This is a genomic window from Nocardia sp. NPDC049526, from assembly GCF_044465765.1.
Classification (GTDB): domain Bacteria; phylum Actinomycetota; class Actinomycetes; order Mycobacteriales; family Mycobacteriaceae; genus Nocardia.
Map to the genome: position 1 here is coordinate 388,901 of NZ_JBITMA010000006.1, position 115,343 is coordinate 504,243.

Annotated in this window: 68 protein-coding genes (1 of these 68 cut by a window edge); 37 read left to right on the forward strand and 31 right to left on the reverse strand. The window is 65.4% G+C overall.

Annotated features, from left to right (window positions below; genetic code table 11):
• Positions 1 to 122: 122 nt before the first annotated feature.
• A complete protein-coding gene (locus ACIBW7_RS21550) occupies positions 123 to 1,415 on the forward strand; it encodes a nitrate/nitrite transporter (RefSeq protein WP_397048855.1) in 1,293 nt (430 codons plus the stop codon).
• A gap of 31 nt (positions 1,416 to 1,446) precedes the next feature.
• Here the strand turns inward: ACIBW7_RS21550 and ACIBW7_RS21555 are convergent, their stop codons facing one another.
• Positions 1,447 to 2,184 carry a GntR family transcriptional regulator gene (locus ACIBW7_RS21555; protein ID WP_397048858.1) on the reverse strand — a complete coding sequence of 246 codons (738 nt, stop codon included), beginning with the start codon at positions 2,182 to 2,184 and terminating at the stop codon, positions 1,447 to 1,449.
• A 155-nt stretch (positions 2,185 to 2,339) separates the two neighbouring features.
• On the opposite strand from ACIBW7_RS21555, the gene iolC reads away from it, so the two are divergent.
• From iolC to ACIBW7_RS21605, 10 genes are all read left to right on the forward strand, one after another.
• Positions 2,340 to 3,344: a 5-dehydro-2-deoxygluconokinase gene (gene iolC / locus ACIBW7_RS21560; RefSeq protein ID WP_397048860.1), complete on the forward strand. Its 1,005-nt coding sequence runs from the start codon at positions 2,340 to 2,342 to the stop codon at positions 3,342 to 3,344.
• Between the two features lie 74 nt (positions 3,345 to 3,418).
• On the forward strand, positions 3,419 to 4,303 hold the full coding sequence (locus tag ACIBW7_RS21565; RefSeq protein ID WP_397048862.1) for an aldolase: 885 nt from the start codon (positions 3,419 to 3,421) through the stop codon (positions 4,301 to 4,303).
• Positions 4,304 to 4,308: 5 nt separating this feature from the next.
• Positions 4,309 to 5,190 (forward strand): 5-deoxy-glucuronate isomerase, encoded by an 882-nt coding sequence (gene iolB / locus ACIBW7_RS21570; protein WP_397048864.1) that lies wholly within the window; start codon positions 4,309 to 4,311, stop codon positions 5,188 to 5,190.
• Between the two features lie 373 nt (positions 5,191 to 5,563).
• Positions 5,564 to 6,664: a radical SAM protein gene (locus tag ACIBW7_RS21575; protein WP_397048867.1), complete on the forward strand. Its 1,101-nt coding sequence runs from the start codon at positions 5,564 to 5,566 to the stop codon at positions 6,662 to 6,664.
• Entirely contained in the window at positions 6,654 to 7,907 is a 1,254-nt protein-coding gene (locus ACIBW7_RS21580; protein WP_397048869.1) for an acetyl-CoA carboxylase biotin carboxylase subunit family protein, read from the forward strand. Before ACIBW7_RS21575 ends, ACIBW7_RS21580 begins: the two co-directional genes overlap by 11 nt.
• Positions 7,895 to 9,013: an acetyl-CoA carboxylase biotin carboxylase subunit family protein gene (locus ACIBW7_RS21585; RefSeq protein ID WP_397048871.1), complete on the forward strand. Its 1,119-nt coding sequence runs from the start codon at positions 7,895 to 7,897 to the stop codon at positions 9,011 to 9,013. The genes ACIBW7_RS21580 and ACIBW7_RS21585 overlap by 13 nt, the downstream gene beginning before the upstream one ends.
• Positions 9,014 to 9,115: 102 nt before the next feature.
• Positions 9,116 to 9,952, forward strand: a complete 837-nt coding sequence (locus tag ACIBW7_RS21590) for an SDR family oxidoreductase (protein WP_397048873.1) — start codon at positions 9,116 to 9,118, stop codon at positions 9,950 to 9,952.
• Positions 9,939 to 10,517 (forward strand): histidine phosphatase family protein, encoded by a 579-nt coding sequence (locus ACIBW7_RS21595; protein WP_397048876.1) that lies wholly within the window; start codon positions 9,939 to 9,941, stop codon positions 10,515 to 10,517. Before ACIBW7_RS21590 ends, ACIBW7_RS21595 begins: the two co-directional genes overlap by 14 nt.
• Positions 10,514 to 11,707, forward strand: a complete 1,194-nt coding sequence (locus ACIBW7_RS21600; RefSeq protein ID WP_397048878.1) for an MFS transporter — start codon at positions 10,514 to 10,516, stop codon at positions 11,705 to 11,707. Before ACIBW7_RS21595 ends, ACIBW7_RS21600 begins: the two co-directional genes overlap by 4 nt.
• Before the next feature lie 155 nt (positions 11,708 to 11,862).
• Complete coding sequence (locus ACIBW7_RS21605) at positions 11,863 to 12,741, forward strand: alpha/beta hydrolase family esterase (RefSeq protein WP_397048880.1); 879 nt, start codon at positions 11,863 to 11,865, stop codon at positions 12,739 to 12,741.
• 63 nt (positions 12,742 to 12,804) lie between these two features.
• On the opposite strand, the gene ACIBW7_RS21610 is transcribed toward ACIBW7_RS21605, so the two are convergent.
• Positions 12,805 to 13,581, reverse strand: a complete 777-nt coding sequence (locus ACIBW7_RS21610; protein ID WP_397048883.1) for an NAD(P)H-dependent oxidoreductase — start codon at positions 13,579 to 13,581, stop codon at positions 12,805 to 12,807.
• 141 nt (positions 13,582 to 13,722) lie between these two features.
• On the opposite strand from ACIBW7_RS21610, the gene ACIBW7_RS21615 reads away from it, so the two are divergent.
• The 11 genes from ACIBW7_RS21615 (at position 13,723) to ACIBW7_RS21665 (ending at position 63,054) form a co-directional block, all read left to right on the forward strand.
• The gene (locus tag ACIBW7_RS21615) at positions 13,723 to 14,574 is read left to right on the forward strand and encodes a helix-turn-helix transcriptional regulator (RefSeq protein ID WP_397048885.1); all 852 of its coding nucleotides are present in this window, start codon (positions 13,723 to 13,725) and stop codon (positions 14,572 to 14,574) included.
• Positions 14,575 to 14,631: 57 nt separating this feature from the next.
• Positions 14,632 to 15,480, forward strand: a complete 849-nt coding sequence (locus ACIBW7_RS21620; RefSeq protein WP_397048887.1) for a tryptophan 2,3-dioxygenase — start codon at positions 14,632 to 14,634, stop codon at positions 15,478 to 15,480.
• Positions 15,480 to 16,331: a PaaX family transcriptional regulator C-terminal domain-containing protein gene (locus ACIBW7_RS21625; protein ID WP_397048889.1), complete on the forward strand. Its 852-nt coding sequence runs from the start codon at positions 15,480 to 15,482 to the stop codon at positions 16,329 to 16,331. The genes ACIBW7_RS21620 and ACIBW7_RS21625 overlap by 1 nt, the downstream gene beginning before the upstream one ends.
• Before the next feature lie 144 nt (positions 16,332 to 16,475).
• Positions 16,476 to 17,921, forward strand: coding sequence for an NADP-dependent phosphogluconate dehydrogenase (gene gndA, locus ACIBW7_RS21630; protein ID WP_397048892.1), 1,446 nt, complete (start codon positions 16,476 to 16,478; stop codon positions 17,919 to 17,921).
• A gap of 84 nt (positions 17,922 to 18,005) precedes the next feature.
• Positions 18,006 to 19,391, forward strand: coding sequence for a hypothetical protein (locus ACIBW7_RS21635; protein WP_397048894.1), 1,386 nt, complete (start codon positions 18,006 to 18,008; stop codon positions 19,389 to 19,391).
• 22 nt (positions 19,392 to 19,413) lie between these two features.
• Positions 19,414 to 19,833: a YbaB/EbfC family nucleoid-associated protein gene (locus ACIBW7_RS21640; protein WP_397048896.1), complete on the forward strand. Its 420-nt coding sequence runs from the start codon at positions 19,414 to 19,416 to the stop codon at positions 19,831 to 19,833.
• 108 nt (positions 19,834 to 19,941) lie between these two features.
• Positions 19,942 to 21,606, forward strand: coding sequence for a hypothetical protein (locus tag ACIBW7_RS21645; protein ID WP_397048898.1), 1,665 nt, complete (start codon positions 19,942 to 19,944; stop codon positions 21,604 to 21,606).
• Entirely contained in the window at positions 21,603 to 61,178 is a 39,576-nt protein-coding gene (locus ACIBW7_RS21650) for a GntR family transcriptional regulator (RefSeq protein ID WP_397048900.1), read from the forward strand. Before ACIBW7_RS21645 ends, ACIBW7_RS21650 begins: the two co-directional genes overlap by 4 nt.
• 419 nt (positions 61,179 to 61,597) lie before the next feature.
• The gene (locus tag ACIBW7_RS21655; RefSeq protein ID WP_397048903.1) at positions 61,598 to 61,936 is read left to right on the forward strand and encodes a Scr1 family TA system antitoxin-like transcriptional regulator; all 339 of its coding nucleotides are present in this window, start codon (positions 61,598 to 61,600) and stop codon (positions 61,934 to 61,936) included.
• Positions 61,933 to 62,142 carry a DUF397 domain-containing protein gene (locus tag ACIBW7_RS21660; protein WP_397048905.1) on the forward strand — a complete coding sequence of 70 codons (210 nt, stop codon included), beginning with the start codon at positions 61,933 to 61,935 and terminating at the stop codon, positions 62,140 to 62,142. The genes ACIBW7_RS21655 and ACIBW7_RS21660 overlap by 4 nt, the downstream gene beginning before the upstream one ends.
• A 141-nt stretch (positions 62,143 to 62,283) precedes the next feature.
• Positions 62,284 to 63,054 (forward strand): Uma2 family endonuclease, encoded by a 771-nt coding sequence (locus ACIBW7_RS21665; protein WP_397049079.1) that lies wholly within the window; start codon positions 62,284 to 62,286, stop codon positions 63,052 to 63,054.
• Here ACIBW7_RS21665 and ACIBW7_RS21670 read toward each other — a convergent pair.
• The 3 genes from ACIBW7_RS21670 to ACIBW7_RS21680 are packed head-to-tail and all read right to left on the reverse strand — an operon-like array spanning position 62,979 to position 64,968.
• The gene (locus ACIBW7_RS21670; protein ID WP_397048907.1) at positions 62,979 to 63,347 is read right to left on the reverse strand and encodes a hypothetical protein; all 369 of its coding nucleotides are present in this window, start codon (positions 63,345 to 63,347) and stop codon (positions 62,979 to 62,981) included. The genes ACIBW7_RS21665 and ACIBW7_RS21670 overlap by 76 nt on opposite strands.
• Entirely contained in the window at positions 63,344 to 64,519 is a 1,176-nt protein-coding gene (locus ACIBW7_RS21675) for a PLP-dependent aminotransferase family protein (RefSeq protein ID WP_397048909.1), read from the reverse strand. Before ACIBW7_RS21675 ends, ACIBW7_RS21670 begins: the two co-directional genes overlap by 4 nt.
• Entirely contained in the window at positions 64,516 to 64,968 is a 453-nt protein-coding gene (locus tag ACIBW7_RS21680) for a cupin domain-containing protein (RefSeq protein ID WP_397048912.1), read from the reverse strand. Before ACIBW7_RS21680 ends, ACIBW7_RS21675 begins: the two co-directional genes overlap by 4 nt.
• A gap of 414 nt (positions 64,969 to 65,382) precedes the next feature.
• On the opposite strand from ACIBW7_RS21680, the gene ACIBW7_RS21685 reads away from it, so the two are divergent.
• Positions 65,383 to 66,117 (forward strand): response regulator transcription factor, encoded by a 735-nt coding sequence (locus ACIBW7_RS21685; protein WP_397048914.1) that lies wholly within the window; start codon positions 65,383 to 65,385, stop codon positions 66,115 to 66,117.
• Between the two features lie 366 nt (positions 66,118 to 66,483).
• Here the strand turns inward: ACIBW7_RS21685 and ACIBW7_RS21690 are convergent, their stop codons facing one another.
• The 4 genes from ACIBW7_RS21690 to ACIBW7_RS21705 all read right to left on the reverse strand — a co-directional run bounded on the left by ACIBW7_RS21690 (position 66,484) and on the right by ACIBW7_RS21705 (position 73,184).
• Positions 66,484 to 67,914: an MFS transporter gene (locus tag ACIBW7_RS21690; protein ID WP_397048916.1), complete on the reverse strand. Its 1,431-nt coding sequence runs from the start codon at positions 67,912 to 67,914 to the stop codon at positions 66,484 to 66,486.
• The gene (gene egtD, locus ACIBW7_RS21695) at positions 67,911 to 68,888 is read right to left on the reverse strand and encodes an L-histidine N(alpha)-methyltransferase (RefSeq protein WP_397048918.1); all 978 of its coding nucleotides are present in this window, start codon (positions 68,886 to 68,888) and stop codon (positions 67,911 to 67,913) included. Before egtD ends, ACIBW7_RS21690 begins: the two co-directional genes overlap by 4 nt.
• A 152-nt stretch (positions 68,889 to 69,040) precedes the next feature.
• Positions 69,041 to 70,210 carry an FAD-dependent monooxygenase gene (locus tag ACIBW7_RS21700; protein WP_397048920.1) on the reverse strand — a complete coding sequence of 390 codons (1,170 nt, stop codon included), beginning with the start codon at positions 70,208 to 70,210 and terminating at the stop codon, positions 69,041 to 69,043.
• Between the two features lie 79 nt (positions 70,211 to 70,289).
• A complete protein-coding gene (locus tag ACIBW7_RS21705; RefSeq protein WP_397048922.1) occupies positions 70,290 to 73,184 on the reverse strand; it encodes an AAA family ATPase in 2,895 nt (964 codons plus the stop codon).
• A 325-nt stretch (positions 73,185 to 73,509) separates the two neighbouring features.
• Between ACIBW7_RS21705 and ACIBW7_RS21710 the strand changes: the two genes are divergently transcribed.
• From ACIBW7_RS21710 to ACIBW7_RS21720, 3 genes are all read left to right on the forward strand, one after another.
• Positions 73,510 to 74,409, forward strand: a complete 900-nt coding sequence (locus tag ACIBW7_RS21710; RefSeq protein WP_397048925.1) for a helix-turn-helix domain-containing protein — start codon at positions 73,510 to 73,512, stop codon at positions 74,407 to 74,409.
• Between the two features lie 12 nt (positions 74,410 to 74,421).
• Entirely contained in the window at positions 74,422 to 75,315 is an 894-nt protein-coding gene (locus ACIBW7_RS21715; protein ID WP_397048927.1) for an alpha/beta hydrolase, read from the forward strand.
• Positions 75,316 to 75,788: 473 nt separating this feature from the next.
• Positions 75,789 to 76,379 carry a class I SAM-dependent methyltransferase gene (locus tag ACIBW7_RS21720; RefSeq protein ID WP_397049081.1) on the forward strand — a complete coding sequence of 197 codons (591 nt, stop codon included), beginning with the start codon at positions 75,789 to 75,791 and terminating at the stop codon, positions 76,377 to 76,379.
• Between the two features lie 184 nt (positions 76,380 to 76,563).
• Here the strand turns inward: ACIBW7_RS21720 and ACIBW7_RS21725 are convergent, their stop codons facing one another.
• On the reverse strand, positions 76,564 to 77,814 hold the full coding sequence (locus tag ACIBW7_RS21725) for a cytochrome P450 (RefSeq protein ID WP_397048929.1): 1,251 nt from the start codon (positions 77,812 to 77,814) through the stop codon (positions 76,564 to 76,566).
• Between the two features lie 187 nt (positions 77,815 to 78,001).
• On the reverse strand, positions 78,002 to 80,782 hold the full coding sequence (locus ACIBW7_RS21730) for an AAA family ATPase (protein ID WP_397048931.1): 2,781 nt from the start codon (positions 80,780 to 80,782) through the stop codon (positions 78,002 to 78,004).
• 333 nt (positions 80,783 to 81,115) lie between these two features.
• Here ACIBW7_RS21730 and ACIBW7_RS21735 point away from each other — a divergent pair, with 333 nt between their 5' ends.
• The 4 genes from ACIBW7_RS21735 (at position 81,116) to ACIBW7_RS21750 (ending at position 83,088) form a co-directional block, all read left to right on the forward strand.
• A complete protein-coding gene (locus ACIBW7_RS21735; RefSeq protein WP_397048934.1) occupies positions 81,116 to 81,502 on the forward strand; it encodes a hypothetical protein in 387 nt (128 codons plus the stop codon).
• Positions 81,503 to 81,520: 18 nt separating this feature from the next.
• The gene (locus ACIBW7_RS21740) at positions 81,521 to 82,093 is read left to right on the forward strand and encodes a threonyl-tRNA synthetase editing domain-containing protein (protein WP_397048936.1); all 573 of its coding nucleotides are present in this window, start codon (positions 81,521 to 81,523) and stop codon (positions 82,091 to 82,093) included.
• A gap of 9 nt (positions 82,094 to 82,102) precedes the next feature.
• Positions 82,103 to 82,525 (forward strand): threonyl-tRNA synthetase editing domain-containing protein, encoded by a 423-nt coding sequence (locus tag ACIBW7_RS21745; protein WP_397048939.1) that lies wholly within the window; start codon positions 82,103 to 82,105, stop codon positions 82,523 to 82,525.
• 272 nt (positions 82,526 to 82,797) lie between these two features.
• Entirely contained in the window at positions 82,798 to 83,088 is a 291-nt protein-coding gene (locus ACIBW7_RS21750; protein WP_397048941.1) for a hypothetical protein, read from the forward strand.
• A 268-nt stretch (positions 83,089 to 83,356) separates the two neighbouring features.
• Here ACIBW7_RS21750 and ACIBW7_RS21755 read toward each other — a convergent pair whose 3' ends face one another.
• Both ACIBW7_RS21755 and ACIBW7_RS21760 read right to left on the reverse strand, forming a co-directional pair.
• Positions 83,357 to 83,938: a hypothetical protein gene (locus ACIBW7_RS21755; RefSeq protein ID WP_397048943.1), complete on the reverse strand. Its 582-nt coding sequence runs from the start codon at positions 83,936 to 83,938 to the stop codon at positions 83,357 to 83,359.
• A gap of 214 nt (positions 83,939 to 84,152) precedes the next feature.
• Entirely contained in the window at positions 84,153 to 84,887 is a 735-nt protein-coding gene (locus ACIBW7_RS21760; RefSeq protein WP_397048945.1) for a MerR family transcriptional regulator, read from the reverse strand.
• Positions 84,888 to 85,055: 168 nt separating this feature from the next.
• Here ACIBW7_RS21760 and ACIBW7_RS21765 point away from each other — a divergent pair, with 168 nt between their 5' ends.
• The gene (locus ACIBW7_RS21765; protein ID WP_327100812.1) at positions 85,056 to 85,412 is read left to right on the forward strand and encodes a DUF1707 domain-containing protein; all 357 of its coding nucleotides are present in this window, start codon (positions 85,056 to 85,058) and stop codon (positions 85,410 to 85,412) included.
• A 10-nt stretch (positions 85,413 to 85,422) separates the two neighbouring features.
• On the opposite strand, the gene ACIBW7_RS21770 is transcribed toward ACIBW7_RS21765, so the two are convergent.
• Both ACIBW7_RS21770 and ACIBW7_RS21775 read right to left on the reverse strand, forming a co-directional pair.
• Positions 85,423 to 87,843 (reverse strand): tetratricopeptide repeat protein, encoded by a 2,421-nt coding sequence (locus ACIBW7_RS21770; protein ID WP_397048948.1) that lies wholly within the window; start codon positions 87,841 to 87,843, stop codon positions 85,423 to 85,425.
• A gap of 128 nt (positions 87,844 to 87,971) precedes the next feature.
• A complete protein-coding gene (locus ACIBW7_RS21775; RefSeq protein ID WP_397048950.1) occupies positions 87,972 to 89,504 on the reverse strand; it encodes an amino acid permease in 1,533 nt (510 codons plus the stop codon).
• A gap of 198 nt (positions 89,505 to 89,702) precedes the next feature.
• On the opposite strand from ACIBW7_RS21775, the gene ACIBW7_RS21780 reads away from it, so the two are divergent.
• Positions 89,703 to 90,758 (forward strand): SPFH domain-containing protein, encoded by a 1,056-nt coding sequence (locus tag ACIBW7_RS21780; protein WP_397048953.1) that lies wholly within the window; start codon positions 89,703 to 89,705, stop codon positions 90,756 to 90,758.
• 170 nt (positions 90,759 to 90,928) lie between these two features.
• Here the strand turns inward: ACIBW7_RS21780 and ACIBW7_RS21785 are convergent, their stop codons facing one another.
• Complete coding sequence (locus ACIBW7_RS21785) at positions 90,929 to 91,477, reverse strand: hypothetical protein (protein WP_397048955.1); 549 nt, start codon at positions 91,475 to 91,477, stop codon at positions 90,929 to 90,931.
• A complete protein-coding gene (locus tag ACIBW7_RS21790) occupies positions 91,474 to 91,905 on the reverse strand; it encodes a hypothetical protein (protein ID WP_397048957.1) in 432 nt (143 codons plus the stop codon). The genes ACIBW7_RS21785 and ACIBW7_RS21790 overlap by 4 nt, the downstream gene beginning before the upstream one ends.
• A gap of 196 nt (positions 91,906 to 92,101) precedes the next feature.
• On the opposite strand from ACIBW7_RS21790, the gene ACIBW7_RS21795 reads away from it, so the two are divergent.
• The 5 genes from ACIBW7_RS21795 to ACIBW7_RS21815 all read left to right on the forward strand — a co-directional run bounded on the left by ACIBW7_RS21795 (position 92,102) and on the right by ACIBW7_RS21815 (position 94,819).
• Positions 92,102 to 92,716 (forward strand): DUF3558 domain-containing protein, encoded by a 615-nt coding sequence (locus tag ACIBW7_RS21795; RefSeq protein ID WP_397048959.1) that lies wholly within the window; start codon positions 92,102 to 92,104, stop codon positions 92,714 to 92,716.
• Between the two features lie 32 nt (positions 92,717 to 92,748).
• The gene (locus tag ACIBW7_RS21800; RefSeq protein ID WP_397048961.1) at positions 92,749 to 93,222 is read left to right on the forward strand and encodes a hypothetical protein; all 474 of its coding nucleotides are present in this window, start codon (positions 92,749 to 92,751) and stop codon (positions 93,220 to 93,222) included.
• Between the two features lie 185 nt (positions 93,223 to 93,407).
• Positions 93,408 to 93,536: a hypothetical protein gene (locus ACIBW7_RS21805; RefSeq protein WP_397048963.1), complete on the forward strand. Its 129-nt coding sequence runs from the start codon at positions 93,408 to 93,410 to the stop codon at positions 93,534 to 93,536.
• 6 nt (positions 93,537 to 93,542) lie between these two features.
• Positions 93,543 to 93,878 (forward strand): hypothetical protein, encoded by a 336-nt coding sequence (locus ACIBW7_RS21810; RefSeq protein WP_397048965.1) that lies wholly within the window; start codon positions 93,543 to 93,545, stop codon positions 93,876 to 93,878.
• Positions 93,879 to 94,228: 350 nt separating this feature from the next.
• Complete coding sequence (locus tag ACIBW7_RS21815) at positions 94,229 to 94,819, forward strand: hypothetical protein (RefSeq protein ID WP_397048967.1); 591 nt, start codon at positions 94,229 to 94,231, stop codon at positions 94,817 to 94,819.
• 329 nt (positions 94,820 to 95,148) lie between these two features.
• On the opposite strand, the gene ACIBW7_RS21820 is transcribed toward ACIBW7_RS21815, so the two are convergent.
• The 14 genes from ACIBW7_RS21820 to eccCa all read right to left on the reverse strand — a co-directional run.
• A complete protein-coding gene (locus ACIBW7_RS21820; protein WP_397049083.1) occupies positions 95,149 to 100,044 on the reverse strand; it encodes an NAD-glutamate dehydrogenase in 4,896 nt (1,631 codons plus the stop codon).
• 157 nt (positions 100,045 to 100,201) lie between these two features.
• Positions 100,202 to 100,936, reverse strand: a complete 735-nt coding sequence (locus tag ACIBW7_RS21825) for a hypothetical protein (RefSeq protein ID WP_397048969.1) — start codon at positions 100,934 to 100,936, stop codon at positions 100,202 to 100,204.
• Position 100,937: 1 nt separating this feature from the next.
• Positions 100,938 to 102,005 carry a discoidin domain-containing protein gene (locus ACIBW7_RS21830; protein ID WP_397048971.1) on the reverse strand — a complete coding sequence of 356 codons (1,068 nt, stop codon included), beginning with the start codon at positions 102,003 to 102,005 and terminating at the stop codon, positions 100,938 to 100,940.
• Between the two features lie 69 nt (positions 102,006 to 102,074).
• Entirely contained in the window at positions 102,075 to 102,428 is a 354-nt protein-coding gene (locus tag ACIBW7_RS21835; protein ID WP_327100834.1) for a helix-turn-helix transcriptional regulator, read from the reverse strand.
• 13 nt (positions 102,429 to 102,441) lie between these two features.
• Positions 102,442 to 104,160: a type VII secretion protein EccE gene (gene eccE / locus ACIBW7_RS21840; protein ID WP_397048974.1), complete on the reverse strand. Its 1,719-nt coding sequence runs from the start codon at positions 104,158 to 104,160 to the stop codon at positions 102,442 to 102,444.
• Complete coding sequence (mycP, locus tag ACIBW7_RS21845) at positions 104,157 to 105,506, reverse strand: type VII secretion-associated serine protease mycosin (protein ID WP_397048976.1); 1,350 nt, start codon at positions 105,504 to 105,506, stop codon at positions 104,157 to 104,159. Before mycP ends, eccE begins: the two co-directional genes overlap by 4 nt.
• Positions 105,506 to 107,038, reverse strand: a complete 1,533-nt coding sequence (eccD, locus tag ACIBW7_RS21850) for a type VII secretion integral membrane protein EccD (protein ID WP_397048978.1) — start codon at positions 107,036 to 107,038, stop codon at positions 105,506 to 105,508. Before eccD ends, mycP begins: the two co-directional genes overlap by 1 nt.
• On the reverse strand, positions 107,035 to 108,534 hold the full coding sequence (locus tag ACIBW7_RS21855) for an AAA family ATPase (protein ID WP_397048980.1): 1,500 nt from the start codon (positions 108,532 to 108,534) through the stop codon (positions 107,035 to 107,037). Before ACIBW7_RS21855 ends, eccD begins: the two co-directional genes overlap by 4 nt.
• 35 nt (positions 108,535 to 108,569) lie before the next feature.
• On the reverse strand, positions 108,570 to 109,400 hold the full coding sequence (locus ACIBW7_RS21860; protein WP_397048982.1) for an ESX secretion-associated protein EspG: 831 nt from the start codon (positions 109,398 to 109,400) through the stop codon (positions 108,570 to 108,572).
• A 70-nt stretch (positions 109,401 to 109,470) separates the two neighbouring features.
• The gene (locus ACIBW7_RS21865) at positions 109,471 to 109,791 is read right to left on the reverse strand and encodes a hypothetical protein (RefSeq protein WP_397048984.1); all 321 of its coding nucleotides are present in this window, start codon (positions 109,789 to 109,791) and stop codon (positions 109,471 to 109,473) included.
• A 52-nt stretch (positions 109,792 to 109,843) separates the two neighbouring features.
• Complete coding sequence (locus ACIBW7_RS21870; protein WP_397048986.1) at positions 109,844 to 110,188, reverse strand: hypothetical protein; 345 nt, start codon at positions 110,186 to 110,188, stop codon at positions 109,844 to 109,846.
• 43 nt (positions 110,189 to 110,231) lie between these two features.
• The gene (locus ACIBW7_RS21875; RefSeq protein ID WP_397048988.1) at positions 110,232 to 111,551 is read right to left on the reverse strand and encodes a PPE family protein; all 1,320 of its coding nucleotides are present in this window, start codon (positions 111,549 to 111,551) and stop codon (positions 110,232 to 110,234) included.
• Between the two features lie 33 nt (positions 111,552 to 111,584).
• Positions 111,585 to 111,914: a PE domain-containing protein gene (locus ACIBW7_RS21880; protein WP_397048991.1), complete on the reverse strand. Its 330-nt coding sequence runs from the start codon at positions 111,912 to 111,914 to the stop codon at positions 111,585 to 111,587.
• A 106-nt stretch (positions 111,915 to 112,020) separates the two neighbouring features.
• Positions 112,021 to 115,343 carry the 3' portion of a type VII secretion protein EccCa gene (gene eccCa, locus ACIBW7_RS21885; RefSeq protein ID WP_397048993.1) on the reverse strand. Its footprint extends 688 nt past the window's final position, so 3,323 of the gene's 4,011 nt are visible here — the last part of the coding sequence; its start codon lies off the right edge, out of view; the stop codon is at positions 112,021 to 112,023.

The following is a 115,343-nucleotide window of genomic DNA, read 5'->3' on the forward strand; positions in this document are numbered from 1 at the left end:
GGAAAGCAACGCACCCAGTGGGGAAAGCGATACACCCCCGGAGCGGTAGCGCTCACCGATGACCTTGTCACTCGAGCCCGGCGCACATCCCGACGACGGATAGCGAGAACTACGCTGCGAGGGTGCACACGACACGGGCTTATTCGATTTGGGGTGTCGGTGTTGCCGCGTACGTGATCGCGGTGTTGCAGCGGACATCGTTCGGTGTTTCCGGGTTGGCTGCCGCCGAGCGGTTCCATGCCAGTCCCGCGATGTTGTCCGGATTCGTTGTGCTGCAGGTCATCGTGTATGCCGGAATGCAGATTCCGGCGGGGTTGATGCTCGATCGGGTCGGCTCGCGCGCGATGATCGTCGCGGGTGCCGTGATCATGGCGCTCGGCCAGGGCGTGCTGGCGGCTACGGAATCGCTTCCCTTGGCGATTGCGGGCCGGGTGCTGGTCGGCACCGGCGACGCCTTCACCTTCATTTCGGTCCTGCGGCTGGTTCCGCACTGGTTCGCACCGCGGCGGGTGCCGCTGATTTCCCAACTCACCGGCATACTCGGGCAGTTCGGCCAGGTGATCTCGGCACTGCCGTTTCTTGCGGTGCTGCGCGCCGCGGGCTGGCCGCTGGCATATCTGTCGGCCGCGGCGCTGGGCGCACTCTTCGCGGTCCTGGCCGCGGCGCTGATCCGGGATAAACCACCGGGCGAGACCACGACCGATAAGCCCGCTGGGCTGCGCGAGGTCGGTGCCCAGATCCGTGCGGTGTGGACCCATCCCGGCACCCGGCTCGGCTTCTTCACCCATATGGGCACCCAGTTCTCCATCACCACATTTGCATTGATGTGGGGTGTCCCGTATCTCGTTTCGGCACAACGGTTGTCGCAGTCCAGTGCGGGCCTGCTGCTGACGGTTTCGGTGGGGTCGGCGATCGCCGCCGGACCGATACTCGGCGTCCTCAGTGCTCGCTATCCACTGCGCCGATCGTGGCTGGTGCTGACCATCATGTGCGCCAACGCCACTGTCTGGACGGTGGTGCTGATGCGCAACGAACCTGCCCCGATCTGGCTGCTGGTACTGCTGGTCGTGGTCATCTCGGTCGGCGGCCCCGGCTCGATGATCGGATTCGATTACGCCCGCATGTTCAACCCGAATACCGTGCTCGGCACCGCACAGGGCATGGTGAATATCGGCGGCTTCCTGGCGACCCTGCTGGTCATCGAGACCATGGGCCTCGTGCTCGATCGCACCGGTGGATACAGCTTCTCGTCGTTCCGCCTGGCGTGGCTGGTCCAATACCCGATCTGGTTGATCGCCATCACCGGCGTGCTGATCACCCGCTTGAAGACCCGCAGGCATCTGGCCGAACACGGCATTCACGTGACACCGCTGCGCGCGGTGCTCGCCCGGATCCGTGCCGGGCGTAATACCTGAGAAGACTGGAAAGATCGGCCGTTTCGGCAGGTCAGCGACTCAGCACTGTCGTATCGAAGAAATGCCGCGAGGCCCGGTAGACATGCCTACCCATTTCGATCGGACGCCCGGAATCATCGAAGGCGACCCGCTGCATGGTCAGCAACGGCGCGTTCGTGCGCTCGTCCAGCAGCTGCGCCTCGGCCCTGGTGGCGCCGCGCGCACCGATCCGCTGGCGCGCGAGCGCGATGTGAATTCCCTTGGCCCGCAGGCATTCATAGAATCCGTGCAGTTCGAGCTGGTCGGGCGCGGGGGCGAATTCGGCGGGCACGTAATTGGTCATGACGGCCAGCGGCGCACTCCCGGCACGGCGCAGCCTGCGGAAGGTCACGAAGCGGGCGTCCTCTGACACGCCGAGTTCCTTGGCGATATCGGGATCCGGAGCGCCGAGCTGATAGTCGAGCAGTTCGGTGGTCGGTTCCTGACCCGCAGTGAGCAGATCGTCGTACAGACTGGTCAATTCGACCGGCCGATGCACCTGGTTCTGCACCACCTGAGTGCCCACCCCGCGCCTGCGCATCAGCAGTCCTTTGTCGACCAGCGCCTGGATTGCCTGCCGTGTGGTCGGCCGCGACAGATTGAGCCGTTTGGCCAGGTCGAGCTCGTTCTCGAGGCGATCGCCCGGGGCGAGCCGACCTTCCAGGATCGCGTTCTGGATGCCCTGTGCCAGTTGGAAATACAGCGGGACCGGGCTCGAGCGGTCGATCGCGACATCCAGTGGCGCGGGCATCGTCGGCTCCTCGGGGCGAGCGGGCGCAGGTGAGCGCCATTTCTTCCACTGTAAATCACACCGAGCAGTTCATGTTGCATATGTCCGTAAGTAAGTATGTCCTGACAAAGTCTTGACAAGCAGGTATGACGGGCGCACAGTCTGGATACGCGGCTATGCCCGTCCCCCCGAGGACCGAACCCTGGAGTCAGCCTGTGAATGCTCAATTCGAGGTCGTGTCGACCGGTCGGGTCGGCGTCGACATCTATCCGCTCCAATCCGGAGTGGGGCTGGAAGATGTCGACACCTTCGGCAAGTTCCTCGGTGGCAGTGCCGCCAATGTCGCTGTCGCGGCGGCGCGGCTCGGTCGGCGCACCGCGCTGTGGTCCGGCGTCGGCGCCGATCCCTTCGGTCGATACGTGCGGCGCGAACTGGTCCGGCTCGGCGTATCCGATGCCCTCGTGCAGACCACCGATCGCCTGCCGACCCCGGTGACCTTCTGCGAGATCTTCCCGCCGGACGATTTCCCGCTCTACTTCTACCGCGAACCCAGCGCGCCGGACCTGCAGATCATCGGCGGCCAAGTGGATCCCGACATCATCCGCAGTGCGGGCGTGTACTGGTCGACTGTCACCGGCTTGTGCCAAGAGCCTTCTCGGACAGCGCATTTCGATGCGTGGTCGATCCGGGAACGGCGGCCGCTCACCGTACTCGATCTGGACTACCGGCCGATGTTCTGGGCCGATGAGGAACAGGCCCGCGCACAGGTGCGCGCGGCTCTGACCCAGGTCACGGTGGCAGTCGGTAACCGCGAAGAGTGCCGCATCGCCGTCGACGAGACCGATCCGCAGCGGGCCGCCGACGCACTGTTGGATCTGGGTGTCGAACTGGCCATCGTCAAACAGGGGCCGGATGGGGTGCTCGGCAAGACCCGCCGCGAATCCGTCGTGGTGCCACCGGCCACCGTCGAGGTGCTCAACGGCCTCGGCGCGGGCGATGCCTTCGGCGGGAGCCTGTGTCACGGTCTGCTGGCCGGATGGGAGCTGGAGACCGTCCTGCGTCGCGCCAATGCCGCCGGGGCCATTGTGGCCGCCCGGCTCGAATGCTCCACCGCCATGCCGACCAGCGCCGAAATCGACGATCTCGTCGCGCTGTCATTGATTGGAAAGGCCCGGAAGTGAAGGTGGCATCGCGCAGCGATTCGATAAGGGGCGGTGACCGGGAGACGGGCGGGTCCGAACCGACCCCGGCACCCGTGGGATTGCGATCCTATGCCGAGCTGACCGAGTTGCGTGCGGCCGATCCCGGCGCCATCGCCAGGGCTTTCGCCACGCGGACCCGTCGCGCTCTGGTGCGCGGCGACGGCCGGTTGATGATCATCGCCGCCGACCACCCGGCCCGCGGTGCGCTGTCGGCGTCCGGCAACCCCTACGCCATGAACAGCCGCAGGGAACTGCTGGACCGGCTGGTCACGGCATTGGCCCGGCCTGGCGTGGACGGTGTGCTCGGCACCGCGGACATCATCGAGGATCTCCTGCTGATCGGCGCGCTCGAGGACAAGGTCGTCTTCAGCTCGATGAACCGCGGGGGCATCGCAGGCGCGGATTTCGAACTCGACGACCGGATGACCGGATATACCGCGCGGGCGACCGCCGCGGCCGGACTCAACGGCGCGAAGATGCTCAACCGGTTCGATCTCACCGATCCGGGCACGCTGTCGATGATGACCGCGAGCGCCGCCGCCATCGATGAGCTCGCCGCGCTCGGTTTGGCCGCGATGCTCGAGCCGTTCATATCGCATCGGCCCGATGGGCCCGGGACCAAAGTGGTCAACGATCTGTCACCGGATGCGGTCATCAAGAGCGTGCATCTGGCGCAGGGATTGGGCTCCACTTCGGCCTATACCTGGTTGAAGCTGCCCGTCGTAGCGGAGATGGAGCGGGTCATGGATGCCACCACCCTGCCCACCCTGCTGCTCGGCGGGGATCCGCAGACCGGCCCGGACGAAACCTACGAGCGCTGGGCGAAAGCCCTTGCGCTGCCGGGTGTTCGGGGCCTCATCGTGGGTCGTGCCCTGCTGTATCCGCAGGACGATAATGTCGCGGGTGCGGTCGATACGGCCGTATCACTGGTCCGGTGATCGCGATGCACAGCAAGCATTACGTGCCCGCCGCCCGCACCTATCGCGCGCCGTACACGGTGGCGCTCACCCCGGAGGCGGCCGGGTGGGACCACGCCAGCCTGCACATCATCGAGCTCGCGCCGGGTCAGTCGCATCGCACGCACAGCCGATCCGATGAGATCGTGGTGGTACCGCTATCCGGTTCGTGCACCGTTGCCAGTGCCAGCGAGTCGTACGAATTGGCCGGGCGCACATGCGTTTTCGACGGCCCGACCGATTTCGCCTATATCGGGCGGGACAGCTCCTACACCGTAACCAGTACCGGCGGCGGACGATTTGCGCTCGGCGGCGCCGTCGCCCAGCGGCAGCTGCCGTTCCGCTATGTGCCTGCCGCCGATGTGGCCGTCGAGTTGCGCGGTGCGGGCAACTGCAGCCGCCAGGTGCACAATTTCGCGACGGCGGACGCCTTCGAGGCCGATTCGATCATCGCCTGCGAGGTGATCACTCCCGGCGGCAACTGGTCGTCGTACCCGGCGCACAAACACGATGAGCTCTCCGATACCGAGACCCCGCTCGAGGAGATCTACTACTTCGAATTCGCCCGTGGCGCTGACGATTCGCCCGGCTTCGGCTACCACCGTGTGTACGGGACCCCCGAGCGGCCGATCGATGTGCTCGAGGAGGTCCGCGACGGCGATGTGGTGCTGGTGCCACACGGCTACCACGGACCGTCCATCGCCGCGCCCGGTTACCACATGTACTACCTGAACATCATGGCCGGTCCCGGACCGGAGCGGGCCTGGCGGATCAGCGACGACCCGGCACAGACGTGGCTGCGCGGCACCTGGGCGGATATGGCGATCGATCCGCGGCTTCCCATGGGCGCGAAGGAGACTCGAGGGTGAGTCCGATCGACCACACCACCGGCTCGATCCCGGAAACGGGGGCCTGAATCTCGGCCTCCCACAGTACAACTGAGCGACCGACGGCCGGGCCCCAACCGAGTTCGAACCCGGCTATCGGATGCGAATAGACGTCGACGAGGACACGGGCATCGTCGAAGCGCGACCTCTCCCCGCAGTTCGACGGCACGCACGAGCTGCTGCCGTGCCGCGCGACCGGCGTTCTCAATGCCGGGAAGGGCTCGCGACAGTCCGATGACGCACAATCTCTCTTGGCTCGAAGCGGGCCTGCTTTCCTTGCATCCCAACGCTTTTGCCGAGCCGGGCGGCACTCGGACAATGATGCGAAATAAACTCCAGGACAGGAGATCTCGTGATGGCCAGCGAGCGGGACGCGCTCTCGGACAGATACCACAAGTTCCGGGTCGAGAACTTCCCGCAGACCGATTTGGCCGGCTATCTGCCGGTCGACGGCGTCGAGGTCAAATTTCTCGACGGATGCAATCGGTCGTGCATCTTCTGTGTGAACGAGGACTACATCGGGAAACGGTTGAATCCGTTGGACACCGGGCGCTTCGCGCAGTCGCTGTTCGACTGGATCGACTCGCCTACCGAGCCGGAACGGCCCGAGGCGGTCTATGGCACCGGCGGTGAGCCGCTGATGGCGCTGGATCTCGTCGAGGAGGTCTTCCGACCACTCGGCGAACGCGGCATCACCACACGCCTGGTGACCAACGGCACGTTGCTGGACGAGAAGCGGATCGCCCGACTGGTCGATATGAAGTTGTCCGGGGTGAAGGTCACCTACAACACCGCCGATGCCGCACGGCTGGCTGCCCTGATGAAGGGCTCGAAATCCGGTGACGCCGAACTGATTCTGCGCAATATCCGGCTGGCCAAGGCGGCCGGACTGTGGGTGTTCATCCGAATCGGGCTCGGCAAGCACAACTTCGACGAGGCACCGAAGATCTATCGCATCATGCGCGAGATCGGCGTCGACGTCGTGCAGATCAAGCCGTGGATTCCGTCCGGACTCGCGGCGGCCAATCAGACCGAGCTGAGCCTGAGTCCCACAGTACTATTCGACCGGTTCACCGGAATCATGGAAGAGCTCTACGACGAGATCCAGCAGCCCGGGGGTCCCGAGGTGACCGTCTCCTGCTATCCGCCCGCACGGAATCTGGGATTCACGGTCAAGGACTGCGCCAATGTGGCCAAGATCTACTGCGAGCCCTGCGGTCATGCGCTGGTGTGCAATTTCTCCGACGAGTACCTGGGCAGCTGGTTTCCCGAAGACGGTGGCCTGCTCGCGTGCGTACAACGTCGCCGTGAGTTGTATCCGAAGATCATGGACGCCCACGGTGTCGCATCGTGCCCGGCGCGGCTCAACTGGTCGTCCCCGACCGGGGTGGTGAACCCCGCGCCCGAGTGGAAGCCTGCAACACTATTGCCGCTCGCCGTCGTCGATGCCGAATGAATTTGTGCCGCAGCGGATCTTGCTCCTCTCGCGCAAACCGCTCATCGAGCGCCCGCTGCACGAGTGGCTCGCGGAGGTCGTGACCGACACCGTTCTCGTCACCGTGCCCGGCGCGTTGGCCGACATCGGCGCGGACGTGCGCGGCCGGTTTCGCGACTGCCGGACCGTATCGGATTACCAATCGTGGTCCACGGAGTGGACGGCAGAATGCGCGGCACGCGAACACCGGGTCGGTCTCGTCGCCAGTTCGAGTGAAGACGATGTGCTGCGCAGCGCACGACTGCGCGACCGGCTCGGATTGCCAGGGCAGACACTGGAATCCGCGCGCGCCTACCGCGACAAGCTGATCATGAAGGATACGGCCGCACGGGCCGGAGTGAAGGTCCCGCGGCGGCGGGCGATCGACCGGCCCACCGACCTGATGGAGTTCACCGAGGAGGTAGGACTGCCCGTCGTCGTGAAGCCGCGTCGAGGCTCCGCGTCCATCGGGGTGCGCATCCTGCGCGGCCGATCGGACGTCACCGCATTCCTCGCATCGGGCGAATTGCCCGCGGCGCCACAGTGTTCGGGCCGGTGGATCGCCGAGGAATACATCGAAGGCGACTTCTTCCATGTGGACGGTGTCATAGCCGACGCGGCGGTGGTGCACTGCTGGCCGAGCCAGTACAACAGCGGCAATGCCGAAGCGGCACAGACGGAGTCCGAGCTGTCCAGCGTGCTGCTCGCCCCCGACGACCCGAGAACCTGTCTGCTGCAACGCTTTGCCGCCGATGTCCACCGCGCACTGCCGACCCCTGCTTTCCCGACGAGTTTCCACCTGGAGGCGTGGATACCGGCGCACGGCAGGCCGGTGCTCTGTGAGGTCGCCGCACGAACCGGCGGGGCCCTCATCGCCCGCACCTATCGGGAAGCGTTCGGCGTACATCTGTCCCGGGAGAATCTGCGCGGGCAGTGCGGACTCGGCCTCGAACTGACGCATCAACCCGCGGCGCCGCGCCACGCCGGTGGCTGGGTGCTCTTCCCACCCGGACACGGCCGGTTCGAACCGCCAACGGGCGCCTGTCCGGTTGCCGGGACGGAGGTCGAGTTGCATATGCCCGCAGGCGCTTTCGCGCACGGACCCGAGTACGCCGCACATTCGGCGGCGGCGGTCGCGGTGCATGCCGACACCGCCGAACAGGTGCGAGAGCGAATCCGGGAGACGACGCGCTGGTGGACCGAGGAGGCTCGGTGGCTGAATTGATCCGCGAGCGTCCGCGCCGGGTGGCGGTACTGTCGAAGAAGCCGCTTGCAACGCATCGCTACGATCGCTGGTTGTCGGAATTCGGCATCCGGACAACCCTTTTCGCCGAGGACACGTCCGCGAGTCGCACCTTTCTCGCTGGGACACACCAATACTCGACCGCACCGCGCCTCTTCCCGGATTGGAAGCGCAACCGGGCTGTCGATCAAGCGGTGGCGGCCGAGCACGCCGAACAGCCCTTCGACCGGATCGTCGCGCTGAGTGAATGTGATCTCGTCCGAGCCGCCGAGCTGCGCGCCTATCTCGATATTCCAGGCCAGCGCCCGGCATCGGCCACCGCGTTCCGGAACAAGTCCGTCATGAAGTCACTGGCGGGCCGGGCCGGGCTGCGTGTTCCGGACCACCGGCTGGTCGACTCGGTTGCGACCTTGATGGACTTCGCGGACAGCCACCCCGACGGTGTCGTGGTCAAACCGGTCGACGGGTCGGGCTCGGTCGGCGTCATCGAACTGCACAACCGAACCGAGATCGAGTCCTGGGCGCATGCCCGCGCGCTGTCGTGTGACGACCCCACCGACTACCTCGTCGAGGAACGGATTGCGGGACCGATGCTTTCGGTGGACGGATTGATGCGAGCCGGACAGGTCCGAGCCGTCATGATCGGGGCTTACACCCGAACCTGCCTGCACTCGCTGATCGAGCTGGCACCGCATGGCATTCTGCTGCTGGACGCCGACGATCCACGCGTCGTGGCGGCCGGTGATTACCTCACCCGGCTGCTGCGCGCGCTGCCCGTCCCCGCGGAGACCATGAGTTTTCATTGCGAGTTCTTCGATCACCCACACCACGGCCCGATGCTCTGCGAGATCGCTTGCCGCACCGGCGGCGGCAATCTGAACCTGATCGCCCGCGAAGCCCTCGGTATCGATCTGGAACAGGCTTCCTGTCTCGGGCAGGCCGGCATCGACGTGCCGGTCGAACATACGATGCCCGAACCGGGCCGCTGCTATGGGGATCTCGTGGTGCCGCGCTCTGCACGATCGCTCCCCCCCTGGTGTGCGCTGCGATCTACCCGGCGTCCTGCGCTTCCACTCCCGCCGGGATGATCGACCCGGGCGGGCCGCGAAGGTGTCGGATTATGTGATCGATGCGCTGCTGGCGAGCGACGACCATATCGGTGTGCGACGCGTGTACGACTCTGTCATCGCGTGGCTGGACGAGCACCTCGCACCCGTGCAGGGACGGTGCTGACCGCGATGGATCTCGGACTGGCCGGACGCGCCTATTACGTCACAGGCGGCAGCCGCGGCATCGGACGAGCGGTGGCGGCGCTGCTGCTCGCCGAGGGCGCCGCAGTCGCGACCTGCGCCAGAGATACCGCGGCGCTGGAGCAGATGCGTGCCGCGCTACCACCTGAGCACGCCGCGCGGCTGCTGACGCACACCGCCGATGTTCGGGATGCGGCAGCTCTCGAACAGGCCGTCGGACAGGCTCTCGAACGATTCGGACGGCTCGACGGTGTGCTGGCCAATGCGGGCGCCGGCATCTCCGGCAGTGTGCTGAGGACACCGGAACCGGAGTGGCACAACCAATTCCAAGTGAAGGTGGGATCGGTGCTCAACCTCGTAACCGCGGCGCTGCCCGCGCTGTGCGAGTCGGACGCCGGACGAGTGGTGGTCGTCAACGGTGTCACCGCCCATGCGCCCGATCCGGGCATGGCCGCCGTCAGCGCGACGCGCGCCGCCGTGGCCAACCTGACCCGCTCGCTCGCAGTCGAACTGGCGCCGTCCGGGGTTCTCGTCAATGCGATCAGCCTCGGTGCGATCACGACCGACCGCCAGCACGCCCGCTACCTCGCGGCCGGGACAGCCGAGCCGTTCGAGGACTGGTGCGCGGCCGAGGCGAGCCGCCGGGGCATACTGCTGGGCCGCTTCGGAACACCACAGGACGTGGCTCCCGTTGCGGCACTGCTACTTTCGCCGATCTGCTGCTATGTGACCGGCAGTTCCATCGATGTCTCGGGCGGCGCCGGTGGCCGCACCTGACTGGGAGATCGTCCTTGCCCGGCACGGCCCGACCGAATGGTCACGAGCAGGGCGATTCAGCGGCCATACCGACATCCCCCTGTCAGCCGAGGGGCGGACCCGCGCGGCCGAACTCGGCCGGGCACTGCGGCGACCACTCCCGGAACGAATCCTCAGCAGTGACCTGACGCGTGCCCGGCAAACCGCCGCGGCGATCGCCCTGGCCGCCGGGCTCGACCCGCACCGGATCACGATCAGCAGCGGGCTGCGCGAAGAGTCGCTCGGATCATGGGAAGGCCGCACTCGGGCCCAAGTCGCCGGTACCAACCGGGATGGCTACGCCCGCTGGATGGCGGGCGACATCGGCGCATTCGACGGCAGGGAAGGGCTGGCGGCGGTGGCGCGGCGGGCCGTTCCCGTGCTGCTCGGCCACTGCGCCGGCCGTCCCCGGACCACCGGTCGGCTGGTCGTGGTCACCCACGCCAATACGGCTTTGGCGCTCATCGGCGCACTCGCCGATATTCCGCCCGGCCAATGGGCGGATCTGCCGTGTCCCGGACCTGGGGAAGCCATGGTCCTGCGATGAACGGCGCCGCCCGGACACTGGCCTGCGCGGTGCTGATCACCGCCATCGGCAACGGTCTGTATCTCGCCGGTGCGGTGCTCTTTTCGACCCGCTCAGTGGGGCTGAGCGGCACCGACGTGGGAATCGGACTGACCATCGCCGGCGTGACCGGACTCGGCGCGGGGCCAGTGGTCGGCCACCTCGCCGATCGCTTCGGTGCGCGCGAGATCTACCTGGTCACGCTGATCGCCGAGGCCCTGGCCACCGGCAGCCTCCTCCTGGTCCACGGTTTCGTGGTGTTCGTGGTCGTCGCGGCCGCGGTCGGCATTGCCGAGCAAGGCAGCAGGGCCGTGCGTGGCGCGCTGATCGCACGGATCGGCGGGGCCGCGCGAGCGCGTCTGCGTGGCTATCTGCGATCCGTCACCAATATCGGCGTGGCGATCGGTGCCGCCGGTGCGGGTCTGGCCATCCGATTCGATACGCGCACAGCATATTCGGTGCTGATCCTCGTCGATGCCGCCAGTTTCCTGCTCACCGCGCTGGTAGTCGCCCGCATTCCGCGGCAGCCCCCGCTGTGTCGGACCGACCGCGACCGCAGCGTAGGTCCTGGCCGGTTGGACCTGCCATTCCTGGCGGTGACCGGCGTATACGGCGTGCTGTCGCTGCAGTATGCGGTGCTCACCGTGGCGCTGCCGCTGTGGATCGTCACCCACACCGCTGCTCCGGCCTGGCTGGTCTCGCCGCTGCTGCTGACGAACACCCTGCTGGTCGTCTTTCTCCAGGTACGCGCAGGCCGCCGCGTCGGTTCCATCGCCGACGGAATCACGATCACCCGCCAGGCCGCCGTCCTGCTGGCGCTGGGCTGCGTGCTGTTCTGTGTAAGCGGCACAGGCTCGCCGGTATTTGCCGCATTCGTGCTGATACTCGCGGTTGCGGTGCACACATTGGGCGAAATCGGCCACGCCGCAGGCGAATTCGAACTCAGTTTCGCGCTGGCGCCGGACCATGCTCAAGGCCGCTATCAAGGGATCTTCGGCATGGGAACCGGCGTCTTCGTCGCCGCTGCTCCCGCCTTGCTCAGCGTGGTCTGCATTGATAGCGGCCAGGCCGGATGGGTTCTGCTCGGCGGCATATTCCTCACCGCTGGACTCTGCACCGGGCCGATCGCGCGCTGGGCACAGCGCAGCGCCGCACATCTGGTCGATGCTTGAAACCGAGCAGTGCAACACCTTTCCCCTATCTGATCTATTCGAAATCGCGACTGTGCGGCAAACCGGGTCGTACCTCGAACTCGACATCGCCCTCGCGCAACTCGAAAAGCTCGTCACCTGGCCGAGGTGGTGGTTGAGGCGGTATACCAGTGCTGGTGGGCGATGAACTGATAACCGGCGAGTTGGCCGTTGACGGGCTCGCGCGCCGGTTCGCCGTGCGTCCGCCGCTCGAACGGAATGCGCCGTTGGTGTTGGTGCTGCACGGCAATCACTCGGGCAGTGCGCGGGTGTACACCCGGCCGATCATGTACGACTGGACAAGTTTCGCCGCCCATGCCGACGAATGGGGCATTGCCGTCGCTTATCCCGATGGTCACGGTGGTTGCTGGGCCGACGGGCGCGGTGTCACAACGGCCGACGAGGCCGGGGTCGACGATGTGTCGTTTCTGCGCGCAGTGATCGATTGGTGCGCCGACCGGTTCGGCACCGCACTGGATCGGACACTCGTCGTCGGTATGTCCAACGGCGCGTTCATGTCTCACCGATTCGCACTGGCAGCCGCCGATCGAGTGCCGGTATTCGCCGCGGTCGCCGGTGGCTTCCCTGCTGCATTGCTCGATATCCGCCCCACCCATGCGGTCTCGGCGATGCTCATCAACGGCGATACCGATCCGATTCAACCGATCACCGGCGGCCACTCGCGCCACCGCGGCCCCAACGGTGAACCTCGCGGCCGCACACTGGGATTGGTCGAAACCGCTCGGCACTGGCGGGCACTCGACCGCTGCGGGCATGACGGAGCCGCGATTACGACCGATAACTCGAGCCGACACACTGTGACCGGCGGCTTCGGCGGTACGCAGGTAACGGCGTGGACAGTATTCGGCGGCGGCCACACCTGGCCGGGCACGCCGATTCCAGCGGAATGGGGCGACTCCCCCGGCGCGGCCGTAACCATGGAATTCGATGCCGCAGAACAGATCTACCACTTCGCCCGCCCCCTCCTGATCCCAGCAGCAGATCGCAAACTCTGAACCCATGAGGCCGGTGCGCTCCCTGGTAGCCCACCTCGGAGTAATCCGGCTCAGTCCCTCGCGTCAGGCACGAATGTGTAGTCCGAACCCCGTGCGGCCCTTGGGTTCCAGGCCTTCACGCAGGCGCAAGGCGGGCATTTCGTAGTCGCCGCCGTTCTGGGTGCGGAAGGCGATGGGGTCGGTCTGTTCGATCGACAGTAGGCGCTGCTCCCAGGCCTTGGCGGTATCGGTGAAGTCTTCGGGCGAAAGGCGATCCGTGCCGTAGGTCACGAATGGGGGCAGCACGTCCATGCCGGGGTAGTAGAAGATGCCGTGTTGGATCGGAAAGAGGAGATCGTCGATGGGGCCGTTGATGCCGCGGTCGGTGTAATGCGGTTCGCGGCCGCCGATCGTCACCGCGATCATGGCGCGCTTGCCCGCGAGGGTGCCCTCTCCGTAGCGGTCGCCGTAGCGGGTGTCGCTGTGTTCGCCTACGCCATAGGCGAAGTGGTAGGTGAAGACCCGGTCGACCCAGCCCTTGAGGATTGCGGGCATCGAGTACCACCACAGCGGGAATTGGAAGATCACGGTATCGGCCCAGAGCAGTTTTTCCTGCTCGGCCGCGATATCGGCGCTGAGTGTGCCGGTGTCGTACGCGTGGCCGGAGTCCGCGGGGACCCGCAGTGGGCCGCTCACCTCGCCGAAATCGTCGGCGTCGACCGTCGACTTCCATCGCATCGCGTACAGATCGCTGACCTGCACCTCGTGCCCGGCCTCGCGCAGGGTGGTCACCGCGATGTCCTTGAGCGCGCCGTTGAGCGACCGTGGTTCGGGGTGGGCGTGGACGATGAGTGTCCGCATTTGCTGCTCCTTCGGATCGGATGTTTTCGATCTTCGCCAGGCGGTGCGGCCGTCGTTCAGGGACGCTTCTTCCATCGGACGGGACTTCCTGGTATCAGCAGGACCACCCTTGTCCCCCGAAGCCGTGGCAATACTGGAGGGATGGACGAGCTCAGCGACTTCCTGCGCACGCGGCGGTCCCGGGTGGATCCCGGAACCGTCGGCATCCCCACCGATTCGCGCCGTCGGGTGGCCGGATTGCGCCGGGAGGAGGTCGCGCATCTGTCCGGGGTGAGCGTCGACTACTACGTGCGCTTGGAGCAGGGGCGAGCTCGGCAGCCATCCGCGCAGGTCCTCGATGCGTTGGCCCGCGTGCTCGGCCTCGACGAGGTGGAGCGCGAGCATCTGCACCGGCTGGCCCGCCGACCGCAGCGTCCGGCGAAAACGGCACCGAATGTCCGCATCCGGCCCGAGTTGCGGCGGGTGCTGGGTCTGATCCCCGACGCGCCCGCCTTTATCCTCGATCACCGCCTCGACGTGGTCGCGGGCAACCGGCTGGCGGAATTGCTGTACGGACACAACCCGATGAAGGGCCTGAATATCGCCCGGCAAATTTTCCTGCACGACGACGGCCGCTCGCTCTACGCCGAATGGGATCTATGCACCCGCGATACCGTCGGCCACCTGCGCCTGGCCGCGGGCAAGTATCCGGACGATCCCAAACTGTCGGCCCTGATCGGCGAACTCGCCGTGCACAGCGACCGTTTCCGCAAGCTGTGGGCCCGGGCCGACGTCCGCTCCCGGACCCACGGCCGCAAATCCTTCGTCCATCCCCTGGTCGGGAGCCTGGACCTGCACCAGGAAAACTTCGCCCTCCCTGAGGAAACCGGGACCGAACTCGTCGTCCTGTCCGCCGAGCCCGGCACCGAATCCCATGACAACCTGCGCCTGCTGGCCAGCCTCGGTGCGACGGATGCCGGGATCACGCCCGACCGCCATATGACACAACCCTAGCGAGCGTCATGTTGATGTAATACGGTGAATCGGGGGCACAGGAGAACGAGGCCGCTGATGACCATCCGACGCGACGCACTCGAACGCGACATCGTCACCGATTTCAGCTCTCGCATGAGCTACGGCGAGTACCTGGACCTCGACACCTTGCTGAGCGCGCAGCATCCGGTCAGCCGACCGGAGCAGCACGATGAGCTGCTGTTCATCATTCAGCACCAGACCACCGAGCTATGGCTGAAGCTGGTACTGCACGAATTGCGAGCCGCGCGTGCGGCTTTCGACGCCAACGACATCGGTGTCGCACTCAAATGCATTGCGCGGGTGAAACATATCCAGAAGACGCTGACCGAGCAGTGGTCCGTGCTGGCGACGCTGACGCCCACCGAATACGCGCAGTTCCGCGATTTCCTGGGGAACTCGTCCGGGTTCCAGTCCTACCAGTACCGTGCCATCGAGTTCATCCTCGGCAACAAGAACACGGCCGTACTTCGGGTGTTCGAATCCGATCCGACTGCGTACGAAGAGCTGGCCACGCTCTTGCGGGAACCGACCCTCTACGACGCGTTCTGGCGTCACCTCGCCCGCACCGGGCTCGATGTGCCGCGCTCCACGCTGGAACGGGATGTCACCGAGGCCCACGCACTCGACCCCGAACTACTCGCCCTGGTGCAGTCGATCTACGAAGCGCCAGAAGAACATTGGTCCGTGTACGAGGCATTCGAGGAACTGGTCGACCTGGAGGAGAACTTCCAGCTGTGGCGGTTCCGTCACCTGCGCACGGTGCTGCGCGTTATCGGAAGGCGAAGCGGCACAGGCGGATCCAACGGCGCCGGATTCCTGCAACGCGCACTGGAGCATACCTACTTTCCGGAACTGTTCGCCGTCCGCACCTGGACCGGGCGCTGATGGATCGCCCCGATGCGGTGCTCGACGACTTCGATGCCCGGCCCGGCAGCGTGACCTCTCTGGCCCGCACGGTGCTCGGCGCGTATGTCCGCGACCTCGGCGGATGGATCGCGGTAGCCGATTTCACCGAGCTACTTGATCTACTCGGCATTCCGGCACCGAGCACCCGAACCGCGATCACGCGATTGAAGAGCAGAGGTGTCCTGCACGCCGAAAGCCGTAGCGGGCGCGCGGGTTACGCGCTGACCGATGCCGCCCTGGCCATGTTCGCACGCGGCGACCCACGAATCTACGGATTCCGCCAGATGGCCTCGGACGATCCGTGGCGGCTGCTGTCCTACGGCATCCCGGAGTCCGAACGCGCCGCACGACACCAGCTTCGGCGACGACTGTCCGCGATCGGCTGCGGCGCGGTCTCGGCGGGTCTGTGGATCTACCCGGCGTACCTCGCAGCCGAAGCAGCCGCCATCGTCACGGCCTTGAACCTCGACGACTACGTGACCTCATTTCGCGCCACAGATCTTGTCGTGCCCGGCACCCTCCGCGAGGCCGCCGCACAATGGTGGGACCTCGACGATCTCGCGGCCAAACACCGAACCTTCTACGAAAAGCACCGAAAAATCCTTGACCTCGACGACATCAGCGACCGAAATGCCTTCGCACATTTCACACTGATGCTCGACGAATGGCGGATCATCCCCTACCTCGATCCGGGATTACCCGACAAAATGCTGCCCGCCGACTGGCCGGGCCCCGCCGGCGTGCAACTGTTCGCAGAGGCCCAACGACGGTACCTCGAACCGAGTCGTCAGTGGGTGCGAGCGTCGATCGATGAGACGGGAATCCGGTGACGAGCCTCAGCGGCTGGAGACCAGGGAATCGTCGCGGGCTGTCCGGGATATCGCGGCGCTGGTGCGGACACCGGCGGAGGACGTAACGGGACTAGGACTAGGCTTCCACCGAAGGTGACGACACCGAACGGAGAGGGCTGATATATGGCGTCCGCAACAGCATCCGCACAGATCGGGGTTACCGGCCTGGCGGTCATGGGTAGCAATATCGCCCGCAACTTCGCCAAGCACGGCTACACCGTGGCACTGCACAACCGCAGCATCGCCAAGACCGACGCACTGCTCGCCGAACACGGCGGCGACGGCAACTTCGTGCGCACCGAAACCATCGAGGAATTCGTCGCCGCGCTCGAGAAGCCACGCCGGGTGCTGATCATGGTCAAGGCGGGCGACCCTACCGACGCCGTCATCGCCGAACTCGCCGACGCCATGGAGCCCGGCGACATCATCATCGATGGCGGCAACGCGCTCTACACCGACACCATCCGCCGCGAAGCCGCCATGAAGGCACGCGGGTTGAACTTCGTCGGCGCGGGCATCTCCGGTGGTGAGGAGGGTGCGCTCAACGGCCCCGCGATCATGCCAGGCGGCCCCAAGGAATCCTACGAATCCCTCGGACCGCTACTGGAATCCATCGCAGCGCAGGTCGACGGCACACCGTGCTGCACCCATATCGGACCCGACGGCTCCGGACACTTCGTCAAGATGGTGCACAACGGCATCGAATACGCCGATATGCAGCTCATCGGCGAGGCCTACCACCTGTTCCGCGACGCGCTCGGCTTCGACGCCAAGCAGATCGCCGATGTGTTCACCCAGTGGAACTCCGGCGAACTCGAGAGCTACCTCGTCGAGATCACCGCCGAGGTGCTCAACCAGGTCGATGCGAAGACCGGACAGCCACTGGTGGATGTCATCGTCGACGCGGCCGAGCAGAAGGGCACCGGTCGCTGGACCGTGAAGTCCGCACTCGATCTCGGCATCCCGGTCACCGGCATCGCCGAGGCGGTCTTCGCGCGGGCGCTGTCGGGCTCACGGGCCCAGCGCAAGGCCGCACTCGGTCTCGCCGCGGGCAAGCTCGGCGAAAAGCCCACCGACGTCGCACAATTCACCGAGGACATTCGCCAGGCGCTCTACGCGTCGAAGATCGTCGCCTACGCCCAGGGCTTCGATCAGATCGCCGCGGGCAGTGCCGAATACAACTGGGACCTGCGTCCCGGCGATATGGCCACCATCTGGCGCGGCGGCTGCATCATCCGGGCTCGGTTCCTGAACCGGATCAAAGAGGCCTACGACCAGAACCCGGAACTGCCAAGCCTGATCCTCGCACCGTACTTCCGCGAGGCCATCGAAACCGCCATCGACAGCTGGCGCCGCGTCGTCGCCACCGCCACCCTGCTCGGCATCCCGGTACCCGCGTTCGCATCCTCACTCTCCTACTACGACGCCCTGCGCGCCGAACGCCTGCCCGCCGCCCTCACCCAGGGCCAGCGCGACTTCTTCGGCGCCCATACCTACGAGCGGATCGATGCGCCGGGCAAGTACCACACGCTGTGGAGCGGCGACCGCAGCGAGGTTTCGGCCGACTGATTCGAGCGCCGTCCCAGCTCTGGGAAGGCTCGACAATGGGGCACCCGGGTACTAGGTGCCCCATGCTCGAATGAGGAGGACTGTTTGGCGGACGAACCCCGCGAACCAGCCGCCGAGCAGCGGCTCGCCGATGCGCTGAAAGCGCTCGGACCGACGGGCTGGCAGCAAGCGGATGCGGTATTCGCGGTCACGGTGGCGGGGGAAGTCGGGCAGCTCGCGTACTCCGTCGGCGACCAGTTGGTTCCGCTATCGCCCCCGGAGCCGGTCCTCGCTCTGGTCCGAGAACTGCGTACGCTCGCGGCCCGATCCAACGGCGAACCGTGGTGGCGCATGCTGGTCGTGCTGGCCGACTCCGGTGCGATCGACATCGATTACGACTACGGCGAGCAGCCGTTCCCGCCCGAGCAGCTGTTCGCTCCGGAGGCATACCGCGCCGACCTCGAGGCGTATCCGCGCGCCACTGTGCCGGTGTGGCTAGGCGCCTACATCGGCCACGGCGACCGCCAACGTCGCACACCGCAACAGGCTGCCGCCCAGGCACGGGCCGATCGATCCGGCCACAGGTGGGCGACGCTGGCGGAATACGAATTTCCCCCGTTCCCGCAGATGTGGGCGCGCTGGGCGACGATCGCCGCGGCATTCGTCGCAGCCCGGTCGGAGCACGGTCCGCGGATGGAGCCGTGGACGGGGGTGTTCGAGGGTGCGGCATTGCACGGGTCGACGCTGCACGCACTCCCGGCCGGGCGGGCCGTGCTCTCGGGCGGAGTCTGGAATGCCCCCACCCTGGACGCGGTCTACAACGGCGGCGAGCCGATGCCGAATCTCTATGCCGGCGCACCGGATTGGGTGGCCGATCCGGTACTCGACCCGCGCGCCGCATCGGGTCTGCTGTCGTTCTGCTACTGGTGGGAGGCCGGGCGCTGGTATCGCGGGGCGTCACCGTCTGCGGAGGATTGCGCTGTGGCGGTCCCTGGGGTGTGGACCAGGGAAACGGTGCTCGGTATCGTCGCCGACCTGCTCGTTACCGATCCGAATCCGGGTGCGCGGGAAGCAATTCCCGCACTGCTGGCGGCCGCCGAGGTCGGCCGGGTCACACGCCGGGAACTGGTCGAAGTGTTCGGCGAAGACGGCCGGTTCGATATCGACGGTGCGCTCTATCAATACTCGCTGGCCGGGTTGGCGCCGCCGGCACCGGAGCCGATACACGCCGCGGAGGCGATCTCCCGGGTGCGCGATTACATCACCGGGCGCGTACTGGACACCACCGGATATCCGCTCGAGCAGTTGGTCGCCGAACGATTCAGCGTCGGCTGGATGGTGCATGTACCGGTACCCGCCGGGATGGTCGCGACGGATAGGGCGATCTTCTATCTCGGCGACGACGGTCTATTCGAGCAGTCGTCGACGTCCATCGATCCGCCGATCTACATCGCCGACTTCGAACGCCGATACGCCGAACGCCACGGCTGATCCGGACCGAAAGAAGATTCTCATGGACCGTTGGGAACGAGAAGGACTGCGCTCGGCCAACTTCGGGATACGCAATCAGGTCGAAAATATTCTCGACGCACTCGCCGAGCAACGCGCCCAACGGGACGAGGTCCAGCGAGTGTTGGACACCGCACGGAGCACCGCGAGCTCGACGGATGGTCTGGTAGAGGTGACCGTCGACAGATCCGGCGTCCTGGTCGACGTGCGATTCACCGCAGATGCCGCGAGCAGTACCGCCGAACAGCTGGGCCGATCGGTAACCGAGGCCGGGCGCGAAGCGGCCCGTCGCGTGCGGGAGCAGGCCGCACAGATCCTGGCCCCGGTTACCGCGGCCGTCCACGCCATGCCCGACCTGCCGGACCTGGTGGTCGGCGCACCGAGCCTGCGCGAGCCCGGCGAAGTCGAACGGCGCGACGAATAGCCTCCCATCTATTCCCAGCGATGGGCATAGATAGGTTCGCAGTAAGATTTTTCGCCAGGCAAATAGCCTTCTCGGTTTCCGCTGGTGAGGGTTGAAGGGTGACCGAGTGTGGGCCAGTCGTTGCATATCGATCCGGACCGTCTCCATGCGCTCATCACCGAACTCGCCGCAGTCGCCGAATCCGCGCATCAAGATCTGGCCGAGCTGAAGAACGCCCTGGCCCGTGAGGGCAAGCCATGGGGTGACGACGAGCCGGGGCGAATGGTCGGCGATGCCTATGAGCCACAGGCGAAGAAGGGGCTCGAGGGGTATCACAACCTGGTCGAGAATCTGCGCGGATTGAGCAAGGGCGTCAGCGAGGTCGGCGACGCGTTGCACGACCAAGACCAGAACAGCGGCCAACAGATCCGCAACACCGGCTCGAATCCGCCAGTGTCCGTCGCGCCGGATACGACGTGGACCGGCACCAACGCACCCCGAACCAGTTCGCCCGCAACCGATTCCGGGGCGTACACCGACAACGGAAACACGACGCCGACACTCCCCGGCGCTTCATCTCCCACCTCCTCCACCCAGCCGAGTTCCACCCCGAGCCCCTACCCACAACCGGAGACCACCGGCTACAACCCGATCGGCCAGCCAACACCTTTCGGTCAGCAGCCCGTGTACCCGGATTCGAGCACACCGCTGAGCGAACCGGACTCCACGCCCGAACCTGCCGCGCAAACCTCGACCGGAGACGGCGAGAATGCCACAACATCACCGCAGCTCACGGGCGATTCGGCCCCGGTCGTCCCCGGTGCGACGCCATCCGCCGCCACGGTGCCACCCCGGACCGGCGATACCGGGGTCGCCGAGAAGCCCGCGGGCACGCCATGGTCGAGAACGCCGGGGACGGCCCTCCCGGCGATACCGTCGGGCACCCCCTGGGCCCGTAGCGGCGCTCGCCCACCGGCACAGGTCTTCGCACCGCCCCCGACCGGCGTCGGCCCAGCGCAGCCCACCGATCGGAAACGAGAGGACAAGCCACGCAAGAAGAAGCGCGATTCGACCGCGGCAGAGCTCGTCCGGGCGCCGACCGATGCGGCGGCGCTGGCCGCGGCGCATGAGCTCGCCGATCGACACGAACTGCGGATCGTCGGCTTCGACACCTCGGGTATCGGTCAGGAGATGGTCGCCCAACTGGCCGCGGCCATCGACGACATTCTCGGCAAATATCCGTTCATCGAGCTCGGCGGGATCGAGATCACCGAACTCGAAGGCCGGATCTCCCAGGTGACCCGGGATCGAGGCGATGAAGGGACCGAATCGGCGAGCACAGGGTCGTGGATCCTGCTCGACCGCACCCTCGTCACGAACCCCGCCCAGTTCAGCGAAAAGGTCTACGCAGCAATACAATCCGGGAACTCTGTAGCCGGATCCGAGGAGCGACCGATGTATTCGACGATCGTCGGCGACCTCGGCCGGATCATGACGGAGCAGGCGGGTCAGCCCATCCAGCGGCTGGCGCAACGGTCTCTGATCACCGAATATCAGCGCATCAACGGTCTATGGGACGCCGGGGACACCCTGGCCCGCATCGTCGGCGGCTACCGGCGGTGGCGAGACCAGTTGGGCGGCAACAGTATCGTCGACGGTCGGTTCCAACCGCACGCGGCGTTGGTTGCCGCATTCGCCGAAGTGGAGTTGCGTGGCGATGACGCGTGCGGTCCGGCACGGGTGCTGTATCGGTTGCTTGTGGAGGGCGCGAGAGGGCGGTCGGCGCCCTCGTGAGTGTCACGATCCCACCCGACTTCCCGGACTGGCTGACGCGCTGGGTGATCGGCCACTTCCCGGTCGGTAAACCCAAAGATATCCGCGCCGCGGCCGACGCCTGGGCACGCTCGGCCGAACGTCTCACCGTTACCCTGCGACACCTCGAGCGACTCGCACAGGACGTGCCCGCGGCGATCCAGGGCGAGGCCGGCGAAGCGATCCAGAAACAGCTCAAAACCGAGATCGCCAACACGCACAATCAAATCGAATTCGCCGACGGCATGGCAGGCCTGCTCTACGACTCGGCCAACTCGATCGAACTCGAGCAGTACATCGTCATCGGTATCGGGGCCGTCCTCCTCGCCAACCTGCTCATCGATACCGCCGTACCGATGAAGGCCGCCAGCGACCGCATCGCCGCCGATGTTGCCGCCACAGCCGCCCGTCGCGACACCCTCGCTTTCCTATTCCAACGTGCCGCCGGCTTCATGGAGCGATTCCCCCACATAGCGCTCGCCATTCGCGCGACCATCATGGGCGCGGTCTCCATGGGCGGCGTCGTCGCCGGTGCCGAGTACGTCCAAATCGTCCAGGGCCGCGGCAAGCCCGGTCGCCGTACCAGCATGGATTGGGGCCAAGTCTGGGTGGCGGCGACCGCCGGTGGTGCCGGTGGCCTGGTCGGCTCCATGGCTACCCGCGCAGTGCTGCCCGCGCTCACCCGTATGGCGGCCAACGCCGCGACACCGGTGGGACGCACGACCGGACGCGTCGTGGCCGTCGTGCTCGCGAGCGCTGCCGGTGGAGCCGCGGGCGGGGCCGGCGCCGCGGTGGTCGTATCCAAGCTCACCGACACCGAACTCACCGGCCGAAAGCTTGCCCAGATGATCCTGATGGGTGCCAGCAGTGGCGCCATCGCGGGCCTCGGCGCGGCGGCGCGCGTCACCCGAGCCATGAGCGCCGCCCGGCCCCCTGAGGGGACCGTCCCCGAGATCGGCGGATCCCGAGGCAGTCGCGACAACAGCTGGCGCGACGGCCTCCCGGTCCGATCAGCGCCCGACTCGGCCAGACCACACGGCAGCGCCGAGACACCTCGCTCACGCGAGGAGACCATCCCCGAGATCGGCGGATCCCGCGACCACAGCTCGCGCGACGGCGTCCCGGTCCGAGAAAACACCGACGACGGCCACACATCCTGGCAGGCGCCCAAGGAGACCATCGACGAGCTCGGCAAGCTACGCGACGACGAGAGTGGCGGGTCATTAGAAGATGCCTTCCGCAAACTCGATGAGGGCGGCACCCCGCCGGATACCAACCAACCGCCATCGGGCACGCCGCAGACCCCGCCCGCGTCGCCGACATCCCCCGGTGGCACACCCGAACCCAGCCACGGCTGGAGTTCCTGGGATATGGCGCTGCAACAACTTACCGAGGGCAGCTTCGGAGCCGCACCTGCCGATCCCATGGCCGCACCAGGGGGGTCGTCGTCCACCAACCTTCCCGGTACCGCTCAATTCCACAGCAGCCGTCCCGATTCTCCGCAGATGGGTCTGGCCGGAACGATCCTCGCCGCCGAAGGCCAGCCCAACGCCACGCCGGGATCGGTAATGACGATGAGTGCCGACACTCCCGTCGAGAACAACACCCACATCGGCACCGCCAAGGATTTCGGTGGCAACGGCGGTGGCAACGGGCCGGGAGTCACAGCGGGACCGCCTGTCGCACACGGGGATTCGCCGACAGGTGGCGGCTCTGGTCCGCGCCCGAACTCACCTGGGCACGGGCCCGGCGAGCTGCCACCCGATCCGGAAGGGAGTATCGACCACCTCGACTTTTTCGACTACGAGCCGGTCGGCAACGAGCCCTCCACACCGGCCGGTACCTCCCCCTCGGCGACGCCGCACACAGCCAGTGCCACACCGGTCGAACCAGTGCCGGGCAGCGGGCCTGGTTCGATGCCGCCCACATCGACGGAGGCGAAGAGCCCGACAGCACAGGTGGGTTCGGCCGGCCCCGGCGGCGCACCGGCAACACCCGCTGCCACACCGGTGGCCAACACACCTCACGCCAACCCACAGGCCGGACAAGCCAACACACCCCAGCCCCAAGCCACACCGCAAGCCGGACAAGCCAACACACCCCAGGCCACCGCACACGCCGCACAAGGCAACGCACCCCAGCCCCAGCCCACACCGCAAGCCGGACAAGCCAACACACCCCAGGCCACCCCACACGCCGCACAAGGCAACGCACCCCAGCCCCAGCCCACGCCGCAAGCCGGGCAAGTCAATCCACCGCACCAAGCCAACCCGCAAGGTGCACAGGCCAACTCGCCACAGCAGCCGCACACCGTGACACCGACACCCGGCGCAACCGCAAACAACCTTGCAGCCCAGACGATCCCACCCACAGCGCTGGCGGGCGCGGCGGCACTGGCCGGGCATGGGCTGTCGAATCCCGATACCACCGCAGAACATTCGGCATCCCTGCCCGCGATGTCGGGCGGGCAGCCCACCGACAACGACCAAACCCCCAGCGACCCAGAAGAATTCCCCGACCGCATCGGCACCGTCGTCACACCCCCGATGCCCAGCTACGTCCCCGCCCAACCCCAGATAGACGAATATCCGAACAACGCACCCGACGAATACACCAAACCACCGGGCACGACTTACAAAATCCCCGGCCAACCCGATACACCGGACGGCCCGCCCCCCAACGCAATCCCGATCGTCCCGCACCCGACTACCCCCGCGGTGCCGGACACCGGCCCGGCCATACCTCTGACCGACCGGCCACAGGTCCCGATCCCCGACACCGCGATCCCCGGCGCACCCGCCGAAGACGACGGGCAGAAACCGCGCGTCCACGACTCCGAACCACCCCTGCCCCGCCACAACAACACCCCCGCACCGCACCTGCCCGCCACACCCGCCGACCGCCCCACCGAACTCAACCCACCCTCCCATTACGCCACCCCGCCCAACCCCGAAACCCCCGGCGCCCCAACCGATCCCACCGCCACCCCGCAACTCAACCGCGACAGCACCCAATACATCCCCGACCCCGCCATCCAACCGACCCGCGGCGGAACCCCCGCCACCACCCTCGCCGGACCCCTGCCCCAACCAGTGGTCCCGGCACGCCCCGTACCCATGGCTTCGGCCTCAGTGGACGAGCCCAAGAAGCGCAAACGCAAACCAACCACGCCACCACCCGAACCACCACCGCCGACGCCGAAACCGCCTGCGCCGATACCGGTACCGGCCCCGCAGCCGAAGCCGCAGCCGACCCGAGCAGCCACAGCACCGGCCCGCACGAAGGTCACCACACAGTCGGCACGGACAACCGGACGCGACCTGGCCATCACCTTCGCCAGTGCCTCCGGCAGCGGTGCAATGAGCATGCCGTCCCTCACTCACACCGAACAACGCGGCCGCAACCTCGCCGAGGTGGTGCTGACGGGTGGCGGCCTGGCTACGGCCACCCGCCCCACCCGAACCACGAGCACACAGGTCCGCCCCCTCGCGGCGACCACCACCGAACTCGACGACAGTTGGCTCGAGGGACTCCTGCTCCCAGCCGAACCCGAATCGGCCAACCAACACGCCACCCGCGACGGACACGCACCGCGGCCACATGAAGAGACCATCGCCGAGATCGAAGAGATCGGCCGGGCCATCTTCCTCGACCTCGGCCTGCCCGACGACGACAGCGGCACCCAATCACTCTCGGGCTCTACGCGACCAACGACTTCCCCCGGAAGCGCCCCCGACCTAGGCAACGGCTGGAACGCCTGGGACGCGGCCCTGGAACAACTCACCCGGGGCACCTACGAACCCGCACCGACCGACCCCATCACCACACCGGTAAGCCCGGCATCGACCGGCCTCCCCGGCACCGCCCGATTCCACCGCAGCCGACCCGAGACTCAGCAGCCGGACCTCGCCGGAACCATCCTCGCCGCCGAGGGCCAACCCGACACCGCACCCGGATCGGTGCTCCCGATCAGCACCACCGCACAGGCTGATACCACTCACACCGACACGACCACCGATCTCGGCGTCACCAGCAACGAGCCGGAATTTCCAGTGGAGCCACTCGTCCCACAAGCGGCCGGAGCCGAGCACGGGCCCACCGCGACACCAACCGCCCCTCGCGAAGCGAGCATCGTCAACCTCGACTTCTTCGACTACGGGCCGGTTGTCGGCGAGCCCGCCGCAGCGGCAACACCAACCGCCGAACCATCGACCACGCAGACCAACGCACCCCGCCCCACGGTCACACCGCAAGGCGCACGAACCGAATCGCCAGAGCAGCGGCACGCGGCCGCTCCAGGCCTCGGCGTGGATGCGAACAATATTGCAGCACAGGCGATCCCACCGGCAGTGCTGGCGGCCGCCGCCATACCGCCGAGCGGGCATGGACCGTCGAATCCCGACACCACTTCAGGCTCCCCGACACCGCCGCCCGCGATGTCGGGCGGCCAGCCCACCGACAACAACGAACCCCCGAGCGAACCAGAAGAATTCCCCGACCGGATCGGGACCGTCGTAACTCCCCCGATGCCCGGTTACATTCCCACCCAACCACAGATAGACGAATACCCGGACAACGCACCCGACGAATACACCAAACCACCAGGGACCACATACAAGATTCCCGGCCAGCCCGATGCACCGGACGGCCCACCTCCCAACGCCATCCCGATCGTCCCACACCCGAGCACCCCGGCAGTGCCGGAAAGTCGACCCGCAATCCCCCGCACAGACCGGCCCCAGGTCCCGATTCCGGATACCGCCGTGCCCGGAATGCCCGCCGAAGACGATCGCGACGGGCAGAAGCCCCGCGTCCACGACTCCGAACCACCCCTGCCCCGCCACAACAACACCCCCGCACCACACCTTCCTGCCACGCCCGCCGACCGCCCGACCGAACTCACCCCACCAGCCCGCTACGCCACCACACCCAACCCCCAAACCCCCGGCGCCCCAACCGATCCCACCGCCGAGCCGCAACTGCACCGCGACAGCACCCAATACATCCCCGACCCCACCGTCCAACCCACCAGCGGCGGCGTTCCCCCCACCACCCTCGCCGGCCCATTGCCGGAACCAGTGGTCCCGGCGCGCCCCGTCCCCATGGCCTCGGCCTCAGCGGACAAGCCCAAGCGCAAGCCCAAACCGAAGTCCCCACCAGAACCAGCCGAGCCGCTGAAACCGCAGACGCCGCCAGTTCTCGTACCACCGGCCGCTGAACCGAAACGCCGCAAGCGCGGCACATCCCAACCGGATCAGCCCGTCAGCACCGACCCACAGCGGGAGCGCTCCGGTCCGCCACAGCCGACGAGCGCGGACAACCGTCGCAGCGACCCGCACGGCCCCGCTGTGGCCGATCCCGTCTTCCTGCGTATTCGGCAGGGAATAGCCGCCGCATATATGAAATCCGAGAAGGTCTCGGAACTGCATCCAGTGAGCCGAAGACTGGCACAGATGGCCCGGCAGGATCTGATAGAGGCGATCAAGCGGCTGAATTCCGTTGAGCGCGGACTTCTCATCGAAGCCGCGGAGTGGGCGCGCAATAGCCAAGAGATCACGACACTACAGAACGGTGCGATCAAGAGACTGGCCCGTTCGCTGCGAACAGTCCCATTCGACGGCACCCGGACCCTGACCGACCTCGAGTACGTGGAACTCGAACTCGTCGCCGCGGATATGTCGCTCAGGGAGATCGGCACCGCGCTCGGCTCGAAGGAAACGACGGTGCGGGCACACTTGGTTCGCATCCAAAAAGCGCTCGGCGTCGAAGACCGCTCGGCGGCGGTCGCGGTCGCCATCATCCGCGGGATCCTGCCGCGCACCGATCCCGGCATCGCAACAAAACGTGATTCCGCCACGGACATCGCTGAGCCGACCAGCCGGGAACGCGAGGTGTTGGCGCTGCTCGCGGACGGTCTGACCAGCGGTGAAATAGCGGAAGCGCTCGGCGGCCTCGCGGTAGACACCATCAATTCCTATGTCGAGCACGTCGGCGACAAGCTCGGGGTGGACACCCGTGCCGGGATGGTGGCGGCGGGATTCTGGACGGGAATCCTTTCCCGCACGCAACCGGAGACCACCGGCGAACCGGATGCGATCCCGAAGCTGAACGCACGCGAAGTCGAAGTACTCACCCACATCGCTCTTGGCAAGACCAGCGCACAAATAGCGGCCGACACCGGGCTGACCGAGCAGACCGTCGACACATACGCGTCTCGCGCCCGGCGCAAGCTCGGCGCGGGCACCCGCGCAGGAGCGGTCGCAACGGGCATCCGCACGGGCCTACTCCCCGGCACCAAACCGGTCACCGCCCCGGGTCCCGGCACCGCCGTGCCCCAGCTGACCGACCGCGAACGCGAAGTGCTCACCTTGGTCGTCGCGGGCAAGACGAACGAGGAGATCTCGACAGTCCTCGACCTGACCGCGCAGACCGTGAAGACCTATGTGTTCGAGATCAACAAAAAGATGGGCACGCATCATCGAGCGGGACTGGTCGCGGCGGCGCTTCGCACGGAGACCATACCCATCGTGGAGCTCGGCGCGATCACCGGCGGCGGCGGTGGGCGTAGAACCGGCGGGCCACCGCACGGTGCGGTGCAGGCGTACTCCGATTCCTATCTCATTGCGGCACTTGGTCTTTCCCCAGAGCCTCGGCGCGGCAATGCCGCATCCCATGCGCCCGGCGATGTGCCGTTGTGGGCCATGGGATTCCATCGAGACCCTGAGACGGGGCAGGAGTCCGGCACATCCGCGGGGCAGTCGGCTAACGGCGAGCAGGCCCCGAGCGAAACCGAGCGTGCGCGTGCGGATCTCGCGAGAGCGCTTGGGGTGGACCCGGAGATATTGGGACTGCGCGGGGTACTGCTACAGGTCATCGACCAGCTGCAAATGGAATTGCGCCTCCTCGACGACTGGTCCGCGATCCAGGTCGGTGAACTTCCCGGCTGGCTGGGACGTGCTCTCGACCGTGAGTATCGCGCCCAACGGGCGATGAGCGATGGGGGCACCGCGGAAGAACTCGCCCGGTTGGCCACGGACACAACCCAATTGGAAGCAGACCTGCCTGCGTTTCTCGGGCAGGAGGAACTGGCCCCCGGCTGGCGCGACGCGACCAGCGACGACCCGCTACACGAACTGCGCCAACTGGCAATGCGTGCGGACGCGCCGCAGGAGATAGTCGACCTCGTCGATGCCACCGCGCGCCTTCTCGGACTCGCCCCGTTGGTTACTCAGGCGACGCCGAGCACGGACTCGCCGTCCGTGGCGCAAGCGCGCGCGACAATTCGCGAATCGCTTACTGCCGAAGCCGATATCGCGGCGGCCGAGGCGATGCTCGACGCCCTGGTTCGGACTGCGCAGGGGCCGGTCGTGGTCCGGGTACGAACGGACGGGCCCGGACGCGTGCGGGTCGAGGTGGTCGACCAGAGCCGGACCCTGCCGGTACGTGATGAGCCGCACAAGACCACCGGGGAGGTGGTGCCTACCGAGGCGGGCCAGGTCACCGAGCTGTTGGACCAGTCGGGACGGTGGGGCTTCCGGTTGAACACCAACGGGTCACGCACACGGTGGTTCACCGCCGGGCCGGACGAATCGGCGGCACCCGCGTCGGAACCCGCACTGCGAATGACTTTCGAACGCGGCCAGGTTAAACGGGGCGGGGCCAGGGCGCGCAGGGAAGTCCGCCAGTTCCTGTCACACAACACACGCCTGCCCGAGCCGACCATCGATGCGGCAGTACGCGCTGTGTCGGAATTACTCGGCAACGTGGCACTGTATGCCAAGCAAGGAGGTGCGGAGCTCACCGTCGATGCGGACGATTCCCGCGTACGGATCAACATCACCGACACCTCGGTCGGACTGCCGAAATGGCGAACCGAGAGCAACGTCCAAGCCGCTGACGAGGTCGCACCGTCACCCACCGTCAACCCTGCCGACATAGACGCATACCTAGCGGGATTCGCATTGGCGGCGGCACTGGAATCCAGCGGGACCGACCCGGACGAAATGGAGAACCGCGCCGACGGCGAGCACGGGCGTGGCGCGCGGATCGTGACGGATAATGCTCGCGCCGTCGGCACCGATGTGACCCTGCACGGCAAGACGGTCTGGGTCGAATACCGAACTCCCCCAGGGAGCTACCCGGCATCCCCGGACGACGCCCTCGACCTCCCTCAGGGCCGCGCACGCCGCGCCGACGGCGCTGTGGTGGTCGCGTCACCGTGGACAAAGCGAGGACAGTCAGCCGAAGGTCCCATGGTCTTCAGCACGCCGCCAGGCGATACTCCGGGTGTCGGACGCGCGGACCATGAAGCCGATTCCGCCGCACCCGGTTCGGATGCGGATCCCGCAACTGATCAGCCCACCGTTGTGCCGGGTGTTGGTACGCCGAGTCACAGTGCCGAGACCGAATCGGCTCTGCCTGCGGCGAGCCCGCATTCGGCCAATCCATCTCCGGTCAGCAAGCCGATACGTGACGCCCTCAAAGCGATCATGGCTCGAATCGACCGCGCCGGTGCGGATCCGGTCGCTACAGAGCAGGCCAAGGAGCTGGTACTCGAGCGTTTTGAAGAATATCTGCAAGTAGCGCGGGTGAATGCGCATCGCCGACGCATGACAGCGCGGACAGCCGCTCTGCTGAGAGAAGGCGTTCCGGCCACGGTTGCCGAGCGGCGGGCCAGAAAGGAGGCAGACGCTTACCTGCGGTCCGCGAAGGCAGCCAGGGCGGCCGGTGGCGTCGCTGCGCACAACACCAAGGTCTGGGTGCAGAAGGTTCAGGCGCGCGTCCGGCGGGCGAACTTCAACTTCGTCGACGGGCTTGCCCGGCTGTACCGCGGAGTGCACGGTATGCCATCCGAGCCCATCGTCGGGCTCAGCGAGGCGCAACGTGCCGTCATCGATTATTTGGACACCCTGCATCACAATCTGGCGGCCGCTGAGGCGCGACTTGCTGCACTGCTGGAGCGGCATCCGGACCTCGAGAACAATGGCGCACACTTCTGGCTGACGGCTTTCAGTTCGCATCGCTCGGCACTGTTCGAGATGTCCGCTCACTTTCTCGCGGGTAAGACACAGAACGGCCGGTCGGTCACGTCGCAAACGGACCTCAGCAATGTGAGAGGACATGCGACGTCGATTAAAGGGTTGCTCGGTGAGATTCAACTGGCCGAGCAGTTCGACCAGATCGACGCCGTATGCCTACGGGTCGAGGTCGCGACGCCGATGGGCCCGCAGATCGATGCGGAAATCGATGTCATCACCGATGGCAATCGGGTCTGGCGCGAAGCGAAAACCAACAGCACCGCTTCCCAACAATCAACCACGACAACGAAATTCGAGGCACAGGCTCGCAGGCAGCTCCACATTGCGTACATGAATCGCGGGTACTGGGTAGATGGGGCGCCGCCGCAGATCAAGTGGCATTTCATGAATGGTCTCCGCCCAGCCGTCAAGGCGAGATTGGAGGCCATCCGAATCGAAGACGAGTCCGGTCAGATCCTCCCGGATTATCACGTCGAGGTGATAGACGACTCCGCCACAGGAAGCGTCCACGAGACTCCTGTCCTCGGTACTGCCGCCGAACGCTCCGACAACCCTGAGGCCGCTCGCAGCCGCAGGACGAGGAAGAGGAAGTCGTCTCCGACCCGAAGTGCGACGCCCGCCGAAACAACCAGCAACGCTGACGGGCCGGCCGTCGGAGACGCCCCGCAATCCGGCGACGGAACTGAATCGGAACGAACAGCCGATCCGGAATCCCTGCCGGATGGCATTCGCAACATCTTGGCTCGCATCGACGAAACCGGCGTGACACCGGAAACAGCAACGCAGGTCACGCAGATCGTTGTCGACCGCTACCAGCAACATCGCCGCCAGAGTGCGAATGGCCACCGCTCGCGGTTCTTCGATTCGACGCTGACAGAAATCCTGTTGACCGGCGCATCGGCATCCGATGCCGAAGCGATTGCACGGCATCGGACGGAAGAATATATGGGCAGCGATCGGGCTCGGGCCCAGATCACTGCTGATGCTGTGTTGCGCACGACCCAATGGGTGAACCATATCGAACTCGTCCAGGCACTGCGGAATCACGGGTTGTCACCGGGACAGATGGCGACTCCGGCCGCACTCGACGTAGCGGCACGTTTCACAGCGAGCGGCGCTTCGCTGGATACCGATCAGTTGCCGAAAGGCTTGCAGCGGACCATTACCCGAATCGAAAATTCCGGTGTCGATCCAGCTATTATCGATCAGGCGAAACTCGCGGTTCTCCTGCACTACCGCGAGTATATACCGATAAATACCGAGAGTGTTTACCGTGATACCTTGCTGAGCAAGCAAGCCGGGTTCGTGGCAGACGGTTTCCCCGATGCAGTCGCCAACCAATTGGCCCAATTGGCAACCGATGCCTTCATGCAATCCGCGAAGGCACGAAAGGCGATCAATGGTGTCGCCGCAAACAATGCGAGCCAGTGGTTCGACAAGGTACTGGCCAGTGCCGAGCGGAACGATCTCGATGTCGCGGAACAACTCGCCGATATCTACCGGCGGGGCCAACAGCCGCTGTCCGAGGCAGAGCAACAGGCCGCCAGCGATCGCTTGGGCGCCATGCGAGCCGACCTCGATGCAATCGCCGGGCGACTCGCCACGCTCCTGGATCGGAGACCGGACCTTACGACGAAGGGCGCGGCTAAATGGCTGACACAGATCGGTACGCAATTCGCCGCGCTCGAGCGACTATCCACCGCTATCGCAAACTGGATCGCGGCCGGGGATCCGATCACGCACGCCATGATGAACGACCAGATCTTGCACGGCCCCGCCGCCATAATTCGCGGACTCGGGGGCGAGATCCGGCTGGCCGAGCAGCTCGAAGACATTTACGCGCTGGGACAACTCGTCCACCTGCACGCGCCGACCGGGGTTCAAATGGCCGGCGAGGTAGACGTCATTACCGACGAGGGCCGAACTTGGCACGAGGCGAAGACCAACGATATCGATGCGCAGCGCCACGGGCAAAAGGCCATCGAGGCGCAGGCCAGCAGACAACTCCATATCGCATATCTGAATCGCGCGTACTGGGTGAACGGCCGCCCGCCGCAGATCAAGTGGCATTTCATGAACGGCGTACACCCGACCGTTAAATCCAGGCTCGAGGCACTCCGCATCGAAGACGAGACCGGACGGATCATCCCCGATCACCACGTCGAAGTAATCGACGATTCCGGAACGGGAAGCTCTGGCGGGTTCGAACGGGACGATATCCCCGCCGACGCGACCCCTGTCCTCGATTCCACCACCGAACGTTCCGACAAGTCCGAGACCACTCGCAGACGCACGAGGCGCAGGAGAGCGGTCGTCGAACCGGTGCCTGGTCCGACCAATTTGCCCGCCGATGCCGTGGGCGAGAGCGTCGACACACCGCCGAACCACGTCGAGGTGTCCGAAGGCGAGGTGTACGTGATCGCCTTGGTGGCGGGCGGCTCGGAGAGTTCTCTCGGTGCTGTGCTGGGGATGACACCGGCGCAGGTGAACGGGCTGCTCGCCCGACTGATCGGCAAAGTCGGATCCGAGGGCAGTGTTCGCGCGGCACCGGGGCACCGGGGATCATCTGGCAACGCCGAAGCGCCACCGGCAAGCTTCCAGCCCTCACCTGGACAGCTCGAAACCCTGCGCGCGTTGGCCGAAGATCTACCCGAGCAGGCGGCTGAGGGCACCATCGATGTGCCCCCGGAAATCTTGCAGGCCTTCCGATCTCACATCTCGACTCGGGTGTCCTCGGAGTTGAGCAAGCGCGAGACCGAAGTGCTCGGTCTGATCGCGCAGGGTATGTCAGCCGGACAGGTCGCCGCAGAACTGGGGCTGTCGCCCAACACCGTGAACGGCTACATCGCACGCGCGAAGATCAAGCTGCGCACCACCGACCTGCGTTCCACTGCCGCGGCAGCACAACAACAACAGGCGACCGATTCACCCCCGACCGAGCAGCCTGAGACTGTCGACCCCGCATCCGATCCGCCCGAACGTGCAGGAGATGGGACCTCCAGGAGCACGCCCGGCCCCACACGTCGCCGCCCGGCCGGTCCAGGTGCCCGGCAACACAACGCGGGAACGCCGCATCGATACCTTTCCGGCGGGAACGGACCTGCCGAATACGACCCATTCCTGCGGTACCGCCGCACCCCGGCAAACGGCCCAAACGACCCCGCCCGACGCCGAAGGCACCAATCGGGCGCAAGAAATCCCGAACCTGACGGCACCGCAGCACACCCGGGCGGAGTTCCCGGCGACGTGACGACGCAGGCACAAGCGCAGGACAGCAGGGTGGTGCATGGTTCCGGGAGCGGCAACGGTGACGACGGCGGTCGAACCGAACCGCCACGGGATCTGGGCGCGCTGTCCAAGGAAGCACACGCGGCACTCGACACAGCGGGCGCCGAGTTGCGCGACCTCGGTTCGGCCGACCGGATCGCCGAGCAGCTGATGCGGGATGGAGTCCCCGGACAGACCGCGATAGTGCTGGAACGCATCGATGGTGTGGACCGCGCCAGAACACTGGTCTACGACGGCCGCAGAGTCGTCGAGGTGCGCGATCCAGATAACGACGACGGCATGATTCACGAATTCGTACCCGGGTCGAGCGCTACCGAACAGACACGCGCACTGGTGTATTCGCCGGTGGAGACGGCGGATCGGGCCGAGGCAGAACATGCCTTGGGCAGACTGCTCGGCCGACACGACTCCGACCGGTTCCCCGAGCACTTTCCCGACGGTATCCCCGACCGGCCCACCCGCGCGGCGACGGCACTGGACTTCGATCCGCCCCGCACCATCGACGGACCGTTGCAGGAAAACGAATGGTCGACCCTGGCGAAGCTGTACCCCAACGAGGTGTCGAACTCGCGAGGAGCGCCACCATCGGCGCGCGCCCAAGCACGTGAGGTATGGAGCGACCGTTACTTCCCCCGGGAACCCGTTCCCGCGTCCGAAACACCCGCCGAATACCTAGCTCACCGCGCTGATGACGCAATCGTCACGTACTCGAACACTTACCGCGCCGGTGCGAACGACGGCATCCACGGATGGGTGGATCAGGAGGGTGTCCTCCTATTCCAGATCAGTGCGGCGCCGGGCACCCCCTCGGGCCAACAGATGTTCCGAGACTTGATGGCCGAGATCGGATCCCACGTGCGCGCGATCCGTGCGCCGTGGTCGGTGGGCGACAGTTTCACCGACAATATCGACACCTTCAACGCCTACAGACAGGATCTGGGACTTTCCCCCGAGGAAGCGGCACGCCGGACCTTCACCGGCAAGATGGCCGGTGACATGGGGTTCACCGAGGTGACCGTCAACCGCTTGATCGGCCCCGTCGGGGAGCACCACATCGTCATCGTGACGTTTTCCAAGCCCAACCACCCGCCCGCGGCAGAGCCGGGCGCCTCGTGGGCCGACGACAGCCGTCCCGACCCCGACCAACTCGCGGATCAGGTATTTGAGCACGCACAGGCCGTCGTGGCGCAGGCAGTCGGACGCGGCGTCGAGCTCGATCCGGACCAGCAGCGGCAGCTGGCTCGTGACATCACCGAGCAGACACTGCTCATCGCTGGCGATGCCGGTGTCACAACTGACGTCGATCAAGTGCTTGCGATTGCCGATGCCACCACGCTGTTTCTGTTCGAATACACTCGGGGCGGTCTGCCGCCGCAGCCCACTGACCCGCTCGAAGATCATCCGGTGCAGCGCACCGAGCCCCTCGAAGAGCGCACGCCGGACCGGGCTGAGTCATTGCTGGAGATATTCCCAGCAGAGTCGTCGGCAGCGGAGCTGAGGCATATCGCGCAAAGGATCGGCTGGCGCGACACCGTGAAAACGGCATTGCGCCAGGCGATTCGGTCCGGCCGGATACCGGAGGGCACACGACTGCCTGCCGCCGACATAGTCGCTACGGAACTCGAGTTGTCGTCGTCGACCGTGGAAGCGGCGTACCAGGGATTAGATACCGAACGCTATCTGGTGACCAGTCGCGGGCGCGGCACCACGGTCGCCGAGCGCAGCCAATGGCCGAGAGAACCGGTACCGGACCCCGCCGTACCGATGGGACCACAGATGTTCCTGGACATGCTCGCCGCGGAATCTCCGACCGAGGAGCTGGCCGATACCGCGCGGCAGATGGGTTGGCGCGAGACTATCAAAACGCTATTGCGCCAGGCGATCCTGTCGGGCTCGATACCGGCGAGCACGCGACTGCCGTCAGCCAAAGCAGTCGCCGACCATCTCGGTCTGTCGCAGGCGACAGTAGCCCCCGTCTACAAACAACTGGCCGCCGAAGGCTGCGTCGTGACCACCGCCCGTGGCACTACGGTGGCGAAATGGCGTGGCGGCTCAGCCGAACCCGACGGCGGAGTGACCTACAGCAATATCGTGACCGGACAGCCCGACAATGTTGCTGGAGTGCCCGCGCCCGCCCAATCGGACCGGGATACCAGCCAAAATCTGTTCCCGGCTGAGCTCTTCCGAGAACTTCAGCGCCGACATGGCGTAATTGTTGATTTACCGCAGGCAATCGGCCTCGAAAAAATGGAGGCGATTACCGAAGATCTCGACTACCTACTGATTATGCATTCCGGGGTAGCGCTTGGAAGAATATTCGTCGACCGACTCGGCCAGGGATTGGCCGCACGCGCCACTCCGGTTCTCGAACGGGGCCGTCTGGTCACGCACTCGATCACCTTGGATTTCGACCACGTCCTGAATGCGACAACCGAAGAGGTGCGGGACACCCTGGTACGGGTATTTGCGGATGCGGTGCTCTATGCCGGTAGATGGCGCGCCGAGGCGTACGCGATGCGGGCCTTGTCGGAGCATCTCGGAGATGTGAGCGATGAGGAATTCACAGATTGGCTGAACCAGCAATTCCCGGACGCTTGCTACTACACGGACGAGAACAAAACAAAGATAGGTCTGAATGTTCGTGCGGCGTTGCAGCGGTCATTCCTCGACTTCGAGAACAGCCAGCCGAACCTCACCGACGGCATGCGCATCATGCGCGAACTACTTGTCGGCTTCGCTCGAAAGTTGCACGGCTACGGACTGAAAGAGGTCGATACAGAGTCACCGTCATTCAAGTCCAGACAGCAGCGCGCGGCCGACCTGGAGAACGACTTCGGTGTAGAATTCGTCGGAGTCGACATGCTGGACGTCGAGGATGCAACTTTCGACGAGTTGTTCGAGATATTTCGCACTCTGCTCACCGAAAATCCTGAATTACTTGTCGCTCCATCCGGTCAGGATCGCCCCAGAATCGGTATTGCGGCGGACGCACGCGAATCGACTATGGCCGCTACCTCCAGCGAACCGTTCGACGGTGTGGAGCGTGCGACCGGGCTATTTCTCACCGAGCGGCTTGCCATCAACCTACCGCTGCTGCGCGAATGGGTGGCGGAAGACATAGAAAATGGATACATCGCCGGGGACCCCGATCATCCGATTCGCACTGTAATAGCCCATGAGGGTGGTCACGGACAGCATTTCCGCAGTGGCCTGGACCAGGATGCGGATACCGAATTCCGGGAACTCATGGCCGAGCTGGTAAAACTGTTTGTGCAGATGAGTCGGCCGACCTCTCTGGACGAATTCCCGGATTGGCTCGAGCGAGAGCTCAGCCACTATGGCTTCGGCAACGACCAGAAACCCGGCAATCTTATCGGCGAGGACAAGAAGGCCGCCCTGCGCGAACTCTATGCCGAGGTGTACTCGGCGGTCACATTGCGCGGAAAGCTGGCAACCGACGCTCAGAAAATGGCATACGCGCGGTTGATGCGGGCGGTCCATGAGAACAGCGCATTGCCGGCACCGACCACTGCCCCCGACAGTCGCGCCGCCGTCACCTACTCCGCTGTAGCGGCGAGTTCGCGCGGTGATGTACCGGCCGACGGTTCGACCGCAAGCGATTCCGATGCCCGAGCGATCGATCCCGCCGAGCCGGCCAGTGACGTATCCGCGGCCCCTCCGCGTTCGCTTGTCGTCGGGCTGGCAGCTCAGCTGTACAGCGTTCGAGCTGCCGAGCAGCCCGGTGAATCCGCTGGATACGACACCGTCCTCGATACCACCACCGATCGGGCATGGCAGGCCGCCCATGCCGGTAACGATCGAGTCCCGTTGGCCACCACGGACTTCCACGCGTTGCCGGACGATGTACTGTCGGAGTACCTGCGCTTGGCCGAGGTCGCGCTGCCGGTCGTCCTCGGCGCGTTGAGTTCGGGTACCGACATCTCGGGTGACGAATTCGTCGAGCACCTCAGCAGCAGGATCCACAACGGGCGGCTCCAACAACATTGGCGTACCGCCACCCTCGAGCAGCGGCTGCCGTATGACGATCCCGGCTACCCCGAGGTACTACGCGAACAGCATCGACGCTTCGCGCGCGCGGTCCGCGATTTCGTGGTGTCGGCGAGTGCCATCGATCGTTCCGTATCGGATCCGTTCGCGTCCTGCGCGACCGGCGCGGTGGTCGCCGCGCAGATGTGGCACAGACATGCGGTCCGCATGTTCGGATTCGACTTGCCCGGCGTATCGGTGGAAGTCGTTCGTGAGTTCGCCCGGGCGATTCACGTGCTGTTGACGAAGTACCCGCACGTCCAACTACACCAGATAGGGATCGGGCCCGTCTCGGGTGACCGACCATTCATCGCGGCCGACCATGTCGAAGGTTCCGATACCAGGTACCCGTTCACGCGGTCGATCACATTGTCCGATGTCTTCGCCTCCGACCCGGATTTCTGGGCTCCGACATGGACCGGGATGGTGCACGCCGGGCGAGCCGCGGGACCTGTCGATCAGGCGATCTATGGCTTGGTCCTGGGTGTATTCGGCTACTCACTGAACAACACAGGTGGGGGCGATGCGGCGTATTACGCCGGAAGCAGGCTCGCCGATCATCATAAGCACAGTCACCAGGGGCCGGCGCGCTGGTCTCCGGATGCGATGTTCGCTTGGCGGAAAGGCGAATTCCGCACATACGGAAAGGATCGCGACGGGCGATTCGCCGCAACCCGGGCATTGGGCGGAGCGTTCGCGGCTATGGAGCACGACCCGACCAGTGCCTCGGCCGGAGAACAGATCCTGCACGACCTGTTGACCAGCAGCGCCGAGAAGAAAGCCGCGCGCTACGGCCTACTGCGGGAACTGGCCGCGGAATACCGTCCGGTGACACCGGCGGAGCAGCAGGCCAAGCTGGCCAAGATCGCGGAAATGCGTGCCAACCATAGTTTCCGCATGCTCGATTTCGATAATCCAGGCATCACCTTGGATACCGCCGGTCAGGTCGCCGAAGCCGTACAGCACATGCGCACCGAGTTCCTGGTGCTCACCGAATTGTGGGAGTTCAAGAGCGCTCCCGGGAACATCGACTCATACGCCTATGAGTCCCTTGACGGTATCGAATTCAACGAATTGTGGCTTACCGCACCGGCGCGAATGCGCGCCGACGCAATAAAGCAAGAGGCTGCCGGACGGCTGCGCTATGACCCCGATCTCGCGTACTTGTGCCTTGCCATCCACGAATTGACGCATCGGCTGCGCAGGCTGGTGTCGAGCAACGGGTCGGATGCGTACTCAGTGGTGGAGAGGTACTTCGAAACGACCTACGGCTCCAAGGACATCGGCAGGCTCAGGGCATGGATGGCTCAGCAATTCAGCTCGTACGGCATCCGCCGCGAGGACGGAGCTCTCGATCCGGCGGAAGCCGAGGCGGAAGCGATGGTGGCCGCCGAGGTCGCCACCCTGACGCCGACCGAGGGCGAGCTGGTAGTACACGACCATCTCACCGCACTGGCCACAGCCGAGGCCGAACGCCGTGGCCTCACCCCGCCACCGGCGAGCACGGATATGCCGGATTGGACGCCGCCTCCCCATGTCGAATACGAAGTTCGGCCACCGAATAACCTGACGCTATACCAGCCGCAGGCGATCGTAGGTGATACGAGGCGCGCGATACGACGGCCGACCGTCAGGGGTGGGCTCTTCTACGGCCAGGACGGCAAGAAGTACACCACCAACGGAATGGAATACTTCCTGATCGGCGCCGACCCGGAGGATATCCGCACGGTCAACTACGCCGAGATCCGCGACACCATGCAACAGCTGTTCGCCGCGCACGCGGTGCTTTACAGCACGTATTCGAATCCTGATCATGGGCCGATCATGTTCGGCTACTGGCGGATCAATAACGGCGTGCTGGAGGAGTCGAGCCCAGCTTTCAGCGGAACGTTCCTGAGAGGTGAGCAGGATCATGGTGTTCAGCTCAAATTCTCTACGCAGTATCGGAAATGGCTGATCACGCACCAGATCGATCCGTCGTCGATCAAGATCGAGGGCGGCACCCTGGAAGGCGAGCTGTGGCGCCCCATGGGTGTCGGACCCGTGCCGTCTGTCCGCGAGTTGCTCGATCGACATGGGGCAGACGCCTCGACGGTATTCGGCAGCAGCGGCAATGGATTCTGGGTGACCGTCGGCACCGTGCAGTCGACTTCGACCCAGCTATCGATCCCATTGACAATCAACCTCTTGGACGGCGGAAGCGGAACGTTCACGCTGAACGTCACCGAAACCACAGCCCAGGTTTCGGATTCGGATCTGACACAGGGACCACACGCGACAGAACTCGCGGCCGCATCCGACATCCTGCACACACATCTCATGGCCCCGTGGCTGGCCGCTTCGGGCGTCGCGTTCTCCGCTCCGTCGGCAACACGGAATTCCGATTCGCAACCGGCACCCCAGCCCGGTACTCCGACCGGCACGATCCCCGCGAGAACCGATGCGAACAAACCGGATTCGGCGCAGCGCGGCGCCACGTCAGATCGCCGCGAAACCGCGGCACACCCCGATCCCATCCGGATAAGCCGACCGCCCGATGTGGTGGAGGCACTCGATCTGCCCGTACAACGCGCGCGGGATGCCGCGGGGGCGCCGATCCCGGTACAGCGCGGCATGGCCGCCCCATGGCTCGCCTTCGCGAACGCGCCCGGAGTCGGCGATGAAGCGCATGCGAATCCCGAAGGCGCACAGTCGAATCCACGCCACGATAATGCTGCGCCCGCGCCCGAACATCGCGTATCCGATGTTCGGACATCGCCGGAAACCGCGGTCGTCGTATACCGCGCTGGTGACAATGCCGACGATGTACAGGAGCAACTCGAGGCGTCGGTCGACGAGCTTGTCGACCAGCTGATGGTGGACCGGTCGGCCCAGGCAGCCGAGGCAGGGCGGATGCTGGCGGGCCGGGTGGTCAACGCCGTTTTCACCGATCCGATGGTCAACAGCGCTCAGCTCTCGGTGCAGGTCGTAGATCGGCCGGGGGGCCAAGAGCTCCGGGTCGCGATGGCAGACAACCGCGGTCGGCGCGTGGCCGGCTATGTGGCCATGGTCGAGCAGCCGATGGCCGGGGATATCCGGATCGAGCGGACTCTGAATGTGGAGCGCGGAGACGGGGATGTGGATCTGGCGACTCGGGTCGCCCCCGTTCTGTCGGAGTGGCTCGACTATGAGGTGGCCGAGCTGATCTGGGGAGCACTCGACCAGCTCACCCTCGCCGCGGGCGCGGGCGGTTGGTGCGTCCTCCAGACCGTCCAGACCGAGGACGGTGCCGACACCCTATCGATCGCGTACGGACAGGACCCCGATCGACGTGCGACCGGGTTGACGCTGGCCGCCGATCGTTCCGCGGATGCGACGGGACGCGTGGTGCGGATCGCGATCGCGATCGATCCGGAGCAAGCACCTACCACCGACGTCACCGTGGTACAGGCAGTTGTCGACGAGTTGACGGCGGACTCGCCGCCGAATCAACGGCGGCTGATGGCCGATACGGCCGAGCAGATGCTGCTGGAAGCTCGCCCGGTGGACGATCCGCATCTGACGGGTTGGTTCCATATCGAGCTTTCCGGTGAGTCTGGCGATCGGCTCATTGAGTTCGGTGTGTTCGACGGTCAGACCTTGCTATCGACACAGGCGTTTCGCCAGAGGTCGCGACCGGATACCGCGGAGCTGCTGATACAAGTTCTTCCGACGAACGCTTGGTCGGACGAGCACCTCGACACCGCGACACTATTGGTCGACGAACTGGTAGATAGCGTTCTGAACCACCCGGAGGCAGTCGGGGCGCTGGTGCTGACCGGGCTGGCGGCGAACGATGGTGCGGCGCTCGGCCTCGAAGTGCGGGTGCGCGGCGCGGGCGCCGCGCGGCTGAGCATGGTCCCGGACTATGCCGACCGATACGGCGTCGAGTACCGCCCAGACGGCTATACCGCGTGGGCGGTACTCGGTAACGGCACCCCGGATGCGACGAATCTTGTTGCCGCACTGGCCGACCGCGACAACCAGGCGCGCAATCCGGGTGAGCGCCTTGCCGTTGTGCCGCTCGGCCTTTCCGCCGACGACCTCGACCTGCCCGCGACCGAGGCCGAGGATCCGCCGTGGAGTGCCGCGGCGGTCGACACCCAGCCGGAAGAAGACACCCTCGAACAAAACCTCGCCGTCCTGCGTGCGAACGTTCCGCCGGCGCAGCTGACCCTGACGCTGCCGACAGGAGATCCCGACGCGGCCAACCGCACCGGCGCTGCGATCGCCGAGATGGCGCCGCCCATGTGGCCGGATACGGTGCGAACCGCCGCGACCGACACGGTCTGTGCGGTACTCGCCGATGCACTCGCTCGCTCCACCGAACCGGAGGCCGAGGTGCATGTCGAGCAGTGGCAAGGAGGGCTGCGGGTCACTGTCACCCACCGTGGCGACCCCGAATTGCCGCCCGAGTTGGTGCGGAAGCTGGAGCTCGGCGCCACGGCGTGGCAAGCGGTACTGTGGCCCGAACTTCGACGCGTTGTACTCGATTTCCGGCGGATCGACGACAGGGTGAGCTTGCTCGCCCGCGATTCGGTCGCGCCGACCGACGGTGACCCCGATCCGAATTCCGAAACGCTCGAGATCACCACGGACCGGTCATCTGTTCGAAGGGCACGGCGGACCGTTGGCGATCTGCTCCGCAGCAGCTCCGACCGCGCCGGGGGCCGTGACGTCGCCGAGGCCATGAACCTCGTGGAAACGCTGGCGCGCGGGGTGACCCACCACAGCGCGGCATTGACGGCGCTGCTGTCACCATCCGGTTTGTTGACCCTGGATCTCGTCGAGGAGACCACCGGTCGCCGCTGGGGCGCGGTTTTTCGGCCAGCGGGTCCGACCGAAACCAGCCTGGACGTCTTCCACGATGATGACGCGGATACCGTCGCCGCCAATGCCTGGCAGATGGCCGAGCGCGAGATGATGCGCCATGGCTGGAGCGATGCGGAGCAGCTCGCCGCCGCCGAGGTCGTGGTGTCGCGACGAGTCTCGGAATACAGCCGCGCGGTTCGTGCGCGGTGGTGGCAGTTGTATGTGTCCGTATCCGGTACACCGGGCAACAAGGTCCTCGCGTTCAAAGCGAAACAAGACCCGGGAGTTGCCCATTACCTTTCGTTGGTCGAGCTGTTCCAGCGCACCGTTACGGAACCGAATTCCACTGCGGCCCCGCGTTTCTACGGCAATCCGTGGGTGGCTGACCTGCACTGGTCGGCCGGGGACGACCCGGGTGCGGACGGCCCGTTCTTCGGCGAAACCGACACGTACTCGCACGCGGAATATCTGTTCGCCGCCGGTGTGGATGTGGTGGAGGCGCTCGGACAGGCCGCCCAGGTGGTCACGGGCGTATTCGAGAACGTCCCCGACGAGGCCGTGGCATCCGCGACCCGGCAGGAAGCGATGGCCCAGACCATCGAACTGGTCAACAACCTGGTGCTGGGTGCGGGCACGGCCACCTTGTTGACCGGGGCCATCGTCATGGCACCGCACGGCTTGGAATTCCGTGTCGCAGTGGCCAATCGCGGCCGGGCGAGCGTCGCGGACGGGCCGGACGAATGGCAAGTGCAGAACCTCGTCGGCCCTGGACGTGCGAGCAGAGCCGGGACGATGCTGTTGGGTCAGGTGACAGTCACATGGGCCGCAATGCCGTTGGCTGCAGGCGGAGGCGCCGGCGGGGTCAATGGAGGTGGATCCGGTGGATCCGGCTCGAGTGGGCCTGGAACAGGCACGGTTGGGCCAGTCGACATTGTCGACACGATCGCCGAGGTTCTGGGCGAGGTTCGCGCGGCCGAAGTTGTCGAGAACGAGACGACACCGACGCGGCCGCGTCGCGATGTCGCCGCCGTCGTCGAGGACGCGAACGAGCTGCTGAGCGAATACCCGGATACCGACGCCGAAACAGCGCACACCACAACCGGTTCCGGCGATACCACAGAGGTTTCCGAACAACCCGCAGCACCTGCGGAAAACAGCCAGGTCTACCACCGACTGATGGCCGCACTCGGCAACCCACCCATCGCACGAAACCTGGCCGCCAGAGTCTACGCCCGCGCCAACCAAGAACAACTCCCCACCGACCCCCAAGCCGCCGCACAACGACTGCTCGACATCGCCGATGACATCCTGGCCGAACACCAAGCCGCCATGGCACAACTCCCCGACGCCCAAGGCAACCCACCCGCACCAGGAAAGAAACAAGCCCCCGCCCACCTCCAACACGGCGGCGTCTTCTACCACAACCTCCCCGACAACCAACAACCCGGTGAACCCGACCGCCAACACAAATCCCAACGAGTACCGAGCAACAACACCCCCGAAAATCGGGACGAATCAACATCCGCCCCTCGGAACAAACCCACGCCCGATACCGACGGGTCCGTAACACCACCGAATTCCCGCTTCCTGCAATGGATCCGCAGCAAGAGTCCGCGGCCCGAGAACAAGAACCTGGCCCTGCTGTACGGCGGCTCCGGAATCTCCGCGATGGGCGGCCTCGGCTTGGCCGGCGTCATCCCGCCGCTGATCTACAACATGAGTGGTTCCGCGCATGTGACCGGTTACGCGACCGCAGCGACCCAACTCGCCGCGCTACTCGCGCAAGGTCCGGCCGGACAGTTCGCGGACAAGCCCGGAAGCCGCGACAGACTAGGCAGATTGTCTCTAACCGGAGCCATGGTCGCCGGTTTGGGCGGCGGGTGGCTCGTTTCCGGCATGCCAGGCGCGCTGGCGGCCGTCATCGGATCGGCCGTTGCCCTCCAGGCAATCGATACCATCGCGGCGACCAGCACCATGATCTACGGCCGAAGGCTAGCCGAGACCAAGGCACAGAAAGACGCCTCGATAACCCTGTCACTGCTGGAGCGCCAAGCGGCTGGAGCATTTGGCAGGTTTATTTTCCCTCCGCTCGAACACCTCTCGTCAAGCCTGCCATTCTTCGCCGACGCCGCATCCTATGCGGTGAATCGGTGGATGCTGAACAAACTGCCCCCGGTGACCCCGGAGCCGACCACGCAGCGCCTGCTCGATGGCGCCCGCGCCGTGTGGCGGGACCCCTACCTGCGCTACACGGGCGTGCTGCTGCTCCCGTCGACCTTGGCACTCTGGTCCGGCGGAGTGCAACTGGCGGAAATCATCAACACAGCGGGCTATTCGGCAACCACGACCGGACTGCTCTTGTCGAGTAGCAGCACAGGAGTCCTACTCGCCGCAGCCGCGGCGACCCGAAAGCGGTTCATGGATCGCATCAGCGTGAAATGGATGCATCCGCTCATGCTGACGGCGTTCGGCGGACTCATGGCCGAGTACGCGACCACATCCGATGCATGGATCATCTGGCCGACCTCGGTTCTCACCGGTTCGTTGATGATGTTCAGCAATCAGAAGATTCTCGAGTATCAGGCTGAAGTGGTTCCCGCGGAGACTCTCGGCAAGGCGAACGCTGCGTCGGCAATCGTGGGTATCACAGGCGGAATGCTCGGCAGCGGATTCGGCGGAGATCTGTTGGAACGGGCTGGCGGTACTGTGACTGGTCTGACCAACGCGGTGCTATTGCTCGGCTCAGCAGCGGCCTCGGTCGTAATCGCGCGCACCACACGTAGCAGGCAAGATCGGCAAAATGAACCGGGACCGTCCGGCGATGGCTCGACCACGCACGAGGAGCCGGACACCCACACGCTCGATCCCACGATCATCGAGAACTGCGCAATCCAACTCGCCCGCGTATTCCGGGCAATAGCACTCATCGACGACGGCTCACCAGAACCCGACGCCACCAACCGCCAATGGAATTCCAAAAAGAACTGGAAACCCCTCGAAGCCTCCCTCGGAACCCAACTCCGAATCACCGAATACGACGGCGACCCCTACTTCACCAACACCGCCGAAACCGTTCGCAACGCCGAACAAACCGGCATCCACGTCGCCGTCCGAGTGGTCCACGACGGCGAGAAAACACACGTCATCGCCTTCGTCAACGCCGGGAACCAAATCAACGCCAAAAACCAAGTCCTCGTCTACGACACCCTCGTCGACGACCCCATTCCCGACCCCGACGACCCCCACCCCGACGTCTACATCCCCCACGTACGCAACTACGACGGCGACAAAAGCGGCAAAAACAAATGGAAACCCAAATACCAGACCGTCACAGAGGTCTTCCGCGCGGACTACACCATCGAAAACGGCACCCTCACCCCCGCCAATAAACCACTGCCCTGGTACCGACACACCAAACACCCCGGCAAGATCGAAGGCCCCCCGGGCAGCCAACAGAACCCACCGGACCACTCCGGACCCGGGCAGCCAGCCACCGACGACGAGCGTGCCGACATCGCGACAACGCCCGGCGACCCATTCGCCGACTCCCCGATCACCCCGAGGGGTTCCCAGCCCGAGCCCGATAAGAGCGCCGCCCAACCCACACAATCGAACCCACGCACGCCAACCGCTCGCGAGTTCGAGGTGCTCACACTGGTCGAGCAAGGCCGAACGAACACCGCGATCGCGGCGGAACTCGGAATATCCCCTCGCACCGTCGAACCAGCGCCGACGCAACAGCAGACCGACACGACCTCGGAGCTGGACGGTCCCGCTACACAGCCCGCAGCCTCCATCAATGGGATGCCGGATACGCCGGGACAAGAAACGCACACACCGAACACCGCACCGACCGTGACGGCGGGCGATGCGAGAACCGATGCGGAAGACCCGGATTCGGCACAGACCGGTCCGACATCCGAGCACCGCGCGGGCGACTACGCGAACGAACTGCTGAGCCAGTACTCGGACGCTGAAACCGAATCAGCACGCACCGCAACAGATTCCGACGATTCCACCGAGGTTTCCGACCACCCCGCAACCATCCTGGAAAACAGGCCCGTTAACCACCGCCTGACGCCCAGAAACCAACGCCCAGCGGGACCGGTGTTGCCGACGCCATGGAGCAGTCGCAAGACGCCCTGGTCCGGAAGGGGCGAGCCCCAGCATGGGGCAGCAGCCCCCACCTCGTCTCCCGACGCCAACTCCACAAAGCCGAGAGCAACGCACCCGACCGCACCCACAGGCTCAGCGGAAACCACCGAATCTGATTCGACAAGTCCGAGTTCCCACCACGAGTCGACAGCTCCTGAGAGCGAGCCCACATCGACTCCGACTAACCTGCCCGCACAGCTCGGCACAGCGGATGGCAACCAATCGCATCGGCCACCCGATGCGGTGGCTCCACCCGACGGACTGAAGGACCGCAAGCCTGCCAGTCCGTGGTTTGGGCGGAAGGCGGTGGCGGAGCACGACGAAATAGCGGAGGTCCCGGCGAAACACTCGCCGGAGGGTGAGGCATTGGTGGCGGTGAAGGCAGCGGCGAAGGCAGCTCTGGACGCGGCCGCCGATGGAGACGAGCGCCAGCTCAAACGGCTGCGGCGTACTATCCGACAACTCGACAACCCCGACTATGAGCAGTACCTCGAGCTCCGTTTCCTACAGGGCCTGTCGGTTGCCGACGCGACGGCCGCGATCAGCACCAACCGCACGACCGATGCTGCCAAGTCACTTCGACGCCGCGCCGTGCGCGCTCTCGCCCCGATCCTCCCGGTGACCCCGGCAGAGATGCTGGAGGTCCTCGACGCCGCCGCGCCGAGGACGGGACTAGCCGAGCATGCCCGGCGGATCGGGTCGGAAGCCGCCCTGGTTCTGAGGTTGCGCGCGACGATTCGGGCTGGTCGGCTGGCCGAAGGCCGCTTGCTGCCCACGGTCATGGACTTCGCCGAACATGCGGGCATATCGTCGGCAAACCGTGTGAGTGACGCGTATCGGCAGCTCTCCGACGAGGGCTACGTGGAGGTCATGCGTGGTGACGTCGGAACGACGATAGCGAGCCACAACCAATGGCCAAGCGAACCGCCCTCGGATGTCGGTTGGCTCACTACATCCGAAGAGTTACTGGAGATCTTCACCGCGGAGTCGTCGATAAAGGAGCTTGTACAGGCGGCTGGCACCGATGAGCACATGGTTACGTCCGCGTTGCGCCAGGCGATTCGCTCGGGCGAGGTGCCGGAAGGCCGGTTGCTGCCCAAGGCTCGGGAGCTCTGCACGTATTTGACAATGTCGAGAGGCTCCGTCGATAGGGCCTACCGGCAGTTGAGCGCTGAGGGCTACTTGGTCACCCACAACCGGATGGGCACCACGGTCGCGAGTCGAGACCGATGGCTGGTCACCTCCGCGAGTCCGGTGACGAATGCTGTGCAGGCAGCTCAACCAGTCACGTCATCGGCCCCCGATTCGAACGAGTCGTCCCCGCCGCTTGCACCGATAACGCCCAGAGGTCATGGCCTGTCCAATGTCGATATCAAAGTACTCGAGCTGACCGCGCAAGGCCTATCTCGCCGACAGATCGCAGAGGCCACCGATATCGCGCTGAGCAAGGTGAACAACAGCTTCGACCGCATACGGGTCAAGCTCGGCGTCCATGGTGGCCCAGAACAGATTGTCGCGGTTGCCAAGCAAAGACGAATCATCGGTGACGATCATCCTGGGACACAACAGGCTCCCACCGGGGCAGACAATATGCCGACCGGCCACAGCCCCGTCGAACCTGCTCCCGCCGGTGCGGGGCGTGCACCGGCACCGGACGACGCGCCCCGCAGGACAGGCCGGACCGTAGCCGATGGTGCAGCCGAGAAGCACAGACCTGAGGCTGCCCCGCCAATAGGCCTGGTCGGGAACGTCCCCGACCTCGCAAACCCCTTCGACGAGCGAGGCAAACCTTGGGACCGCGGCCGAAAGCCAGGACCGAAACACAAGTGGGTAGCAGGGCTCGCCGAGCCCAACATCGATGGCGGCGGCCACGGACGCAAGCAACAGCGCGAAACCAAGGACGCACAGGATTCAGGCGTGCCCGAGACGCCGCGCGGGCCGGCCGGCGATCCGGCCGATCACGCGGACGGTCGCGCACCGAGCCCGCAACCTCAACCGTCCGCAGCGCCCCCCGGCGGCGGACAACCACCCCGCACCCCAACCGACACGACGACAAACACACCGCCGGTAGCAGATCCCCTGAAACTCGACACAGACTCCCACGACACCCGCACTGACCAACCCGAAACACCCACGACCACAACAACACCCAACAGCGACGGATCTACCGAAACCGAGTCGCAACCGAACCTGGAACCGGCCGCGCCCACATCGTCCACCACAGTGCCCCACGAGCAGACGAGCGCCGCCGAACCGGCGCATCGATTCGTGTACGACACAGACGACATCGAGGAGTTCGTCAACCATCTGGCGCAGCTGGTGCATGAACGCCAGACCGGCCGATTTGTGGTTGATCTGTTCAATAATTCCTTCACCGCGGCCGATCTCGGCGCTCGCTTACGGCAGCAACCAGTCAATCCCGGTCTGGTCGAAGTTGTCGCGGTCAGCAATCCAGGCGAGACCATCCCGGTCTTCTCCCGCGATGCGGTCTTCGATACCGCCCCCGATGTTTCCGGCAACGTTGTCGTGCTCGACACCCCACCGGAACTCCAACAAGTCAGCGATGCGAATTACGAGGTGACGTCGGGTTTGGTTACGGCCGCCCGAACCGAAAGTCGTACCACTACCAGCGGGTCGGAAACGAACACGAATACCCGAGCTCTGACCCTGCAATTGGTCCAAGCGCAAGGAGTCAAACACGCGCAGATACGGAAAGCGCTGAAGCTACCGCCCCCACCCAATCTCGAGATCCAGAGCAACGACCTCACGGTCCGATGCGAGATCATGCTCTACCGTCGGGCGAACGAGGACCCCATCGCCTACATCGCCTACCACGAGCCCGAAATCGCCAACCCGGAGTTCGACACCGTACGTCGGATGATCGACGCCGCATTGCTGGCGCATTTCCCGAACGAGACGGTAACCGTCGAAGAGTTCTACGACCACGGCGCAAACTTCTCCGACCAGCCCGATGAGCCACGAACAATCGGCCCGCAACAACCAACGGGCGCAGCGGAAGCCAAGGCGCCCGAAACCGATTCGGCGGCAAGCAGTACCGCTGCACCCGTGGTGGATGAGCAGGCCGATAGCCAGCTTGCGCAGGTGCGCGCACTCCGCGACTCGGCGGCCGCGGAGCTGTCCATCAACCCGGCTGAGTTGCAACCGGGTTCGCCGCGCGTTGCCGAGTTGCAGAGTGAGTTGGACGAGTTGCGGACAAGGCTGGAACCGGTGGCCGGTATGCCACGGTCGAAGCTGAACGACGAGCAGCGCGCCGACCGTCGACGCGCGGCCGCACTCGACCACGTGATCGAGACGACCATCACCTTTCACGCACTCGACTCGAACACAAACCGGACCGACGACCTCGAGCCGGGCCAGGTGCGTGCGCCGGTAGGGCGGACGATCGTCGAGGGTCTCGGATTGCCGGCCACTGTCGTCACGGCCGAAATCATCGGTGAGGACCCGACGGCGGCGCTACTTCCGCAGGAGCAGGTGCTGATCGACGCGATCCAGTCGGATCCGGAGGGGGTGCGGGAACGCGAGATCGTGTATGGACGTACCTGCGCCCATCGTGCTTTGGCCGGCCTGGGCGGGCCGGTCGGACCAGTCCTGCGGGCGGGCACGAACGCGCCCGGCGGTATTCCGTTGTGGCAGCCAGGCGTCGCGGGAAGTATCAGCCATAAACAGGGTTTCACCCTCACCGACAGAACTGGCTACTACGTCGCCGCGGTATCTCGACACCATCGTTCGATCGGCATCGACGCCGAACACAACGAGCCGCTCTCCGATGTACTGCGCAATCGCATCGCACTGCCCGAGGAGCAAGCCTGGCTCGGCCGTATCGGCACGCATCGCGGCATTCACTGGGACCGAGTGCTGTTCTCCGCCAAGGAGAGTGTCTTCAAGGCCTGGTATCCGCTGACCAATCGTTACCTCGATTTCGAGGACGCGCTGATCACATTCGATCTCGATACGGGGACCTTCCACGCACAACTGCTGGTCGAGGACCGATCCACGCTGGACGGTCCGCCACTGACCGAATTCGACGGTCACTTCTTGGTCGAGGGCGGCGTAATCCTCACCGGAATCACTGTGCCGCAACTAGATTCAGGAACCGCGACCTCAACACCGACCGCCGAGGCAGCCGACGTCGCTCCAGTTGACGGCAGCGGGCGCGCGGGCGCCGAATCCACCGCACAGCCTCGGCCCGCACACCCTGAACCGGATACTTCCGCGCCTCTGTCCACTCCCACCAAGCCACCCGCCACCTCGCACATACGGAATGCCCGACCGGACCCCCTCATCGGAGATGGAGACGCCGTCGCCACCTGGGGCGGACGCGACGGCGACCCATGGGATGGCAAGAAGAAGCGCCAACTGCGGTGGAAGCAGATGCAAGAGCGCGCACAGGTCCATATCGACGGCGCTGGTGCTGCACGGGGCAACCGGCAGCAACCCGACCACGCAGCGACAAACGAAGGTACGAAAGAGCCTGACTCGACCACAACAAGTTCCAGCACTCCGAACGAGGCCACGACCGCGCACCATCGGGCCGACCAGTCCGCGACCGGCGATGTCGCGCCGGAGCAACTCGAAGCGCCGGGGGCGCACCGGGACCGTGCTCCGGCACTGTCCACCGTCAACCAACCCACCGATCCAGCACCTGCCGCATCACCACCTGAGCGAGCGCACCACCCCACCACTCCGGTACCGCAGGCCACCGAAACGGCGCGGGAACGGATCGGGTTGCCCGCACATGCGGACCCCAGGCCATCGGCGGCCGACCGGAATGTCGACGTCGAGCGAAATCTCGCATTCCTCGCCCGCCACCACGACCACTTCCCCGTCGAATACACCACCGACCCCGGACTGGTATACATCCCCGACCCCGGCTACCCACCGACCGAAATATTCGCCTCCGGCATTACGCCGAGAGACGAAGGCCCCCTCACCACATATCGCGACATCGATCACGCCCGCCGCTGGTCCGCAACCGGACGCGTGTACGTCGGGCACCCCGAAGCCGGATTCCTGCGCGCCGACCCGGACCGATCCGTCCAACTAATCGGCGGAATTGCCGGATCACGGATACTCGGCTACTACCATTTCGGCCCCGAGGTACCACTCACCCTCCCGTACGGATTCGCCACCCACGCCCAGCAAGCGGGCGACTGGATCCCCAACACCATGCACGGCGAGGCGGCATCACCGCCCTTGCCGGTTGACGATGCAGGCCCGACAGCCGCATCGATCGAGGCGGGTATTTCCGGCCCGATCCGAGAAGTAGCAACAGCGCAGCCGAGTCAACCAGCGCCTACGGACTCTGGCGAGCTGAGGGCGGAATTGCTCAGGTACGGGTTCGACTACGTCGACGGTCTGCCGAAGCCCGCGGCCGACGAGCCACGGGGCAGGGCCTGGATCGATAGCCCGCAACAGCGCGCCTGGGAGCTTTCGTGGCTGGCGGAGCGGAGTGCTCGGTTGAGCGCACTTGCCGCGCTCACTGCGGCCGCGTTGGAAGCCGCAAAGCTACTCGGCCTGCCGAATTCGGAACCGGGCGCGCTGCTGATCGTGCAATATCGGCAGAAGCTGCCCGGTGTGCTGATCCCGGTCTGGAAGTTTCAGACCCAGAATGCGGCCGGATTGTCCGATGTCATCGCCCGGATTGCCCGCGCCCTGTCCCTCGACGAGCTTCCGCAATATCCCTACACCTTGTTGGTCGCGCCCAGACCGCTACTGCCAGCCGAACACGACTGGATGGCGCCGCCCTTGCTGACGCCCGCCGAGCATGCGCATTGGAACCAGATCCTGCGGGGCGGTGTGTTCGGACTGCACTTTCCGGGCTGCCGGCTGCTCGAGCGCCAATCACCGGAGTACCTGCGCACACGGCATACCGCCGATACCCTCTATGAAGACCATCTCGCGTCACTATCGGTCGACAAGAGCTACCTGAACACGGTTGTCGAGCCCTACCTCCTCGGCGAGGCACGCGAGATACAGGCGAAACTCGACGGCGCACCATCAGCCGACGACCGGATCGGTCAGTGGTTCGCGACGATCGTGGCGGAAATGCTTGCGGCGCCGTCCGATTCGGCACCCGATCTACTCCGCCAAGCCCTTGCAGGCGAGACGGACCGCACCGCCGACGTATTGTCGAGCGAGGATCGAGCAGTACAGCAATTCGTATCGACCGTGCGAGACCTGTTGGCCGGAGAGCATGATTTCGGCCGGTACCTGCACCGCCGACGACACCCCGAGACGCAGGCGTTCATCGACGACGTCAGGGATATGGTCCAGAGGCGCGCCCCGCAGAACACCGCCGTCGCTGTGCCGTTCATCGATAATCTGATCGGATCGTCGCCAACGCACACGCCTACCGCGCCCGAGGCGGATTCCGCGGCCGGGGCGCGGCGCACTATCCCGCACGCGGATCGCTCGGTCGCACAACCGTTGCCGATCGGCGATCAACCAGACGTGACTGCACCGGACGAACGCCGAACAGACCCCAACCTCCAGGGCAACGCATTCGTCCCACCCGGTCGGCAGCCCAAACCACCGACGCCACCTGAGAAGGCAGCGACCGACCAGGAAAGCCTCGAAACTCCACACCAGCCGCCGCTCGAACCGAGCAACTCCGATACCACCGATCCCGTGGCCCGGACCACGCAGCACAGCGCATCAGCCCGTGCAGGAGCCGAGAAGCGGTGGCCACCCACGACGCCTCGAGGTGGGGGCCGTGCCAACCCGCCGGGGCCAACGGTTCCATTCCACGAGTTCGACATCCACGACGCACTCGATTTGCCTGCCCGACGCGGACAGCGTCGACCGCGCATGGGCGGACCCGGATTCGCCGGGATTCCCGACGGCGGAGTCGTTTTCCACCACAACCCCGATAACGGCCAGGAGTGGGGACCCGCCGAACCTGCAGCACAACCTCCAGCTCCGGCCACCCCCGATGACGACGCACACCCGAACCAACCCGAAACAGCCACCAATGCGACGCCAGAGTTGGCACCGGCGCTGGGCCGGGCGCTCGAGGCCGCCGAGAAGGAGGCGGCGGCGGTGGCCGCGGAAGGGTTGCGGAAGGCTCGGGAGCTAGGGATGAAGACCGAACACGCGCACCGGGCGGAGGTCGAGGGCGTCGAGCAGGTGATCGAGGATCTGCAGGCCAGGCAGCGTCGGCGGTTCGACGCGGCATTGCGGCGGCTTGTCGTCGACGGATTCGCCACGCTGGTGCTGCGCGACGAGGAGTTGGTGCCCAAGGCGGCCGAGCATTTCGACTTGCTGAAACCGCATATCAAGAACGCCCGGAACTTTGTGCACGAGGTGCGCACCGCGTTGGGGGTGCTCGCGGCCAGGGATGTGCTGGCGGCCCTGGGCGCGGAACCGATCCTGGATGACGACAATCACCGCATCGAAGGATTCGGGGTAGTGCCGGGTCAGGGCATTGTGGTCGCGTCGCCACTGCTCGGTCAGCAGCAGTTGGCGGATGAGGTGATCCCCGGACTACGGGAACGGGCCGCGCAGGAAGGGATTCCGATCGAGTACCTGCGGGTGTTGATCGACGAGAATGGGCAGCTGACCGTGGAAGCGGTGTCCGGCGAACACACTGAGCCGGAACCGGCGATACAGTACTACGTCGACCGGGCCGCCACCCGTGAGGCCGACCGTGACGCCAAGACGTGGCTGAACAACCTCGCCGATGAGCGACCGTTCGCCGAGAAATTGGCCGAAGCGGAAGCCTCGGGTGAGGTGGCGCGTATACGTCTTAAGACCTTGGATCATCACACCTCGTCGGCATCGGTCTACTTGATCATCTACCGGAATGGTTATCGCGCGGTCTTGAAGAGAGTCCGGGAGAAGGACCATGCCGATGCCGAGCAATTGGGCGCGCGGACGCTCCGGGATGTCGGAACACAGGCCCCGGAGGTGCTGCGCCTCGACGACCTCACGCTGATGGTGGAATACGTGCCGGGTATTCCCGCGAACAAGCTGTTCTGGCACGGAAAAGACGGGTGGCGCGAGTATTACCTGACACCCGCGGCAATGCGCCAAGGGCTGGGCGACATGCTGATTCGCCCATGGGATCGACATGAGGGCGAAAACTGGCTGCTCGCGCACGGATTCCTCATAGTGCCGATCGATCACAGCAACGCATACCAGGAGGAGTGGCCACGACCAAAGGGGTTCAGCGATCATTTCTGGACGATAAAGAAGGGCTTGGCCACATACATCAAGCATCATATTCCGAGGTCGGAACTGAATGATATCCGCGAACGAATCCGTGCCTCGGAGTCCGAGTACCTCGATCTCCGCCGCTGGAAATGGTATTCGAGTGTGAGCAGGATCTTCGAGCGGATAGCCGACCATGCCGAAGACGCCGTGCCGCCCACCCGTGAACCCATCGAGGTGCTGAGCATTCTCGAACAGCTTCGCGACGATCTGGCCGACCGGTTCGGCTTGCCCTATCCGCACGACGCACGGACGCCACGCGAATGGCGCAGCGCGGTCGCCGAGTTGCGACAGACGTACACCGATAATGCCGACCTCCAGATGCTCGGCTACGTCGAAACCTTGGACGGGCTGGTCAAACTGCACCTGCACGCGCAGCTGAACGAGGTGAGCGCCGACGAACTCGACGGCACCTGGCAATCCGAGGAGCCGGTCGACGACACCCAAGTAGCCGAAGAGCCGGTCGACGACACCCAGGTAACCGAAGAGCCGGTCAACAACACCCAGGTCGAATTGGTCGACGCATATCTGGAAGGCCTGTCGCTGCGACTCGAGGATTTGGCGGAAGGCGCACACTATCCCGATCCAAATGGCGAGACCGATGCCCAATGGCAGGCGCGTTTCGACCGCGAAATCCAGAGTGCGACAATCGAATCACCTGCTGACGATGTTCCCACCGGACCGGTGGCGGACCAGCCGCGCGCGGACCGTCCGGGGCCAGGAACGAATCCCGACCGGCCGCGAGGCACCGCGGGCGCTCCCGGCCTCGGCATGCCCCCCGGACCAGAGTTGCATTTCGACGGCGGCACCGACCTGGCGGTACTCGACCTCCCCGCCCCGAAACACCGCAGAAGGCTCGTCCCCGGGCACCTCAACCCGGTAGTCAACGCCCTCGGCCCCAACCCTGAGGGACACGCATTCGTCCCACCCGGCCGACAGCCCGAAAAGCAGCCCGAACTCGGCGAGATCGTCGAACCGGCTGGTACCGCGCCCCGCGAATCCCGGGGGTCTCGCGTCGATGCAGAACTACTGTGGGTACTCGACGATCGATTGTTACGCGCGAAGCTGGAGGCGGGCTTCCCCGCGATTGCGACCTTGGTAGACGCGCTCAGTGCGGCGATTCGGTCCGGTCGGCTGGCCCCGGGGCAGCAACTGCCGTCGGCGGCGAGATTCGCCGAGCACTTCGGGTTGTCACAGGCGACGGTGGGGCTGGTCTATAAGGAATTGAAGAACGACCAGCTATTGGTCGGCCGCCACGGATCCGGGACTGTGGTGGCGTTTACCGGCGAGCTGACGGACAGCCATGAGCCCGGCGGTGATTCGGATTTCACCGTGCGTGGGGTGGTCGATTCAGCGCGTGTACGAGAGACGCTCGAGGCTTGGTCGCGCAGTGCCGAGCCAGCGGTTGATACGTGGAATGTCGCGCTCCTCGTCGAAGGCTTGCGTGCGGCGATCCTCTCTGAAGAACTGCTGGTGAACTGGAAGATGCCCGCGACCGCGGACCTCGCACATGCTCTCGGGGTATCGAAATCGACTGCGGCAAAGGCATATCAACGATTGCGCGACGAGGGGTTGATAGCGATCCGCCACGGTGCGGGCGCCGTCGTGGCGAATGGTAATGAACCGCAGGAGGTCGGCCGAGCGCGAACCGGCCCGACGCAGCTGCTGTCGCGCGCAGGCATCGGTGTCACAGAAATCGTGACGGACTCCGACCGCTGGTCGGATAGCGTTGCGCCAGAGAGCTATTCGAACTTGAGCTTGCGCGACCTAGCCGACTTGACGGACGTGCAGCGACTACTCGGGGACTGGTCGTTCGACGAATTGACGGCGGCTGGCCTCCCGGACTTCTTGGCACTGGCGGATGCCTTGCGCGACGGGATCATTGACGGCAAGTTGCGTCCCGGGCAGCCGCTGCCGCCGGATCGCAACCTCGCTGAGGATCTCGGGTTGCCCGTGGAATCGGTGATGACGGCATACGGACTGCTGCGAGACGACCGGTATGTGCTGATCCGCCCCGACATCGGAATTGTGGTGGCGGATTCCGGCAGATGGTCCGATGATCACGAGCCTGGCGATGATCTGGATCTCGGTGCGCACACGGTGGTCGGTGTGGCAGATCTAGTGGCGATACTCCCGGACTGGTCTTCGAGCACACTGCCGGAAAAAACTAATCCGCGCATCGCGATCCTCGTCGAGGGCTTACGTGCGGCGATCCTCGACGGCAGGATCCCGGTGGGCGGGCTGCTGCCCCCGGCCGCCGACGTCGCCGCAGCCCTCGGGCTGCAGTCGGTCAACGTTGAGTACGCCTATGGCTTATTGCAGGACGAGGGGCGTTTGGCGATCGAGGGACGTTTGGGTACCCCACGCAGAACCTGGGTGGCAATCGGTCCCGACTTCGTTGCGGGCGGGCAAGTCTCGTCGGCGGGACTGCGGCGGCTACTCGGGGATCGGTCGCTCGAAACGACAGGTCTCGCACCGAGTGGCCCGGATCTGTTTCGCGCGTTGCGGAAGGCGATCCGCTCGCGCATGCTGCGCGTAGGTTGGCGGCTCCCCTCGACTCGAGAGTTTGCCGCAGAGCTCGGATCGTCGGCGCAGACCGTGTCACGGGTATACAGACAGTTGCGCGACGAGGGGTTTCTGACGATCGACCACGGCGCAACGACGGTCGTAAGGCGCCTCGGAGCAGGGGAACATCCGCTACTCGAGGACTGGGCGGCAATGAAGACCGTCATTGCGGCGGGGTGGGAACCGGAGACGAGTATCGGCGAACGGCTGTGCACCGCGTTGCTGGCCGGTGGGGGGTTTGCGGATTCCGATCGCCTGCGAACGGTTGTGGCGCGAGCGGATAGGCGAGCGATGGCGCAGGCCCTCGAGGAGCGCAGTCGGTCTGGGCGAATCAGCATTGCACGACTGTTCGTGCAGGGGGAGACAGTGGATCAGACAGCGCAGTCGCTTGGCTTGAGCGACGCGATGCTGCACGACGTGCTGCGCAACGCACTCATCGGGTTAGTCGAGTCGCTGACCCGTTCCGCGAACCGCGCGGCAGCCGACACCACCGATGCCGGATCTGATGCCGACAGCCCGGCGACCGACAATCGTGAGTCGCCAGCGCACCCGCCGCAAGAGCCTGCTGACGGCGCGACCCCAGAGGCGCTCACGGACACGGTGTTTCGCGAAGTGCTACGCCTGGTGGGTGTCGACCAGGTCGCCCACAGCATTGCCGCTGAGGCGTTCGCGCAGGCGGGCGATCACGATCCGGCAGCGCTACTCACCCTTGCCCGGAAGCTGGCGGTTGACCATGTGCGCCACGCACGGTTCAGGCAGGCGATCCTGTGGAACTTCATGTCCCCCAAAAGGGACGCGTCGAACCCACTGGTCCGAGCACTGGCGGCAGCGGACAGGCAGAAGTGGGATCGCGGTTTCGACGCGCTCGAGCCCCATGAGCGCGAATACCTACTGCTGCAGTTCTGGGAAGGACTTCCTGATGTCGTGGCAGCGGACACCCTGCACCTCACCGGGAATCCATGGGACCTGACGACCAAAACGATCGACAGGTTGGCGACGTTTCTCGCCGCCGACAAGTCTTCCACCAGTGCAGACACCGACTCACCCGAGGGTCCCGAGGACGGCGCGAACCCTGTGCCAGGCGTCCTGCCGATCGAGGAGTATCGGTTTCTCGGTGGGACAGCAGGCGTGGATATGCCTGACGACGTCGCGTTGGCCATTATCGAGAAAGCGTTGCCATCACTCGCCTCGGCGATGAGTGGAAACTACAATCTCAACATTCGAGTCAGCCAATTCATGGTGCGCTTCGCCAAGTCCGGGGGCGATGGCCTCGACACCCGAGTCGAGCCGGAGGAGTGGCGGGTGCTCGAACTGCTCGCGCGATATGGTGTCGGCGGCGGGCCACGGGTGTACGTACCACGGGTGTTCAAGGTGCTCAACGGCGTCGAAATGCCCGATGGCAGCCGCATCGATGGGGTCCAGATCCAAGGATTCGTAGACAATGCCGAGCGGTTCGCCGATATGGCGAATGCTCCGGTCGAACAGTTGGTTGCCGCCATCGAGGAACTGCACAGACAAATGCGTCCCATCCCAGTTGGATCGGGCAACCCGGTAGAATCCGGAGGGCCTCAGGATGATCCCGGAGAATTCATACGCCAGCTGGTGGACGAGCAGATGAAAATCCTCGAAGAAGCGCTCCCCGAGTTCGGCGCAATACTCGCCGATTTGGAAGTACCTGGGAATCCGTTCGATCCCGTCATCAAAATGTCGTGGTACCTCGATTTGGTACGGAACCGTTTACTCCATACGGACCTGCATTTCGGGAACATTCTCTTCTCTCATTTCGAAAAAGTTTTCCTCACCGTAGCGGACGGCCGCATAACCGTCTTGGACTGGGAGCTGGCCAGACCGGGGCCCACAGACTTCGATTGGGCCCGCCTCTACCACCTGGAAGGTGTTGGCCCTTCCGGCGGCATCGTCTACGCCATCCTGCTGCAGATCCAGCGGATCATTCACGACGTCATCCGACTGACGCGCGCGGCGGCCTTCGGCCTCCTCACGCCAGAACAGATTCACTTCGCCAGTACCAAGTTGAAGCAGGCTTTCATAGCGGCCCGGACATCAGCTTGGGGATACTGGCAAACCCTGCCCGACACGCCGATCGGTCGCGCGATCGGCGTGTACGACCCGCCTCCGGCACAGTGGAGCGCCCCGACTGTTCAACCGGCGACAACAGCAGGGCGCGCTCAACTGGCGACCGCCGAATCGGAGACCACCGGCGCTGCGTTTTCCTCCACAAGGCACGCGGCTCCAGCGCCGACCAGCACGCCGGCAGCCCGAGTCGTCCCCACGACGCCGTCGACGGTCGAGATCGGGATACCCGATCTCGGTGCCACATACTCGGAACTCGAATCCTGGGCTCGTCGCCTTTCCGATGATGAGGCCCGGCGGTTGATGACTGATCTGCGTGCGAGAATCATCGCCGACCTGGCGGCATTCCACGGTGGCGAGCCACAGTCCACAACCGAGGAGTTGGCAGGCGCCGCGCGTGCGCTGAACGTGCTGGTCGTCGAATTGAGTCATCGGCTCGCCGAGAATGCTCCCGGCGAGGTTTCCGACTACGCCTCGCTTTTCGAGGTAGCGCGATACCTCGTGGATCAACTGCCGATGGCACAAGAGATCGCCGCCAGTGCGAACGCGGCGCGGGACAGTGTCGGGGCCACGACCTCGCACCCCACAGATTCCCGCTATGTGATTGGACTGCACAGAATTCCAGCGCTACTCGAGCAAAATGCTCACTTCGCCGAGCGGGCGTTGGCGGCTGTCCCCTGGGGCGAAGAATCCGACTTGCCCGGAGATGCCGGTCCAGCGGAAACGCATCGGGGACCAGTCGCTGTCGCCCACGAACGAATGGCAGCGGATTGGCTGTGGAAGGAGATCCGCTACTGGACGGACGTTATCGACAGCTACTTACTGACGCGATCGAGGAATGGCTTTGCCCCCGCGCTGATCCATGCATTGCGGTCTCTGCCCCACCACGCAGCGGCGTTCGCCCGCGCACAGCCCGGATCGGCGCGAGATTTCGCCACCGCGGCCGAGCCATACCTGTCGGGCCTTCTCGAAGCCGCAACGTACTACCTTGTCAATACCAGCCAGTACACGGCCGGGCTCGACCTCATTCGCCAAGCCGATGAAGCGCTGGCCGAAGTCGCTTCCCGCCTACCCTCCCACCAGGCACCGCAGGATGCCTCGAAGGCAATACACCAGCTACACATCGAACTTGCGGAACTGTACGAAGACCTGCCGGTCTATCGGCGTGCAGAGCAGATGCACGAGATCACACTCGATCGACTCCTCACAAACACACAAACCCAGGAGGCGATCGAACAGACGCTGACGCTGCTGCGTCGGATGGGCAACACCCCGAACGGCGAGCCCGCGGATTCCGGAAGAGTCGATTGAACGCAGCCGGGACAGGCTGCCTCGCGCAGCAGCGCAATGAAGCGATCATCGCTCCGATCGTCGCGACCGACACCATGCCTCACCGACCTCGCTCCGGCGCCTCGCCCGCGCGATTTTGCGCGCTGCGATCGAGAACAGAACTGACCCCTCGACGACTACCATTTGGGCGCGAACGGCGATGTGCCGGAATGGCTTCGGTCCAGAAGTCGTGGCGGACGGCGTCCCAGAGTTTCGCTGGTTTCGGGAGACGTTCGCGTGCCTGAACGAGGTCAGGATAGTCGCCGGGTTCGAACGACGGGGTTGCCTCGGATGTTTTGTGTACGAACATGATTCCGATTTCGTGACGCTGGTTCAGCTGCCAGGTTGCGTGCAGGCCGTCGACTTCGGTTCGGTGGATTCCGTCCATACAGGCGGCGGTTATGGCCGGATATCCCGGGCGGCGACGGGTGGGCATCCGCGTCGATGAGCGCGTCGAGCACATCCAGCAGCGTTGCCAGATCGTGGCCGCGCCATACCGGCAGTTCGTTTCCGATCGGCTCGAATGGCAAGCCGCGGGCCGCGGCGCGTTCCCGCGGGCTCATGGCCGATCGAACCCACGGGTTGCATACGCCGAGAACTACACCGGGGATATGTACTCGGAGAAGGTGAGTAGCGTGCAGCGGCATACGAAGGCGTACCAAAGCATCCAGGAAGCAGCGCTGGATGAGGTCGGCAGCAGGGCGGCACTGCTGCGGAATAGCGAGGGAGTACCAGAGTGAACGTTGACCTGTCCGGCGCCCGTTGGTTCAAGAGCACCCGCAGCGGCGCGACCAAAGACTGCGTGGAGGTCGCGTTCCTCGACAGCGGCATCGTCGGCGTCCGCGACTCCAAGAACCCAACCGGCCCAGCCCTAGCCTTCACCCCGACCGAATGGGATGCCTTCACCACCGGCGTCCGATCCGGAGCCTTCAACCACCCCGCCTGACCACCCACAACCGAGAAAAAACCCAAAGCGGCCGCACTCCGAATACGGATCGGAGTGCGGCCACTCGGCCTCTATCATTGCGGCATGTCCCGCCCGCGCATCGAACGCCCGGACCTCCCCGAGTACATGACCTGAGAGGAGCTGGAGCGGCTGCCCGCGGAGATCGCCGCCCAGATCGAGCTGTGGAACGGGCGCGTGGTGTGGGTACGCCGCGGCCCCGCGGAACATCAGACCTTTCCGAACCGTCTGTGGAACACGATCGAGCGCTGCGCACGAAAGACAATGTCGGAGCATCCTGAGCACTGCTGGCGGGTGACCACCGAGACAAACGTCTTCCTCGGGCGCAATGGCAAATCCGATTTCTTAACACCCGACTTCCTCGTCCATCGATGCCTGGAGTCCCCTTACCAGGATCTTCGGAGTGCCGACGTCGTGCTGGTCGGCGAGGTCATGTCTCCTTCCAACACACAGACCGATATCGAGGCGAAGAAAGGCCGCTACGCGAGCGCTGGGATTCCCTGGTGCTGGGAAGTGCATCTGGATCACGAATCCAGCGCGATCGCAACAGTCCGCGCCCATGGTCTCGACATCGGGCACGCCCAGCTGCCGGATGGCGTCCACCCGCTGCGCCCAGCCAACTACATCCTGGCGAGCGAATGGACCCACGAGAACCCGGACGGCATCGCCATCGAGGCCCCGTTCCCCATCGCCATCCCCTGGACCGCCGACCCACACACACTTCGAGCCGGACATCGGGTCCAAGACACTACAAGATCACCATGTGCTGGTGGCGGCAAACCGCGCTGTTTGCTGCCACCAGCACATGGTGATCTTGATCAACGACAGGTGAACCGGCGGCCGGTGAGGGTTGCGGGGAACGGGCCGCGGCGGGGGGTGTCGGATAGGTCGTAGAAGGTTGCGCTTGCCGAGCCGGTGAACTCGTCGCCGTGCACAGTCAGGTCGAAGCGCACGATTCCCTTCTGCACCAGGGCGGGATCCGTGCGGTCGACGGTGAATTCGAGGAAAGCGCCGGATACCGTTGCGCCGTCGGCTTTCCAGGTGCCCATGCCGTTGCTGTCGCTGGTGGTGCGGTTGCCGTGGTCCGGATTCGATTGCGCCATGGTGCCGTCCGCGTGGAAGGTCATGACGTGGTAGTTGAACGGCGCACCATCGGCCACTACCTCCCAGACGCCGACGATACTCATGCGCAGAGTCCGGCCAATAGTTCGATGCCGGGTTCGATCCGATGTTCGGGCACGGTGGCGAAACTCAGGCGCAGCGCATTGCGTGGTGTATCGGGGCCCGCGAAGAACGCGGATCCAGGCAGGAATGCCACGCCCCTGTGCAATGCCGGAGCAACCAATGCGTCGGTGTCGAAATCGCTTGGCCCCTCGACCCATACGAACATTCCGCCATCGGGTTCGGTCCAGCTGAATCCGGGCGGAAAGTACATGCTCAAGGCGTTCACCACCGTATTCAGTTTTGCCGCATAGGATTCCACGAGCAGACTCAAATGCGCGGATCCAACTGACGTGCCGAGGAATTCGGCGGCGATCGCCTGGTTGAAAGTGGAGGTCTGCATATCGATGCCCTGCTTGAGGGCGAGCACGGGCTCCAGCAGGTCGTCGGGTAGCACCGTGATGCCGATCCGCAATGCCGGTGCAAGGGTTTTCGACAGCGAGGTGATGTAGGCGGTGCGATCCGGCGCGAAGGACCACAGCGTCGGCAATGGCTCACCGCGGTACCGCAGATCGGTGTACACATCGTCTTCCACGACGAGTGCCTCGTGCCGGGTGATCACCTCGGCGACCTGTGCGCGCCGGGCTGCCGACATGGTCCGTCCCGTCGGGTTCTGGAAGGTCGGCAGCAGATAGACGAACGCCGGATCATGTTGTGCCAATGCAGTATCCAGCGCTTCCAGCAAGATGCCGTCCGCATCGGAGGCGACCTCGATCACCGACGCGCCGTGGCTGCGGAACACCTTCACGGCCGGACCGTAGGTCGGGGTCTCCACCAGCACTACCGCGCCGGGATGCAGCAGCGCCATGCAGATGTTGTGCAGAGCGCCGGATCCGCCCGTGGCGATATGAACCCGCTCCGGCGAACATCCGATTCCCCTGCCGGACAACAGTATTCGCGCCTGCTCGAGCAGCGGCGGAAATCCCTGCGTGAGTCCGTACTGCAATGCGGTGTTCCCGTACTTCGCGATCGCGGCCGTTGCCAGCGATGCCACCAGCTCACCCGGCAGCAGCGCCGGATCCGGCGCGCCGACCGCGAACGAGATCACATCCGGTCGGCGCGCCAATGTCGCGAACGCGTCGTCGATGGGCCCGCTGCGCATGGCCGTTTCCCGGCCGAGCACGACACCCGTGCTCATACCCGAGCCAAATCCTGCCGCAGTCTTGCGGCGACCTGCACTGCCGCGGCATCGAATTCCGGCGTCAGCACGAGATCGTCGCTGAACAGCGGATCGGTGCGCACATCCACCGCCACCAAACCCTCGGTATCGCTGAGATTCACCGCCACATGCACCACGCCCTCGGGGATGTACAGGAATTCGCCGGGCCCGTGCACATAGGGCTCCAATTCGGGGCCGATCAGCGTCACCGCCCGTCCCGTCACGCAGAACACGATGGTTTCGCTGTGCTCATGCAGATGCGCCCGCGCCACCTTCCCCGGCGCCATATTCACCATCGCGGCCGAAATCCCTTCAGCACCACAGGTATCCCTGGTTATGCAAGGCAGTAGATGCTGCTCCTGCGGTCCCACGACCTCCGCGACGTCGGCTGCAGCAACCACTCGCACGGACTTGGCAATATTTCCCATTCAGCAATCCCAGGTATCGTTGGAGCGGGGGGAGGGTATGGCCGAGGACGCCAATGGATGATTCCTCTTCACCGAGCTTTGTTCGCGCTGTATCCGACCGAGTTCTCGGCAATTGGCATGATATGGCACCTGTCCACCAGGAACATCCGTCGCACCGGACCGAAATATCCGTACCATTCGTTCGTCGTATCGGCCCTGGCACCCCATTGGCTCGAACTCGATGACCGGCCGCAACTGTGCCGAGCCTGGCCCGACGATGTGCCGCCGGGCGATACCACCGCCCACGAATGCGGATATTCCCGCCCGAAATGGCGGATGATCCAGCTCGCCGGCTGGCCTAGTGTCCGAAATGCGACTGCCCGAAGCATACGAAATCGGCCGGGCGCAGAGCATTCGAACGCAGAGGGATCGAGTATGCGGGTGATCGTGGTCGACGACAACGACGATGCGGGCGACGCACTGGTGCACAAGTTGCGCGTGCGTGGGCACCATGCCGATCGCAAACGTCGGGGCTCGGATCTGCTGGTCAGCCATCATCGCTATCACGCGGTCATCCTCGACCTCGAGCTGCCGGATATGTCCGGGCTGACGGCGCTGCGCAAGCTGCGCGAAGTCAGCTCGGTGCCGGTGGTCGTGCTCACCGCGGATACCGATGAGCGCTCGGTGGTGCGGGCCTTGCGCAGTGGCGCCGACGACTATCTGGTGAAGCCGACGCGGGTGGCCGAGTTGGCGGCTCGGCTGTACGCGATCACGCGACGGCTTCCGGTGCCCGCCGTACCCACGCCGACAACCATGGTCCTCGCGGGCGATGTCCGGGTGGATCTGGAGGCCGGGACGGTCGAGGTCGCCGGTCGACGAGTACCGCTGACCCGGGTCGAATTTGCGGTGTTACGGGCGCTGGTCGAGCATCCGGGTACGGCGGTCAGCCGTGAGCAGTTACTCGACCGCATCTGGGGCGATGCTTTCGTCGCGGTGTCGCATGCGCTGTACGTGCACGTCAATGCGCTACGCACCAAGTTGAACCGCCCTGGACTGATCACGACCATCCACAGCTACGGCTACCGGTGGAATTCGGGTGCCGCCGTGGCGGATTCGGTCGAGGTCGAAGAGTCGATGGCGATGAGCGCGCTGGCGAGTCGCACCGCCTGACCGGTGACTGCAGCGGTGGCGACCATCCCGAGTCCGGACCCGCCTGATCGGTTCGCGGATCGGCGATTCCGACCGCAGCGGCATCAGGCTCGCCTGCCGGTCAACACAACGGGAGTCAGGCCGCCGCGGCTCAGGGTCGCCGGTGAGTAGCGCACCGGTGGAAACCGAACATCCCGGCACCTGGCTCACCTGACTAGTACCCCGTCCAGATAAGTTGCCGCGCTGTCAGATCCGGCTCGCTCGCCGAGCGCAGTCGAAACACGGCACGACACGCCCGCGGCCGCCATATGACTGCGCTCGACGGATCTCGATACCTCGGAAGCTATCTGGACGCAGCACTGGTCACCGCAGCAGTGATCGCGACGATCACGTCAGCAGACCTACCTCACTGGTCACCACATAGGTGCTTACGCCCCGCGGCATCAGCATCGCAGCAATCACACCGCCGGCGAGAAGCAGTGCACCGCAGATCAATAGGGCAATGCGGAATCCACTGCCGAACTCCGTGCCGTCGGTGAGCCGCGCACCGGAAATCCCGGCAAGCCCCGGCAGCGCGGCGACGGCGAGCAACTGTGCCGTGCGGGCGACGGCATTGTTCACCCCGGAGGCGATCCCGGAATCGGTCGCGGAAACCGCGGCGAACACCGCACCCGTGAGCGGAGCCACGAACACCGCCAATCCGACACCGAGCATGACGGTCCCTGGGAACACCCCACTGAGATAGGTTGCGCGCGAGCCGATCCCGGTCAGCAGAACCGCACCGCACGCCGCGAGCGCCGGCCCGAGAATCATCGGGATCCGTGCGCCGTGCCGCTGCGCCCACCGACCTGCCGACGCGGACGAGACCAGCATGATCCCGGTAATCGGCACCGTCGCCAATCCCGCCTCCAGCGGCGAGTACCCCACGACCACCTGCAATTCCAGTGGCAACAGGAAGTAGACACCGCCGAGACCCGCATATACGGCAGCGGTCACCAGATTGGCCGCGGTGAACACACGCGAGGTGAACAGCGCGGGCGGCAGCAGCGGATGATCACCGCGCATCTGGATCCACGCGAATAGCCCGAGCAGTGCCACGCCGAGCAGCGATATCCACCCTCGCCCACCGATGAACCCATAGGTCAGCGCACCCAGCCCGGCTACGGCGGTCGCCACGCCCGGCAGATCGAGCGGCCGCGCATCCGCATCCCGCGATTCCGGAAGGTAGCGCACCGATACGACGGCGACTGCCACCGCGAACGGCACGTTGATAAGAAATACCGAGCGCCACCCGGCCAGCTCGGTCAACCAGCCACCGACAATGGGTCCGACCGCCTCGATAACGCCGATCAGCCCGGCCCACACGCCAATTGCGACACCATGGTCCCGACGATCGATCGTCGCCGAGATCAATGCCAGGCTGCCCGGCGTGATCAGCGCACCCGCGATCCCTTGCACCACCCTCCCCGCAACGAGCATTTCCATCGAGGACGCGACACTGCACAACAGGGATGCCAGCGCGAAACCGACACTGCCCCAGATGAATACCGTGCGTCGCCCCAGCCGATCCCCCAGCGCCCCGCCAACCAGGATCAGCGATGCCAAGGCCAAGGTGTAACCACCGACAACCCACTGCAGATCGGCGACATCGTCGCCGAGACTCGAACCGATCCGCGGCACCGCGATATTGACGACCGACGCGTCGAGCACCACCACCGCCGAACCGAGTATCGCCGCCGCGACAACCCAGCGTCCGGTGACCGAACGCAGGCGCGGTGGTGCGGGCGCGGCCCGGTTCGGTGCAACGAGATCGCTCATCCTCGGCGGGCGAGAACCAGCGCGAACCGATCATCGGAATCGGTCCACGAATGCTGCACCTGGAAGCCGGAGACTTCGAGCTCCCGATGAAACTCGGTCAGCCGGAACTTCGCCGAGATTTCGGTGCGTAACTGCTCCCCCGCCGTGAAGTCGACGACGAGACCCAACTCGGCGACCGTGACCGACATATCGGCCGTGGCCTCGAGTCGCATCTCGATCCACTCGTTTTCCGAATCCCATACCGCTATGTGCGCGAACCGGTCCGGCTCGAAATCGGCGCCGAGCCGCTGGTTGACCACGTGCAGGATGTTCCGGTTGAACTCGGCCGTCACACCCGCGGCATCGTCGTATGCGGGAACCATGACGGCGGGATCGACCACCAGTCCGACTCCGAGCAGCAGCTGTTCGCCCGGCTCGGTGACCCCGTGAACGCACCGGTAGAAATCCGCGCGCTCCTCGGGTGTCAAATTGCCGAGTGTGCCCCCGAGCAGGGCGATGAGCCGCCGGTCATCGCGCGGCAGCGTATGCAGCATGCTGGTGAAGTCGCTGACCACGCCGTGCACGGCGAGTTCGGGAAACTCCTCATGGATCCAGGTCACGGCGGCGCGCAACGCGGATTCCGAAACATCCTGTGGCAGATAGGATTTCAACGATCCGTGCGCGCGCAATGCGGTCAACAACAGACGTGTCTTCTCCGAAGAACCCGAGCCGAGTTCGATCAGCTCCCCCGCCTCGGCCGCCGCCGACGCGATCGCATCGGCAGACCGGCGGAGCAGGGTCCGCTCGGTGCGGGTCGGGTAATACTCGGGCAGCTCGGTAATCGCTTCGAACAGCTTGCTGCCCTGCGCGTCGTAGAACCATTTGGACGGCAGCCACTTCCGGCTCCCGGTCAGTCCCCGCAGGACATCGGCGCGCAGTGCGGCCGCGAGATCGTCCTCGGTGAGTTGGATATCGATACCGACGTGAGGCCGCACGGGCTTACTCCGATCGATGCTGAAGCGCCAGAATCAGGTGTCGAGTACAAACCTTGCGGTCCACTTCTCCGACAACGGAATTGTTGACGCAGCCACCACACCCCCGCCAACCGGCGAATCGCACATTTACATCGGCTTAAGTTTGGCCACCCTCAGCCCACGCGCTGCGGATCTATGCCCAGTTCGGAGAGGTTCATGGCCATCTTCTGATGTACCGCGGGAACCCAGTCCAGGGCGCGCAGCACTGTATTGCGCAAACCGCGCAGGGGTGCGCTGCCGACGGTCGCGACGCGAGTCATCTTGTCGGTGAAGGCGACCACGTTCTCGGCGACCGGCCGCCGTTCGGTCTCATAGGCATCCAGGACACTGTCATCGGCACCGTCGCGGATGACCGCGGCGAGCTTGGCGGCCAAGTTCAGCCCGTCCTGCAGGCCGGTATTCATGCCCTGTCCCCCGGCCGGACTGTGCACATGTGCGGCGTCCCCGGCGAGGAAGATCCGCCCGGCGCGGTAGTGCTCGGCCAAGCGGTGGTGCACACGGAAGCGGGAGCTCCACACGATCTTGTCGACGGTGGCCGGATTCCGTTGCGGGCCACGGGTACTCAGCAGATGTTGCACGTGGAAGTGGTCGGGCTGCGGTGGGGCATCGTCCACGGTGGCCACGATGCGGTGCCGTCCGCCCGGCAGCGGTGCGATGACCGTGACGCCTTCCGGAGAGAAGTACAGCCGGATCTCCGCATCCGGCACATCACCGCCCAGCACCGCATCGGCGAGGACGAAGGACTGTGCGTAGGTGTCACCTTCGAAGGCGATACCGGCCTGCTCACGGACGAGACTGTGCATCCCGTCGGCACCGACCACATAGCGCGCCCGGATGGCCTCGCCTGCGGCCGTGGTCGCGGTGACACCGTCCGGATCCTGGGCCAACGACGTCAGCTCACACGGCCGCGTGACCCGGGTGCCGGTGGCCTCCAGTCGCTCCAACAGGATCTGCTCGGTGCTGTCCTGCGGAATCAGCAGCGTATAGGGATAGTCGGTGGGCAGATCGTCGAAGCCGACATGCAGCAGCACGCGGTCGCGTTCCCGAACGGTGGCCTGCGGCACGATGATTCCGCGCGCGATCATTTTCTCGGTGACGTCCAACTCGGTGAGCACCTCGAGCGTGCGGGCGTGCACAACTGCGGCACGGGAGGTGTTCTCGCCCGCGGCCTGTTTGTCGATGAGTACGACGGGGACGCCCTTGTCCGCGAGGGATGCGGTCAGCGCCATGCCGACCGGTCCGGCACCGACGACGAGCACAGCTGTCTGGGTGGGAATGTTCATGCGGGTGACGCTACGGACGGACACACTACGGTCGCGTCAGTCGAATGACTGTAGTAGCCCGCATGCTTCGTGCCGACGGCTAAGTCATGGCGTACTTGGCGAGTTCGGCACGCGAGGCCACACCCAACTTGGGGAAAGCCTTGTACAGGTGATAGCCGACGGTTCGGGCGCTGAGGAACAACTGGGTACCTATCTCCCTGTTGGTTGCGCCGGTCGCGGCCAGTCGAACCACCTGAAGTTCCTGTGGGGTAAGCGAAGCCAGCGGATCGGCTTCGCGGCTCTGGTCCGATATCGATATCCCGGTCGCCCGCAATTCCGCCGCCGCACGCTCGGACCACGGGACAGCACCGAGCAGATCGAAAGTCGCCATCGCCGCCTGCAACTGTGTCCGTGCCTCGACACGTCGGTTGTGGCGGCGCAGCCATTCGCCGTACATCAGCTCGGTCCTGGCCTGCTCGAAGGGCTGATCGCCGCGCGCATGCAATCGCAGTGCGCGCTCGTAGAGATCCGCGGCGTCGCCGTCGGTCAGCAGGGCGTGGCAGCGATGCAGGACTGCGAGCGCCCATGGTTGGTCGATTGCCTTGGCCCAGTTGGTGAAACGGGTCAGCGCCTGCTGCGCGCGCTGGGGATCGCCGGTGCGGACGGCGGCCTCGACATAGTCCGGATAGGCGTAGCGCCAGACGAATGCGTGCCTGCCCGGACCTGCTGCCGCCTTGTCGAGCCGGTCCAGCACCTGCGCGTACCGGCCGTAACCGGAATCGAGTGCGGCCAGGGCGTAGGTGGCCCAGGCCAAGCCGGTCATCCACATCCCGCCCTCCTCGATCGCTTCCGCCGCGAGGGTCGCGCATTCCTGCTCGGCACCCGCCGCTCCCGCCAACCAGGCGGCGATCCCGGCCAGGTAGTACTTCCAATAGTGCTGACCGATGTCCTCGGCGAGCCGCCGTCCCTCGGCCGCGGTGGCCCGCGCTGCCCGATGTCGGCCGGTCGCGAGTTCGGCGATCGCGAGCATCATCATGGCCTGTGGCATCCGTCCGATCCGCCCTGCGCTGTGGCAGGCGTCGACCAGCCGCGTCGCGTCCCGGTACATGCCATCCACATCGCCGCGCGCGAAGCCCAGATAGGCGGCTACGACATGGAGGTCGATCGGCAGATCTGCGACATCACCGAGGTCGTGCGGGGCGATATTGACCGCCAGCCGATCGCCCTCCAGCAGCAGGCGGATATCGCGGGCGAGTGCGTGGATCGCGTGCCGCGGCCCGCACACCCGGGCTGCGAGTTCTTCGGTGCGCCGGGCCAATACCAGTTGATCCGGATGTGGGCGGCTGGACCAGGCGTAGATGGCGGCCCAGCCCAGCATCGCCCATGCCTGGTGATCCTGTACGGCGGCGAGTGCGAGCACACCGTCGTGCAGCAGGCGCGTGGCCTCGAGCGGATGGCCCGCCTCGAAGGCCAGACCCGCGCGCACCCTGGCGAGTTCCGCGACGATCGATGGCTCTACGGGCGGCGCTTCAAAGCCCCCGCGCTGCTCCGATTCGGTTGCGCGCTCGATCGAACCGGGGTCCGCACGCTCGGCCACCCCAGGCACACCCTCGGCCCCAGGCACACCCTCGGCCACCCCAGGCACACGCTGTGCCAACTCGGGTGCCCGCGCGGTCAACCTGCGCGCACCCACGGCCAGGTCGGGCGTCCGCTCTGCCAAATCCGTTGCCCGCTGAGCCAATTCGGTTGCCCGCTGTGGCAACCCGGCCTCATAAGCAGCGGTGGCCGCGATTGTCCAGCGCCGCGCCTTGTCCCCAGGGGCGGGCGATAATTCGGCGGCACGGGCATAGCCGGTACTCACCGCGATCTGCCCACCGCGCCGCCGCGCCCGCACTGCGGCCTGCTCCAATTGCGCGGCCACCGCCTCGTCCGGCAATGCGGTCACCGCGGCCAGATGCCACGCCCTGCGATCGTCGTCCACGGCACCGGCCAACGCGCGATGCGCCGCGACCCGCTCGGCGACATCGCACGCCAGCCGTGCAGCGGTGCGGATGAGTGGGTGGCGGAATTCGATTCCCGATGCGGTAACCCGAACCAGCCCGACCTGTTCGGCGGGCGCGAAATCCGTCAGTGCCGCGCCGAGCGCCGGCAGCGCGCGGGTCACCGGCTCAATGAGTCCGCTGTCATCCAACGCGGCAACCAGCAGGCAGTGTCGGGAAGCATCCGGTAATGCTCGGATCCGTTCGCGGAACCCGGTCAGCACCCGGCTCGACGGTGGCTCGGACCCGCCCAGTGAATACGCGATCGGGGTGCTGTCTCCAGCACGCTGTGCAGGCGTCAGTGTGCGTGGAATCTCCATCAGGGCAAGCGGATTGCCACCGGACTCGGCGATAACGTGATTGCGCGCGGATGGTGCGAGGGTGGCATCGACGAGCTGATCCGCTGCCGCGGGATCCAGCCCCGTCAAATTCAGCTCGGGCACACCGGGTGCGAGGAAAGGGCGTTCCCCGCCGCGGGCGGCGAAGATCAGCGTCACCGGCTCGCTGTGCAGTCGGCGCACCGCGAACAGCAGCGCGTCGGCCGATTCCTGATCGAGCCAGTGCGCGTCATCGATCAGACAGAGCAGCGGTCCGTCCATCGAAAGTTCGGTGAGCAGGCTCAGAGTGGCCAGGCCGATCAGGAATCGGTCCGCCGGTGTCGCCGAACCGAATCCCAATGCCGCCAGCAGCGCATCCGATTGCTGTCGCGGCAACTGCGTAACCGTTTCCAATACCGGACTCAACAGCACATGCAGTGCGGCATAGGGCAATTCCGTTTCGGACTCGATCCCGGTCACCCGGAGCAGTCGAGCATCCGCCGACTTGGTGTATTCCAGCAGCGCGGACTTACCGATGCCCGCCTCACCCCGCACGACCAGGGCACCCGGCTGCCCCGCTACGGCGTCGGCGAGCAGCTCATCGATCCTGCGCTGCTCCGCCATCCGGCCGTATAGCATCCACCCGCTCCTGCACCTTGCACACCATCGATCAGAAGCGCACCCTAACGCGTTTTCTCAATGCCGGAGGTGACGTCCAGTCCCAGAGGCGGGCAGCTTTGCGTGCGGCGACTCCGCCACCAGCGAGGCGGGTGAGCAGGCCTGGCATTTCATAGCCGAGCCGAGCCGTGGTCGGCTGATCCGCGGATCCTGTCGGGCCATGCGCTGCACCCGCCGGCGGCGTGGGCGGCATTGCCGAATCGTATTCCGTGAGTGCCGTGGCGATTTCGACGGCGTCGGTGCTAGATATTTCAGGAGGAACTGAAATAACCAGCAAGGTGGCCGAATGGGACTAGAGCGAACCGCGGGCACGCCGTTCGTGCCGGATGACGTATCCGATGTGATGGTGGTGGCCGGGCCCGCGCGGTCGTATCGGAACAACGTGCACGAGGAAGTCAAGCTGGTTCAGGTGACCGGGTCCGGGTTCATCGTCCGCAGGCGTGGCACTGTCCATCGTGCGGCGTCGGGCGAGCTGATCGCGCTGCACGCGGATGACACGCATTCCGGGGCACCCGATGATCTCGACTCGGGGAACTGGCGCATGATGTGCCTGTCGCCGTCCTTGATCGCCGAGGTCACGCCGTCGGCGGCGATGCGGTTCGAGGATGTCGTCATCGGTGATCGCCACTTAGCGAACCATTTTCGGGCTCTGCACACCGTCCTGTATCAGCCCGGTGGCGGTCCCGGTTCCGCGCTGAGCAGAGAGGGCGGCCTGCTCGAATTCGTCTCCGCGTTGGCGCTGCGCGCGGACCGCCCAGAGCCTCCTGAGGCGGGAAGAGTCGGCCGGATCGCGGAGATCGTTCGGGATTACCTGCGCGAGAATGTCTCTCGCAACGTGATGCTCGACGAGCTCACCGGCGTGACGGGCACCAGCAAGTATCAGCTCGTCCGGGCCTGCACAGCGCATTTCGGTCTGCCGCCGCACAAGCTGCATGTGCGTCTACGCCTGGATTACGTCCGGTGGATGCTTCGCCGGGGTGCGGACATCACCGAAATCGCCTATGCGACAGGCTTTCACGATCAGCCGCACCTGACGCGCGTGTTCACTGCCGCCTACGGCATCACACCGGCGAACTACCGGTCGAGCTTCCTCGGCACCGCGCGGCGGAACTGGACGTCGGCTGCCGCGCAAGAACGTACAAGACCGACCGAGCCGAGCGCGTCTAATGTCTTTGTCCGGCCATAAGAGAGGGAGACCATGACGCGGATCGAAAAGATCGAGTTCACTAGTGACGGACATCGTCTGGTGGGCGATCTGCACCTGCCCGAACCCGGCACCGAGCGTGGCGCGGTGGTGCTGACCGGACCGTTTTCCGGTGTGCGAGAACAGGTTACAGGCTACTACGCGGAACGGTTCGCTCAGCGCGGCTATGTCGCATTGTCCTTCGACCACCGCAACTGGGGCGATAGCGAAGGACTGCCGCGCCAACACGAGGATGCCACGGCCAAGGTGGCCGATCTGCGGCACGCGGTGAGCTTCCTGGCCGCCCGGCCAGAGGTCGACGCCGACAAGATCGCCGTGTGCGGGGTGTGCCTCGGCGGGATCTACGCGACACAACTTGCGGCGTTCGATCCGAGGATCAAGGCCGTCGCGCTGATTGCCGCCGCGTACAACAATCCGACGCTGATCCGAAGTCGCTTCGGGGCGGACAATTTCGCCGCGCTGATGGATCAGTTCGCGCAGATCACACAGCGCCAGTACGACTCTGGTGCAGTCGAGTACTGGCCTGCGGTCAATCCGGAAGGGATGCCCGCAGGCAATCCCGGACCCGAACCATTCGAGTACTACGGCACCGACCGTGGTGCGCGCCCCGGCTGGGAAAACCGTTGCACCGCACTGTCGGTGCTGCAGGAACTGACCCTGGACGTGGACGCCTACTTGCCGCTGCTCACCGCTCCCCTGTTGATCGTGCACGGCCGCGGCGACCAGGCGATCCCGGTCGGCGATGCCGAAGCCGCCTACGCGCGAGCACCCGAGCCCAAGGAACTTCTGGTGCTGGATACCAGCAACCACATCGATCTCTACGACGACGACACCTACGTACTGCCCGCCATCGACCGCGCCGTCGCCCACTTCGACCGGAACCTCTGACGCGAAACCGGCTGCTCGGCAAGATCGGGCTGCGAGTGTCGGAGGTAGTCCTCGGCGCACAGCCCTCCGGCGGAAACCGGGGCTGAGGCGCACCGCTCGAGGCGATCAGCCGGCCTCGGGCGAGGCCAGCCCTATCGGGCTCGGCTTCCCTTGAACTCGTCACCGTCGATCGAGTTCGTCTGGAACCGAGCGCCGCGCAGGTCGATGGCCGTCACGGCAACGGTTGACCGGTAAATCGAATCCAGCCGACGGACCGCAACTGCACAGGCGATCACCATGTATCGGTGGCGGATAGCTCCGGGCAATGCCGCCACGGACGCATGGTGATCGTCTGACCAGCTGTCTTGTGGCGGAATGTCGCGTGCAGTGGGGTTGTGCGTGCCACGATGTGGGGGTGGGCGATCTGGCGTAGGGAGGTGGCGGAGGTGTCAGGTGATTCGCGCGGCGCGCGGCGGCCGACCAGTCATGAGCGGATGACCGGGCTGCCGTGGGATGCGTCGTATCAGGACGGGCCTGCGCCTTGGGATGTGGGCAAGCCACAGCAGGCAATAGTGCGGGTGGCAGCTGCGGGCGGGTTCGCGGGAGCGGTGCTCGATGCGGGGTGCGGGAGCGGGGACAATGCGCTGTACGTTGCGACGCTGGGATTTTCGGTGCTCGGCGTTGATGTGGCGGAGACGGCGCTGGCGATCGCGCGAGCGAAGGCCGCCGAGCGCGGCATCGATGTGGAGTTCGTCGCGGCCGACGCGTTGCGGTTGGACCGTTTGGGGCGCAGGTTCGAGACGGTGCTGGACTGCGGACTGTTCCACACCTTCGACGCGAACGAACGGCCGGGATATGTGGCGAGTCTGGCGTCGGCGACCGAGCACGGCGGCACCCTGTATGTGTTGTGCTTCAGTGACAATGGGCCTGATGCCGGCCCGCACCCCGTCAGCCGGGAGGAGCTGACGGGGGCGTTCGATCCGGGCAATGGATGGCAGGTCGTGGCGATCGAACCGGATCGGCTCGATACGAGATACCACGACAACGGCGCACCAGCATGGTTCGCGACCATCAAACGTATCTAGCACCTCGTCCAATCAGCCTCTGCGGTAACCGAGTCTCGGATCTGGCACCCTCCCGTCGAGCGCAGTCGAATTGCGCTGTCGGACGGCGTGGCGAGCCACGTTCCGACTACGCTCGGCGTGCAGCCGGACCTGATAGCGAAGGGGGCGGCATGGCGGGCACCGACCCGGACTGCCCAACCTCCAGCTATCGCCGTTCGGCTACCTTCGCGATGATCGGGAACTTGGGGTTGAGGGTGAGGCCGGACATCGGGGTGAAGTCCGGGTTCTCGATGGTCACCTCGAACCGCCGGGCGATGGTGGACAGCGCCAATTGCATCTCCATCATCGCGAACGCGTTGCCGATACATAGGTGGCCGCCCGCGCCGAAGGGCAGGTATACGTTCCGGTCCCGGGCGGCGACGGCGGTGGGAGCGAAGCGGTCCGGGTTGAAGATGTCGGGTTGCTCCCAGCACTCGGGGTTTCGGTGCGCGTGATAGTAGCTGTACACCACCGGCGTGCCCGCGGCAATGCGGTAGCCACCGATCTCGTCGTCTTCGACGGCGCGCCGTTGCCCCATCCATGCTGGTGGCTGCATCCGCAAAACCTCCTCCAGCACCTGCTTGCTGTAGGACAGCGCGGGCAGGTCGGCCATGGTGGCGCGCCCATCGGGCAACGCGCTGTCGACGTCGGCGCGGAGCCGCTGGTGCACCAGGGGATGCGCCTGTAACAGCAGCATCGCCCAGGTCAGTGCCGAGGCGCTGGTCTCGTGACCGCCGAAGAGCATGGTGACGACCTCGTCGCGCAACTCCTGGTCGGTAAGTTTTTCGTTGGTGTCCTCATCCGTGGCGTTCATGAACATGGACAGCAGGCCACTGTTGTCGGAACCGCGCAAATCGGCGATCACCTGGCAGACGATGCCGTCCATCTCGTTGATCGACCGCCAGAACCGGCGGTGGCTCGGAGTCGGAAACTTCAACGGCACCAACGGCATTTGCACGAATTTCCCCAATTCGGCAAGCATCTTGTGCATTTCGCGGGCCAGCCCGGTGACCTCCGGGCCGTGGGGATCCAATCCGAACAGCGACCGCACCACGATCCGCAATGTCAGGTTGCTCATCTGCGCACCGAGGTCGATTGTCCGCCCGGCGCGGGCATGTTCGGCCCATTCGTCGCACATGGAGTCGATCTCGGCCACCATGATCTCGCTGAGCGCGCTGATCTTCTTGTGGTGGAAGGCAGGTTGGGCGAGGCGCCGGTTGCGTCGCCACCGGCTGTGGTCGGCGATCGATGCCAGTCCACGCCCCACGAACGGTTCGATGGTGTCGTACAACTGGGTCTCGCGAGTGAAGTTCGCCATGCGCTCCTGCAAGATGTACTTGATGTGGTGGGGGTGGGTGACCCCGACCATGTTCCCGTTCAGCAGCTGGAGCTCGAAGACGTTGCCGTACCGCGTCATAGCGTCGGACAGAAGCGCAATCGGATCTCCGATGAAGCGCTTGGTGTTACGCAGACGACCAGAAAACCTCGGGGGTAGCCCAGCGGTAGCGGCAATTGATGACATGCTCAAAGTAAAACCGATCCCGTCGACATCCGCACCGTGAGTGTCGATCCGCCACACGCCGCGAAGGACTTCGAAGTCAGCGTTACTTTCCGGATAGCGCGGCGGCGATGTCGCGGCGGGATGCGATGCCGAGTTTCGCTAGGATGTTGGATACGTGGGACTGAATTGTCCTGCGCGACAGGAACATCTGGGCCGCGATGTCGGAGTTGGAGAAGCCATCGGCCACCAAGGCCGCTACCTTGCGTTCGGTATCGGTCAAGGCGGACCGTCCAGACTTGGGACGGTTGCGGGGGCCGCGAACACCGCGGCGAATTCCGTACGGGCGCATGCGCGCAACCGCGCGGGCGGTGTCCCATGAAGCGCCGAGGCTGGTGTAGAGCTCGATCGCCGAATCCAAGGCACTGCGGGCATCGGAGCCGCGCCCGTCCGCGGCGAACAATAAGGCGGCGTTCTCATATGCCTGCGCTTCATAGAACGGTCGCCCCGCCTTCCGGAAGTCGGCGGCGGCCATGCGCAGGACCTCGGGGTCGCGCTCGGCGATACCGCGGCACAGCAGCGCGGTACCGGTCCTGGCCGCCGTCGGTTGCCGCCGCGCCGACTCGGCCGATGCGGCCACCACCGAACGCGCCGCCTTCTCGTCACCGACGTCGGCGGCGAGACGGGCGATATCCGGGAAGATGTAGTACAGCGTGGGCGAGGTCAAACCGCCCGTGAGGCGCTCGTGTGCGTCGACCAGAAGATCGAGTGCGCCGCGCGGATCACCGTGGGCCTCGAGCATCAGCGCCTTGACCCACGGATAGAACTGGCCATTACCACTGCTGCCCAGTTGATCGTCCGGTGCGGGGATGGCTTGCGGATCCGGCAGGAAGCTGCCGCGGTGGATGCCGATCAGCGCGGACAGACTGTGCAGAATCGGGGTATAGCCGAAGGCGTCGGTCACCGATCGACCCGAAGTGCATTCGACGATCGCGTCATCCCAGCGTCCGTCCAATACATACAGACGCGCCTTGGCGACCACACTCGCACCGAGATAGACACCGTGAATCCGGCGACTGTGCCCGATCGCCTTGTGCAGCACCGCTTCCGCGTCGGCGGGCCGATCGAGCTCGATCAAGCAGTGTGCGTGGAGGATGTACGGATCGAACTGATCGGAGCCGAATCCGTTTTCGAAGACGGCCAGGATTCGGCTGCTCAATTCCAGCGCCTCGTCGAGGTATCCGTGGGTATAGCGCACGGCCCCGACGGTCAACAATCCGTATCCGGTCACCAGCGGGTTCTCGGTGGCATTCCCGATCGCCAACGCCTTCGCACCCGCCGACTCCGCGGCTTCGATTCGACCGAGGAAGAGGTTGTTCAAGCCGCTCATCCCATGGAATCGGCCGGCCTCCTCATCCGTGAGATTCGTTGTGGCCAGGGCTTTTTCGGCAACGTCGACGACTTCGCGTAGATCGCCGCGCGCATGGCATGCCTGCACCAGCAACCACCGCAGTTCGGTATTGTCCTCCGGCCGGTTCAGCAGCGCCGTGCGCACCAGAGCTTCGGCCTCGGCCGCACGACCGTTCCACAGCAGCGCTTGGGCATGCAGCTGCTGAAGCGCGGGACGCATGCCGAGGTCCGCCGTGCCCGCGGCGCGCTGCAACAGCTGCACCGCGATCTCGGGCGCGCGCACGATCAGCTTGTCGGCCATCGCGACCAACCAGTCGAGCGTCTGCGTATCCAGCTCGTTCTCCCCCGCCAGCAGGTAGTACGCGATCCGCTCGATGGGCGCGTCGGTGGCCAGCAGGATCTGTCCGGCCCGGCGCAGCAATCCGGCACGCAGCGAATCGGGCAGCTGATCGGCGAGCACCTGACGGATCAAATCGTGCCGGAAGACCAGTTCGGAGTCGGCACGGGTGAGCAGTCCCCCGTCCGTCGCCTCGGTCACCACATTCCAGATTTCCAGGATCGGACTGTCCAGCACCGCAGCCAGTTCCGCGACGTAGACCGTCGGCCCCAGTGCCGCCGCCATCGGAAGGACTTGCCGCGCCGAACGTGACAGGAATTCCAGCCGCTGCGTGATCGCCCCCGCCAGCGATGCGGAGGGATGTTCATCATCGGCGGATTCGTTCGGATCGGCGGTATCCGCGACTACGGTGATCGCCTCGTCGCGCAGCAGGGAGGCCACCAATTCCGTGATGTAGAGCGGATTTCCACCCGCGCCCAGCACCTGCCGCATCAGGCCCGGCCCCGGAGTCGCACCGACCATATGCCGAACCAGTTCCGTCGCCGCCGGCTCGGGCAGCGCGCCGAGCCGAAACGTCGGCGCACGACGTTGCGCGAGCTCGGCTGTCAACGCGACGAATCCGGTGTCCCTCGGCAGCGGCCGCGCCGCGAGCATCAGCAGCAAGGGCAGATCGTCCACAACACCACAGAGTCGATGCAGCACCGCCAAACTCTGCCGATCCGCCCAATGCACATCATCGATGATCAACGCCACCGGACCGGCGGCACACCAGGTATCGACCAGATCGAGGATCGCCTCGCTGATCGCGAACTCGTGCGTCGCCGCACCATCGCCTGCTCGATCCCCACTGCGCAGCAGCGCGCGTACCGGATCGGAGCCACGATCGCTATCCAGCCAGGAGCACACCGCCGCGAACGGCACCTGCCGCTGCAACTCCTTCGCGGCTCCCCGGCGCACGGCCAGACCGCGGGCCGAATATCGGGCGACAGCCGCATCGAGTAAGGCGGTCTTGCCGATACCGGGCTCCCCCTCGACCAGCACCACCACCCCCTTTCCCGCAGTCGCTCGCAGACCGAGCGCGACCACACGCTCGACCTCGGCGTCTCGACCGACGAATACGGAGGTAAGGGGACCCTGCACTCAGGGGATCCTATGCCCTCGCGAGACGTTGTGCAGAATGCACACTCCCCGCTCAGCGCGATATTTCGCCGTCCGATGCGGATATTCCTACCGGCTATGACGGATGTTCCCGCGGCGCGGCTGCCATAGGGTCCGACTGCGGCGGCTCGCTACCGGCGAACCGGCCGGTAGCAGCACATCCGAGCGACCGCCGAACAGAGGAGAACTGTTGCAGTCCGAGGCACCGGCCCGGCACCCCGTACTCGCGGTGGTGTGCGGAATCACCCGCATCGGTGGTCATCTCGCGCGGGAAGCGGTCACCGTCCACAGGCCCGGCGTGCGGCCGATGTGCCGGTGACCGGTCGAGAATTGGCTACCGAGTGGCAGACCGCCGTCCTGTGCTACGACCATCCGGGTGCGATGGTCGAGGCGTTCGATACCACGGATAAGACCAGCGGGACCCCGACGCGGTGGAAACTCACCGTTGGCTGCAACGAGATCGGCCAGGTCGCGGACCTACCGAAGAACCTGTCCGCGAAGACGCCCGCGGACTTCGAACTGCGGCTCACCCGCGACCTGGCCGACATCCTGCACGGCGAACCCGGCTTCTTCGAACATGGACAGCCCGATCCAGAAATCACCCCGATCGGATGCGAGCAGATCTGCCTCGGAATCATCGGGCGCACGGCGACGGACGTGGTCGACCTCGATGCCGCCGGAGCCGTCGAGGCGACCGGATGAGCGGACCGGAGGTGGACGATGCGCATTGTCAGTAATCGTTGCCGCACCGTCGAATACACGGTGACGACGGCGAGCCCGTGCGCCATTGATATCGAACCGTCGGTCATCGGGACACGCAGACGCTTCCACGACTGCCTGCTGGTGACGATCGGGGTGGACCGCGGCGACCGGGCACTGGCGGGCACCGTCGTGCAATTGCTCCGGCGCATTCTCACCGAATCCGATGCCGGACCGATTGTCGTCGAGGGCTTCGCGTGTCTGCCCCGCCCCGGCGAAAGACACAGCACCCCAGCGGGATTCGATGTGCTCGCCGAACTCGCCGAGGCCCTCGACGTGCTGACCGAGGTCACCGAGCGGCTCGAGGAACGCGGTGAGCAGGTGCATCTGATGCCGTTCGGCTGGTACAAGAATTGCCGCGTCGAACCGCTCGACGGGATCGGCACACAGCATGTGGTCCATATGACCGCCGATGACAACCGCCAGTGCGAGCCGGTGCTGCGCAGGCACGGACCGCGCTCACAGTTCCTGGCGCATTCGGCGCTTGCCACGCGGGTCAGGAAGGTCTGCGTCACCCCTGAGCGGCGACGCTGAACACCGAGCATGAAGATCTTCAGTAGTCGTTGCCGCACATTCGAATACACCGTTACCACGGCAAGTCCGGCCGCCGTCGATTTGGAATCGGCGGTGGTCGGCGTGCCCAACACCTTCTCCGACTGCCTACTGCTCATGGTCGGCGTGGAGCGCGGCGATTCGACCTCGTCGAAGGCGGCCGCGAAGATCGTACGACGCATCGCGTCCAAGACCGATGCGTCGCATATCGTCATCAACGGGTTCTCCCATCTCGCAACACCCGGTGAACGATCCGATGTCCCAACGGCTTTGCTCGTGCTGGCGAATCTCGCCGAATCCCTCCAGGCCCGCGGTGCGCGCGTGCATCTCATGCCGTTCGGCTGGAACAAGCGCTGGCAGGCCGATGTCCTCGACGGCGAGTGGGAACAGCGCGTCGTCCACCTGCCCGCCTGAAGCGGGTTGTCCCCGCTCCTGAGAAGGAGCGGGGTCGGGCGACCACTACTCTCCGTGCGTGGCCGATTCCACTTGCCGCACAGGCATTCGAATCAGTGTGCGCCGAGGCCCCGCCTGAGCCCTCAAATCCGGAAAGATGCGAATTTCCTAACGTGTCACTATTGATTGTGCCGCTGAATAGCGGCACAATAGATACCAGACAACCTGCATCCCCGGCACACCCACTACCGACCAAGTCCGGGCTCGGCGGGACGAAGGAGATATCGGTAACCATGAACCTCAAGTCGAAGAAGGTCGTCATAGCCGGCGCGGTCGCCGGTGCACTGGTGATCACACCGGCCGCGATGGCGATTCAGTCGACCATCGCGGCGCCCGGTAACCACAGCAACAGCAATGGCGGCGGTGCCCGGGGTGGTGGATACAGCAACAGCAACTCCGGCAGCCGCCGCGTCGCCGATCAGGATCACGCCGCCTCCGGCAACAATTCGAACCGGGGCTCCTACGACAACCCCGCCGATGGCGGACGCTGGGTTTGGGTGCCCGGTGAGGGCAACAGCCGCTGACCCATTCCCCTTGCGGCTCTTCATATTACGAATGCGACCGCCGCTCCGGAAGGAGCGGCGGTCGCATTCGCATAGGCGCCGCACCCGATGGATCAGCTCGGCATTCCACCGCCTGACGCGCGAGCACGAACTGCACCAGGAAAGTCAATTGCACCCCGCGAGTAGCCAATCGACTCCTTGACACAGCTCGATGCCCTTCCGGCGGCAGGCACTAATTGCACTGCCATCCGAAAGGGCATCGGCGGTAGGAATTTTCGCGGTCGACGAATCAGGTCAGGTTACCGTCGACGCACAGGCTCGACGAGCGCCACGACGGGCCCGGCCGGTTCGCACTCATATCGAAGGTCCAGTCCGAAATCGGCCCGGCCGCACGCCAATACAGCCCGCCGCGGCCGTCTGCAACGGCCTCGTAGATGTCTTCGCGACCCTCGATCAGCTGACTGCCGACACAGTAGTCCATGTAGTCGGTGCCCGGCTGCTGCGCACCCGGGCTGAACTTGCCGGCGGGGTTGCCGTTGGTACCGGGGTTGTACACGGAGCTGCGGCCGCGGGCGTAGCCCTCACGGGACCAGCGCGCGAAGCCGAAGAAATCGGACTGGCACCGGTATGTCCAGCCGCCCGCGGAGATGGCCACGCCCTGCGGCACAGCTTCACCGGCCCACAGGCAGCGCACGCCGATATCGGCGTTGGCCGCCGGTGTCTCGGTGCCGATGCCGAATCCGCCGACTCCCGCCGCGATCGCCGCGAGCAATGACAGTGCTCGGATCTTGTTGCGTCCCTTGGCATTACGTGCCTGGTCGGGACATTCCGTAGGTCTGGGTGCGCCGCGCAGTTCGCTGACGTTGATCATCGACGTCTCCTTCATCATTGTCTCGCCCGCCGGCCGACGTCGATACGGGCCGACGGGAGGTGCTGTTCCCGCTGTCTAATGTAACGCTATTTAACGGCACGTTAGGCTAAGTATCACCACACGTGGGAACGATGAAGTAGGAATGGCCTGGCCAGGGACATGCACCAGCGAAAATCGGCCGCAAGCCAGGTAAGAAAATGCACGCCTCGACGCGTCAGGCCTCGGGCAGCGCCTCGGTGAGATCGCTGTCCTCTTCGAGATACTTTGCGACAAAGCGGTTCACGAGCTCGGCGGTCGCCTGCCCCGGACGGATCCGCGCCTCGGCCACCCGGTCGGCGAGTACCGCCTTGTCTGCAGGTGTGCGCTCGGAGTGCTGATATGGCTCCCACGCCGACCGATGGAACAGATCGATGAAGCGGCGGGCTATCCGGTCGCAGTCCGCGCGCAGCCGCTCCAATTCGCCGAGCAGCGCATCGGCCGGGATGCCCGCGCCCTCCAACTGATCGAAGATGCGGATCAGCTGCGGATCGGCAATACGGTAGGTCGCGGCGTCGACCGGTTCGTACAGACCGGCCGAGACCACGCGGGCCAGACCGTGCGGCACGTCGCGATAGCGCTGCTCGAGTTCGGTCGCCGCGATCGTGTCGCCGGTCGGCGGCGCGGTGGACTGCGTCGCACCGGGCTCCGCGACACCGAGGATGTCGCCGAGATCGTCACCGCGATCCCACGCCTCCAGCAGTTCCCTGATCCCGTTGAGCTTGATCCCCCGGTCCAGCAAACGGCTGATCGTCTGTACCCGATTGAGGTGATCGGGTCCGTAAAAACCGGTGCGTCCCTTCACCTGTGGTGGGGGCAGGATGCCGCGCTCGGCGTAAACCCGCAGGCTGCGCACGGTCGTACCAGCCTGGCGCGCCAGCTCATCGATCGTGTACTCCACGTCCCCTGCCATATGTCTAGGAAACCACACAGAAACATTACCCACAGGTAAGCATACGTCAGTGATGTCGGGCACCTATGGTCAGCGAGGCGCTGTCAACCCCCAATGACGCCCCTAACTATTCCCGCCCTTGGCAATTCGATCCAACGATACGGAGGCGGCGGGGCTTATCCTTCGGATATGACCGAGGCGCAGGCTTCTCGAATTACCGTGACGGAACGGGAACGGGCGCTGGAACAACTGTCGCACCATCTCGGCACCGGGCGATTGAGCCTCACCGAGTTCGACGAACGCAGCGCCGTTGCCGCGGCGGCAACCACCAAAGGACAATTGGCGGAATTATTCGCCGACCTGCCCGGCACTACACCGGCCGCACCGCCCACGCCCACCGGCGGTAATGCGCTGCAGCGACTGCGGACGATCGCCGCGGTGATCTCGATCGTCGCGGTTGTGCTCGCGGTCGCCACCGGCAACTGGCTGTGGCTGCTGGCGGGCACCGGAACCATCGTCGCCTTCGTGGTGCAGCAGCTGCGCTGAACCGCCCGATCTACCAGCGGGTGCGTGGCCGAATAGAATTCGCCAGATCGACCAGCCGATAGCGGTGCCAGCGATCCGGCGCCGTCCTCGCCAGGGCACGCAGGCTGGTTTCCAGTCCCTGCCGCAGTCCCGCCGAGGTGACCGAGAAGCCGAGGATCGTCCGGTTCGGATTCCGCGGCCGCCCGCCGACCCGCAGCCACTCCAAGGCCGCACCGACCACGATGACCTGCAATTGCAGCGTTCGCGCATCGTCGGGCAGCGCCTCCAACCGAGCCGCCGCCGTACAGATATCTTCCTCGGTGATATCGGCGATCGGCCGCGAGACCAGCAATAGACAGCCCGTCGTATGCGCCACGCCGTGATGCCTGGAGGCGGCGGGAACTTGGTCGAGCACCGTGACGGCCTCGAGCAATTCGCCGTCGGCGGCGAGCCGGCGGGCCAGGCCGAAGGCCGCGCTCACCACGCCGTGATTGGTCCGCCAGACCGCACGATAGTGCTCGGCCGCGGCCCGGTGCCAGCGATCCGATTCGGCCGGGTCGTCCAGATGTTGCAGCACCAGTTCCGCGGTGGCGGCCAGGGCCAGTTCCGGGCCGATCTCGCCGGGCAGCATCGAATGCACGGTCTCGAAATGCTGCCAGGCCCGGTCGTAATGGCCGTCGAGCAGCGCGGCGACGCCGACATACCACTCGATGCGCCAGTCCGCGCTGTAGTCGGCGCGCAGATCGGCCAGCAGTTGACAGGCCGGAACGGTCTCCCCGAGGTCCAGATAGGCGCGGACCGCGGTCAACGGGCCCTCCAGATCGAAAGATTCCGGAGCGACGATCGTGCCGGCTCGGATGCGTTCGTGCGCCCGGCGCAGCGCGTCCAGCGCGTGCCGCGGCTCGCCGTGCAGCAGGGAGGACAGCAGTTCGGCACTGGGGTCCTCACTATCGATCAACGGCGTCGGCAGGGCCGCGACGACATCGCGCGCCTCGAGCACCGGCATGCGGGCCATGCCGTCGACGATGCCGTCGGTCTGGCCGATGAGAGTATCGGTGCCGAAATCGTCTCGCATGGAGCTCAATTCGACCGAAGGCTGCGGATGTTCCAGGCCGGTATCGATCGCGAGGACCATGCGCAACGCACCGGCCAGCTGACAGTACATCGAATACGCGGACGGGAACCGGCGCTCCGGCTCCGGGTCGGTAGCGCGCAGCAGCAGGCGGTACAGACACGGATAGCGCGCCAGCAGCGGATCCTCATCCGGTTCGGGTATGCCGCCGAGAAAGTTCCCGCCGCGGTCCCGCGGCAGATCCAAGGCCAGCGCCGCCAGGGTCCGGCCGACAGTGTAGATATCCGAAACCACGGTCGGCCCGGTCTCGGTGATCTCCGGCGCCTGATAGCCGGGTGTGCCGTAGATGCTGCCGTAGGAGTCCATCGCGGCGACCGCACCCAAATCGATCAGTTTGACCTCGTGCTCGCTGACCATGATGTTGTCGGGTTTCAGATCGTTGTATGCCAATCCGAAGGAATGCAGATAGTCCAGCGCCGGCAGGATTTCCATGATGTAGGCGATGGCCTCGACGACCGGAATGCGCTCCTCGCCGCGCAGATCGAGCATCTTCTTCAGCGATTGTCCGCCAACGTATTCCATGACGATGTAGCCGTCCGGAATATCACGGGCAGACCGATGTTTTACGAAGTTGTAAATCTTGACCACGCCGGGGTGGGCCACCTCGGAAAGGAATTGCCGTTCGGCGAGCGCGACCACATGCGCCTCGAAGTCCAGCGGGTTCTGCAAACCCTTCAATACGACCCAGCGATCGCTGACATTGCGGTCGACCGCGAGATAAATCCAACCGAGCCCGCCGTGCGCCAGCGATCCCTGCACCTCGTATTGATCGGCGACGAGTTCGCCGCGCTGCAGGGCGGGGCGGAAGTTGAACGGTGAGCCACAGCGACCGCATTCGCCGGCGACCACACCCGGCTCGGTGGCGGTGCGACGGCCGACCGGCTCCTGACATTTCCAGCAGAACCGTTTGAGTTCGGGCACTTCCGGATCGTCGAGAATGGCGGTGCGGGGGTCGACCGGAGCCACCCGAGGCATCGGCACCAGGCCCGCGCCGAGCCGGCGCACACTCGGCCGGGAGCGACTGCTGCGACCGGAGACCGGCTCGTCGAGTTCGAGAGTCTCCTCGGCGCCCGTCACCGGATCGCTCACCGGCATGGTGTCGCCGGGTGCCGGAGGCACGAAGATCCGTTGCGCCGGAGGACGTTCCACGGTGCTCGGCCCGGACCATGGATGCTGGCGGCGTTGCGACGGTTCGAGTTTCGACATGCCACGGGTAGCCCAGGGATGTGGCGTCCGTCGCGGAACCTCGGTTCCGCGCATCCGCCGATTCGCCCATGGATGCGGCAGCGGATTCTCGGAGGCGCTGGGTTGTTCCGGCATGGGAACCTTTCGAGCCCGGTGAATAGGGGACCCATTCTCTTCCGCTATCCGCCGCCGCGCGCATGCCTTATTCCCCCCTATGGGAATAGCTCCGCCCCGGACATGTTGTCCGGGGCGGAGCTTCGGATTTATTCCTCGTCGGGCTTGTCCAGAACGACGACCGGGTCGTCATGCTTGCGCGGCGGCCGCTCGGCCAGCACCGGGAACTGACCGGTGATGCCCTCGCGTTCCTGAGCCACCTGCAGCACCCGCTTGCGGGCCAGGAACCAGCCGCCGACGAATGCCGGAACCACGACCACCGCCATGGCGATCACAGCACCGCGCTGCTCGATTTCGTGACTGCATGCCATCAGCACGATCACCGCGACCAGGAACGCCAGCGTGGCGTAGCTGGTGTAGGGCGCGCCGATCAGCTGGAACGACGGACGCTTCGCCAGCCCCTTCTTCGACCAACGGAACAGCTGCAACTGGCAGACCACGATCGCGCCCCACGCCGCGATGGTGCCCAGCGCCGACATGTTCAGCACGATCTCGAAGGCCTTGTCCGGCACCATCGCATTGAGTCCGACACCGACCAGCGCGATCGCGCCGGTGGCGAGGATACCGACGTATGGCACACCGCCGTTGGACATCCGCGAGGCGATCTTGGGCGCACTACCGTTCATCGACATCGACCGCAGGATGCGGCCGGTCGAGTACAGGCCCGCGTTGAGGCTGGAGAAGGCCGCGGTCAGCACCACCAGGTTCATGATCGAGCCCGCACCGCCGACACCGAGCTTGGAGAAGAAGGTGACGAACGGGCTCTCACCGGACTTGAAGGCGAGATAGGGCAGCAGCAGGCCGAGCAGCACCAGCGAGCCGACGTAGAACAGTGCGATGCGGGCGATGACCGAATTGATGGCCCGCGGCATGATCTTTTCCGGATTCTCTGCCTCACCGGCGGCTGTGCCGATCAATTCCACTGCGGCGTAGGCGAATACGACACCGGTGGTGACGGTGACCAGCGGCAGCAGCCCGGTTGGGAACAGGCCGCCGTTGTCGTGGATCACGGTGAAACCGGTGGTCTCACCGTCGACCTTGAATCGACCCGCCAGGAAGATGGTACCGATGATCAGGAATGCGACGAGCGCGACGACCTTGATCAGCGCGGCCCAGAACTCCAGCTCACCGAACCATTTCACCGAGATCAGGTTGATGCTGACCACGATGGCCAGTGCCACCAGCGCGATCAACCACTGCGGTATCGCCTCGGTGGCTCCCCAGAAATGGACATAGGTGGCGATCGCGGTGATGTCTACGATGCCCGTCATGCACCAGTGGAAGAAGTACATCCACCCGACCGCGAAAGCCAGCTTCTCGCCATAGAACTCACGCGCGTAGGAGACGAACGATCCGGAGGACGGACGATGCAGCACCAGCTCGCCCAGCGCCCGCAGGATGAAGAATACGAAGATGCCGCAGACCGCGTAGACAATGAACAGGCCGGGACCGGCCGTGTGCAACCGACCACCCGCACCCAGGAACAGTCCGGTTCCGATCGCGCCACCGATCGCGATCATCTGCAGCTGGCGCGGGCGCAACGCCTTGTGATAGCCCGCATCCTCAGCATGCAGAGCGTCCGCGGGCGCCGGCACTTCCGCGGAGTGTTGAACGGTTGTCATGGTGAGGCCTTTCACGTGACGGCGATCATATCGCTGCTTAATGTAACGCTATTCAACGGCACGTTCAATAGCGAGTCAAGAGTTGTAACCACGCGGAAACGTTGGAGCGCCGCTCTACCCACCGTGACCTCGGCGTTAGTTGATCGTGCCGCTGAATATCGGTACGCTGGATACGTTTACGGCTGATGGAGCGCGAGCATGGCATGGTTCGAACGGGAGTTCATCGCGGTCCCTGAGGGCCGCAAGAATCAACTGGTCTACAAGTGGCCGGATGTCAACATCCGTCGCTACAGCCGTGCCATCGTCAATGCCGACGAGATCGCACTGTTCGTCAAGTCCGGGCAGGTCGTGGCCGCTATGGGGCCGGGCCGGCATCGGATCGATGCCGATGAGCTGCCGGTCCTCGGCGCGCTCGTGGATACCCTGACCGGCAACAACTTCTACCGCGCCGAACTGTATTTCGTCTCCACCCGCGAGTTCCCCGGCATCAAGTTCGGCGGCCGCCTGGCTGACATCGCCGACCCGGTCAGCGAACAGGTCGTGACGCTGCGGGTCTTCGGGGAGTTCGCACTGTCGGTGCGGGATCCGGCCGAACTGGTCACCTCACTGGCGGGTACCACCGACCTGAGCGTCCCGGCGACGGTGGAGTCCTGGAGTTCGGACCTGCTGCTGAAGTCGATGAAAGTCGCTGTCACACAGGGTATTTCCAGAGGCGACTGGCCGGTACTCGGGCTGTCCGGGCAGTTGGAGCCGATCGAGGCCGCCGTGGTCCGCCAGACCAACCTGACGCTCTACGAGTACGGCCTGCGCATCGCGCGCCTGGGCAACTTCGACATCACCCTGGCGCCGGAGGATGCGGAACGCATCAAGCGACTCGCCAAGGACGTCACCTACATTCGACTGGCCGGCGACTTCCAGCGTTACGCGGCAGGCGAATTGGCGCTCGGCGCGGGCCAGGGGTTCGCCCACGGCCACGGCGGTGGCGACGGATTCCTCGGCGCCGCACTGGGGTTGAACGCCATCCAGCAGCAGGCACCGAGCAATCCGTGGCAGCGGCAGGCGGTTCCGGCTGTCGCACAACCGGTTCCGCCGGTGTGTGCCGCCTGCGGAACCGACAATCCCGCGAATGCGCGATTCTGCATGAACTGCGGTGACCCATTGGCGGCCCGACCGCGCCACTGCACCGAATGCGGCGCGGACCTGACCGCGGCAGCCAAGTTCTGCGGAAGTTGCGGCACCGCCGCCGCGAGCTGAGCGCACTCCTTACGGGTACCGCGCCCGCCGTCAGCTCCTGACGCACACCTCCCATAGCTCACGCATACCTTCGACGCTGTCGCACATCGACTCTCCGTGCGACACACCGGCTTAAAAACCCAAGCTCTGCGCGAGCTCCGTCATTGCGGCGGCGGGTTTGGTCGATGTCTTTACCAGCTTTGAATCGCAGCTCGGAGTACTGGCTCCGGGGCATGATCCTGCAGTTTCGTCGCAATGGCGAGGCGCAATAGAGACGCGGCTTGGGCGACTATCGGTTCCGAGGAATTCACGACGTCGAAGCCCGCACGGTCAATGCGGAGCACACCGGGTGGAAGCGCAACGCCGGGTTCGGCCGTCAAACCGCGCAGGACCGAGTCGGCGAGATCCGTGGGCAATCCCGCGGTGAACGGACGCTTCCACAGACGGCTCCGGCACTTCGGCTGATCATCACCATCGAGCATCTCGAACGCTGCCACTCGCACTTCGATCAGCGTGGTCGAGCCGTTCCCGACGACGAACCCGGCCCCGAGCAGCGCACGTGGCGCGATACCACCGAGGCGCCGCTGCACCTCGATCAGGACACGAACGTCACGAGCAACGCCAGGGTGAACTGTCGCTGGACTTGTCGAGGTGAGTACACGCGACGCCGAGTACATCGTGGCTTTGTCATCCTCGTCGATGGCAGCAATTCCGTGCCCGTCGACATCGACCATCATCATCGCGGGGCAATCCATTCATCGGCTGATGGAGACAGTGTTGCGGATCCGGCTGTGGTGGTGGAGATCCGTTGTATCGCGGGGTCGGCGACCCCGCTGGAGTCGTACAGCGGCCCAGACCGGGTCGAGCCGGTCGGCTCCGCACCGCTGGAGGTGGATCGGTTGGACTGCCACCAGTTGTAACCGTTGGCGGCCAGCACATCTCCGAACCGTTGCAGCGCATTACGCAGGGTGGCGGCGAGGGTGACGATGTCGCGGGCATTCTGGTCATATTTGGTTGTCCACGGCTCGGACTTCTCGTGATCCCCAGCCATACCTCCGCAGTCGGCGAACTCCGCGGCCAATCCTCCGGTCCAACTGCCGTTGGTCACCGCATCCATGTCCGTGGCCGCGGAATCCAAAGCCGTGCGCAGTTTCTCGTCCGTAGACATACCTTCCGACGTCACGAACCTGCTCGGGCACCACCGAGAGCCGGTTGCCCGAGGCCGGCGTCCCCCCATCGCTCACGCCAACAGAGGCTACTGACCTCGAATGGCGGTGTCGGACCCGAGACAGCCGCAGCTTGTAGGCGGATCAACCGGCCGGTACGGTCGAACCAACTGAACAGGGGCGGGAGCCGGGCCGGGCATGATCGATGCCGTCGACACCGCCGGCGACCAGGAGGAACGCATGATCAGCAGGGGGAACACACTTCTCGGCACTGTGTTGGCGGTTGGTGCTGTTGTCCTGCTGTCCGGGTGTGGGTCATCGACTGATGGAGACGCGAAACCGGTCACCGCCTCCGCGAGCGCGGAGCCGTCGCTGGCTGCAGATGTTCCACACACTTATGACCCCTGCAAGGACGTTCCGCAAGGTGTGTTGGATTCGGAGAAGCTGCACGGCAAGGACCCAGCCAACGGCGATGCGGACGGTGGAGTCAAATGGCGCGGTTGCGCCTGGGTGCGATCCAGCAGCTACTCGGTCAGCATCCGCACCACGAATCTCACGATCGATCTCATTCGTAGCCGCAACTTCCCTGAGACCACCGAGTTCACGATCAATGACAGGCGGGCGATCTCGACACGCCAGTTCGACGGCCCGTTCATCAAAGAGGCATGCACGGTGGACGTGGAGATGAAAGGCGGCAGTCTCGAGTTCAACCTGAATAACCCGAAGTCGACCAGCACGGGAAGCCTTGACTCGTGTGATTTGGCTCGTAGCTTGGCGGAGAAGGTTGTTCCGAGTCTGCCCGCCACCGCTTGACCGCCTCACGGACCGAACTGGGAGGGATCGACATGGCTGACGACAAAACGACTTCAGCGAGCCCGTTGGCGAATCTGATCACCGAGGCCCGTGAGGGCCGGTTGACGATTCGGATGGATCTCGAGAAATTCGTCTACATCGACCGCGACTGCGAATACTTCAAGGATGTCATCCTGAAGATTCAGCGAAATATGACCGAGACCTCGCAGCAAGACAAGTGGGGCCTCGGTGATACGTTCACCCCGCAGGGCGACCGAGACCTGATGTCCGCCAAGACAATGGTCAAAAGATGGCGAGAAAAATCTCGAGGCTCAGAGAACAGCGTCTACGCGGTGATGGAATCGCACTACAAGGTCATCGAAGACTTCCAAACCCTTTTCCGCACCGTCCGCGAACGCATCACCGGCGTCGACACCGAACAGGCGGCGAAATACCAAGACCTGGAGGCGAATCTGCCGCAGCAGGCACCCGCCCAAGCCAAGATCTTCTCCTGGCCAGGACTATAGGATTTCGAGTCACACACCTTCGACACGGGTCGCACATCGACTCGCCGCATGCCACGCTGGTCCGAAATCAGAAGCTCTGCGCGAGTTCGGATTTGACCGAGGTCGAGAAGAAAGACGGCCCCCTCGCGACATTCGGTTCGTCGGGATGGGGCCGCTGTGGTGCTCGGTTTGCGCGAGGGTCAGGCGTGGCGGTCGACACCGACCGCACCCTCCCCGAGGGCATACCCGAACTCCGCACGTTGCACCAAGTACTCGACGGGCTCGCCCAACTGGCGCTACCGCCGACCGCCCCCGGCAACGGCGTCGAGAAGTGAACAGCTATGGAGCCGTGGCAAATAGTGCACAACGTCCTCGCAGTCGTCGGAGGCGGTGCGTTCGCGATGGTCGGCATGGCGTGTGTGTGGCCGATCAACCAGCCACGCCGCGACCGGCCCGCCGCACGCCGCTGCCGCTTACGCCCGGTCGAATGGCCGAAGGCGTGGACATGCGGGCCACCGGAGCAACCGTTCACCCTCGCCGACGCCCACGCCGGGATGCAACTGCATCGCGAGCACGACTGCGACCGCAAGCACGCCGCATTCGATGCGCTGGTCGCGGCCGGGCGCATCCACCCCGATTCGGCACGCCGACACCGGCTCTGGGGCAAACCTTGGTGATCCGGCACGAAGGACGCGGAAGACTCGTGTCATACGAGCCGGATTCGATTGCTGCGCAAGTACGTTCGCTTCGGGGATCGGGCCGAGCGTACCGGATACCGGCTGGCGCGCGACCAACATCCGCCGTACGGCTGGAAACTGTCGGCCACCGAAAACGACGATCGCGTCTACGGCGGAAGCATGGACCAGATCGACACATGGTTGACCTCGTAGCGGCAGAAACAGCAGTCGAGCGACGGTCCGCCGAGCTGAGTCGAACGTGGCTCCCAGCGTTCCCCGGAAACGAGCATTCGACTCGGCTCGCGAACTGCCCGCACCCCCAACCCCGAACGATCGATCGGAATATCTTGATGGCCGAATGGCATTGGGAATCCGATGATTTCGCAGCGCTGTGGTTCAGCCTCGCGAACGACCGGTTCCCCGATCCGCTCCGCTTCACCAGTCGCTTCGCCTACCGCGACGACTTCGATGCCCACCGGGCCACCGTGCGCGAGCGCTACTCCCCCGACGAACTCGAAGAAATCCACCTCGCCCTGCACACCCTGACCACCTCGACGATCCGCATCCAAATCTTCGGCGGCACAACCCGACACGAGAACCCCGACGGCGGCGTCCGCGTCTACCGCATCGTCGGCGCACGTACCGACCAGCGCGCGATGTCGCTGATCCAAGCCACTTCGGCGACACCAACGGCCCGATCCACTGCCGTCTCTTCCCAACCGACCACCTCCCCGCACAACTCGCCGACTGCCTTCCGCCGTACAAACCGGGCACCCAACCGCAGGCCGCCAGTCATCCCCACAGCGACATCCGGCACGAACGCTGTCAGTGCGTCTTGCAGCGGCCCGCCGACGGCGGCGGATCCGCCCTGCTGTACCCGGCCCTGTCGACAAGGCGAACAAACCCCTCGCCACCGTCCATTGGCACGACATCAGCGATGACGGCTGCTACATCGAACTCCAGCACACCATTCACCCGACCTCCCCCACCGAGTTCACCACCTGGATCGCCCGCGCCGTCCGACCCAACTCGAACCTGAACAGGATCGCAAGTAGTCACGAGAGGCTCCCGCGCACCGAGGCGCGACAAACCACGGGGGCGCAGTGCCTGGCCCACAAGGAAATCCCCGTCGTCCCGGCGAACACCGGGATCCACTGCGGAGGTATGGATCCCGATGTTCGCGGGAAGGACGGGGATCATTCCGAAATCCTTCGCGCACCCCCGCGGCCTCGGCGGACCGTTGGCCGAGACCGCGGGGGCGTGCCGCCAGTTAGTTCGAAACAGGGGCTGCCGCAGCGGATTCCCCGCTACTGACCATGCTGCGCACCTGCCGTGCGGCCACCGAGAGCGTCGCCAGGTCGTGAGTGCCCGCGGCGAAGATCTCGCCGAGGGACGCACCGGCGCGGGCCAAGCGTGGACGGTTGACCGATTCCCATTCGGCGATCTTGTCGGCGGTGCTTTCGTTCGGTTCGGATGCGGTGATCACGTCCAGGGTGAGCGAGCGCAGCGAATCGTAGAGGTCGTCGCGGACCGCGAGCCGGGCCAGGGTGCGCCACCGGTCGTCCCGGGCCAGGTTGCTCACCGCGGTCAGCAGCCGCTCGATCTGGAAGTGATCGTCGAGTGCGTAATAGAGCTCCGCGACCTCCTCCGCATCCCGTTCGGCGATATCGGCCACGTCGAGGATGTCCAACAGCGGGAACAGGTGGATGAGCCGGTACACCTCCTCGGCCAAATCCGCCGGCGCACCCCGCTCGACGGCAGCGCGCGCATGCGTCGCCAGATCCTCGGCGTGGGCCGCTGGGAGCCGGGCAGGCAGCATCTGGGCTGCGAGCTTGCGGACACCGTCGCGGTAGCGGGCGATATCGGCGCCGATGGCGATCGGTTGCGGGCGGCTGGTCAGCAGCCAGCGGGATACGCGATCGAGGGTGCGCCTGGTCTCCCGCTCGAGTTCGTCGCGGGCGGCCGTCGGCATCGGCGTGGTCCGAATGCGTTGCCAGAGCGTGTGCAGATCGAAGATCTCCACGGCGACGGTGAAGGCGCGCACCGCGTCGTCAGTGCTCGCACCCGCCTCCTCCGCCAGACGGAACGCATAGGTGATGCCGCCATGGTCCACCATGTCGTTGACCACCATGGTGGCCACGATCTGACGGCGCAGCGGATGCCTGCCGATCGCGTCGGCGAACCGTGCGCGCAACGGCGCGGGGAAGTACGCCAGCAGCGCTGAGGTGAATGCCGCGTTATCCGGCAGATCCCCGGCCAGCAGATCATCCTTGAGCGAAAGCTTCACGTGGGCGAGCAGATTCGCCAGCTCCGGCGAAGTGAGCCCGCGCTCGGCCGCGGCACGCCTTTTCAGCTCGGCATCCGAGGGCAGTGCCTCGAGCCGACGATCGACACCGCGCCGGAACTCGAGGTCGGCGATCAAACGCCGGTGCACGCCCGACATCGGCACCGCCTGAGCGCGCGAGAGCCCCATCCGGAAGTTCTGCGAAATATTGTCTCGCAGAACGAGTTCGGAGACCTCGTCGGTCATAGCGGCAAGCAGTTCGGTGCGGTCGGCGGCATCGAGTTCGCCGCCGGAGATGACCGCATCCAGCAGCACCTTGATATTGACCTCGTGGTCCGAGCAGTCGACACCCGCCGAATTGTCGAGGGCGTCGGTGTTCATCCGGCCGCCGTTGGCGCAGTATTCGACGCGACCGAGCGCGGTCGCACCGAGGTTGCCGCCCTCACCGATCACCTTGGCGCGCAACTGGTTCGCGTCGACACGCACCGTATCGTTCGATTTGTCACCGGCATCGGCATTCGTCTCGGTGGATGCCTTGATGTAGGTGCCGATACCGCCGTTCCAGAACAGATCGACCGGTGCGAGCAGAATCGCCCGGATCATCTCCGGCGGGGACAGCGTGGTCACACTCGGATCCAGGTCCAGTGCCGCGCGCACCTCGGGGCTGACCGGCACCGCCTTGGCGGACCGGTCGTAGACACCGCCGCCCGCGCTGATCAGCGACTTGTCATAGTCGGCCCAGGACGAGCGCGGCAATGCGAACATCCGCTGCCGCTCCCGGAACGACGTCGCCGCAACGGGATTCGGATCCAGGAAGATGTGCCGGTGGTCAAAGGCGGCTACCAAGCGGATGTGCTCGGAGAGCAGCATGCCGTTGCCGAAGACGTCGCCGCTCATATCGCCGACCCCGGCGACAGTGAAATCGGTTGTCTGCGTGTCGATATCCATCTCGGCGAAATGCCGTTTGACGCTCTCCCACGCCCCCTTGGCGGTAATGCCCATCGCCTTGTGGTCGTAACCGACCGAGCCACCCGAGGCAAAGGCGTCACCGAGCCAGAAACCGTATTGGCGCGCAACATCATTCGCGATGTCGGAGAAGGTTGCGGTGCCCTTGTCGGCGGCGACGACCAGGTAGGTGTCGTCACTGTCGCGGCGCACCACCCGCTCCGGTGGCAGCACCTCGCCGGAGGCGTGGTCGACGTTATCGGTCACATCGAGCAGACCGGAGATGAAGGTGCGGTAGCAGGCGATGCCTTCGTTCAGCTGCGCTTGCCGATCCGCGGTCGGATCACCGGTCACTGTCGGCGGCTGCTTGACCACGAAACCGCCCTTGGCGCCGACCGGCACGATCACCGCGTTCTTCACCGCCTGCGCCTTGACCAGGCCCAGGATCTCGGTGCGGAAATCCTCCAGACGGTCCGACCAACGCAACCCGCCACGCGCCACCGCGCCGAAGCGCAGATGTACACCCTCCACCCGAGGTGAGTACACGAAGATCTCGAATTGCGGCCGCGGCCTGGGCAATTCGGAGACAGCATGCGGATCGAATTTGAACGACAGGTACGCAGGCACGTTGCCGTCGCTGTCGCGGCGATAGTAGTTGGTGCGCAGCGTCGCGGTGATCAGCCCGAGTACCGCGCGCAGGATACGGTCGGCGTCGAGGCTCACGACCGCGTCGATCTCGGCCTGCAGCCGTTCGGCGATGCCCGCGGCCCGCGCCGATGCCACCGCTCCGACACCCTCGGGATCGAAGTAGGCGTCGAACAATTCGGTGAACAGCCGGGCCATGGTCGGCTGGGCCAGCAGCACACGGGAGATATTGCCCAGCGTGTAGGCGAATCCGGCCTGCTGCAGATACTTCCCGTAGGCACGCAGTATCGAGATCTGCCGCCACTGCAGTCCGGCGCGCAACACCAGTTCGTTCAGCGCGTCGACCTCGGCGCTGCCGTTCCACATGGCCGCGAAGGCCTCCGGGAAGTATTGCCGCACACCTTCGACCGATGATTCGTCGGCCGAGCGAGCGAGATCGGCCTCGAGGTCGGCATCGACCGCGGTGCGCAGCAGCGTCGCCGGGACGCGCAGCCCGAAATCGTAGATCCACTTCTGCGTATCGTCCGGGAGGGTGATGCGGTGCGGCCGCTCATCGACCACCTCGACTCCAAGACTTTGCAGTACGGGAAGCACGCGGCTCAGCGAGACGCCCTCGCCCGCGACATAGAGCGTGAAACGCCACTCCCCCGACGGTGATTCGGCGTTGCGATACAGATTCGTATCGATGGCGCCATCGGCCAGACGATCCAGCCGCTGCAGATCGACCAGCGCGTGCTCCGGCTCGTACTCCTGCTGGTAGCCGACCGGGAAGGCGCTCGCGTAGGCGCTGGCGGCCTTCGGCGAGATCGCGGGTACGCCGGTCGCGGCCGCGACCAACCGGTCGGCCCAACTCCGGGTGCTCGCGAACAGTAGCTCCTGGAGGCGCTCGCGATTGGATTCGGAGATATCGGCAGGCTCCGCGTCGGGACCGCGATGCACCGTGAAATACACCACGGCCAACTCGGATTCGCTCGCCCTTGCGGAGTAGGCGACCTGCTCACCGTCGAATTCCGCGCGCAGGATCTCCTCCATGCGCAGCCGGACCTCGGTCGAGTACCGATCGCGAGGCAGGTAGACCAGGCAGTAGACCGCACCGCTGCGCCCGTCGCGCCGGATGAACAGGCGCACCTGCCTGCGTAGCCCCAAATTCATGACCGCGGAGACGGTTTCGAACAACCGCCGGGCATCGGTGGAGAACAGCTCCACCCGCGGGAAGGACTGCATCATCTCCAGCATCGCCTGCCCGGAGAACGAATTCAGTTCGAAGCCGGCCCATTCGATGACCTGGTGCACTCGGCGGGTGATGACCGGGATGTCCAGGATGTTCTCGTGCAGGCCGGTCACCGTGAAGGTGCCGACGAAGACGTGCTCACCCTGCACCTGACCGACGCCGGTACCGCCACTGCCGTAATCGGCGACGCTGACGAAGTACAGCTCACCCGATCCCGGGATCAGCGAATCCACCGATCCGTTGGACAGCCGAAGGACCGGTCGGGTGTTGCCCATTACGGGGACATCGAGATCGACGTTCGAACCGTTCCAGAGCACGCCGAGCCCGGTGCCCGGAACCTGCTGCGGTTCGTTTCCGGCATCGCTGCGGCTGCTCCGGTAGTACCCGTAGCCGAGCACCGTGAAGTGCCCATCGGCCAACCAGCGCAACAACTTCGCGCATTCGGGCACCTCCGGATCGTCGGAGCGGTGCGCGATATGGTCGAGCCGACCCGCCAGCGCGACCATCGCGTTCGCCATGCCCGGCGTATCGTCGACGACCTTGCGCAGCACCCGCAGCAGGGCGGGCAGCTCGCGATCGATCCGGTCCAGCAGTGCGGCTCCGACGCCCGGCGCCAGCTGCACATGGATCCACGATTCGGTGACGGTATGGCTGCCGTTCGCCGGTACGGTGTCGGGCTCCTTGGGCGCGATCGCCCGCAACCGCCCGCGCCGGTCCCGCACGATATCGAAGACCGGGTGGACGACCTCGGTCACCGCGGCGCCGAGGCGGCGCAGCGCGGTGGTCACCGAGTCGACCAGCAGCGGCATATCGTCATTGACGATCTGGATGGCCGCGCCGAGTCCGCTGCCGTCCTCGGGGCGGTACACCCGGGTGATCGCCGCGCCCGGTAGCCGGATCGCCGCCAGTTCCAAGTGGTTTCGGAAAATCTGTTCGGCCCGATCGGTGATCGTCGGCGCGGTGGCGCCCGGCTGGATCCAACGGAAGTAGGCCGCCTCCAGATCGGTCGGATCGTCGCGGAACCGTTTGAATGAAATCGTCTGCTGGGTGGTTGCCACCATCGACTCGTGCCTTCCCGAGATCTGAGCCCGTAACCGTACGGTTCCCATACATTACATGGTTTGATGTGCCGTTGTATAGCGGCACGTTAGATGCGTAACACATTCTTGAAAGAAATCAGCACTGGTCAAGTGCACTGACCGGCCGGAGTCCGGTCGGTCAGGGGGTTAGACCGGATCGCGACATGAAGGTCTGCGCGGCCGCGCGGCCGATGAAGGCACCGGTCTCGACCCGAAGTCCGACAAGGGTATTCACGTATCGCAGGGTTGCCGACGGACTGATCGCAACGAAGACGACACCATCGGCCAGGACCGTTCCGCCCGCCGTTCGCCAGTTGCGCACGGTATCGGCCCGGCGCTCGGGCGAATCCAGTGCCACCGAGAGGGTCAGATCCTTGCCACCGGTGATTCCGCCCGCGAGCAGCGGGTCGGCCGCCGGGATGACACAGTTCTCGGCCTTGGAATCGACCGGCTGACAGGAAGCGGCCGCACGCAACTGACTGGGCAACGCCTGATCGACACCCACACCGGGCAGCGAGCTCAGCGGCGTCGAACACGAACGCACGACCGTGAAGCCGAGGCCGAAGACCATGGTCACGATACCCGCGATCGCCGCACCCCACTGCCAGCGCGGATACTGTTTGGCGGCAAGCTTTTCCGCACCCGCCACCGCGTGCTCCGCACCCGCCACCGCGTGCTCCGCACCTGCTACCGCACTCCCGGTGGCCGCCACGGCCCGCTCGGCACCCGCGACCACCTGCTCGGGCTGCCCCACATGGGTCAGGCTCGATAGTCGATGCACCGCGGCCAGCGGCGCACCACAATGCCCGCATTGCGCCGGATTACCGATATTGCGGTGTGAGCAGTACTGGCAGACCAACTCGGCTACTGACATCTCAGTGCCCGGTGATCACGATGGAGGAAATCGCTGTCGTATTGATCGTCGGATCGCCCTTCGATTCCTGAACTGTCAGTACGATCTTGGACGCCTGCACGGGCACCTCGAATTTGGTGACGACCAAGGTGCGCTGATCCAGGGTCGTTTGGGTGTAGCTCGTCTTGTTCGGATCGTCGAACGTATACCGAACCCGGCTGGCGGTCCGGAATTTCGTCCACTGGTCCACGCCGTCGCTGCCGGTGTTGTCCCAGCCGGGGACGATGCCGATCGAATCGATCTGATAGGTCTTGCCGAGATCGATGGTCAGCACCTGCCCGTCGACTTTGTATGCGCGCACGCATGACCAAGCCTTGCCCTGGCCACCGAAGGCATCCATGCCCGGTGTACTGCCCGGCGGGCAATTGGCAGTGGCGGATTTCGGGGTGATCGTTCCGGAAGGGGCAGTGGACGATTCCGGTTTCGACGTCGGGGCCGCCGCGGTCGGCGACGGGGTGATGACCGCGATGCGATCCGGCGCCTGCGAATCGTCCTTCCCACCGGTGGAAACCAACGCGATGATGAGTAAAAGCGCCAAGACACCGCAGACCGCCAACGCGACCTTGGGATTCTTGAGCTTCTTCGCCAGCAGGACGATCCGCTCCGCGGGCTCGGGCCCGCGCGCCTTGGACGCCCCGGACGCGGCGCGTGCCGGTTCCTCGGGCGGCGGCGGCTTTGCCGAGACATCGGAGTAATCCGATGAAAAGTCCAGTGCCGGTGCGGCATTCGGCGGCTGCCCGTTCAGCAGCGCGATGATCCGCTCACTTGCCTTCGGCCCGTCGGAGGATCGCCGCGGCGGCAAGTCCGTATCGGACAGGCCGCCTTGGGCCGAACCAGCCGCCACCGATGGGGCGGAGTACGGATCACCGCCGAATTCCGCTTCGCCGAATTCCGGATCGCCGACCAGGGGTCCACTCAGCACCGATCCGGTGGCCGGATCGTTTTCTCCGAACGACGGATCCGAGAGCAGCGCATCCAGGACCGCGCCTCGATGGCGGAGAAATACATCTCCCGGGTCCTCGGCAGCCATGGTCGGGATCGTATCCAGACCGGCCTGCGCTGCGGTCCCGCGTTATTCCCGCTGGCGGGAATAACGCAATCAGCGATTCTTCTGCTCGGTGACGAAATGTTCCGGCGGCACGTCGAATACCCGCGCCAAGGCGATGATCAGATCGAGGCGGGGTACCGCGTCACCATGAATGAGCCGGTACAGCCCCGACTGGGAAACCGGAACATCCGGGTACGCCTGTTCCAGATGCTGGGCAAGCGAATAGAGGGTCAACGACCGCGTCGACCCGTCCTCGGTCGATACCACCGATTCCGCGATCAATTCCGACAGCCGACTCGAGAAGATCGCCACCGCGGCCTGTCTCGGGGTCAGTGCCTCCCCGTTATCCTCCTGCACAAATTCGCCGTCATTCGGCTGGGAGTCCACAACCACGCTGATAGACACTACCTGTCTCCCATCAGCTCATGCGCCGGACGTCGGGCCCTGGCGTGGCACCATTGCCACCCGCGGTGATCGCGGGTTGTTCGGCGGCGGAATCGAAATAGCGGGTTTCACCGCGCGGCTCGATCAAATCGACGCGCACGGTCCGCATCGGAATACTGATATCCACCGCGGTTGCGCTGACCTGGTTGATCGCCAGATCGACCGACCGCCGCCGCGGCCCACCGGGCTCACTGATGGTGACGGTGGTATGGGCGGTCGATACCTGCGGCGGCAGATTGTCGAAGACGGTGATCGTCGCCGAGGACGGCGGCGGACCGGCTTGCCCCGCGGGGGCATTCGCAGCTCCGGCCTCCGGCGCCAGGCGCAGCGACTCCGGATCACCCACCGCGGCGACCAGCTGCCACCAGCGGTGCGGGCGCACCGAATGGACCTCGACGTCCGCGCCGACCACCATGGCACGCAAAACGATCTGCTGTGCCACCGGCAGGTCGGCATGCACATCGATGGTGCGCCGGCGCGGGTTGTAGCGGGCCGGGTCGAACAGCGGCAGCGCCAAGGTATGTCGGGGCTGACCGCTGATGGAACCGAGAATCTGGCCATTGGGACCGATCGCGATCGTGAGTTCCGGCAGGAGCTCATCAGGCGCGATATCGCGGCCCGATTCATCGGCGGGCACCGCGCGGATCGACGTCCCGGTCGGCATGGTGGCCAGCAATGCGATGGCCTGCCTACCGGTCAACCGGCGCAGATAGTCCGGCGGCTCGGTCGTGACCGGCGGGCCGATGTACCGCGCGAGCGCGCGCGGCCCGGTCGTGGCATCGGTGAGGCTGACCACCAGCGTCGTCCGGCCGCGGTTCCACGACCAGCAATCGTCCAGGCCGGGGCCGTCCATCCGCGTCCAGTCGATCAGGAAGCTGGTCACACAGCGACCTGGTACCGAGGACTCCATACAGGTCCAGGTCTCACGCAGATCGCCGAGTTCGACACCGGCGTGCAGCATCCTGGTGGCCTCCTGCATCGCGGCCGCGGGCAGTGCGTGCGCGGCGATGCCCCGTTCCCGCAATCGGACCGCGATGCGATGCGCCGCGGTGGCCAATGCTCGCGGGGCGACCATCGCGACCAATCCGCGTCGCTGCAGCAGATCCAGGTTCCGCTCCATGTCCAGCCGGACGACCAACCACGTGAGGCGGTGGCCGACGACCGGATGGGAGCCGATCAGCTGGTCGTAGAGCATGCTGTAGTTGCCGGTCGGACGAACCCGCTGACCGGTGGTCACGATATCGATATCGACCGCTAGACCGAATTGATCGAGCAGACCGACCAGCGCATCGACCGGGACCGTGTCCTCGGTGTAGATGGATTTCTCCGCGATGACCGTCGGCAGGTCGAGATTGGGGGCGAGTTGAATCATCGCCGTGAGCACGGTGCCTTCGGCACGGATGCCGCAGACCCCCGCGGCAACCTCGATATCCGCCAGATTCGCCGGACCGGCGAGCGCCTCGGCTCTGGTGGTCCTACCGAATCGATAATCGGCCCAGTCGAGCAGCCATCGACTGGTTGTACGGCCGTTGACCTCGACCGCAACGGTCACCAGCAGCACGGTGATCACCGCCGCGCTCGCCCAGATCGGGGTGTGCGACCACAGCCCGGTGACCACCAGGCTGCCGCCGATCACGGCGACGGCGAACGGACCACGTTCGACACCGCCCACCCGAACACTCGGTAGGCTCACCGCCGCCTCCGGACCGCGGAGTTCGCGTAGGTGGCGCCGAGCCCGAGCAGCAGCGCGGCCACGATGACGACGGCGGCAGCGAACGGCGGACGACGATCCTTGGCGCGCGGCGGATCCGGCAGCACCAGCACCGACGACCGGTACAGCCCGATCGGCGGCTTGGGCGCGGTGCGATAACCGAGCGCGGTGAGCGGATCGATGACACCGGCGCCGATGACGTTATCGATACCGCGCGCGGGTGCGTGCGCGCTGGCAGTCAGGCGGGCCATGATGTCGGCCGGAGTTTCGTTGGGGAATCGGGAGCGCAGCAGAGCGGCCACTCCACTGACATACGCGGCGGCGAACGACGCGCCGCCGACCGGCACCAGTTTGCCGGGTTCACCGACACCATTGATCAGGCCGGTGCCACCGGGACCGAGCGATTCGATCGCGGTACCCGGTGCGCCGACCGAAACCCACGGACCCGTCAGCGAATCGGACATGGTGGCGCCGGTGGCGGTGGTGAAGCCCACCGTCAGCACGTCCGTACCGAACCAACCCGGCGCGGACACGGTCTTGACATCGCGCCAGTTCCTCGGATCGCTCGGCCGGGCCGGATCGATGTCCGGATTCTGATCACAGCCGGTGTCGGCATTGCCTGCACCCGCGACGATCACCGCACCTTTCACGTGTACGGCGTAGCCGATCGCCACCGACAGTATCGACTGATCCACCGCCAGTCCCACCGGAACGCAGACCGGCAGCGCCACCGTGATCACGCCGGCACCCAGGTTCGCCGCATGCACGATCGCTCGTGACAGCGTCCGGATATCCACCGACAGTTGTTGCGCCGCATCGTTATTCGGCCGCTCCACGCTGAAGGCGCCGGAGCGATAGCGGATGGAGATGATCCTGGCGTCCGGAGCGACGCCGGTGAATCCGTCCGTGGGATCGGATGCGGCGCCGATGATTCCGGCGATCAGGGTGCCGTGCGCATCGCAGTCCGACAGACCGTCACCACCGGTCGCGACATAGTCACCACCGCCGACCAAACCGGGCAGGCGGCCATTGGGCGTGACGCCGGTGTCGAGTACCGCGACCGTCACCCCGGCACCCCGGCTCAGCGCACGGGCGTTCGGCAGGTCCAACGTCAACTCCGACGGCGGCGTGCGCGCCAGGTCGCTGTCCTTCAGTACGCCGGTCGCCAGGCAGCCCTTGTCCTGCTTCGTCGGCAGCTCCGGGCCGGGCGGGTCATCGGCGGGCGCGCCGATGACCACCTGCGGCGGTTCCACCGCCAATGCCGGTGCGGCGGAGGCGATCAGCGCGAATCCGGCCAGCACCGCGGTCGCGGTTGCGCCGATTCGCATCAGATCGCCCGCATCGCGGTGTAGATGCCCATGATCCAGCAGGCGATGATCGGAATCATCAGAATGAGCGCGTACTCCACCAAATCGATGATCCGGCGGGTGACCGGCGAGAGCCGACGACCCGGCAACCGCACCGCCGCAACACATGCCGCCCCGGCGGCAATGCCGAGCACGAGGACGACCACCAGCCGCGCCGGCGCCGTTTCGTACGCGGCGACCAGCACGAAGCCGACGCCGACCACAGTGAACGCCGACGCGATGACGAGCGCGATGGCCTGCACCCGGTCCGGGAACCAGCGCGAGCGCATGGCCAACAGACCAGCCACAGCGGCGGCCAGCACGATCTCCCGAATACCACCGGGGCTCACCGCGGCCGACAGCACCGCGGCACCCGCCAACAGCGCCGAAGTCGCGGCGATCAGCCCACGCAGACTTGTTACCGCCAGCCGGGCCCGGCCTTCGATACCGGCCCCAGCCTGCTCCCGCTGCCGTTCGATGTCCTCGGCGGAATCGAGTTCGGCATCATCGCGCGCGGATTCGGCGTCGAAGATATCGGTCAGTGTGGCCGGGGCCACCTCGTTGCCGGGGTCCGGCAGATCCGGCGGCCGAATCCGGGCGACCACGACGGCAAGGCGCGGCGCCGCGGTGAGCAGCACGAGTCCGAGAAAGGCCGCGCCACCGGTTATCTGGCGCACCGACAGATCCAGATAGGTCAGCGGTATCGCCGCGGCCGCGACGGTCACGCCGAGCACGGTGACCGCCATCAATGTCGCGATCCCGAGCTTGGTCACTCGCATCATGGCCGCGGCCGCGACGGCGGCGACAACCGATCCGGCGGCCAGATTGGCCGCGGCGAACGGTCCCGGCTCACCGTAGGCCGGTGGCACCAGCATCGCGCCACCCGCGAACAACAGTGGAATCGAGGACAGCGCCAACCCGAGGCAGATCCGCGGCGTGAAGTTCCGCTGCCGCGCCTGTACCGCGCCGCCCCAGCACACCGCGCCGAGCAGCAGCGCGGGCAGCGAGTACCACCAGATCGACCCGGATTCCGTCCACGACACCGACAACATCGCCGCGATGGCGATGGCGCCCACGCCCAGCGTGGTCAGGCCGACGACCGCGGCGGTATCCGCGTCGAATTCGGCGAATTCCCGCTCGTTGATCAGGGCGAGCGCATCGGTGATGTCCTCCACGACCGGCGTGAAGACCTCCGCGGATTCGACCGCGGCCAACATCAGCACGGTGCCGTCGACGACATCGTGGTCGGCGAGGCTGCGCCAGCGAGGCATCGGCGCTTCGCCCGGTCGAGCCAGGCTCCACTGCCCGGTCGGCGGGGTGAAATCGACCGTCTCGTCGTCGATGGCCTTGGCCAGCACGACTAGCAGATCATCGATGAAGGTTTCGATGGTGAACTTGGTCGGCACCACGACGTCGACCTGGTAGCTGGACACCAGGACCGCCATCCGGGCACGCGCCACCTCGGCGGATGCCGCGGGCGCCGCTCCCGGCGGCGAAGCAACGGCAGTACTCATCGCCACCCTCCGGCGGACCGGCCGCCGCCGGCGCCACCAAGATAATTCGGGAATCCATCGGCAAGCCCGGCCGCGAGTTCTTCGAAGGCGAGCAGGGTTTCCTTCTCCACCAGGCGCAAATCGATCTCGCCGCCCTCGGCCAGATGGTCGTCATAGGGCAGGATGCAGGTCGGGCGCTGCCCGGTGGCGAACAGCTTCTCGATCGCCGCGACATCGACGACCGGCTTGGTCGGTTGCTGGTGCACGATCGTGACGACCGATTTGGCGATCAGATGCTGCATACCGTGCGAACTCAGCCAATTCAACGTGGCCACCGCGCCTTTCACCCCGCCGACGGTGGGCGGGGTGACCACCACGACGGCGTCGCTGGTCTGCAGCACGCTCATTGTCACCGAATCCAGCACGCCCGTACCGCAATCGACGAGCAGCAGATTGAAGTGGCGGCGCAAAACCTCGACGGCCGTGGCGTATTCGCGACCCGAGAGGGCCTCGTTGGCCTCGATGGTCCACGGCGAGGCGATGACGGCGAGATCGGCCGAATTGATCGACATGAACGACTGCACCGTCGAGAAGGCCTCCAGATTCGACGCCTGCGCCAGATCACGCAGGGTCAGGCCATACGGGTGCGGAGCGGTACGGGTGGGCAGATCACCGAAATCCGGATTCCCGTCGACGGCAACGACTCGGTCCGGGCGCAACGCCGCGAAGGTCGAGCCGAGCGTAGCGGCGGTCGTGGTGCGGCCGACGCCGCCCTTCACGCTGATCACCGCGATCTGATAAGGGGTGTTCAGCTGGGTCCGGATTCGGGCGCGCCGGTCCTCGGCACGCTGCTCGGCGGGTGAGAGGCCGAGCCGGAATCCGACCTTGTTCAGCGCACCGCGGACACCGGTGCTGGACTGCAGTCTGGCCCGATTCGCCGCCGAGATATCGGCCAACAGATCCATCGAGGTCAGTGCCGCGGGCAGCACCTCGACCTGCGGCGCCGCCGTGCGGTCGACGCGATCGGGCACCCAGCTCGTCGCCTGCGCGGGTTGCCAAGGCGTGTCCACGGATTCGGTGCCGGGTCTTTCGGCGCTGGGACCGGCATTACTGCTCGATGTGTTCGCCGAACCGGATGCGGTTTGCGTGATCCGCGCGGTGACGGGCTCGGCTCCGCCGTGGGCCGCCCACATCTCGGGCGACGAAGGCGTTGCCGCCGCATAGTTCTCACGCGCCGAATCCGCGGCCGGCACAGCCACATTCGGCGCGGTGGGCTCGGGTGCGGTCGCGCTCTGTGGTGGCATGGGAGCAGCGGCACTCGCCGCAGGCTGCGGTATCGACTGATCGGGCGCACCGATCACCGGTTCGTTATAGCCGGATTGCGGGCGTGCGGGAACGCTGCCGGTCGCTGGGCCGCTTTCCGGCTCCTGCGCCGCCTGCATGAAAAAGGCGTCGTAGCCGCCCTTGTGTCGGACGGACTCGGCCGAATGACCATTCGTGCTCGGTGCTCGGCTCATATCTGTCGTCCTCTCCAAAAACCCATCGGGACGTTTCAACCAATCCGGCTGGTATCGAACCAACTTCGGTCCGGCAACAGCTCGACGAGTCCCACGATCCCGGCGTGCAGTGCCGCGTCGTCACCGGGTGCGTAGGTCGATCGGACTTCCCCGTCCATCGCCACACTCGGCGTCACAATGATGCGCCCCGACAGCGTATCGAGCACACTCACACCGTACTTCGGCTTCAGCTCGACACCGTCCTGGTGTTGCACCACCACCACTTCCGCGCGCCGGACGATCTCATCGAGCGCCCGACCCAGGACACCCGCGGTGTGCGGCTGCGCACCCAGCTCCAACAATGCCTGCCGTCGTTCGTCCTGGTTGTCGGGAACCTCGGCGAACTCCGCCTGCGCTGCGGTCATCGGCGCGAAACTCAATGCCGGAGTCGGTCCCAGCGCCGCGGCCACCGCGGCCGATACCGAATCCAATTGCTGTTCCTGCTGGTACACCGCCTGGATGACGATCTCGTCGTCACAGCGCACCGCCAACACATGGGTCTCGCCACGACGCACCAGCGACATGCGCAGCATGCCCTTTTGTTCGCCATCCAGGCCGGTGGCCAACACGAGCGCCATCAGTTCCACATCCGGGCGGTACAAGCACTGCAACCAGTGCTCGACCGTCGGATGCACACGGTCGCCGTCGATGATGCCCACCTCGGTGAGCTGTGCGGCGACGACAGCGCGCACCCGGTCCAGGTCGTCGAAGTCGAAGATATTCGGCATCAACGCCAGGATCGGCGGGTAGGAATCGATGCCGGCCATGTCTTTCAACAGCAGCGCGGCATCGACATTCAGATCGATCGCGATCGGATCAGTTTCCACACCTTCACCAAATGACCAGTCGTCCGCAGCCTCGTTTCGCCGTGGCCGGGCCGACGAGGCTGCGTGACTGCTAGACGCCACCGATCGACAGGAACCTGGCGCCCTGCTGGTGGTCGGTCTCCTTCATGAAGCCCTCGGATCCGGAGGTCTGATGGATCGCGTTCTTCACCTGCTGGAGCTGGCCCTGGTAGCCAGTGCCCTGCGCGGCGTCGCCGAGTGCTGCCCTGAACCTGTCCATCAGCGGTTTGGCGACATCGGCCGCGACACCTGTGAAGACAGAGTCGAGCTGCTTGATCAGTGAAGTCAAGTGCGCGGCGTTCGCGTCCATACCATTCAGAACGCCCTGCACGGTGAGGTTCGTCGAATCGACGTGTCCGTAGTTGAATTGCATTGCCTGCCAGCCTTATCTAGGTTTTACGATTTGTGCCGTGCCGCTCGTGGGATTACTGCCACGAGCCGGTGTCGACCTTGCTGTTCGTACCGAGTTCGACCGCCCGCTGCATCGTGGCAGCGTTCTGAAGGTCTGTCGCATCGATTTTCACGCCGGTGTCTTTCAGCGTGTCGATGATGTCCTGCAGGGTCTGCGCCAGCTTCACACCGGCGGTGTGGGCGTGGTCCATCGTGTTCTGGATTTGCGTACCGGTCTGCGAACCGGTGACCGCACTGGCGAATTCATCACGCAAGCTCATCCAGCTGCGCAGGTAGCCTTCGAGTTCGCCCTGGCAAGCCATGGCATTGACCGCGGTTTGGTTCAATACCTTCGGATCACCGGTGTAAGTGGTGGTCACTGTTGTTTCCTCTCTGGAGTGGATCTATATTCCGCCGCGGTTCTCACCGGGCAGGCTCTGGCTCGGCTACCGCCGCCTCGTCATCGGAGCGCTCGAGAACGCCCAGCGAATCCCCTTCGACGACAACATCTTCCGGATGTTCGTCGGCGTATTCGATGACACCGATCACCGGCGGCTTCTCCAACACCGGAACTTCCAATTCCTCACCCGGCACGAATACCTTGCCCGGTTTCCGTTCCTCGTCCCGCCGACGCCGCATTTGCGCCTTCGGTGCGATGGCGCCCTTACGCGGCGCCCCACGACCGGCCGGTCCGGCACCACCTGCCGGATTCGACGACGCGCCGTACGCCGTGCCCGGTCCGCGCAGCCAATTGGACGGCATCCGGAATCCAGTGGACGCACCCGGCATCGAACCGAGTCCGCCCCGGGCCAAATTCAACGCGACCAGACTTCCTGCGCCCCCGTTCAACCCCGCCAATGTCGGCGAATTGGGCGAAGTTCCATAGAAACCCGGCTGTTCGGCGGCCCCGTCCGTGCCTGCGTATGAACCGGAATCGCTCAGCGGCGAAGTAACCTCGCTCGGATCCGCAGTTGTCGGCTGGGTCTGCGTCGGCGACTGGGTCGTGTCGGTCGGAGTTTTCCCGGTGTCGGTATTGCCTGTGTTCGTGTCGCCGGTGGTGGTGTTATTCGTATCCGTAGTGGTGTTATTCGTCGTTGTGTTGTTGGTGGTGGTATTGGTTGTCGTTGTGTCGAATTGCTGGGGTGTGCCCGATTTCGGGGTGTACACCGGCACTTGAAATTGCGGCGGTGACGGCGGTATGCCCGGGTCGGTGACAATGGGCGCCGGCAGGGCCGGCGCCGGGAGTGTCGACAGGGTCGGCACCACCGCACCCTCGTAGCCGTCCATCACTCCCGCGGCGGCCCCCCAGATCGCAAAGTATTCGAGTTGGTTGAGCAGCAGCGGAATTGTGTTCTGGCCGCCTTGGTTGGTCGCGGCGAGCAGGGTCTGCTCCGCCCGGTTCGCGGAGAGCCATGCGCCGACAGCCGCCATCGCGGACTGGGCGGCGCTGAATTCACCTGCAACTGTATGCAATACGCCCGACACCGCCTCGGCGGTCATGGCCTGCTGCTCCAGCCACTTCGTATGGTTACTGAATGCAGCCTGCGCAAGATCGCCCGAGTCGCCGCGCCAGGTCTCGCCCATATCGAGCATTGCGGAGGCAGTGTTGCTCGCCGCGGCCATCAGTGTCTGCGCCGAGACTTGATAGGACTCGGCGGCAGCGGTGATGGTCTCCACCCCGACTCCGGACAGCAGGCTGCCGACGTTTATCTCCGGGGGCAGCGCGTCCCATATGCCTGGCATGACATCAGCCTTCGCTCGGACCTGCGGCTCGGACTATCTGGGCATTTCGCTGAGGGTCGCGCTCGTGGACGCGATACCGGTGCCATTGATGATGTCGCTACCGGAATAGGCGACAGCCGTTGGCGGTAGCGACGCCGAGGCAACCTCACGATGCGCAAATCCGTCACCCGTGCAGCTGAAGAACGATTGGCCGTATGCGGCGGTCACCGCCGGGAGGACCAGCACACTCACGGCGTCGAACGCGGGCGGAAATATCACGCAGGTGGCCGCTGTCTGGACGAGGGAAGCGATCGCCGAATCGGCAATCAGGTCGAGTTGGGAACTGACTGCCGGGAGATGCGCCGGGTCGACTGTGAGAGCCATGTGAGTTCTCCTAACGATGAGCGCCGACTCAATAGCGAGTGGTACAGGACAAACGCTAAGGCATTCTCAGCAATGGGAAGACCTTTGAGGCGCCGCCGACCAGGGGCTAGTCCTGCGGTGGCATCCAGGCCGATTGCACCAGATCCCGGCGCGAATGCAGCGGCTCGACGAAGATGCCCCGGCCCACCGGCTGCTTCGTCGGCTTCACATCGCCGATCAGAATTCCGTCCAGTTTCGAGCCGTCCATGACGATGCCCGAGGAGTTCAGATTCTTGATCTGACCGAGCACGTTGTCGTACAGCGCGGTATCGGCCTGGGCAATACTGCGTGCGGCGATGACGTGCAGGCCGGTATCACGGCCGTCGACGATGATGTCCTTGAGCGGTTCCAGCGGATTGCGCATGCCGCGCTGGGCGACCATGTGGTAGTCGTCGACCACCACGAAGATCTCCGGCCCGGACCACCACGAACGGTCCTTGAGCTGTTGTGAGGTGACACCGTCCGGTGGGCGGCGGCTGCGCATCTTCTCCGCGAACGGCGGCAATCCCTCGAGCAGATCGCGCTCGCTGGTCAGATAGCCGACCAACTGCTCTTCCGGTATGGCGTCCATATGCTGGCGGCGGTAGTCGACCAACAGCACCCTGGCCTGATCCTTGTTGAATTGCAGACGAATCGACTCCAGTAGCGCGGCCAGCACCGTCGACTTGCCCGAGCCGGAGGAACCGAGCACGATCAGATGCGTCGAAACACCGAAATCGACTGTGGCAGGGTACAGATCGGATTCGCGGATGCCGAAGGGCACCACGAGGCGCTGTGCCAGATTCGCCGGTTCCGGACGGCCCGCGCGGACCTCGGCCAAGGTGATCTGCGCGGGCAGCAGCTTGACCTCCGGCGCCCGGCGGCTCTGGTACTTCTGGTTCAGCTGATCGACCGCGGCGGCCAGACCCGCACCGGCGGACTCGGTCTCGCCCACGCCGTCGATACGCGGCAGCGCGGTCAGCATATGCAGCGCGTCACTGGAGATACAGCGACCGGGGCGATCCGGTGGAATCGCGGCAACCACACTGCGTTGTCCGAGGAAGATGGTGTCGGTGAGATCGCCGAGCCGCATCTCCAACCGGGTCTGCAGCAGATCCTTGATGGCGGGACGGATCGCCGCCCAGCGTGAACTGCTGACCACCAGGTGGATGCCGTAATTCAGACCCTGCAGTGCGATCGACTCCATGACCGGGAGGTATTCGTCGAAATACGGTCCGGTGACGGCGAATCCGATATCCCAGCCGTCGACGACGATAAAGACATCGCCGTGCTCGTCACCGCGGGCGGTGAGTTCGGCCGATTCCCGCGGCGAGGAGCGCCTGCGCCGGAATTCGCGCATGGTGTCGATGCCGAGATCGCCGAACAGCACCTGTCGACTCGCGATGAGATTGGTGATGAGCGCGAAGGTGCGCCGGACCCGGTCGCCGTCGCGGCCCGAGGCCACCGATCCGACATGCGGCACGTTCCGCAGTCCGGATAGACCGCCGGAGAAGTCGAGGCAGTAAAACTGGACCTGTTCGGGTGTGTGCGTCAACGCGGCGGACATGACCAGCGTTTGCAGAGCCGTCGACTTACCCGACTGCGGGCCGCCGACGACGGCCACGTGCCCGCCCGAGCCGGACAGATCGACCGACCAGATGTCCTGGCGCTGCAGCCTCGGCTTGTCCACGATTGCCCAGGGCAATTGCAGCGAACCGGGAGTCGCAGTGGACATGAATTTGTCCAGGGTCGGCGGCACGGTCAGCGGCGGCAGCCACATCTTGTGCGCCGGCGTGCCGAATCCGCCCAGCTGTTGCAGGACCGTCTCCATCACAGTCACCGGCTCACTGTCCGGCGTGTCCGGTTGCTGCACAACAGGTTCGGGATCGACCTGCGCGGGCCGCACGTCGATGATGTGCGCCGTGGTGAATTGCTGTGGTGGCCGATAGCCACCGCCGGGTCGCCTGGCACGTTGGGCGCTGGACGCCGATGCCTGCGCGGGCGCGACATACGGCGAGCCGACATAGGCGGCCTGGAATCGCTGCAGATCACCGGAGCCGACTCGCAGATAGCCCGAACCCGGCTTCTTGGGCAGGTGATACGCGTCCGCGGTGCCGATGGCGTCGCGAGAATCGGCGGTCTGGTTGGTGCGCAACGCAATTCGATAGGACAGGTGCGCTTCCAGCTCACCCATCCGGTTGGCGGGCACCTTCTGCGAGGCCAGCAGCAGGTGGATACGCAGCGAACGACCCAACCGGCCGATCGCGACGAATAGTTTGGAGAAGTTCGGATGCTGCTCGAGCAGTTCGGCGAACTCGTCGAGGATGATCAACAGCGTGGGCAGCGGCGCGAGCTGCGCGCCCTGTTCACGCGCCCGCTCGTAATCGGCGACACTGGCGAAGTTGCCGGCGTCGCGCAGAATCCTTTGTCGCCTGCCCATTTCGCCGTTGATCACGTCTTCCATACGGGTGACGAGATCGGCCTCTTCCTCCATATTGGTGACCACGGCCGTCACATGGTGCAGCCGGTCGAAACCGAGGAAGGTCGCACCACCCTTGAAGTCGACCAGCAGCAGGTTCAGCGTATCCGGGGTATGCGTAGCCACCGCCGAAAGCACAAGGGTGCGAAGGAATTCCGACTTTCCGGAGCCGGTGGCGCCGATGCACATGCCGTGTGGGCCCATGCCCTCCTCGGCTGATTCCTTGATATCGAGATGGACCACGCCACCTGCCGGATCGTGGCCGAAAGGAATGTTCAGCCGGGAACGGTCCGCGTCACGACGGGGCGGCCACTGCTGCTCGACCCGGATCGCCCCCGGGTCGGTAATGCTGACCAGTTCCTCCCATGACGTGCCACCGCTGGCCTGGTCCGCGACCACGGCCTCGACCACGGTGGAAAGCCGGTACGGGGAGATATTGCGGGCCAACGCCTTCGCCGTCGGCACCGACATCGCGTCGGCGGCCCCGACCCGCCGCAGCCCACGCGGGGTCACCTCGTGCAGCGCCCGATCGGCGCCCACCATGAACTTCAGCGCCCGCGGCAAGGTCTGCTCGGCCCGGCCCAACCGCAGCCACGTGCAGCCATCGATACCGGAGATATCCCGATCGGTGGCCGGACTGCTGTCGTCGACGATCAGCAGATAGTGCTTGCGATCCAGCGTCGGTTCGGAATTCGCGGAGAACGGACCACGATTGAGTCCGGCCAGCGCCTTGGCACGCAACTCCGAAACACTGCGATACACCATCCGGCTCGACCCGATCGCATCGGTCTCACTCGAATGTTGGGTATGCGGCAGCCATTTCAGCCACGACCACTCGGGCGCGTCCGGATTCGACAGCACCGCCGCGACCGCGACCTGATCCGGACCGTGCAGTACGACGATCTCGGCGACCATCGACCGCACCAGGGCGG

Bases quoted from the DNA above. Each gene is read 5' to 3' on its own strand.
- ACIBW7_RS21555 (WP_397048858.1), bottom strand. From the start codon at position 2,184: ATGCCCGCGCCACTGGATGTCGCGATCGACCGCTCGAGCCCGGTCCCG.
- iolC (WP_397048860.1), top strand. From the start codon at position 2,340: ATGCCCGTCCCCCCGAGGACCGAACCCTGGAGTCAGCCTGTGAATGCT.
- iolB (WP_397048864.1), top strand. From the start codon at position 4,309: ATGCACAGCAAGCATTACGTGCCCGCCGCCCGCACCTATCGCGCGCCG.
- ACIBW7_RS21575 (WP_397048867.1), top strand. From the start codon at position 5,564: ATGGCCAGCGAGCGGGACGCGCTCTCGGACAGATACCACAAGTTCCGG.
- ACIBW7_RS21580 (WP_397048869.1), top strand. From the start codon at position 6,654: ATGCCGAATGAATTTGTGCCGCAGCGGATCTTGCTCCTCTCGCGCAAA.
- ACIBW7_RS21600 (WP_397048878.1), top strand. From the start codon at position 10,514: ATGAACGGCGCCGCCCGGACACTGGCCTGCGCGGTGCTGATCACCGCC.
- ACIBW7_RS21610 (WP_397048883.1), bottom strand. From the start codon at position 13,581: ATGCGGACACTCATCGTCCACGCCCACCCCGAACCACGGTCGCTCAAC.
- ACIBW7_RS21615 (WP_397048885.1), top strand. From the start codon at position 13,723: ATGGACGAGCTCAGCGACTTCCTGCGCACGCGGCGGTCCCGGGTGGAT.
- ACIBW7_RS21620 (WP_397048887.1), top strand. From the start codon at position 14,632: ATGACCATCCGACGCGACGCACTCGAACGCGACATCGTCACCGATTTC.
- ACIBW7_RS21625 (WP_397048889.1), top strand. From the start codon at position 15,480: ATGGATCGCCCCGATGCGGTGCTCGACGACTTCGATGCCCGGCCCGGC.
- gndA (WP_397048892.1), top strand. From the start codon at position 16,476: ATGGCGTCCGCAACAGCATCCGCACAGATCGGGGTTACCGGCCTGGCG.
- ACIBW7_RS21640 (WP_397048896.1), top strand. From the start codon at position 19,414: ATGGACCGTTGGGAACGAGAAGGACTGCGCTCGGCCAACTTCGGGATA.
- ACIBW7_RS21655 (WP_397048903.1), top strand. From the start codon at position 61,598: ATGGCCGGATATCCCGGGCGGCGACGGGTGGGCATCCGCGTCGATGAG.
- ACIBW7_RS21670 (WP_397048907.1), bottom strand. From the start codon at position 63,347: ATGAGTATCGTCGGCGTCTGGGAGGTAGTGGCCGATGGTGCGCCGTTC.
- ACIBW7_RS21675 (WP_397048909.1), bottom strand. From the start codon at position 64,519: ATGAGCACGGGTGTCGTGCTCGGCCGGGAAACGGCCATGCGCAGCGGG.
- ACIBW7_RS21680 (WP_397048912.1), bottom strand. From the start codon at position 64,968: ATGGGAAATATTGCCAAGTCCGTGCGAGTGGTTGCTGCAGCCGACGTC.
- ACIBW7_RS21685 (WP_397048914.1), top strand. From the start codon at position 65,383: ATGCGGGTGATCGTGGTCGACGACAACGACGATGCGGGCGACGCACTG.
- ACIBW7_RS21690 (WP_397048916.1), bottom strand. From the start codon at position 67,914: ATGAGCGATCTCGTTGCACCGAACCGGGCCGCGCCCGCACCACCGCGC.
- ACIBW7_RS21700 (WP_397048920.1), bottom strand. From the start codon at position 70,210: ATGAACATTCCCACCCAGACAGCTGTGCTCGTCGTCGGTGCCGGACCG.
- ACIBW7_RS21705 (WP_397048922.1), bottom strand. From the start codon at position 73,184: ATGCTATACGGCCGGATGGCGGAGCAGCGCAGGATCGATGAGCTGCTC.
- ACIBW7_RS21710 (WP_397048925.1), top strand. From the start codon at position 73,510: ATGGGACTAGAGCGAACCGCGGGCACGCCGTTCGTGCCGGATGACGTA.
- ACIBW7_RS21715 (WP_397048927.1), top strand. From the start codon at position 74,422: ATGACGCGGATCGAAAAGATCGAGTTCACTAGTGACGGACATCGTCTG.
- ACIBW7_RS21720 (WP_397049081.1), top strand. From the start codon at position 75,789: ATGACCGGGCTGCCGTGGGATGCGTCGTATCAGGACGGGCCTGCGCCT.
- ACIBW7_RS21725 (WP_397048929.1), bottom strand. From the start codon at position 77,814: ATGACGCGGTACGGCAACGTCTTCGAGCTCCAGCTGCTGAACGGGAAC.
- ACIBW7_RS21740 (WP_397048936.1), top strand. From the start codon at position 81,521: ATGCGCATTGTCAGTAATCGTTGCCGCACCGTCGAATACACGGTGACG.
- ACIBW7_RS21745 (WP_397048939.1), top strand. From the start codon at position 82,103: ATGAAGATCTTCAGTAGTCGTTGCCGCACATTCGAATACACCGTTACC.
- ACIBW7_RS21750 (WP_397048941.1), top strand. From the start codon at position 82,798: ATGAACCTCAAGTCGAAGAAGGTCGTCATAGCCGGCGCGGTCGCCGGT.
- ACIBW7_RS21755 (WP_397048943.1), bottom strand. From the start codon at position 83,938: ATGATCAACGTCAGCGAACTGCGCGGCGCACCCAGACCTACGGAATGT.
- ACIBW7_RS21760 (WP_397048945.1), bottom strand. From the start codon at position 84,887: ATGGCAGGGGACGTGGAGTACACGATCGATGAGCTGGCGCGCCAGGCT.
- ACIBW7_RS21765 (WP_327100812.1), top strand. From the start codon at position 85,056: ATGACCGAGGCGCAGGCTTCTCGAATTACCGTGACGGAACGGGAACGG.
- ACIBW7_RS21770 (WP_397048948.1), bottom strand. From the start codon at position 87,843: ATGCCGGAACAACCCAGCGCCTCCGAGAATCCGCTGCCGCATCCATGG.
- ACIBW7_RS21775 (WP_397048950.1), bottom strand. From the start codon at position 89,504: ATGACAACCGTTCAACACTCCGCGGAAGTGCCGGCGCCCGCGGACGCT.
- ACIBW7_RS21780 (WP_397048953.1), top strand. From the start codon at position 89,703: ATGGCATGGTTCGAACGGGAGTTCATCGCGGTCCCTGAGGGCCGCAAG.
- ACIBW7_RS21785 (WP_397048955.1), bottom strand. From the start codon at position 91,477: ATGATGATGGTCGATGTCGACGGGCACGGAATTGCTGCCATCGACGAG.
- ACIBW7_RS21790 (WP_397048957.1), bottom strand. From the start codon at position 91,905: ATGTCTACGGACGAGAAACTGCGCACGGCTTTGGATTCCGCGGCCACG.
- ACIBW7_RS21795 (WP_397048959.1), top strand. From the start codon at position 92,102: ATGATCGATGCCGTCGACACCGCCGGCGACCAGGAGGAACGCATGATC.
- ACIBW7_RS21800 (WP_397048961.1), top strand. From the start codon at position 92,749: ATGGCTGACGACAAAACGACTTCAGCGAGCCCGTTGGCGAATCTGATC.
- ACIBW7_RS21810 (WP_397048965.1), top strand. From the start codon at position 93,543: ATGGAGCCGTGGCAAATAGTGCACAACGTCCTCGCAGTCGTCGGAGGC.
- ACIBW7_RS21815 (WP_397048967.1), top strand. From the start codon at position 94,229: ATGGCCGAATGGCATTGGGAATCCGATGATTTCGCAGCGCTGTGGTTC.
- ACIBW7_RS21820 (WP_397049083.1), bottom strand. From the start codon at position 100,044: ATGGTGGCAACCACCCAGCAGACGATTTCATTCAAACGGTTCCGCGAC.
- ACIBW7_RS21825 (WP_397048969.1), bottom strand. From the start codon at position 100,936: ATGTCAGTAGCCGAGTTGGTCTGCCAGTACTGCTCACACCGCAATATC.
- ACIBW7_RS21830 (WP_397048971.1), bottom strand. From the start codon at position 102,005: ATGGCTGCCGAGGACCCGGGAGATGTATTTCTCCGCCATCGAGGCGCG.
- mycP (WP_397048976.1), bottom strand. From the start codon at position 105,506: ATGCGAATCGGCGCAACCGCGACCGCGGTGCTGGCCGGATTCGCGCTG.
- eccD (WP_397048978.1), bottom strand. From the start codon at position 107,038: ATGAGTACTGCCGTTGCTTCGCCGCCGGGAGCGGCGCCCGCGGCATCC.
- ACIBW7_RS21855 (WP_397048980.1), bottom strand. From the start codon at position 108,534: ATGAGCCGAGCACCGAGCACGAATGGTCATTCGGCCGAGTCCGTCCGA.
- ACIBW7_RS21865 (WP_397048984.1), bottom strand. From the start codon at position 109,791: ATGCAATTCAACTACGGACACGTCGATTCGACGAACCTCACCGTGCAG.
- ACIBW7_RS21875 (WP_397048988.1), bottom strand. From the start codon at position 111,551: ATGCCAGGCATATGGGACGCGCTGCCCCCGGAGATAAACGTCGGCAGC.
- ACIBW7_RS21880 (WP_397048991.1), bottom strand. From the start codon at position 111,914: ATGGCTCTCACAGTCGACCCGGCGCATCTCCCGGCAGTCAGTTCCCAA.